This is a genomic window from Streptomyces canus 299MFChir4.1 (genome assembly GCF_000383615.1).
GTDB classification, from domain to species: Bacteria; Actinomycetota; Actinomycetes; order Streptomycetales; family Streptomycetaceae; genus Streptomyces; species Streptomyces canus_C.
Genome location: NZ_KB911613.1, coordinates 1 through 94,221 on the forward strand (window position 1 = coordinate 1; position 94,221 = coordinate 94,221).

Consider the following 94,221-nt stretch of genomic DNA (forward strand, 5'->3'; position numbering starts at 1 on the left):
AGCGTGGTGGAGGCCGCCGCGGCCCACGACTACGACGTGCTGCTGTCACCCAGCGGTGTCGACAGCGACCGTTCCTTCCAGCGGCTGCTGGGGGAGCGGAGGGTCGACGGGGCGATCCTGATGGAGATCCGGCTGGAGGACGACCGGGCCGAACACCTGGCCGCGCTCGGCTTCCCCTCCGTGGCCATCGGCCGCACCGCCCACCCGGAGGACGGCTGGTACGTCGCCCTGGACCACACCGCGCTGGCGGCGGCCTGCGTCCATCACCTCGCCGACCTCGGCCATCGCCGAATCGCCTTCGTCAACCGGCCCGAACAACTCCTGAGGACCGGCTACGAGTCCGCCCACCGCGGCCTGGACGGCTTCACCAAGGCCGCGGCCGAACGCGGGCTGACGGTCCGCACGTACTGCTGCGGGGACGACGCCGCCGCGGGCCAGGCCTGCCTGGAACAGATCCTGCACGACGACCCGGCCACCACCGCCCTGGTCACCCTGAACGAGGCCGCACTGGGCGGCCTGTACCGGGGGCTCGCCCACGCGGGCCGCCATGTGCCGCGCGACTTCTCCGTCACCGGAGTCGTCGCCAACCGCTGGGCGGAGACGGTGACCCCGCAGCTCACCGCCGCCGACGTACCGGCGGCCGAGATGGGCCGGCTCGCCGTCGACCTGCTCGTGGAGCGGCTGGACCACTCCGACGCGCCGCCCCGGCAGCACCTCCTGACCCCGCCGATCTCGCTGCGGGCCAGCACCGGCCCCGCGGGGGCCCCGCAGACCTGATCGGTCCCCCCGAGCACACGTCACACCGCCGCACGCCCGACCACCCGGCGGCGTCGCTCGCGGTGCCCTCTTCTCCGCGCGACCCACCGCCGCGGCACCCGCATGCCACACACCGAAGGAACCCGCCATGAACAGCTTCTCCAGACGGCACCGTCCGACCGCCGCGGTCCTCATCTCCCTGGCCGTCGCCGCCGGCGTCACGGCCTGCGGCTCCGGCTCGGGCGGCGGATCCGAGGGCGCCGACAGCGGCACGTACACCGTCTGGGACCCGTATCCGCAGTTCGCCAAGGGCTCGGCCTGGACGAAGCTGCTGGACAAGTGCGGCACCACGGCGGGCGTCAAGATCAAGCGGACGGCGTTCGACACCAGCGACCTGACGAACAAGGCCCTCCTGGCCGCCCAGCAGGGCAACTCCCCGGACCTCCTCATCGTCGACAACCCGGTGGTCTCCACGCTGGCCGAGGCGGGCGTCCTCACCACGACCGACGACAACAAGCTGGACACCTCGAAGATCGACCCCAACCTCCTCGCGGCCGGCCAGTCGGGCGGCAAGACGTACGGCACCCCGATCGGCGCCAACACCCTGGCCCTCTACTACAACAAGAAGGTCCTGAAGCAAGCCGGTGTGGACATCGCCTCGGTGAAGGACTGGCCGTCGCTGACCGCGGCGCTGGAGAAGGTGAAGAAGGCCGGCAAGAAGGGCATCACCTTCTCCGCGATCGGCACCGAGGAGGGCAGCTTCCAGTTCCTGCCCTGGTTCTGGGGCGCGGGCGCGAAACTGACCCAACTCGACTCAGCGCAGGGCGAGTCGGCGCTCTCCCTGTGGAAGGGCTGGGTCAAGAGCGGCGTCGCCCCCAACTCGGTCCTCAACAACACCCAGACGACCAGCTGGCAGGAGTTCACCACCGGCGAGTACGCCTTCGCGGAGAACGGCACCTGGCAGCTCGCGGGCGCCAAGAAGGCCGGCCTCGACTACGGCGTGCTCCCGATACCCGGCGCCTCCGGCGGCAACGCGGCCGCCCCCACCGGCGGTGAGTTCGTCACCCTCCCCGCCCAGGACGACACCGGCCGCTACCCCACCTCCCAGAAGCTGGCGACCTGCCTGACCAGCACCCAGAACCTGTACGACACCGACACCACCCTGTCCTACGTGGCCCCCACCACCGAGGTCCAGGACAAGCAGGTGGCGGCCGACGCCGAGCTGAAGCCCTGGGTCGCCGCGGTCAGGACCGCCAAGGGCCGCACCAGTGACGACCTGGGCACCAAGTACCCGAAGATCTCCGAGCAGATGTGGAAGGCCGTCCAGTCCGCACTCAGCGGTTCGAAGTCCCCGAAGGACGCGCTGACCGACGCCCAGTCCGCCGTCAAGTGAGTGCATCAGGGGGCCAGTTGATGAGCCAGATGACACAAGTGCCGCCCCCGCGGACCGACTCCGACGGCGCGGCCCTAAAGGCGCCGCGCCGTCCCGTCTCCCCGCAGTGGGCCGCCTGGGCGTTCCTGGCCCCGGTGACCCTCTACCTCGGCCTGTTCTACGCCTATCCCCTGTACCGCAACATCGACCTGAGCCTGCGCCACTACACCGTGCGCTCGTTCGTGCGGGGCGACGCGCCCTTCACGGGCCTGGCGAACTACCGGATGGTCTTCGACGACCCGACCTTCGCCCCGGCCCTCCTGCACACCGTGGTGTTCACCGGCGTGTGCCTGGTCTTCCAGTACGCGATCGGTCTGGCGCTGGCGGTCTTCTTCCACCAGAACTTCCGGCTCTCGGCGACCCTGCGGGCCCTGTTCCTGGTGCCGTGGCTGCTGCCGCTGATCGTGTCGGCGTCGACCTGGTCGTGGATGCTCAACAGCGACTCCGGCGTCGTCAACGCCGTCCTGCACGCCGTCGGCATCGGCCCGGTGAACTGGCTGACCTCGCCGTCCTGGTCGCTGACCTCGGTGATCATCGCGAACATCTGGATCGGCGTCCCCTTCAACCTGGTCGTGCTCCACAGCGGCCTGCAGTCCATCCCCGCCAGCCTGTACGAGGCGGCCGCCCTCGACGGGGCGAACGCCTGGCAGCGCTTTTGGCGCATCACCTTCCCGCTGCTGCGTCCGGTCTCCGCCATCACCCTGCTGCTGGGCCTGGTCTACACGCTCAAGGTCTTCGACATCATCTGGATCATGACCAAGGGCGGTCCGGCCGACTCGTCCACCACCTTCGCCACCTGGTCCTACCAGCTCGGCTTCGGCAACCTGCTGCCCGCCTTCGGCCCCGGCGCCGCGGTCGGCAACCTGCTGGTGCTCGCCGCCCTGGTCTTCGGCCTGATCTATGTGCGGGTCCAGCGGAAGCAGGCACTGTCATGAGAACAAGGCCTCTGAAGACCGCCCTCGGCCTGCTGCTGACCGCGATCATGCTCTTCCCGGTCTACTGGATGCTCAACGTGTCCCTCACCCGCGACCAGGACATGCGCAAGAGCCCGCCCGGCCTGTTCCCCGCCCACGCCACCCTGGAGGGCTACCGGGCCGTCGTCGACCAGCAGTTGCCCTACCTCGGCACCAGCCTCGTCATCGGTCTGGGCACCGTCGCCCTGACCGTGGCCCTGGCGGCCCCGGCCGGCTACGCGCTGGCCAAGCTGCGCCCGCGCGGCGGCGGCATCCTGGGCTTCGTCCTGCTGGTCGCGCAGATGATCCCGGGCATCATCATGGCGATGGGCTTCTACGCCATCTACCTCCAGCTCGGCCTGCTCCAGTCCGTGCCCGGCCTGATCGTCGCCGACTCCACCCTCGCCGTGCCCTTCGCGGTGCTCATCTTCACCGCGTTCATGTCCACCATCCCCGGCGAACTCCTCCAGGCCGCGCAGATGGACGGCGCGCACGCCCTGCGCACCTTCTGGTCGGTCGTGCTGCCGATGAGCCGCAACTCCGTGGTCACCGTGTCGCTGTTCGCGTTCCTGTGGTCCTGGTCCGACTTCATCTTCGCCAGCACCCTGGTCAACGGCGGCGCCCACGAGCCGATCACCCTCGGCATCTACCACTACATCGGCAACAACAACCAGCAGTGGAACGCCATCATGGCCACCGCCGTCGTCGCCTCCCTGCCCGCCACGGTCATCCTCGTCCTCGCCCAGCGCTACGTCGCCGCCGGCGTGACCGCCGGCGCCGTCAAGGACTGACGTCCGCGGCGCCCCCTTCCCCGACGACCACCGACGATCCCTGCTCGAGAAACGAGTGCCCCTTCATGACCGCCGACCGCCCCGGCCCGGCCTTCTCCGTCCAGGACATCCCGTTCAGCACCCACGGCTCCTGGTTCGGCATCTCCCCCGTGCTCGCGGAGAAGACCCGCGCCGAGGACCTCCACCTCGTCTCGCACCAGAACGGCATGCACGCCGTCCTGAGCCTCGTGCCCCTCGACCCCGCGACGGGCGAGCGGGCCGAGACCCTGGTCGAGGCGACACCGGGCCTGCTGAGCTGGACCCGCGCGGACGGGCGCATCGACCTCGCCTACGAGACGCCGGACACCGTACGACTGCGCGGTGCGGGTGCGTCGCTGCGGATCTCGGCGGCGGCCCGGACGCTGACCCCGTTCAGCGGAACGTACTTCTTCCGCGAACCGGCCGCCGACGCCTATGTGTTCACCTCGTACGAGACCGGCCGCCGCTACCGGGTCACCCTGCTGTCCGGCACGGTGGCCGAGGTGTCCGGTTCCCAGGCACTGGGCGCCGGTGAGCGCGGTCTCACGGTCGGCGCCGAGGCGGACGGATCGTGGGAGCTCGCGGTCGAGGAACTCGACACCGCCCGCCCCGCCTACGCGCCGGCGGCGGCCTTCGGCAAGGTCGTCGAGGCCGCGCGGAACTCCTTCGCGGACTTCGTCGACACCGTGGCCCCCTGGCGCTCCTCCGCCACCCCGGCGGCCGAACTCGCCGCCTACGTCCTGTGGTCGGCGACCGTACGCCCGGCCGGCCTGGTCACCCGGCCCGGCGTCCTGATGTCCAAGCACTGGATGGACAAGGTCTGGAGCTGGGACCACTGCTTCAACGCCCTCGCCCTGGCGCCCGGTTGCCCCGAGCTGGCCTGGGACCAGTTCCAGCTGCCCTTCGACCACCAGGACGAGACCGGGGCGCTGCCCGACTCCGTCACTCACTCCGAGGTGCTCCACAACTTCGTCAAACCGCCCATCCACGGCTGGACGTTCGGCCACCTGCGCCGTCGGCTGCCCACCCCCGTGGGGCGGGCGGAACTGACCGGGACGTACGACAGGCTGGCACGCTGGACGGAGTTCTGGCTCACCGCCCGGCGCGCTCCCGGCGCCGACCTGCCGCACTACCAGCACGGCAACGACAGCGGCTGGGACAACGCCACCACCTTCGACCCCGAACGGGTCGTCGTCACCGCGGACCTGGCCGCCTTCCTCACCCTCCAGCTGCGCGAACTCGCCGACCTGGCGGAGCACTTGGAAAGACCTGACGACGCCCGCGGGTGGACGCGGGCCGCCGAGGAGACACAGCGGGCGATGCTCGACCAGCTGTGGACGGGCGACCGGTTCGTCGCCCGGGGCGTCGACAGCGGCGACACCTGGAGCACGTCCAGCCTGCTCGACCTGATGCCGATCGTGCTGGGCGAGCATCTGCCGCCCGACATCGGCGAGGTGCTGGCCGGCCGGATCGAGGCCCATCTGACGCCGTACGGCCTGGCCACGGAGCTGCCCACCTCTCCGCACTACCTCCCCGACGGCTACTGGCGCGGCCCGATCTGGGCCCCCGCCACGGTCCTCGTCGAGGACGGACTGCGCCGCGCCGGCCACCACCGGCTCGCGGGCGAGGTCAGCGCCCGATTCCGCGCCCTGTGCGAGAAGCACGGCTTCGCGGAGAACTTCGACGCCCTGACCGGAACGGGCCTGCGCGACCGCGCCTACACCTGGACGGCCGCCGCCTACCTCCTCCTCGCCCAGGCGCACGCACAGCGGGACGGCGGATGAGAGCGGTTCACGGGATCCGTCCCTTCCGGGACGGGCTCGCATCTCGTGGCGGCCCCGGCGTTCCCCGCCTGGCCGGGCACGAAGACCGTGCGGACGTACGCCGGCTACCGCGTGGCCCCCGACGAGCGCTTCGCCGAACTCTGCGCCGAGCGGCCGCCCGGGCGGCAGGGCAGCCGTCCCGGTGACCGGCACCCGGGAGCTGTCGCTCGACCTCCTGGAGCGGCGGGGCATCGTCCAGGCCCGGCCGACGCTCCGGCGCCCCGTTCCCTCGGCCCGTGTTCAGTCGAGGACCGCGGTGGCCTCTATCTCGACCAGGTGGTCGGGGACGTCCAGTGCCGCGACGCCCAGCAGCGTGGCCGGCGGGACCGGGGTGACCCCCAGTTTCGCGGCCGCCCGCGAGATCCCCTTCAGGAGTTGGGGCATCTTGTCGGGCGTCCAGTCGACGACGTGGACGTTCAGTTTCGCCACGTCGTCGAAGGAACCGCCGGCCGCGGCCAGGGCCGTACCGACGTTGAGGTAGCTCTGCTCGACCTGCGCGGCGAGGTCACCCGCACCGACCGTGCGGCCCTCGGCATCCCAGGCGACCTGACCGGCGACGAACACCAGCCTCGATCCGGACGCGACCGCCACCTGCCGGTAGACATCGATCTCCGGCAGTCCGTCGGGGTTCAGCAGGGTGATGGACATTTTCCGCGCCTCCATGCTCGGGCACTCAAGCCCATTGATCTCTTTTGGTTACTGACAAACCGTAGGAGAGCAATCGCTGACATGGAAGAACGCACTTTTCGGTGACCGGGGAACCCGCTGGTGACCTGGCAGCTCATGAGGTGGAGCGCCGGTGAAAACCCTGTGGAAGCGGTGTCGGTGGGGCCGTTTATGCTGCACGGACGATCACGCGGGACCAGGGGAGGACGCGGCATGTTCGGCAGGCTGTTCGGCAGGGATGCGGAGAGACCGGAGGCGAATCCGTACGCCCTGCCCGTCCCGCGCAGACAGAAGAACGGGACGTATCCGCTGCGCGCCCTCGGGGACACCCGGGTGCTCGCGCTGGTGGAAGCGGCCGACGCCGGCGACTGGGAGGCGGTCAAGGCGGCCCTGGGCCCCTTCGATCTCGGCAGCGACCACGCGGTACTCGGCGAACTCGCCGACCTGGATGGTGTGCAGGACTGGATCGGCCGGGCGGTGGACGAGGACAAGGAACACCGGGCGACCGCCCTGCTGATATCCGGGGCGCGCCACATCAGCTGGGGCTGGGAGGCGCGTACCTCCGCACGTGCCGTGAACGTCACGCAGGAGCAGTGGCGGACCTTCCACGAGCGCCTGGAGATCGCCGAGGAGCAGCTGCTCGAAGCCGCCGAGCTGCGGCCGGACTGGGTCACCCCCTGGCGCCGCCTCCTCACCTCCGGCCGCGGCATGTCGCTCGGCCCCGCCGTCAACGAGACCCGGCGCGACGCCGCCCTGCGCCGCGACCCGCTGGACCTGGAGACCCACATCGAGTGGGTGTCCCAGTTGCAGCCCAGGTGGGGCGGCGAGCCCGGCCAGGCCCTCGCGTTCGCCCGCGAGGCCATCGCCGGTGCGCCCGACGGGCACCGTCTCGGCTGTGCGGTCGCCATGGCCCACATCGAGGAGTGGGTGGAGTCGGGCAGTCAGAACCATCTCGACAGCCCCCAGGTCCAGGAGGAGCTGAGAGAGGCGGCCCGGCGAAGCATTCTCCACCCCGCCTACGACAGGCCCCTCGGCTGGCAGGAGGACTTCAACATCTTCGCCATGGCCCTGGCCCTGTCCGCCGAGAGCATCGTGGCCCCGCGGGTCTTCCACGAGCTGGGCGGCGCCTTCACCTCGTGGCCCTGGAAGTACATGGCCCAGCCGGAGAAGGCGTACGCCCGCTTCCGGCGCCGTGCCTGAGCCCGTCCCCGCCCGCCCCTCGTCGACGACCTCACCCCGGACTGCCCGATGACTCTGCCCGACACCCCTGCGAGCCCCACCGCGGACCGCACCTTCCAAGTGGACCTGCGCGGCCTCGTCGACCTCCTCTCCCACCACCTCTACTCCAGCCCCCGCGTGTACCTGCGCGAGCTCCTCCAGAACGCGGTGGACGCGCTGACCGCCCGGCACAGCCTCGAACAGGGCGCCCCCGCCGACGCGTTCGGCATCCGCCTGTACGCCGACGGCTCCGTGGTACGCGTCGAGGACGACGGCGTCGGTCTCACCGAGGCCGACGTGCACACCTTCCTCGCCACGATCGGCCGCAGCAGCAAGCGCGCGGAGCAGATCGCAGACCAACGCGCCGACTTCATCGGCCAGTTCGGCATCGGCCTGCTCTCCTGCTTCCTGGTCGCGGACGAGATCCACGTCCTGAGCCGCTCCGCCCGGACCCCCGACGCGCCCGCCGTGGAATGGCGTGGCCGCGGCGACGGCAGCTACACCGTCCGTACCCTGCCCGCGTCCACCCGCCCCCGGCCCGGCACCACCGTCACCCTGACGCCCCGCGCCGACGTGGGCGAGTGGACCCGCCCGGCCCAGGTGCACGCGCTGGCCCGCCACTTCGGCTCCCTGCTGCGCCACCCGGTGACCTTCGACGACGGCACCGCAGGGCCCGGCGGCCAGGGCGCGCCCGTCAACCCCGAGCCCGCACCCTGGGCGCGCGGCCACGCCACCCCCGGAGCCCGCTCCCGGGCCCTGGCCGCGTACGGCGAGGAGGTCTTCGGGTTCACGCCGCTGGACACCATCGAACTCGACCTGCCGGCCGTGGGCCTGAAGGGCATCGCCTGCGTGCTGCCCGAGGCGGTACCGGCTGGGCGCCGCCACGGCCACCGCGTGCACGTCAAAGGCATGCTGCTGTCCGAGCAGGCCGAGGAGATCCTGCCCGACTGGGCGTTCTTCGTCCGCTGTGTCGTCGACGCCGAGAGCCTGCGCCCGACCGCGTCCCGCGAGTCCCTGTACGAGGACGACACCCTCGCCGCCGTACGCGACGCGCTCGCCGAACGCCTGCGCGCGTGGATCGCCAGGGCCGCCGCCAGCGACCCCGAACTGCTCGGCCGCTTCCTCCAGGTCCACCACCTGGCCGTGAAGTCCCTCGCGGTGCACGACGACGAGATCATGCGGATGCTGCTGCCCTGGCTGCCGTTCGAGACCACCGACGGGCACGCCACCCTCGACGAGTTCGCGCGCACCCACCGCACGGTGCTCGTCACGTCGAGCGTGGAGGAGTTCCGCCAGGTCGCGGCGATCGCCTCGGCCGCCGGCCTCGGCGTCGTCAACGGCGGCTACACCTACGACCGCCAACTGGTCCACCGACTGCCGGAGATCAGGCCCGAGGTCACCGTCGCGGACCTCGACCCCGGGACCCTCACCGCCCATCTCGACCCGGTGGACCGCGAGACGGAGCTGGCCGCCTCGGCCTACCTCGCCCAGGCCCGCGACGCCCTCGCCGTCTTCGACTGCGATGTCGCGCTGCGCACCTTCCAGCCGGCCTCCGCTCCCGCCCTCCTCCTCGACAACCGCGAGGCCCGGCACGAGCGCACCCGCTCCCAGCTCGCCCGCGAGCAGCAGGGCGGTGTGTGGGGCGACATCCTCGGCGCCCTGCGCCAGGAGGCCCCGCGCGCCCAGTTGATCCTCAACCAGCTCAACCCGCTGGTGCGCACCGCCGTCACCATCGACGAGCCCGAGTTGGCCCGCACCAGCGCCGAAGCCCTCTACGGGCAGGCCGCGATGCTGTCCCGGCGCCCGCTCAGACCCGCCGAGTCGAGCCTCATCAACCGCTCCTTCCTCGACCTCCTCGCCCACGCCCTCCGCAAGGACAGCTGACGATGCCCACCGCGATCCAGACCACCGACGAGCTGTACCAGGCGCTCCAGGACAACGACCAGCGTCCCTACGGCCGGACCCGCACCGTCACCGCCGAGGAACTCGTCGACGTCGCCGAGCAGTTCGAGGAGCCCGTCCCGCTTGTCCACGCGCTCCTCGAACTGCAGGAGGCGTACACCTACGGCTCCGAACCCCGGAAGTCGCCCGTCGTCTTCGCCCGGCTGCTCACCCTCTTCGACGAGCAGCCCGACGTCTTCGACGAGCGCCTGCGCCACATGGTGTTCTGGCGGTTCAAGTGGGTGGGCCACGCCCTGCGTCAGCTGCCCGAGATACCGCTGGCCAGCCTCCGCCAGTGGCTGACGGAGATGCGCGACCGCTACGAGAAGGCCGGCCTCGGCCTTCAGCCCTACTACGGACAGGCGTACCAGCTCGCCGCCCACGTGGGCGAGGACACCACCCTCGCCTACGAGTTGTGGGCGGGCCGCACCCGTACCCGGCTCAGCGACTGCGAGGCCTGCGAGATCTGCGAGCGCGCCCTGTTCCACCTCGCGGCGGGCGACGACCAGCGGGCCCTGCGCACCTGGGAGCCCGTCCTGAACGGCAAGGAGTCTTGCCAGGAGGAGCCGGCCCGCTCCCTCTCGTACGCGCTGCTGCCCCTGCTGCGCACCGGCGCCGCCGACCGGGCCCGCGAACTGCACCTCGTCGGCTACCGCGGCTGCCGCCGCAACCCCTCGATGTCCGGGGAGGTCGGCCGGCACCTGGAGTTCTGCGCGCTGACCGGCAACGAGGCGCGCGGCCTGGAGCTGCTCGCCGAGAACCGGAACCTGTTCGACGAGGTCGACTCGCCGTTGGACCAGCTCGACTTCCTCACCGGCGTCGAGGTCCTCCTCCAGCGCGTGGAGCACCTCGGCCACGGCGAACTGCCGGCCGCCGGATACGCGGGCCGCACCTGGACGGCGTCCGGCCTGCGCGCCGAGGTGCGGGGCCGCGCCGACGACCTCGCCGCCCGCTTCGACGCCCGCAACGGCACCTCGACCCACACCGACCGCCGCAGGACCCGCCTCGACCGGGCTCCCCTCCTCGACGCGCTGGAACTGACCCTGCGCCCCCGCGGTCTCGACGACGTGGCCCCGGCCGCCCCGGTCACCGCGCCCGTCTCCCGTACGGCCACCGCCGTCCCCGACGCCCTGCCCGAACTCATCGTCCAGGCAAGGAAGTGGGAGGAAGAGGGGCATCCGGAGGCCCAGACCTGCTTCGCGCGGCTGCGCACGCTCGTCGCCGCCCGCGACTACTCCCACCCCGACGACCCGGCCGTGGGCCCGCTGGTCCGGCTGCGCGCGGACCTGCTGGCCGACGAAGCGACCTCGGCGGCCAACAAGGACGGCTTCGCCGAAGCCGCCGCGCTCCACGAGGAGGCCGCGGCTCTCTACGACGACGCCTCGGAGCCCGCTCACGCGGCGGTCGACCGTGCCTGCGCCCTGCTCGCCGCCGCCCAGATCCCCGCGCAGGACACGGACGGAGCCGAGGCGAAGGCGGCCGCCCTGACCGCCGCGCACGCGTCCTTGGTCCGCCTGCACGAGGAGACGACCGGCCTCCCTCCCTACCTGGAGGCCCGCCTGCTGCGGCTGCGGGCGACCGCGCTCGGCCTGCGCCTGCAGACGACCGGAAGCGAGGAACACGTCGCGCCGGTCTTCGCCGAGACCGACCTGCTGCACGCCTTCGCCACCCGGCACGACCTCGCCGGGCAGATCTCCGGCGCCCTGATGCTGCGGGCCAGCACACACGCCATCTCCGGCGACCTGCCCGGCGCGGTCACCGAGATCGACGCCCTTCTCGACCGGCTGAAGGCGCACGGCCCCGCCTGGCACGTGCCCCGCACCCTCGGACTGCGCGGCCGGCTCCAGCTCGCCCTCCGGGACCCCGGGGCCGCGCACACGGACCTCACCGAAGCACTGCGCCAGGCCGCCGACTGGCCGGCCGACACGATCGACACCACCCGCCTCCACGGTGATCTCGCCGAGGCCTGCATGCACCTGGGCCGCCCCGGCGAGGCCCTGCGGCACCTGACGCGCTCGGCGGAGACGGACCTGCGCCGCGGCAACCGGATCGACGCGTTCTGCACCTACGGCAACGCGGCCCAGCTCAGCCTCGACCTGGACCGCGTCGAGGACTGCATCGCCCTGCTCGACTCCCTGCTGGCCGAACCGGACGTCGCCGCCGGCGAGCTGGACGACCGGCTCACCGCCCAGCTGCGCCTGACCCGCGCCCGCGCCCTGCGCGCCGGGGAGGACGTCAAGGCCGCCACGGCCGAGTTCGCCGCGCTCGCGGCCGAGTCGGCCGGCTGGGACGACGACCCGGGCAGCCACGCCATGATCGCCGCGGAGACGGCCGTACTCCTCGGTGAGTCCGGCGAGTTCGGCCCGGCCCGTGAGGCCGCGGACCAGGCGATCGCCGCCCACGGCCGGGACCCGCGCTACGAACTGCTCAGCAACTGCCTGCGCGAACTCGCCCGCCTCCAGGCCCAGCAGGAGGGCGCCGAGGGACTCGCCGACGCGCGCGCCTTCCTCGCCGACGCGGGCCGGATCGCCGACGAGGCCCGCGCCGCCGGGTACGAGCCCCGCGGCCGCTCCCTGGACAGCGCCCTGGCCTACGAACACGGGCGGGTGAGCGCCTACGCCGGCGCGTACGAGGACGCCCTGGCCGCCCTGGAGAAGGCCCTGGCCCTGCTCGGCGAGCCGGGACCGGAGGATGACCGGGCCGGCGAGTGGGCGGAGTGCGTCCGCCTCGCGGGCGCCGTGGAGGGTCTCTACCTGGAACGCCCCGCCCCCGCCCTCACCCGCCTCGACGCCGCGGTCTCCCACCTGACCGCCGTGGGCCACACCGAGGAGACCGAGCCCCTGACCTCCCTGGCGGCCCGGCTGCGCGACGAGGAGTTAGCCCGGTCCCATAACATCGTTCAGTAGACGTCAGTCGCCCTGCGGATCCACGTCGAGGAGGCAATGGTGCTCGGAAAGGGCACGTGGTTGCTCGTGGGTGCCATGGTCGTGGCCTGGATGGTGCTCTCCGGCCCCAGCGCGCCGAGCGGTGCCCTGGACGCCCGGTCCGCGCCCGCCAAAGCCGTCAGGGACGTCGTACCGAACCGCGTCATGACCTGGAACCTCTGCAACCCCTGCGAGACGGGTGACGACGACCGGGCAGCGGAGATCGCCACGTTCGCACCGCAGGTCATCGGCCTCCAGGAAGCGTGCGTGGGTGACGTCGAGAAGATCCGGGACTATCTGGAGAACCTCCACGGACTCGTCTATCACGTCGAGTACGGGGCGGTTCTCCAGAGCTGGGGCCGGTGCGGGGGAGCGCCCTGGAACCCGGGCGGCTACGGCGAGGCGATCCTCTCGGCGGCCCCGATGACCGACGTCGTCACCGAGGAGTATCCCGACGGCGGCTCCGAGGACCGCGGATACATGGAGGTCACCACCACGGTGGGCGGCCACCCGGTCCGGGTCTTCAACACCCACCTCGCCGAACGACGTCAGGAGCCGGTCCGGGCGGCCCAGGTCGGCGTCCTCGCCAAGGAGGTCGCCCGGCACGACCGCGCGATCGTCATCGGCGACTTCAACGCCGTGCCGGACGCCTACGAACTCACCAGGATGTGGAAACTGGCCACGGACGCGGACCCCCGCTGCCGTCCCGGCGCCGCCACGACCTGCGAGCCGACCACCGACTGGCAGAGCAAGTTCGACTACGTCTTCCTGCGCGGCTACGTCCCCGCCAGGCACCGCGTGCATCCGAATCCGGTCTCGGACCATCATGTGCTGTACGCCGACGTGGCCGCTGACCCGGCCCGCGGTGAGCGGTGACCGGGCAGTCGGGCCTGACTTTACGGAGAGTGGGTAATTCCCTGTCGCCCTGATGACTTTCCCGGGCGGTTCGAAAATCGATCGGCATTTCCAACTCCGGCGTTGTGGCGGTCTCTTGCCTGCACGTGTTTCAATTCCCGGGACATGTCTGCGCTCTGCGGCCACGAACGGGGAGGGCCATGGCCTGGTGGCGAGTCGAACAGAAGACAGCGCGGAAGGCAGATCGTAAGTCCGGGCAAAAGACGGCTCTTGAGGATGTCGCACCGGAAATCGCCTTGGCCCGCCAGGACTTCCGATGGTATTGGCTGGGACAGACCGTCAGTGTGGTGGGTCACCAAATGGCCATCTTCCTGTTTCCCACCATCGCGATCGTCACGTTCCACGCCTCCGGCCTGTGGGTAGGCGCACTGAACGCCGTCGGTACCGCCGCCTATCCCGTGTTGGGCCTGTTCGCCGGAGTGCTGATGGACCGTCGGCGGCGCAGGCCGGCCATGCTGCTGGCGACCGTCGGCACCATGCTGGCGCTGTCCTGGATCCCGTTCGCCGTCGCCGTCGGAACCATGGGCATGGCCGATCTGTGCCTGGCGGCGCTTGCCGCCGGCGCCTTCGGAGTCCTGTACGACGTCGCGAATCAGTCACATCTGCCGACCCTGCTGCCCCGGGAGATGCTCGCGAGGGCCAACGCACGGCTGGAGGTGTCCACTTCGCTGGCCCTGCTGGCGAGCCCCGCTCTGGGGGGCTTGTTGAGCCAGGCCCTGTCCGGCACCAGCGCGCTCGCCGTGATCGCCGCTGCGTTCCTCATACCGGTGATGACCCTCTTGCGACTGCGTACCCCGGAGCCCCCGGCGCCACCACGGCAACCGGGGGCTTCGCTGTTCGCCGAGATGAAGGTGGGCGTACTGGCCCTGTGGCGGCACCCACTGCTGCGGCCGGCCACGGTGGCCGCCGTGATCCGCAACCTGGGCAACACCGCGGCGTCCACGGTGTCCCTGCTCTTCGCCTATCGCACACTGGGGCTCGGTCCGGGAACCGTCGGTGTCCTGTTCACCCTGGTCGGGCTCGGCGGGGTCGGTGGTGCGTGGGTGGCCGACCGGATGCTCGTCCGGTTCGGCCTGGGCAGGACGCTCATCGCCGCCAGTGCCTCCGGAGTTCTGTGGGTCGCCGCTCCGCTGGCCCTGTGGCTGCCCGCCCTGCCGACACTGATCGTGGTGGGCGCGTCGGCCTCGGTGTGGGTGCCGGTGTGGAACGCGACCGTCACCACGCTGCGGCAGTCGGTCACCCGGTCCGAGTTGCTGGGCCGGGTGCATGCCACCTCGCGGACGATCAACTTCTGCGCGATTCCGCTCGGTGCCCTTCTGGGCGGGGCGCTCGCCGACCTGCTCGGTGGAGCGATGGGGGCCGCCGCCGGTACCGGCACGGCCCTCGTGCTGGCCGGGCTCACCGCCCTGGGAGCGGTCGCCGTCCTGGCCTGCTCGACGCTGCGATCCGTCCGTGACATCCCCGGCGTGGGCGAGGGGGACGCGGGCGCCGTGGCGTGAGCCGGTCGCGTGGGCGGGCGGCAGCGGGGTCGACCCCGCGCCGACTCAGCTCCTTCTGACGCTGATCGCCTGGGTGGCCGCGACCGCCGCTGCGAGGACTCCCGCCGAGATCGCGAGCAGGACGGCGGTGGAGCCCAGGAGATCCGCCGAGTCGGACGCGTTCTGGAGGTCGCCGAGCAGCACGTTGACCGGTGAGACGCCCTTGGCCAGCAGGACGGCCAGCAGCAGGATCAGGGCCAGGAGCAGCGCGTAGCCCTGCCGGCGGAAGAGCAGCCGCGAACAGAGGACGCCGATCGCGATACCCGTGAAGGCGCAGGTGAGTTGGGCCTCGGTGCCCAGGATCGCGTCGGCGAGGGTGAAGGTGTGCGAGCCGAACAGCAGGGGCAGGACGAGGCCGGCCGCCGTCAACGGCAGGCACCACAGGGCGGCCGTACCCACAGAACCGAGCAGCACCCGCAGATGGCTGCCCGCGGTGACGACGACGACCGAGCGGTGCGTCTGGTCCTCCAGCCCGATCAGCGCCATGGTGAGCCAGACCGAGCAGACCAGCATGCCTCCGGACGCCGAGCCGTAGGTGGCGGCCAGGGGGCCCGAGTCACTGCTCGTCAGAACCGCGAGGAGGCCGACGAACAGCAGGAGCGGCGCCAGATAGCGCTGCGAGAGCAGCATCACGGTGAACATGTAGCGCACCAGGGCGATCACAGGGCAGCCCTCCTCGCGCCCACGCGGGAGGCGTGGTCGACGCCCGGCCGCGTGAGACTCTCCACGGACCAGTGATGTTGCAGCGCCGTCAGGAGCACGGTGTCCGAGTGTTCCCGCGCGACGCGCAGGACGATCGCGTCGTCCCGGCGCGCGGCGTCCGTCACGCCGGGCAGGGCGTACCAGTTCACTTCGAGGGGGCGCACGCCGGTGACCGGCACCGTCAGGGCCAGTTCGACCTCCGTGACCCGCCCGCCGGAGTGCGGTCCGCCGCGCGGGCTCACCCGCCCGTCGCCGATGGCGAACACACCGGTCGCGTGCGTCTCGGTGATCGCCTCACGGTGGTCGGTGAAGACCACCGCCCCGCCGGCGGCGGACACTTCGCCGATGAACTCGGCCAATACGCCGTGCGCCGAGGCGTCCAGGCCCGACCACGGCTCGTCGAGGACCAGCAGGGCGGGCTCCACGAGCAGCGCCTGGGCGAGCGCGACCTTCTGGGCGTTGCCCTTGGACAGAGTGCGCAGTGCGGCGTTCCGGCCGCCCACCAGCGCCAGCCGGTCCAGCAGCCGGCCGGCCCGGGTCCGCGCCGCCGCGCCGGACAGACCCCGGATGCGCCCCATGTGGGTGAGGTAGGAGAGCGCGGAGACCCGTTCGTGGGCGGTGAAGCGGTCCGGTACGTAGCCGATGTGCTGCGGCCGGCCCAGCACCTGTCCGGACGTGGGCTGCGACAGGCCCACGAGGATTCTCAACAGGGTCGACTTTCCCGAGCCGTTGCCGCCCACGACCGCGAGGACATCGCCGCCCGAGACCTCCAGGTCCACGTCCTGGAGGACCCAACGCCCCCTGCCGTAGCGCTTGCTGACGGATTCGCAACGTAACAAGTCGACTCCTCAGTGTAATCTACATGCTTACGCTACTACACCCAGGCATCGAGTCGGTACCGGTGTCAACTCCGAGCACACCTTTGTCTACGAATAGGTTCGCAAGTCTGTTCAGGCCTTCTTCCACTTGTGCGCTGTCAAGAGAACTGCAGGACAGCCGAATCTGATTTCGGCCGCCTTTCCCGTCGTAGAAGTGGGATACCGGAGTCCACAGCACGCCGAAGGAACGGCCCGATCGTTCGAGCAATTCGTCGTCCACCGTGAACGGCACGGTGACCACGATGAAAAAGCCGCCCCTCGGCGTGTTCCAGGACACGGAGTCGCACCGGCCGAAGCGGGTTTCCAGACCGCGCAGGACATGCGCGAGATTGCGTTGATATACGTGCCGCGACCGCGAGGTCGCGCGCTCCAGGCTGAAGTCGTTCTCCAGGAGGGCGCCGCCGACGACGGCCTGGCTGATGGGGGAGGTGTTGACCGTCAGCATGCTCTTGATCCTCGACAGGTGCTCGGCCAACCCCTGGATGCGCCCCTGTCCGTCCCCGACCCGCTGGTCGGCCACCACATAACCCACCCGGGCGCCGGGGAGCACGGTCTTCGCGAAGGACCCGAGGTGAATCACCCGCCGCCCGGTGTCCAGCGCCTTGAGGGTGGGCACGCGTCCCGAGCCGTCGTGGAACATGCCGTACGGGTTGTCCTCCAGCAGCAGGATGCCCTCCCGCTCGGCGAGGGCCAGCAGCTCGCGGCGGGTTGCGAGGTCGAGGCTCAGCCCGGACGGGTTGGCGAAGTCCGGCACGAGGTAGCAGGCGCGGGGGCGCAGACCGCGCTCGCGCGCACCGCGGACCTGGGCGGTGAGATCCGCCAGATCGATACCGGTGCTGCCGCTCGCCACCGGCAGCACCGGCATGTCCACCAGCCGCGCGGCGCCCGTCAGGCCGACATAGGTCGGTGAGACGGCCAGCACGACATCGTGCTCGTCGCGGCGCAGGGCGCGCAGGACCAGGTACATCGCCTCCTGGCAGCCGACGGTGACCACGATCGACTCCGGTTCGGTGCGCAGCCCCTCGTCCACCTCCAGTTGGCGTGCGATGAGTTCGTGCACGATGCCGCTCGTCCGCCCGTACTGGCACAGGGTCCTGCGGACCTCCTCGGGCGTGTGACCGCGGTCCGTGGCCAGGTGGTCGCAGAACCGGCGCAGATACCGGTGCACGGCCTCGACGTCGAAGCCCTCCTCCGTGGGCCGGCCCGGTGCGAAGGACAGGGCCTTCGGGTGGCGCCCGGTGACCTCGTTGAGGAACGTCATGGAGGCGAGCGCCGGATCCTCCAGCGAGGTGTGCAGCCCGGCCAGGTCCAGGTCGGCGGTCGGGCCGGCGAGAGGTCGGTCAGGCATCGGCGGCCCACCTCCGGACGCGGAGATCCGCGGCGGCTGCGAGGTCGGCGCAGCCGGTCAGCAGCAGCCCCTCCCGGAGCTCGTCCCGCAGGACGGAGAGCACCTCGGCGACCCCCTTCTCCCCGTGCGCCGCGAGCCCCCACAGCACCGGGCGGCCGACCAGCACGCCCGAGGCCCCGAGAGCCAGGGCGCGCAGCACGTCCGTGCCGGTACGTATGCCGCTGTCCAGCAGCACCGCGCAGAGACCGGCCACCGCCTCGGACACCAAGGGGAGTTGGGCGATGCTCGGTGGAGCACCGTCGAACTGGCGGCCCCCGTGGTTGGAGACCACCACGGCGTCGGCGCCGCACTCCGCCACGCGCCGGGCATCCCGTGCGTCGAGAACTCCCTTCACCACCAGGGGAAGAGAGCTGCGTCGCCGCAACCGTTCCAGGTCCCGCAGAGTCGGGACGCCGAACAGGGACCGCGTGTGATCGGCGACGGCCGAGACCCCTGGTGTGGACCGGTGCGCCAGGTCGTCGAGCCCGGGGCCCAGGTTCGCGGCCCGCACATGAGGCGGCAGCGAGAACCCGTTGCGCACGTCCCGCCAGCGCCGCCCCATGGTCGGGACGTCCACGGTGACCATGAGCGCCCGGCAGCCCGAGTCCTCGGCGCGGGCGACGAGTCCGTCCGTCAGGGACCGCTCGCGCAGCCAGTACAGCTGGAACCAGACGTCCGCCTCGGTGGCGACGACCTCCTCCAGGGGACGACTGCTCAGGGTACTGAGCACGAACGGCACTCCGGCGGCGCGGGCCGCCCGGGCGACCGCCCGCTCGCCCTCGGGATGCAGCAGGCACTGATAGGCCATCGGCGCGACCGCGACCGGCATCGCGGCGTCGGTGCCCAGCAGCCGTCCGGACAGGTCGGCGCCGGTTCGGCCGGTCAGCACCCGGGGCAGGAGCGCCACGCCGTCGAGGGCCGCCCGGTTGGCCGCCAAGGCCGTCTCCGCACCGCTGCCGCCCTCGATGAAGTCCCACACCGCCGGGTCCGTGACGGCCCGCGCCGCGCTCCTGATCCCGGCCAGACCGGGAGGCGCGTCGGCGAGCGGACCGCTCAGGGGTGACGCCTCCAGGGCGGGGCCGCTCCCGGGCGAGGTCACACCCCCTCCGCCTCTACGGCCTCGTACAGGGCCTTGATGTTGCCGCTGCCGAACGTGGTGGCCCCGGCGCGCTCGATGACCTCGAAGAAGAGGGTCCGGCGCGGGTGGGTGGAACGGGTGAAGATCTGGAACAGCTGGCCGGCGTGGTCCTCGTCGGCCAGGATGTCCAGGTTCCCGAGTTCGGCGGGCGAGTACCGGGACAGCGCCAGCCGCTCGGGCAGCCTGCTGTAGTACGCGTCGGGAGTGTCCAGGAAACCCACGCCGCCGGCCCGCATCGCCGTCACGGAGTGCACGATGTCGCCGCTGGTGAACGCGACGTGCTGCACACCGGCACCGCCGTGATTCTTGACGAACGCGTCGATCTGGCCCGGTTCCCGGCTGGTGTCCGGCTCGATGACGGTCAGCGTCACCAGGCCCGAACGGCTCTGCACCACCTGGGAGTTCATCGACTGGGCACCGACGACTATCTTCTCTTCGAAGATCATCCGGAAGTCCATGACCTGCTCGTAGAACTCCACGGTGCCGGCGAGATCGCCCGCCTCCACGCACACGGCGAAGTGGTCGACATGCCGAAGTCCCGTGGCGCGTGCGGCTGCCCGGGACCCCGGCGCTCCGTGCGGCCGGCCGGTGGTGACCGGCCGCTGGACGAAGGTGTGCGCCACGTCGCCGAAACCGCCCACGGACGCGGTGACCACCCCGTCGTCGTGCCGGTGCAGCGCCGCGAGCGGCCGGGCGCCCCGCCGGACGGCCTCCGTGAAGGCACCCTCGGCGTCGGCGGTGCCCAGGGCGATGTCGCAGACACCGTCGCCGTGCCGCCGCGTGTAGACGGCGCTGGGGTCGTCCTCGGCCAGCGGCTGGCTCAGTAAGAGCCGGATGTCCTCGCGGACGAGGACGGCCGTGCGCTGTGCGCCGGGGTCCTCCAGCACGTCGGCGACGGCCAGGCCGTATCCGTCGACGAACTCGGCTGTCGTGGCTTCGAGATCGGTGACGCAGATCCTGACGTGGTCGACGCGCAGGTCGTCGAAGGGGGGCTGTCCGGTGTTCACCGCGCATCACTCCCGTCCATGGCGGAGATCAAGCTGTTGGGCCTCATGTCGGTCCAGTGCTCGTTGACGTAGTCGAGGCACGACTGGCGGTCGGCCTGGCCGTGGACGGTCTGCCAGCCGGCCGGCACCTCCACGAAGGACGGCCACAGCGAGTGCTGGCCCTCCTCGTTGCGCAGGACGAGGTAGGTGGCCTGATCGTCCTCGAAGGGGTTGGTCATGCGTCGGTTCCTTTCTCGTGGTGTTCGGAAGCGGGGGTGGTGTCGCGCAGCGCGGCCGAGAGCGCCGGACCGATCACGGCGAGAGCCGCGGGACGGGTCAACTCCTCGTGCGCGCAGGGGACGTCCGTCCGGCGCAGGCGCCCGTTGACGTAGGGCTGCCAGAGGGCGGGAGGGAGCAGGGTGTCCCTGGCGCCGAAGTGCAGCAGGTCCCCGCGGAAGACGCCGGGGGTGAAGTCCCGCGCGGCCCGGGTGACCTCGCGGTACACCGCGGTGAGGTTCTCCCGTACGGCGTCGTCGAACTGGAGCCCCGAGGTCTGCCGGCGCACCGCCTCGGCGGCCTCGTCGGGGGCGGGGGCCATGGCCGCCGGCAGGTCGGCCAGCGGATAGCCGTCCAACACCGCCAGCAGCCCCACCTGTTCACCCGCGGCCTGCAGCCGTACGGCGATCTCGTGGGCGATCAGCCCGCCCGCCGACCAGCCCAGCAGGTGGTACGGCCCGTGCGGGGCCACCCGGCGGATGTGCTCGGCGTACACCTCGGCCGTCTCGGCCACCGTCGGCGGGATCCGTCCGGGGCCGCCCGCGACACCGGGCGACTGCAGCGCGTACACCGGGTGCCGCAGGTCCAGGTGCCGGGCGAGTCCGGTGAAGGACCAGCCGAGGCCGGCCGCCGGATGGACGCAGAACACGGGCGGCGCCCCGCCGCCCGGCCGCAGCGGCAGCAGGACGTCGAATTCCCCGCCGCGGCGGTCCTGTTCGGCGGTGCCGTCCAGTGCGCGTGCCAGCTGTGCCACCGAGGGGGCCTCGAAGAGGAGACGCAGCCCGATCCGGAGGCCCAGGGCGCCGTGGACCCGGTCGATCAGCCGGGCGGCCAGCATGGAGTGGCCACCTACGTCGAAGAAGCTGTCGTCGAGACCGATCGCGGGCACTCCGAGGACCTCCGCGAACAGCTCCCGCAGCGCGGCCTCGCGAGGGCTGCGCGCCGCTCGGTCGGACACCCCGGTGAACCGCGGCGCGGGCAGGGCCGCCCGGTCCAGCTTGCCGTTCGGCGTGACCGGCAGTGCGTCCAGGACGACCACGGCGGCGGGCACCATGTGGGCGGGCAGCGACTCGCCGGCCCGCCCGCGGAGCACGGCGGCGTCCGGCGCGGCGCCCTCGGCCGGCACCACATACCCGGTCAACACCCCGTCATCGGTGCCCTCCTGATGGACCGCCACCACTGCCTGGGCCACGGCCGGGTCGGCCAGCAGCACGTTCTCGATCTCGGCCGGCTCCACGCGGAAGCCACGGACCGAGACCTGATGGTCCGCGCGGCCCAGGAAGTGCAGATCGCCGTCGCGGTCCCGGCGGACGAGGTCACCGGTGCGGTACATGCGCGACCCCGGCGCGCCGTACGGGTCGGCCACGAACCGTGCCGCGGTCAGGCCCGGCCGGCCCAGATATCCGCGGGCCAGACCCGGACCGTGCACATAGAGCTCACCGGCCACCCCCGGCGGGACGGGGCGCAGGTTGCCGTCGAGGACGCGGATGCCCACGCCGGCCGGCGGACGGCCGATCGACGGGCGGTCCGTACCGGACAGCGGCTCGCTCATGGTGGCGCAGACCGTCGTCTCGGTCGGCCCGTACGCGTTGACCAGACGCCGCCCGGCACCCCAGCGTCGAACCGCGTCCGCGGGCAGCGCGTCCCCGGCGGTCACCAGGGTGCGCACGGGGCCGAGGCGGTCCGGCGGCATGGCGGACAGGGCCACCGGCGGCAGGGTCACATGGGTGACGCCCTGCCGGGCGATCAGCTCGGCCAGCGGCCGGCCCGGAGTGAGGTGGTCCTTGTCGGCCACCACCAGCTCCGCCCCGGACAGCAGCGCCATGCACAGTTCGGAGAACGCCGCGTCGAAGCCGGGGGAAGCGAACTGGAGCACCCGGTCGCCCGCGGCGACCCGGAACCGTTCGATCTGCCGGGCCGCCAGGTTGGCGATGCCCTCGTGGGACACCACCACCCCGTTGGGCCGGCCCGTCGACCCCGACGTGTAGATGACGTAGGCCGGATGGGCGGTGCGCAGCGCGGTCGTACGCTCCGCGTCGACCGGATCCGTGGCGGGCGCCGCCTTCGTCCTCGCGGCGACGGCAGGATCGTCCAGCACCAGGGTGGGCGTCCCGTGCGGAAGCCGGTCGGCGAGTGCCCGCACGGTGAGCACGAGAAAGGGCCGCGCGTCGGCCAGCATGTGCCGGACGCGTGCGGCGGGATAGTCCGGATCCACGGGAAGGAAGGCGGCACCCGCCTTCAGGACGGCGAGGACGGCGACGACCTGCTCGGGGGAGCGCGGCAGCAGCAGCCCCACCGTGCGCTCCGGGCCCGCGCCCAGCGCGGCGAGCCGGTGGGCCAGCCGGTTGGCCCGGCGGTTGAGCTCGTCGTACGACAGCGTGCCGTCGTCGAAGCGCAGTGCCGTCCGGCGCGGGGTGCGTGCCACCTGTGCCTGGAACAGTTCGGGCAGGGGCGTCGCGGGCACGGCCTCCGCAGCCCCGCCGGACCACTCGTCGAGGCGCCGCCGCTCGGCCGGGAGGAGCACGTTCAGGGAGCCGACCGGGAGGTGCGGGTCGGACGCGACGGCTTCGAGCAGCAGGACCAGCCGCTCGGCGAGGGCGGCGACCGTGGCCTCGTCGAACAGGTCAGCGTTGTACCGGATGCTGCCGTGGACGCCCGAGGGGCCGCCGTCCTCCGCGAACGTCTCGCTGAGGGACACGTCCAGGTCGAACCGGGCCGTCTGCGGATCGACCTCGGCCGCGGTGATTGTCAGGCCCTCCAGGTCGAACCGGGGCGGTTCGGTGTTCTGGAGCACCAGAAGGACCTGGAACAGCGGGTGCCGGGACACCGAGCGGGCCGGACTCAGCACCTCGACCAGCCGCTCGAACGGCACGTCCTGATGGGCGTAGGCCGCCAGGGCGGTCTCCCGGACCCGGCGCAGCAGCTCGGCGAAGTCGGGGTTTCCGGAAGTGTCGGTGCGCAGCACGACCGTGTTGGCGAAGAATCCCACCAGATCGTCGAGCGCCTGGTCGCCCCGGCCTGCGAGCGGGCTGCCGACCGGGATGTCCGTACCCGCCCCGAGCCGGGTGAGCAGGGCCGCGAGGGCCGCCTGGAAGAGCATGAAGGCGGTGACGCCCTCCCGCCGGGACAGCGCCGTCAGCCTTCGGTGCAGGTCCGCGTCCACGCTGAGCGGTACCTGACCGCCCCCGTGGCCGATCACGGCGGGCCGCGGCCGGTCGACGGGCATCGTCAGCTCCTGAGGCAGCCCGGCCAGCGTCTTCTGCCAGTGCGCGAGCTGACGTGAGACAGGGCTGCGCGGATCGTCCTCCGCGCCGAGCAGCCGCCGTTGCCAGAGCGTGTAGTCCGCGTACTGGACGGGCAGTGGCTGCCAGTCGGGGGCTTGACCGGCCGCACGTGCCCGGTAGGCGGTGCCCAGGTCCCTGGCGAGCGGGGCGTACGAGGCGCCGTCACCGGCGATGTGGTGCAGGACGAGCAGCAGGACGTGCTCGTCCGGCGCGGTCCGCCACAAGGTCGCGTGCAGCGGCGGATCGACGGCCAGGTCGAAGCTCCGCCGCACTGCCTCCGACAGGGCATGGGGCAGGTCCTCCCGGGACACGGGCACCGGTTCCGGGCCGAGCGGGCGGTTGCCGGACGCGAGGACGTGCTGGCGGGGAACGCCGTCGGTGTCGGGGAAGACGGTACGCAGGGACTCGTGACGGTCCATCAGGTCTCCGAGGGCGGCGCCGAGGGCGTCCGGGTCCAGCTTGCCCGCCAGGCGCAGGGCGAGCGGGATGTTGTACCGCCCCGAGCCGCCGTCGAGCCGGTTGAGGAACCACAGCCGCCGCTGGGCGTACGACAGCGGGATCGTCCCGGGCCGCTCCGCCGGGGCGAGGACCGGGCGGGCGCTGTCCGCCGTGTCGAGCAGTGCCGCCAGGCCCCGCGGTGTGGGTGCCTCGAAGATCGCGCGCAACGGGAGTTCGGCCCCGAACGCGGTGCGGACCGCGTTGGCCAGCCGGGTGGCCATCAGACTGTGCCCGCCCAGCTCGAAGAAGTTGTCGTCGGGACCGACCGTGGGCACTGCGAGGACCTGAGCGAACAGCTCGCCCATCAACTCCTCGCGCGGGTCCCGCACCCGGTCCCCGGTCGGACGGCCGCCCAGCTCCGGGGCCGGGAGCGCCGCACGGTCGAGCTTGCCGTTGGCGTTGACCGGGAGCTCGTCCAGCAGCACGAACGCGGTCGGCACCATGTACTCCGGCAGAGCCGCGCCGACGTGCGCCGTGAGCTGCGCGGCGGTGGCCGAACCGCCCGCACGCACCGCCACGTGAGCCACCAGACGCCGTACCCCGACCGGGTCGGGCACCGCGGAGACCGCCGCGTTGACCACCTCCGGGTGCCGGGTCAGAACGTTCTCGATCTCCCCGGGCTCGATGCGGAAACCGCGCACCTTGACCTGGTCGTCGGTGCGCCCCAGATAGTCCAGGCAACCGTCCGCACGGCGCCGCACCAGGTCACCGGTGCGGTACATGCGGCCGCCGGGCGGCCCCCAGGGATCGGCCACGAACCGCTCGGCGGACAGCGCGGGCCGGCCGAGATAGCCGCGCGCCAGGCCCTCGCCCGAGAGATACAGTTCCCCGGGCACTCCGGTGGGCACCGGCCGCAGCCGCTCGTCCAGCACATGGGCCCGGACATGGGGGAGCGGCCGCCCGATGGGCGGGGCCAGAATCTCCTCGCCCTCCGAGAACCAGGCCGTCGCGTAGACGGTGGCCTCCGTCGGACCGTAGATGTTGGCGATCCGCACACCCGGCAGCAGCTCCCGCACCTGCCGCACCACGTGCTCGGGCAGCGCCTCCCCGGCCATCGCCAGCGTCCGCGCCTCGAACGGAGCCCCTCCGCCGGCCAGCAGGGCCGAGAACACCGACGGCACACCGCCGGCCAGCGTCCCCGACCAAGGACGATCGGCCAGCTCCAGGAGGTCGCGCACGATCTCCACATGACCGCCGGTCAGCAGCGGCGCGAACAGCTCGAACACCGAGACGTCGAAGGAGAGCGAGGTGGCGGCCAGGACCCGCTCCAGATCCTCGGCGCCGAACCGCTCCACCGCCCAGTCCAGCAGACAGGCCATGCTGCGGCGGGACACCACCACTCCCTTGGGAGTGCCCGTGGATCCCGAGGTGTAGATGACGTACGCGGGATGGCGTTCGTCGACCGCGTCCCCGAAGGGGCCGTCGCCGGTGCCGGCGAGCGTGGCCGCGACCCCGGGATCGTCCAGCGCCACCCGGGGCACGACGGACGGATCGGGCAGACCCGCCGGCGCGTCCCCCTCGGTGATCACCAGGACGGGACCGGCGTCGCCGAAGGTGAACGCGACCCGGTCGGCCGGCTGGCCGAGGTCGACCGGAAGATAGGCCGCACCGCACTTCAGCACCGCGAGGACCGCGACCAGCATCCGCGCCGAACGCGGCACCGCCACGGCGACGACCCGCTCCGGCCCCGCTCCCCGGGCCGCCAGACACCGGGCCAGCCGGTTGGCCTCGGCGTCGAGTTCCGCGTACGACAGGGTCGTGCCCGCGCCGCTCACCGCGGGCCGCTCCGGGGTCCGCCGGACCTGGGCCTCGAACCGGCGGATCACCGGTTCGGGACGCTCTTCGCCGGATTCCCCGGCCCGGGCGGGCCGTTCGTCCTCGGTCAGGATGTCGACGTCTCCGATGGCCAGGCCCGGATCGTCGGCCACCGCACGCAGGAACCGGACCAGCCGGTCGCCGAGGGCGACGACGGTGGCCTCGTCGAACAGGTCCGTGCTGTAGATGATGCCGCCCTCGACACCGCACGGCGCGCCGTCCGGTGATCGGATCTCGCGCAGCTGGAGATCCAGGTCGAACTTGACCGTGCGCTGCGGGATCGGCTGCGCGGCGGTGCGCAGTCCGGGCAGTTCCGTCGCGGCGCCGCCGGCCGGTTGCAGGGCCAGCATCACCTGGAACAGCGGGTGCCGGGCCAGCGACCGCGGCGGCGCCAGCACCTCCACCAGCCGCTCGAACGGCACGTCCTGATGGGCGTACGCCTCCAGGTCCTGCTCCGCCACCCGGCGCAGCAGATCGCCGAAGGCCGGGTCGCCGCCGGTGTCGGTGCGTAGGAGGAGCGTGTTGACGAAGAAGCCGACGACGTCGTCGAGCTGTGCGTCGGCGCGTCCGGCCACCGGGGTTCCGAGCGGGATGTCCGTACCCGCGCCGAGCCGGGTGAGCAGTGCGGCGAGGGCGGCATGCAGCACCATGAAGAGGGTGGCGCCGTGCTCCTGGGCGAGGCCGACGAGGTCCGCGTGGAGCTGCGCCGGCAACCGGAGGGGGACTTCCGCGCCCCGGTAGCTGAACTCGGGCGGCCGCGGACGGTCGGTGGGCAGCTCCGTGCCGGCCGGGAGATCCGCCAGCCGGTCCCGCCAGTGGGCGAGCTGGCCGCTGATCCGACTGCCCGGGTCGGTCTCGCTGCCGAGCACGGTCCGCTGCCACACGGCGTAGTCGGCGTACTGCACGGGCAACGGCGTGAACCGCGGGGCCCGTCCGGCGCGGCGGGCCGCGTAGGCCGCGCCGAGGTCCCGCGCCAAGGGGTCCATGGACCAGCCGTCGGCGGCGATGTGGTGCAGGACCACGAGGAGCACGTGTTCCGTCGGCGCCAGCCTCAACAGGGTCGCCCGCAGCGGCAGTTGCGTGCCCAGGTCGAAGCCCCGGCCGGCCGCCCCGGTCAGAGCGCGTTCCAGGGCGTCGGCGTCCTCGCCGACGTCCACCACACCGAGATCCGGCTGGGCGTCCTGTGCGTCCAGGATGCGCTGCACCGGCTCGCCGTCGTCCTCGGCGAACACCGTGCGCAGCGACTCGTGCCGGACCACCACGTCGTGCAGAGCCCGCCGCAGGGCGCCCTCGTCCAGGTCACCGGTCAGCCGCAGGGCGATGGGGATGTTGTAGGCGCCGTCGCGCTCCTCCAGACGGTGCAGGAACCACAGCCTGCGCTGGGCGTACGACACCGGCAGCGGGTCGGGTCGGTCCGCCGGGACCAGGGGAGCATGCGCGGGCCCGGCCCGGTCGAGTCGCTCGGCGAGGGCGGCGACGGTCGGTGCCTCGAACACCGCGCGGACGCCGAGTTCCGTGCCGAACGCCGAACGTATCGCGTTGACCAGCCGGATCGCCAGCAGCGAATGCCCGCCCAACCGGAAGAAGTCGTCCTCGACGCCGACCCGCGGCAGACCGAGCAACTCGGCGAACAGCGCGCAGAGTTGCTCCTCCCGTGCGGACCGCGGCACACCGCTGCCCACCGCGTCGCCAGGATCGGGCTCCGGCAGCGCCTCGCGGTCGAGCTTGCCGTTGGCGGTGACCGGGAAACGGTCCAGCACCACGAAAGCCGACGGGATCATGTACTCCGGCAGCCGCTCCCCGAGGTGGGAGCGGAGCGCCGCGGAGAGCCGCCGGGCCTCCTGGAAGGCGGCGGGCGCGTTGGTGTGCCGGGCCGGCACGGCGTCCGGGCCGGGTTCGGGGCCGGACCAGCCGATCGACGGGAGAGGGCCGGTGTGCCGGGAGGCGTCGGTGAAGAGCACGTCGAGCAGGCCCGGCGAGCCGGGTCCCGCCCAGCTCACCGTCGTCTCGTAGCCGAGGCGGTCGCCCAGTTCGTACAGCAGGGCCGGGTCCACGCCGGCCGCGGTCCCGGCGAGGGGTTCGCCCGCGTACAGGGCCGCGGCGGCGGCGCGTTCGTGCGCGGTGCGGCCGTCCGGGACGCCGGTGACACGCAGCGCCGACGGCCTGCTCCCGGCCAGGCGGGCGCGTAGCGCGCCGAGGTCGCCGCGGGCCTCGGCCCAGTCGAGGACGGGGGCGGCGGCCCCGGGGCCGGGCGCCTCCCTGTCCGGCGCCGACGTGTCTGTCGCCGCGCGCAGGACGACGTCGTAGCGGTACCGCGTCAACTCGTTGTGCGCGTGGCCTCGTTTGACCCGTACGTCGGCCGCCGCGACGCCCTCGGTGATCCGGGCGAAGTCGTGGAAGAAGCCGGGGGCCACCAGCAGCTCCTTCTCCCGCTCGACCCGGCGCCGGGCCCTGCGCCGCACCGCGGCCGGGTCCTCGCCCTCGTCCGCGCGGGCCAGTTCGACGGCCGCGTGGAAGGTGTCCAGGAGTTCCAGGTTGCGGACGTCGCCGATGAACAGCGCGCCGCCGGGGGCGAGCAGGCCGGTCAGCCCGGTCAGCACCCTCCGCAGATAGTCCGCGTCCGGGAAGTACTGCACGACCGAGTTGAGGACGATCGTGTCGAAGTGTCCGGCGGGCAGACCGGTCAGGTCGTCCGCCGGCTGGGTCCGCAGCCGGACCGAACTCTCCGCACCCACGTGGGCCCGCAGTGTCTCGGTCGCCCGGGGCGAGAAGTCGGTGGCCCAGTAGGAGGCGCATGTGGAGTACAGCCGGGACAGGATCAGACCGTTGCCCGCGCCGACCTCCAGGACATGACGGGGACGCAGGGCACGGATGCGCTCGACGGTGCACTCACGCCACTCGCGCATCTCGGCCACCGGAATGGGACGGCCGTCGTAACTGCTCTCCCAGCCGGAGAAGTCGGAGCCGAACCCGGTGCCGCCGGAGCCGGGCGGGGCGGTGTCGGAGCCGACGACGGACGCGTCGGAACCGCTGTACATGCCGTCGTAGATCTGCCGCCACTCGGCGACGTGCTGCCGCGTGCCCTCCTCGACGTGGGTGGCGGACCGCCGCCCGTGCGGTACGACGTAGCCGATCAGCTGACGTTCGCCCGAGTGGCCGGTGCGCACCAGGACCTCGGCCTGGGAGACCTCGGGGTGGTCCGCGAGCTTCGCGGCGACCTCCCCCGGCTCGACTCGGAAACCTCTGATCTTGACCTGGTCGTCGCCGCGGCCGACGAACTCCAGCTGCCACCGGCCGTTCCAACGGCCCAGGTCACCAGTGCGGTACATCCGTTCGCCCGGCGGCCCCCAGGGGGCGGCCACGAACCGCTCCGCGGTGAGACCGGCCCGGCCCAGATAGCCCCGGGCCAGACCGGACCCCGCCAGATACACCTCGCCCGTCACCCCGGGCGGCACCGGCCGCAACCGCTCGTCCAGAACGTAGACGCGGGTACCGGCGAGGGGGCGTCCGAGGGGCACCCGGCCCTCGGCCGTGTAGGGCGCGCGCACCTCGTGGTGGGTGGCGCACAGCGTCATCTCGGTGGGGCCGTAGAGCTGGCGCACGAGCGCACCGGGCGCGTGCTCCAGGACGCGCTCGACGGCGACCGGCGACACGACGTCGCCTCCGGTGAGCACCTCGCGCACCTGGGACAGACAGCCGGGCGCGTCCTCGGCGAGCACGCGCAGCAGACCGGCGGTGAAGTGCACCGCGGTGACCTTCTCGCCCTCGATGAGCCGGGCCAGGTCGGAGGTGTCCAGTCGTCCGGGCGGGGCCAGCACCACCTCACCGCCGGCGAGGAGCGGCACCCACAGCTCGTAGTCGCAGATGTCGAACGCGTAGGGCGCGTGCATGAGGACGCGTTCGTGGTTGCCGGTGTCCCAGCACGGGTCGCAGGCGAGCGCCACCACGTCCCGGTGGGTGACGGCCACGCCCTTGGGCAGGCCGGTGGAGCCGGAGGTGTACATGATGTACGCCAGCTGGTCGGGAAGGACGGGAACGTCCGGGCCCGACGGTGCCGCCTCCACCTCCGCCTCCTGGTCCACCACGACCACCCGCGCGTCATGGCGGAAGGCCCGGCCGAGCATCGCCCGGTCCGTCAGCAGCACGACGGCCGCCGTGTCCGCCATGACCCACTCCAGCCGGTCCGCCGGGAAGGCCTCGTGCAGCGGGACGCACACACCGCCCGCCTTCCACACGGCGAGCATCGACACGACCAGCTCCGGCGAGCGCTCCAAAAAGACGGCGACCCGGCTCTCCGTACCGACACCCCGCGCCCTGAGCGTCCGCGCCAACGCGTCGGCGCGCCGGTCCACTTCGCGGTAGGTCATCTCCCGGTCCCCGGCGCGCAGGGCGAGGGCGTCCGGGTGGGTGGCGGCCGTGCGGGCGAAGCGGGTGTGCAGGGTGCCGGGTTCCGCGGCGGGCCGGCCGGGTGATCCGTCGAGCGGGCGATGCTCTGGGGAGTCGTCTGAGGGAACGTGTACGGGAGCGCCGCCGAGCAGCCACAGGCGCTCCTCCTCGCCGAGGATCTCCACCGCGCCGATCCGCCGGCGCGGGTCCGCCGCGACCGCCCGCAGGAACCGGACCAGACGGGCGACGAGGGTTTCGACGGTGCCGCGGTCGAAGAGGTCGGTGCGGTACTCGACGGTGCCGTGGACGCCCTGTGCCGCGCGCTCGTCCCCGAAGCGTTCGGCCAGATTGAACGCGAGATCGAACTTGGCCGACGGCAGCGCCTCGTCCTGCGGCCGCACGGCGACGCCCTCGAAGCGGATGTCGGCGTCCGGGGTGTTCTGGAGGGCCAGGAAGATCTGGAACAGCGGGTGCTGGGACAGCGACCGGTCGGGATTGAGCGTCTCGACCAGCCGCTCGAAGGGCAGGTCCTGGTGGTCGTAGGCCGCCAGGGCGTTCTGGCGCACGGACGCCAGGAGGTCGGTGAAACGTGGGTCGCCGTCCGTGCGGGTGCGCAGGACCAGAGTGTTGACGAAGAAGCCGATCAGATCGTCCAGCGCATCGTCCGTCCGGCCCGACACCGGTGAGCCGATGGGGATGTCGGTCCCCGCCCCGAGCCGGGTGCACAGCGCGGCGAGCGCCGCGTGGAGCACCATGAACAGGCTCGCGTTGTGCCGGTGGGCGAGGTCGAGCAGCCGCTGGTGGAGGTCTCCGTCCAGGTCCAGCGGGACCGTCTCGCCCCGGAAACCCGCGGTGCGCGGCCTGAGCCGGTCCGTGGGAAGCAGGGTCTGCTCGGGCAGGCCGTCCAGGGCCCGTTTCCAGAACTCCGTCTGTGCCGTCAGCAGGCTGTCGGGGTCCCGCTCGTCGCCGAGGATCTCGCGCTGCCAGAGGGCGTAGTCCGCGTACTGCACCGGCAGCGGGCGCCAGTCGGGTGCCTCGCCGCGGCTTCTGGCGCGGTACGTCCGGCCGAGATCGCGGGCCAGCACCGTGAGCGACCAGCCGTCGGCGGCGATGTGGTGCTGGACCACCATCAGCACATGCTCGGTCGGGGACAGCGCGAACAGGTGCGCGCGCAAGGGGAGTTCCCGCGTGAGTTCGAAGGGCTGCGCGGCAGCGGCCCGCAGCGCGGCCGCAAGCCCGCTCTCGTCGGTGTCCGTCACGGCCGGAACGGGGCGCGCGTCCCCTGGTTCCAGGACCAGTTGGTGGGGCTCGCCGTCCGCCTCGGGGAAGACGGTGCGCAGCGACTCGTGCCGGGCCACCACGTCCGCCAGGGCCTCGGCGAGCGCCGTACGGTCCAGCTCGCCGCGCAGCCGCAGCACGCTCTGCATGTGGTACGCCGTGCCGCCGCCGTCCATTCGGTTGATGAACCACAGCCGGCGCTGCCCGAAGGACAGCGGGATCCGCTCGGGACGCTCCCTGGGCGTCAGGGCGGTGCGCGTGCTGCCGGATCCGGCGATCCGCCGGGCGAGCGCGGCCACGGTGGGCGCCTCGAACAGCGTGCGCACGGGGAGTTCCACGCCCAGCCGCGACCGGATGGCGTTGGCGAGCCGGGTCGCGAGCAGGGAGTGGCCTCCCAGGCCGAAGAAGTGGTCGTCCAGGCCCACTGCCGGTACTTCGAGGACCTGCGCGAACAGCTCGCACAGGATCTCCTCCTGCGGGGTGCGCGGTGCGCGTCCCGATGCCGCCGGGCCGAGATCGGGGGCGGGCAGCGCCCGGCGGTCCAGCTTGCCGTTCGGGGTGAGCGGCAGCGCGTCCAGCACGGTCAGTGCGGTGGGCAGCATGTGCCCGGGCAGCCGCTCGGCCAGGTGGGCACGCAGCCCGGCAGGGTCGGGGTCGGCACCGGGCAGGGGCACGGCGTACGCGACGAGGGCGGGTCCGCCGGCGCCGAGGTCCCGAACCACCACGGCGGCCTGGGCGATCTCGGGGTGGCCCGCCAGGGCGTGTTCGACCTCGCCGAGCTCGATCCGGAAACCCCTGATCTTGACCTGGCCGTCGGCCCGGCCGAGGAACTCCAGGTCGCCGTCCTCACGTCGGCGCACCAGGTCCCCGGTGCGGTACATACGCGTTCCCGGCGGGCCGAAGGGGTCCGCCACGAACCGGTCGGCGGTCAGGGCGGGACGGCCCAGATAACCGCGGGCCACACCGGCGCCCGCGATGAACAGTTCGCCGGTGCCGCCGAGGGGTACCGGCCGCAGCCGGCGGTCGAGCACATGGGTCCGGGTGTTCGCCAGCGGGCGCCCGATCGGCGGCCGGCCCGCGGTGGCCGGGCCGACGAGGGCGCTCGTCGACCAGATCGTCGTCTCGGTGGGCCCGTAGACGTTCGTGACCTCCCGCGCCGCCGCGCCAAGACCCTGCGCCAGACGCTCCGTCAGGGCCTCGCCGCCGACCAGGACCTTCAGTCCCCGCAGCGCCTCCGGCTCGCTGTCCAGCACGCTCTGCCACAGGGTCGGGGTCGCCTGGACGACCGTCGCACCCGTCTCGTCGACGAGCTGCCGCAGGGCCGCCGGATCGTGCGTCGCCTCCTGCGGCGCGAGCACGAGTTCGCCCCCGGAGATCAGGGGGAGCAGCAGTTCCAGGTTGGAGATGTCGAAGCCGAAGGTGGTGACCGCGAGCAGCCGGTCCTCGGGCCCGAAGGAGAGCCGCTCCTGGAAGTCGGCCAGCAGGTTCGTGAGGTTCTCGCCGGGGATCACGGTGCCCTTGGGCACCCCCGTGGACCCGGACGTGTAGATCACGTAGGCGGGGTTGAGCCGGTGCGGGCTCGGCGGGACGGGGGGCTCCCCGTCCTGGGGGTGGGGGAGGGTCGGCCGGTCAGTCGCCATGGGGTTTCCTCGCCGCGGACAGCAGGGGTCGGCTCCGGACGGGCGCGCACACCGGTCGTCGGGGTGGCGCGGACCGTCGCAGGACGTGTGGGAGAGGGCCGGCGCCGGCGTCCGGACCGTGGCCGGTCCGGACGGGGGCTTCGAGGCCGTGGGTCAGGGGAGGGGCGCTCGCGTCAGCGGGCCGGTGGGTGGGCGGCCCGGGCGGCAACGTCGGTGGGCGACGGTGGTTGAGCGGTCGCCCGGGCCGTGAGCGGTGGGGCCGGCCGCTGGCCTCACACGGTCGGCGCGAGGGCGTGCACCGCGGTCGGCAGGCGTACCGGTCCCAGGACACCGATCGACGGGTGGAACTGGATGCCGCCGTCGCGCAGCACCTCGATCCGGTCGTAGCGGCGCAGGAGGGCGGTCAGCGCGATTCGGGTCTCCATGCGGGCCAGTGGTGCGCCGAGACAGAAGTGGATGCCCTTGCCGAAGGCGATGTGGCGGGTCCGGTTCTCGCGGTGGATGTCGAACGCGTCGGCCTGTGGGAAGCGGGAGGCGTCGCGGTGGGCGGAGGCGAGCCACAGGCACACCATCGCGCCGGCCGGGATGCGTTCGCCGCCGAGCTCTGTCTCGCACGCCGTGACCCGCTGGTCCCGGACCAGTGGCGGGCGCCAGCGCAGCACCTCCTCCACGACCTGGGGCAGCAGGCCGTGGTCGGCGCGGACCTCCGCGAAGGTGTCGGGGTGGGTGTCCAGCGCCATGACGGTGCTGCCGATCAGCACGGACGACGGAAGATGCCCCGCGATGACGAACATGCCGATGACGCCCACGATCTCGTGGTCGTCGAGGCCGCGTCCGTCGACCTCCGCCTGGGCGAGGCTGCTGATCAGATCGTCCCGGGGGTGGGCACGGCGCTCGTGGATGAGCTCCAGGAGGTAGGCCGAGGCCGAGCGCACGAGGTCGCCGAGTTCGCGCACGGCGGACTCGTCGGCCTTGCCCAGCTCACCGGCGGGCCGGGCACCGAGCAGGGCGTCCGCCCAGATGGTGAACAGGACATGGTCCTGTTCCGGGATGCCGAAGAGCTTCGCGATGACCCGCGCGGTCAGCGGGCTGGCGAAGCCGGCCACGAGATCGACGGTGCCCGTGCCGTCGGCCGACAGCTCGACCTCGTCCAGAAGTTGCTCGGCTGTGCGCTCGATGACCGGCTCCAGGCCGGCCACGACGTGGGGAGTGAAGGCCCGTCGCACCAGCTCGCGCATCTGCGTGTGGCGGGGCGGGTCGATCCCGAGGAAGTTGCCCTGGGCGGCGCTCGCCAGTTCCCGTTCGTCCTCCGGGATCAGGTCGTTCATGTCGTTGGAGAAGGTCCCGTGATCGCCGAGCACCTGCACGGCCTCGTCGTAGCCGAAGACCTCCCACACCCCTGGCTGGTCGCTCTTGACGACCGACGTCTGCGCGCGCCGGCGGTCCAGATAGTCCAGGAACGCCTTCGTCCGCAGATCGAAGGAAAGACCCGTTAACGCTGCGAGATCGGTCATTCGGACAGCCCCCGTCAGGCAAGTGAATGAAGGAAGGCCGACAGTAAAAGGAGTCAATTGCGGACCGATGCCCTGCTTGTACGGCCGCTCAATCGAGAGAGCCCCCGCGCCGTCAGACCCATTGGAATCGAACTACCTCGTACAACAGTCCGATTGATGCCAACGGGGTCCGAGCATAGGTAGCCCTCTCAAGCGGTGTCAAGGTCATTCCCGTCGTACCGGTGTGTCCAGCACCTACTGACCTGCAGGAATGACGGCTGTTAAGAGGGGCGGCCGCGCCGGTACCGGATTCCTTGATTCCGTTCGTGCCCTTGCATAGGCATTTCATCTGTGTAACCTGGCGTGAGTGTCGCCGCCCAGGTGTTCGACGTGAGTCAGGCCCGGGGAGCGCGGTACGGCAAACGGGGACGGGGGTTTCACATGGGTCCGGCATTCTGTTTGAAACGGGGCCGCGCAGGGAAACCGCGCTGACGCTTCCCTCGAACTTCCAGGGAAACTCAGAGAAAACAGTCAGGGAAGGCAACCGGGTCGGCGCGAGGTGCGCCGACGGCTGTTTTCAGCACGCCTGTCTTCGAGTGGGCTACGACCGTCATCAGCTTCGCGGAGGACTTCGGCATGTCCGCACCAGCGCGTCAGGAATTCCCTCTCACCACCGCGCAGACCGGAATGTGGCTCGCCCAGCGCCTCGCGCGGGAGGGCCTCGACTACAGCGTCGCGGTGTACGTCGACATCACCGGCCCCCTCCGGTCCGACCTCCTCGTGCGTGCGGCGCGCGAGACGCTCGGGGAGTGGCCCGGCATGTGGGCGCGCATCGACGAGACGGGCCGCGAGCCGGTCCAAGTCGTCGACGGCACGGCGGAGTTCACCATGCCCTGCCTGGACTTTCGGGACCGGGAGCGGTCGTTCGAGGCGGCGACGGAGTGGATGGCCGAGGCCCTCGACGTGCCCCTGGCGCCGGAGTGCGGGCGGATGTTCTCCCTGGCGCTGATCCAGGTGGAGGACGAACGGCACCTCTGGTTCCTGCGCGGCCACCATGTCGCCATGGACGGCTTCTCCGGTGCGCTGTTCGTGCGTCGCGCGGGCGCCGCGTACACCGCGCTGGCCGAAGGGCGCACGCTGGAGGGACCGGGCTTCGCGCCCTTCGGTGAACAGGTGAGGATGGACCGTGACTACCGGAACTCCCCTGCATTCGAGGCCGATCGCCAGTTCTGGACGGCGAAGCTGGCCGGCAGCCCCGCACCCGCCGAATTCGGGAAAGCGGAACGCAGTCGTCCTGTTGGCCGCGTGCGGGTGACGGCGGTACTTGAGAAAGAAAGCATCATCGCCCTCGAAGGGCTTGCGGACCGCTGCGGGGTGACGCTTCCCACCGTATTCGCCACGGCATCCGTCCTGTACACAGCACGGCTCACCGGGGAGCCCGACGTCGTCCTCGGACTGCCGGTGACTGCCCGATTCGGGAAGTTGTCCAGAAACCTTCCCGGGATGATGTCCAATGTCGTCCCCTTGCGGGTTCAGGCAACTCCAGGTAAAGCACTGGAATTCTTATTGGAAAACGTGGCAGCGGAAGTGCGGCTCTGCTTACGCCACCAGCGCTATCGATACGAGGACCTGCGGAACGACCTCGGGTCGGGTGATGAGCGCGGTCCGCTGGTCGGGCCGCATGTCAACCTCCAGTTCTTCGACCAGGAGGTGCGGTTCGGCGACAGCCGGGCCGCCGTTCACAATCTCACCAACGGTCCGGTCGACGATCTGGCATTCGTGTTCTACCCGGATGCCCGCGGCGACCGATGCCGGATGGATGTCGACGGCAACTCCGAGCTCTACGACCTGCGGGACCTGACCGTCCACCGCGACGGCCTGCTGCGGCTGCTGGAGCACATGGCCGCCGCGGAACCCGGCACCCCCGGCGACGCCCTCGACGTGTTCCGCTCCGACGACCTGGAGCGGCTGCTCGTCGCGCGCAACGCCACCCGGAGCGCGTACGGCCCGGAGACGGTCGTCGACCTGATCCAGGCCCGTGCCGCCGCCGCACCCGACGCCCAGGCGGTCGTCGACGCGCGAGGTGTCCTCACCTACCGGGAGCTGAACGAGCGGGCCAACCGTCTCGCCCGCCTCCTGCTCGCCCGGGGGTTGGGGCCCGAGGACGTCGTCGCCCTGGCCGTACCCCGGTCTGTGGAACTGACGACCGCCCTGCTCGCGGTCCTCAAGTCGGGCGCCGCCTTCCTGCCGGTCGACCCGGAGTACCCGGCCGACCGGATCGCCCAACTGCTCGACGACACGCACCCGGCCCTGCTGATCACCACCCGCGACACCACGGCCCGGCTGCCCGGCACCGCCGGCACCCCCCAGCTCCTCCTCGACGACCCGTCACTGGACGAGGCGCTGAGCGAACCGCTCGCTCAGGACATCACCCCGGCGGACCGTCCCCGCCCTCTCCTGCCGGACTCACCCGCCTACATCCTGCACACCTCAGGCTCCACCGGCCGCCCCAAGGGCGCGGTCAACACCCATGCCGGGCTGGCGAACCGGCTGCGCTGGACGCAGGAGCGCTACCGGCTCACGGAACAGGACCGGGTGCTCCAGAAGACCTCGTGCGGATTCGACGTCTCCGTATGGGAGTTCCTGTGGCCCCTGACAGCCGGTGCCACCCTGGTCATGGCCGAACCGGGCCGGCACCGCGATCCCGAGTACCTCACGTCCGTCATCCGTGAACAGCGCATCACCACCGTGCACTTCGTGCCGTCCATGCTCCAGGCCTTCCTGGCCGACCCCGGGGCGGGCGACTGCACGAGTCTGCACCGGGTCATCTGCAGCGGGGAGGCGCTTCCCGCCGAACTCGCCGCCCGCTTCTTCGCGGTGCTCGACTGCGAGCTGCACAACCTGTACGGGCCCACCGAAGCGTCCATCGACGTCACGTCGTGGCAGTGCGACCCCGCGGCGACGACGGCCCCGCCGATCGGGCGTCCGATCGCCAACACCCGCGTGTACGTGCTGAACAAGGCGCTGCGACCGGTGCCCGAAGGAGTGCCCGGCGAGCTCTACCTCGCAGGCACCGGCCTCGCCCGCGGCTACTTCGAGCGACCGGCGGTCACCGCCGAGCGCTTCGTGGCCTGCCCCTTCGGCGAGCCCGGCGACCGCATGTACCGCACCGGGGACCTGGCCCACTGGGACGCCGACGGAAACCTCGTCTACCTGGGACGGGCGGACGACCAGGTCAAGATCCGCGGCGTGCGCATCGAACCCGGCGAGATCGCCTCGGTGCTGGGGGAGCACCCGGATGTCGGCGAGGTGGCGGTGATCGCCCGTGACGACGGCCCCTCCGGCCGCTGTCTGGTCGGCTACGCCGTGCCCGACCGGGACCGGCTCGCCGCCCGTCTCGACGAGATCCGCGGCGAGCACGTCGACCAGTGGCAACAGCTCTACCAGTCGATGTACAGCGCCGAGCCCGAGGCGGCCTTCGGTGAGGACTTCGCCGGCTGGGACAGCAGCTACACCGGCCGCCCCATGCCGCTGGACGAGATGAACGAGTGGCGGGACACCACGGTGGAGGCCATCCGCTCGCTCCGGCCCCGCCGGGTGCTCGAGATCGGCGTCGGCAGCGGCCTGCTGCTGTCCCGGCTCGCCCCCGAGACAGAGCGCTACTGGGCGACCGACTTCTCCGCCGCCGCGATCGCCGCCCTGCGCCGGCACATCGAGGGCCGGCCAGAGCTGCACGGCCGGGTGGAACTGCGTACCCGGCCGGCCGACGACCTGGACGGCCTGCCCGAGAGCTTCTTCGACACCGTGGTCCTCAACTCCGTGGCGCAGTACTTCCCCGGTGCCGACTACCTGCGAGCCGTGCTGCGAGGCGCGTTGCGCCTGCTCCGGCCAGGCGGCGCGGTCTTCGTCGGCGACGTCCGCAATCTGCGCCTGCGTCGGTTCTTCGACACCGCCGTCCAACTGGCCCGCACCCCCGCCGGCGAGGAACCGCGGGCCGTGCGGCGGGCCGTCGCGCAACGGGCCCTCCAGGAGAACGAACTCCTCGTGGACCCGCACTTCTTCACCACCCTGGCCCGGGACACCGCCGATGCCGCCGGGGTCGACATCAGGGTCAAGCGCGGACGCTACGACAACGAACTGAGCCGTTACCGCTACGACGTCGTCCTGCACAAGCGTTCCGACCGGCCGCCGCTGTCCCTGCGCGAGGTGCCGAGAGCCGCGTGGGGCACCGAGATCCCCGACCTCGCGGCCCTGCGCGAGAGGCTCGCCCGGCGCGATCCGGGCGGGCTGCGTCTCGTCGGCGTACCCAACGCCCGGCTCGCACCCGAAGTGGCGGCGACCCGGCGGGTGTTCACCCCGCAGGCACCGCCGGAGCCGGACGCCCCCACCGACACGGTCCCCGAGGCCTTCCACGAACTGGGGGAGCGACTCGGCCACCGCACGGTGGTCACCTGGTGCGGCGACGGCACCCGCGGCGAACTGGACGTGCTCTTCCTGCCGCCGGAACACACCGGCGCGTTGACGGACGTGTGCCTCGCCGCGGGCGCGCCGCCGCGGCCGTACACCAACCGGCCTTCGGTCGTCCGGGAGGCCGGGCGGCTGTCGTCGGCACTGCGCGCCTACCTGCGGGAGAAGCTGCCCGACCACATGGTCCCCGCCGCCGTCATGGTCCTGGAGGAACTGCCCACCACGGCCAACGGAAAACTGGACCGCCAGGCGCTGCCCGCACCCGACTTCCGGGCCACGGGGTCCGGCCGGCCCGCGCGCGGCCCGCGCGAGGAACTGCTGTGCGCGCTCTTCGCCGAGGTGCTGGGACTGCCCTCCGTCGGCGTCGACGACAGCTTCTTCGACCACGGCGGGGACAGCATCAGCTCGATCCAGCTGGTCAGCCGGGCGCGCGCCACCGGGCTCGTGTTCACGCCGCGGGACGTCTTCGAGCACCGGACCGTGGCCAGGCTCGCCGAGATCGCCGGTACCCGCGTCGTGGACGCCGAACCCGGTTCGGGCACAGGCCCCGTCCCGCTCACGCCGATCGTCCACGAGCTGCGGCAACGCGGCGGCCCGGTACGGCGGTTCAGCCAGTCCCTGCGCCTGGACGTCCCCTCAGGACTGTCCGAGGAGACGCTGTGCGGGGCCCTGCAGACCGTCCTGGACCACCACGACACCCTGCGCCTGAAACTCACCCGGGACGGCGACACCTGGGCTCTGGAGACCCGGCCCTCCGGCTCGGTGGACGCGCGGGACTGCCTGGTCGGAGTCGGTCCGGGCGACGACGTGCGGGCAGCGGAAGAGGCGGCGCGGGACCGGCTGGATCCCGAGGCCGGGACGATGCTGCAAGCCGTCTGGTGCGACGCGGGCCAGGACCGTCCGGGCACCCTGCTCCTGACGGTGCATCACCTCGCCGTCGACGGAGTCTCCTGGCGCGTCCTCGTGCCCGACCTCGCCGACGCCTACACGGCGCTGGCCGAGGGCGGCCGACCGAGTCCGGCTCCGGTGGCCATGCCGTTCCGGCAGTGGGCGCGGGCGCTGGCCGAGTCGGCGCTGACACCGGAACGGGAGGCGGAACTCCCGTACTGGCGGCGGGTCCTCACGCGGACCGGGACCCCGCTCGGCGGCCGACCGCTCGATCCCGCGCGCGACACCCACGCCACCCGGCGCACCCTGGTGTCCCGCCTCGACAGCGCCACCACAGCGGCCTTGTTCACCGAGGTCACCGCCGCCTTCCACGCCACGGCCAACGATGTGCTGCTCACCGCGCTGGCGCTTGCCGTCCAGGACCTGCGCCGGCGACACGGCGGCGCCCGCGCCCCGGTGCTCGTCGACGTGGAGGGCCACGGCCGCGAGGAGGAGGCCGTGGACGGCGCCGATCTGTCCCGCACCGTCGGCTGGTTCACCACCCTCTTCCCGGTCGGCGTCGACCCCGAGGTCACCGACTGGGAGGATGTCTGGGCCGCGGGAGCGGCGGCCGGTGACGCCCTGCGGACCGTCAAGGAACAACTGGCGGCCGTCCCCGGCAACGGGCTGGGATTCGGGTTGCTGCGCCATCTCAACCCCCGCACCAGCCCCGTCCTCGCCGGACCGGCCACCGCGGACATCGGCTTCAATTACCTCGGCAGGTTCGCCCCCGCGGGCAGCCGCGGCGGATGGTCACCGGTCGCGGACGGCACCGGACTGACCGGCGACGCCGACCCCGCAGCACCCTTCGCCCACGCACTGGAGATCAACGCCCTCGTCCACGACGACGCCACCGGCCCCCGGCTGGCGGCCGAATGGTCCTGGCCGGGCGGCCTTCTGGCCGAGGACGACGTCCGCGACCTCGCCGACACCTGGTTCCGGGCCCTCGGCGCCCTCGCGGCCTGCGCCCGCCGCCCGGGCGCCGGCGGGCACACCCCGTCGGACTTCCCGCTGGTCCGCCTCGCACAGCAGGACGTCGACGAGATCACCGGTGCCTGCCCGGACGCCGAGGACATCCTGCCGCTGACACCGCTCCAGCAGGGCCTGGCCTTCCACGCCGCCTACGACGACCGGGCGCCCGACGTCTACCACGTACAGGTCGCCCTCGACCTGGCGGGCGACGTCGACGCCGGAGCCCTGCGCGAGGCGGTCGCCACCCTGCTGCGCCGCCACCCCGTCCTGCGTGCCTGCGTACGGCACCGTCCACACGGCGGACCCGTCCAGGTCGTCCGGGCTCAAGTCCCCACACCGTGGCGGTACGTCGACCTGAGCGCGACCGATCCCGCAGAGCGGGCCGCACAGGCGGAACGCCTCGTCCGCGAGGACCTGAGCCGGCGCTTCGACCTCGCCGAGGCGCCCCTGCTGCGCTGCACTCTGCTGCGTCTGGACGAACGGCGCTTCACCCTGGCCGTGACCAACCACCACATCATCCTGGACGGCTGGTCGATGCCCCTGTTGCTCCAGGAGCTCTTCGCCCTCTACCGGAACCGGGGCACCGGCGCCCCGCCGCGGCGCGACACGTCCTGGCGGGAGTACCTGCGGTGGCGGGAGCGGCAGGACCGGGCGGCGGCCGAGGAGGCGTGGCGCGAGACACTCGCCGAGCTGCCGGCACCCACCCGGCTCGCCCCCCAGGGCGATGTCCGCACCTCCGTCGTCCCCGCCTCCCACACCGTCCGGCTCCCCGAATCCGTCACGGCCGCACTGACCGGGCGGGCGCGGGCGCACGGCGTCACGGCCAACACCCTGGTCCAGGCGGCGTGGAGCCTGCTGCTCAGCCGACTGACCGACAGCGACGACATCGTCTTCGGCACCACCGTCGCGGGACGGCCGCCGGAGCTGCCGGGCACCGAGACGATGATCGGCTGTTTCATCAACACCGTTCCGGTGCGGGTGCGACTGGATCCCGACGAACCCCTCGGCACGCTCCTCGCCCGCCTGCAGGACGAACAGTCACGGCTCTCGGCCCACCACCACCTCGGGATGGCCGACATCCAGCGGCTGACCGCTCTGGAAGGCGAGCTGTTCGACACGCTGACGGTCTTCGAGAACTACCCCCTGGACGCGGACGCCATGACCGTCGGCCCGGACACCGCCGGACCACGCGTCACGGACCTGCGCACCCACAACGACGTGCACTATCCGCTGGCACTGATCGTCACCCCCGGGCCTTTGCTCACCCTCCAGTTCACCTACCGGCCGGATCTGTTCACGCCCGACGAGGCCGAACGCATCGCCGACCGCTGCGCCCAGGTGCTGCGGACCATCGCCGAGACCGGCCTCGACACCCCGACCCGCGCCATCGAGGCCCTGGACGCGGCCGAGCTGAGCCGGCTCACCGACGGCTGGAACGACACCGGTCCGGCGGCCCGCCCCCTCCCGGTCACCGCGGCGGTCCAGGACCGGGCGGCCCGCACCCCCGGCCGCACGGCGGTGGTCAGCGGAACGGAGTCCCTGAGCTACGGTGAACTGAACGCGCGGGCCAACCGGCTGGCCCGGCTGCTGAAGACGCGCGGCGTCGGCCCCGAGGACCTGGTGGCCGTGGCCGTACCCCGGTCGGTGGACATGATGGTCGCCCTGCTGGCCGTCCTGAAGGCGGGCGCCGGCTACCTGCCCGTGGACCACGGGCATCCGGCGGCGCGCACGGCCTTCATCGTCGAGGACGCCGCGCCTGTCCTGCTGCTGCTCGGCGGAGAGGCCCCGCCCGGGCTGCCGGACCCGTCCGTGCTGCCGCGCCTGTGCCTGGACGACCCCGGCTCCCTGGACGCCCTCGCCGGGTTCTCGGACGACGACCTCCCGGACACCTGCCCCGGCACCGGCACCGCCTACGTCATCCACACCTCCGGCTCCACCGGGCGCCCCAAGGCCGTCGTCGTGCCGCGCTCCGCCATGGACGCCCTGCTGGGCTGGGCGGCCGACAGATTCGGCGCCGACCGACTGCGGCGGGTGCTGGCCGCCACTTCACTGACCTTCGACGTGTCGGTCTTCGAGCTCTTCGCCCCGCTGGTGGCCGGCGGGCAGGTGGAGATCGTACGGAACCTCCTGGAGCTGGCGGAGCGGCCCTGGACCGGCTCCCTGATCAGCGGCGTGCCCTCGGCCCTGGCCGGACTGCTCGCCAGCCCGCCGCTGCGGTTCTCGGCCCCGCTGCTCGTGCTCGCGGGCGAGGCCCTGCCCGAGCAACTCGTCCGCCAGATCCGCGAGTCACTGCCCGGCACGGGGATCGTGAACCTCTACGGCCCGACAGAAGGGACCGTCTACGCCACCGACTGGGAGTCCACCGACCCTCGCGAGGTGCTCGCCCCGCCCATCGGCCGGCCGCTGCCGCATACCCGGGCATACGTCCTGGACCGGTGGCTGCGCCCCGTCCCCGTCGGGGTGCCCGGCGAGCTGTATCTCGGCGGCGCCGGGGTGGCCCGTGGCTATCTGAACCGGACCGCCCTGTCGGCCACCCGTTTCGTGGCCGACCCGTTCGCCGCGCCGGGGGGCCGGATGTACCGCACCGGCGACCTGGTCCGGTGGTTGCCCGACGGCACCCTCGACTACCTGGGCCGCGGCGACGACCAGGTCAAGATCCGGGGACACCGGGTCGAGCCCGGCGAGATCGAGGCCGTACTGGCCCGGCACCCCACGGTGGAGCGCGCGGCCGTCCTGGCCCGCGAGGGCAAGGCGGGCGGCCTTCGGCTGATCGCCTACCTGGTCCCGCGGCCCGGCGCGGACATCGACGTCGACGATGTGACGGCCCGTGCCGCCGAGGTGCTGCCCGCCCACATGGTCCCGGCCGCCCATGTGGTCCTCGACCGGCTGCCGGTCACCGCCAACGGCAAACTGGACCGCGAGGCGCTGCCCGCGCCGCAGGAGCACGAACCCGCGCGGGACACCGTGCGGGCCCCGCGCACCAGCCGCGAGCGACTGCTGTGCGAACTCTTCGCGCAGGTCCTGGGCGTGCCGCGGGTCGGCGCCGACGAGAGCTTCTTCGCCCTGGGCGGGGACAGCATCACTTCCATCCAGCTGGTGAGCCGGGCCCGGCGCGAGGGCCTTGTCTTCACCCCCCGCGACCTCTTCCGCCACCGCAGTCCGGCCGAACTGGCGGGCGCGGCACGGGAGGACGAACGACCCGAGACGGCAGCGGAGGACGACGAGGCGGGTCCGGGCCCGCTGAGTCCGACGCCGGTGATGGAGCGGTTGCGCGAACTGCGGGGCCCCGTACGGCGGTTCAGCCAGTCGATGGTGCTGCGGCTGCCGGCCGGCGTGGACGACGGGACCCTCACTGCGGCGCTGAGGTCGGTGGGGGAGCGGCACGAGGCGCTGCGGCTGCGGCTGCGGCGCGCGGACGAAGACGCGCGGTGGGGGCTGGAGATCATGGCACCCGGCGGAGGCGGTGATTCCGGAGCTGCCGGGGTTGATGCCGAGGGTGCCCCGCGCCTCCTCCGTCACGACGTCCGCGGGCTGAACGGAGACCGGCTGCGCGAGGCCGCCCGACGCCAGGCCGAGCTCGCCCGGGACCGGCTGGACCCGGAGAACGGGCTGATGTGGCAGGCCGTCCGGCTCGATTCGGGACCCGCCGACCCTGGTTACCTGCTGCTGGTCGTCCACCATCTGGCCGTGGACGGTGTTTCCTGGCGGATCCTGGTGGGCGACCTCGCCGAAGCCGTAGCGGCGCTGCGCGCCGGCGAGGCCGTCGAGCCGGCTCCCGTACCCACGTCGCTGCGCCGGTGGACGCGGCTACTGGCGGAGGAGGCGCTCAACCCGTGCCGGGAGGACGAACTGGCGCTGTGGGAAGAGCAGTTGGCGGGACAGAGCGATCCGCTCGGCAACCGTGCGCCGGACCCCGGCCGCGATGTGGTGGCCACCCGTCGGACCCTGTCGCTGACCCTGCCGGGCGAGACGACCGCGGCGCTGCTGACGGAGGTCACCGAGACCTTCCACGCCACGGCCGACGACGTCCTGCTGACCGGCATGGCTCTGGCGGTGCAGGAGTGGTGCCGTCGCCGCGGGCGTCCCGTCGGCCCCGTGCGCGTGGACGTCGAGGGGCACGGCCGGGTGCAGGACGCGGTGGGCGGTGTCGACCTGTCCCGCACGGTGGGCTGGTTCACCAGTGTCCACCCGGTCCGGCTCGACCCCGGTGTCCTCGACCGGGCCGACCTGTGGGCGGCGGGTCCCGAGGCGGGCCGGGCGCTCAAGCGCGTCAAGGAGCAGCTGGCCGCCATCCCCGACCGGGGGCTGGGACACGGACTGCTCCGGTATCTCAACCCGCGCACCCGGCAGGTTCTCGCCGGGCTGCCGGTGCCCGAGATCGGCTTCAACCACCTCGGGCGGTTCGGCGCGCCCGCCGACAGCGAGGACTGGTCCCCGGCCCACGAGATCGGCGGCTTCTCGGGCGGTGCCGACCCCGGACTGCCCCTGGCGCACACCATCGAGCTCAACACCCTCGTCCGCGACGACCGTGCGTCCGAGGGGGACGAGCTGCGCGCGCCGGTGCTCGTCGCCGAATGGGCCTGGGCGGCGGAGCTGTTCACCGCCGCGGAGGTCGAGGAGCTGGGGGAGATCTGGTTCCGCGCCCTGCGGACCCTCGTCGATCATGTGCGACGGCCGGACGCGGGCGGCCACAGCCCCTCCGACCTGCCCCTGGTCGCGCTCTCCCAGGACGAGATCGACCGGCTTCAGGAAGAACTGGCCCTGGAGGGGGACCTGTGACGAGTGCGACGCGCCGTACACCGAAAATCGAGAACATCCTGCCGCTCACCCCGCTCCAGGAAGGACTGCTCTTCCACGCGGCGTACGACGACGCAGGCTCGGCCCTCTACAACGTGCAGGTGGCACTGGACCTGGAGGGGCGACTCGACGTGCCGGTGCTGCGCCGCTCGGTGGAGGCCGTCGTACGCCGCCATCCGACCCTGCGGGCGAGTTTTCGCCGCCGGACCGCCGGCGACACCGTGCAGGTGATCCAATCCGAGGTGGCCACGCCCTGGGAGGAGCACGACCTCACCGCCCTCCCGGACGGCGAACTGTCCGCCGAGGTCGAGCGGATCACCCGGCGCGCACGCGCGGGCCGGTTCGACCTCGCGGCCGCCCCACTGGTGCGCTTCACCCTGATCCGGCTCCGGGCCGACCGCTTCCGGATCGTGCTGACCAACCATCACATCGTGCTGGACGGCTGGTCCACCTCGCTGCTGCTGCGTGAGCTCTTCACCGTCTACGGCGTCGGCGGTGACGCCTCCGTCCTGCCGCCGGCGGTCTCCCCCCAGACGTTCTTCGCGTGGCGCGGCGAGCAGGAGGCACCCGCCGCCCGAGAGGCGTGGCGAGCGGCGCTGAGCGGCCTCGCGGAAGCGACCAGGGTGGCGCCGTACGCCGACAGTCACACGGCCACGGCGACGGAGCAGATCGTCCTCACCGTCCCCGAGGACCTCACCGCCGCCGTCACAGAGCGGGCCCGGCGGCTGGGGGTCACCCTCAACACCGTGGTGCAGGGCACCTGGGGCCTGCTCCTGTCCCGGCTCACCGGCGCCGACGACGTCGTGTTCGGGACGACGGTGTCCGGCCGGGCCCCGGAGCTGCCCGATGTCGAGTCGGTGGTCGGCATGCTCGTCAACACGGTGCCGGTGCGCGTCCGCACGGACCGCGCGGAGACCCTCGCCGCGCTGTACACCCGGCTCCAGGAGGAGCAGTCCAGGCTGGTCGCTCATCACCATCTGGGGCTGACCGAGATCCAGAGCCTCGCGGACATCGACGGCGAACTCTTCGACACGCTCGTCGTGTTCGAGAACTATCCGGTCGACAGGGCGGTCGACACCGTCGGGGGCGTCCGGGTGGCGGGAACCGAGGCGCACAACACCGTCCACTACCCGTTGAGCCTGCTCGCCCATCCCGGTGAGCGGCTCGTGCTCCACCTCGGCCACCGGCCGGACGTCATCACCGGCACCGCCGCCCGGCGCATCGGGGACCGCGTCCTGCGGCTGCTGCGCCTGTTCGCCGACGCGGCGGCCGACATCCGCGTCGACGGCATCGACCTGCTGGGCGAGGACGAGCACAGCCTCCTCGTGGAGTGGAACGACACGGCCCGGCCGGTACCGCGCCGCTCCGTCGCCGAACTGTTCGCCGCCCAGGCCGCCGCCACCCCCGACAACACCGCGGTCCGCTACGGCGGCCTGACCACCACCTACCGGGAACTGGACGACCGGGCGGAGCGGCTGGCGACCGACCTGACGGGGCGGGGCATCGGCCCCGAGGACATCGTCGCCCTCGCGATGCCGCGGTCGACCGAGATGGTCGTGTCCCTCCTCGCGGTCCTCAAGGCGGGCGCGGCCTATCTGCCCATCGACCCCGCCTATCCGAGCGAACGCATCGAGTTCATGCTCGCCGACGCGCGACCCGTCCTGCTCATCACCACGTCCGACACCGCCGGACGTCTCGGCACTCGTACCGGCACCGCTCGGCTCCTCGTCGACGGTCCGCGCGCAACGGAAGGCATCCCGCGATGAGAGTCCTGTCCATGGCAGCCCCGGGCTCGGGACTGTACCTGCCCACCGTGCCTCTCGCCTGGGCCCTGCGGGCCGCCGGGCACGAGGTCTTGGTCGCCAACAACGCCCAGGCGGCGCGGACCCTGGTCGCCGCCGGTCTCCCGGCAGTCGACGTGTGCCCGGGCCGTGACGTGTTCGCCGAGTTCATGGAGGCGAGCCGGGCGATCCATCTGACTCCGCCGGGCGAGCCCAGGCCCCGGCGCGGCGGTCTGGGTCTGTTCGGGGAAGAGATGGCCGCGGGTCTGCTGGCCCTCGCCCGGGAGTTCCGCCCGGATCTCGTGCTGTCCACCCTGGAGCAGGGCGCAGGGCCCCTGGTCGCGGCCACCCTGGGCGTGCCCCTCGTCGAGCAGAGCGTGCGGCTGGCCTGGGCGGGCGGTGACGAACAGGCCGTCGGCTACCGCAAATCCATCGCCGAGTACCTGGAGCCCACGAGGGCCGCACTGGGGGTCGCCGAACCGGCCGTTGCGACCGCCGTCATCGACATACGCCCCCCGAGCATGGGCGGCCGCGACAGCGCCACCGAGTGGCTGATGCGTTGTGTGCCGTACAACGAGAGCCGTCTGCTGCCCGAGTGGCTGCTGTCGGCGCCGGCCCGGCCCCGGGTCTGTCTCACCCTGGGCAGTGTGCTGCCGCTGTCCGGTGAACTCGGTGAGCTGAGCACGTTCCTGGACCGGTGCGGGGCTCTCGACCTGGACGTGGTGCTCGCGATGGGGGAGGAGCAGGCGGCGGCGCTCGGCCCGGTGCCCGCCAACGTCCGGGTGGCCGGGTGGGTTCCGCTCAGCGCCCTGCTGCCGAGCTGCTCGGCCATCGTCCACCACGGAGGGGCCGGCACCTCGCTGACGGCACTCGTCCACGGCGTACCGCAGCTGGTGCTGCCGCGCATGGCCGACCAGCCGGCCAACGCGGCCGTCGTCGCGGCCCGGGGAGCCGGGCTGACCCTCGCTCCCGAGGAGACGGACGCGGCTTCCGTCGAGGCGGCGCTGCTGCGGCTGCTCCAGGAGACCGGCCCGGCGCGGGTCGCGCGCGAAGTGAGGGCGGAGATCGCGGCACAGCCCAGCCCGGCCGATCTCGTGGTGCGGCTCGAGTCATTGGCCGGGAGGGCCTGAGAGCGCAGGTGTATTTCTTCGCGGCCAAATGACGCCGTGGCACGGCGTTTGGCCGCGACTTTCTTGTCGTATGACTTCGGGAGGTGCATGTTTTGTACCCCTCCTGTGAAGGTCACGTGGTGGAGCGTCTTGCGTCGCAGCTCGCTCCAAGAGCGTGCCACCTGCGGTAACGCGATCTCGAGGAGCTTTTCGCTATCGCGACTGAATTCCTTCTCCCATGTTCGGTGGAAACGAGTTAACTTCGGCGACATGAGATTGCAACGGGGGAGAAGGAACCAGGCGTGGAAGCAGGTACTAAGCACCGAAGAAGGCGGGGAATTCCTCGCAGAGAAGTTACCGGCGCGTATGAGAGGAGTGCTCGTCCTCGCCGCTCTGCCGGGCGCACTCGGCCTGCTCGGCGTGCTTCCGCGGCCCACCCAACTCGACCTCGCCGTCACCGCGTCCGTCGTCCTGTGTGTCCTGGCCCTCATGGGACAGGCCTGGGGCAGATACCCGCGGTGGCGTCGGGAACCTTCCACCGGGACGCCCGAGTCCCCGCCCGCCCTCGGCGAACGGCTGGTCGCCGCGCGGGAGGACGAGCGCAACCGACTGCGGGACGACCTGCACGACAGCCTCGGCCCGGCGCTGGCGAGCATCAGACTCCGTCTCGACGTCGCCGCCGAGCGGGTCGCCCAGCCGGCCACCCGCCAGCTCATCCTGGACGCGGCGGCCGAGACCTCGCGCACCGTCGACGACATGCGGCGCATCATCGACGACCTGCGTCCGCCGGAACTGGAGAGCGAGGGCCTCGAAGGCGCCCTGCTGAAACTCGTGCACCGGGCCGGCGTCGGCGGCGAACTGGCGGTGCACGCCCAACTGCCGTCACCCGGAACCGCGCGGGAGCTCACCTTCGCCACCGAGCTCGCCGTCTTCCGCATCGCGGGCGAGGCCCTCACGAACGTCGTACGGCACGCGCGGGCCCGCACCGCCACCGTACGGCTGACCGAGCACGACGAGGGCATCGTCCTGGAGGTGACCGACGACGGTGTCGGTCCGCCCGTCGGCAAGGCCCGCCGGCGCGGTGTCGGTCTCGCCTCCATGGCCCGCCGGGCCGAGGAGGTGGGCGGCCGCTGCGAGGTACTGCCCCGGCCCGACGGCCGACCCGGAACCCTCGTCCGCGTGACCCTCCCCCGGAGCGAAGCGTGACCATACGTGTGTTCGTGGTGGACGACCATCCGCTGTTCCGCGCCGGTGTGCGGCTGGCCACGGAGGACGTCGAGGACCTCGAGGTGGTGGGCGAGGCGGAGAGCGCCGAGGAGGCCGTACGCGCCCTCGTGCACGAACGCGTGCGCGCCGACGTGGTCCTGATGGACGTACAGATGCCGGACGCCTCCGGGATCTCCGTGGTCGCGGCCATCACCGCCGCCCAGCACCTCGGTACCGAGAGACCCAGGGTGCTCATGATGTCCATGTCGGACGACGACGACATGGTCGTCGCGGCCCTGCGCGCGGGCGCTCACGGCTATCTCGTCAAAGGAGCGCCCAGGGCCGAACTCGTCGGGGCGCTGCGCACCGTCGCCCGCAAGGGCGCGGTGTTCAGTCCCGCCGTGGCCGCGCGGATGAGCAGTTACTTCTCCGCGGTGCACGAGTTGCCCGGCCGGGCGGCCTTTCCGCAACTGACCGAACGCGAACGGGAGATCCTCGACCTGATCGCCCGCGGCTACACCAACCGGCGGATCGCCCGCGAGCTGGTGCTGGCCGAGAAGACCGTCCGCAACCACGTGTCCCACGTCTTCGCCAAGATCCAGGTCACCGACCGGGCAGCCGCCGTGGTCAGGGCCCGGGACGCGGGTCTGGGCTCGTGATCCCGCCCCGCCCACGCCGGTGCGGGACCGGGTCGGGCCCGTGGCCCCGGGAGCCCGGGACGACGGGAGTCCTACGTTGGCGAGGCGAACGCGGGGCGGGCCGGCGGAAGCGACCGGCGGCCCGCCCCGGGCCAATCCCCTAGGTAAGGACGGTGACCACATGGCCACGTACGACGAGTACGAGACCCCCGAGCTGGTCGAGGTCGGCGAGTTCTCCGAGCTGACCCTCGGCTGGGACAACCAGTGCGTCGACTGGTTCAATGGCGGCGCCTGGGTCTGCTGACCCGGCTTCACCACCTGTACCACACACCGGCCCTGACAGGCCGTTCCACCCGGTGGCGGTGGAGGGGAACCCCCTGGGGAACTCCCCTCCGCCGCCACCGGCGCGTTCACGCCCGCCGGTTCGGTCCCGGGGATGACATCCTCCGGCCCGATGTGCGCGGCCGGGGTGCCCGCCATGGTGGGGATCATGATTGAGGTACAGCGACTCACCAAACGGTACGGGGCCACCCTGGCCGTGGACGGGCTGTCGTTCACGGTCGAGCCAGGCCGTGTGACGGGCTTTCTGGGACCCAACGGGGCGGGCAAGTCCACCACCATGCGGACCATGATCGGGCTCGACCGGCCGACCTCCGGCCAGGTCCTGATCGACGGCCGGTCCTACGCTCAGCTACGCCATCCGCTGTGCGAGGTGGGCGCGTTGCTCGAAGCCAGGGGTCTGCACGGTGGCCGCAGCGCCCGCGCGCACCTGCTGGGCCTCGCCCGCAGCAACCGCATCCCCAAGCAGCGCGTGGACGAGGTCCTGGACACGGTCGGCCTCACCGACGCCGCCGACCGGCGCACCGCGGGCTTCTCCCTCGGCATGTCGCAGCGGCTCGGCGTGGCCTCCGCGCTCCTCGGCGACCCGCCCGTCCTGCTCCTGGACGAGCCGGTCAACGGACTCGACCCCGAGGGCATTCTCTGGATCCGCGGGCTGATGAAGAAACTCGCCGCGGAAGGACGCACGGTCTTCGTCTCCAGCCATCTCATGAGCGAGATGGCGCTCACCGCCGAGCACCTCATCGTCATCGGCCGGGGCAGACTCCTCGCCGACACCTCGGTCGAGCAGTTCATCGCCCGCAACTCCAACGCGTACATCCTCGTCCGCACCCCCGAACCCGAGCGCATGCGCGAGGTGCTCACCGAGGCCGGCATCCCCACCGACGACGGTCCCGACGGCACCCTCGAAGCGGTCGGCGCCTCCTCGGAGACGGTCGGCCGCCTCGCCTCCCGGCACGGCGTCACCGTCTACGAGATCAGCCCCCGCTCGGCCTCGCTGGAAGAGGCATTCATGCAACTCACCGCGGACGCCGCCGAGTACCGCGCCGACAAGGCTGACCAGGCCGACGAGGCCGACGAGGAGGTGCGCTGATCATGCCGGACACCCGCGCGGCCATCGCGTTCGAATGGACCAAGATCCGCAGTGTGCGCTCCTCTTTGTGGAGCCTCGTCCTGTGCTTCCTCACCAGCGTCCTCATCGCCCTGCTCTTCGGCTGGGTCCTGCGGGGCGCCTACGACGACATGAGCGCCCGGAGCAAGGCCGACTTCGACCCCGTCGGCTCCGGGTTCAACGGACTGCGGCTCGGGATGATCGCCCTGGTCTGCTTCGGGGTGCTCACGGTCACCGGTGAGTACAGCAGCGGCACCGTCCGCAGCTCGCTCGCGGCCGTCCCGCGGCGCGGGGTCTTCTACGCCGCCAAAATCCTCACCGGTACCGGCATCGCCTTCGTGGCCTCGGTCGTGGTCGTCCTGGTCACCTTCTTCACGGCGCAGGCCGCGATCGGCTCCGACCACAACGCCGCCCTCACCGACGACGGGGTGCTGCGCGCCGTCATCGGGTCGGTCCTCTACATGACTCTGCTGTGCGCCTTCTCAATGGGGCTGGCGACCGTGCTGCGCGGCTCCGCCCTCACCCTCGGCATCCTCGTGCCGCTGTTCTTCATGGTCTCCGAGATCCTCAACAACCTGCCCGGGGTGCAGAAGGCGGCCCAGTTCCTGCCCGACGCCGCCGGCGGGATCATCATGCGCCGGGAACCCCAGGACCACATGATCCTCACCGCCTGGAGCGGGATGGCGGTGCTCGCCGCGTGGGTGGCGCTGGCACTGCTGGGCGGATATCTGGCCCTGAAGCGGCGCGACGCCTGAACCGGCCCGTCGCCCGTCGCCCGTCGTACGGCGGTACGGCGCTTCGGCGGTATGGCAGGACCCAGTCGGGACGCCGCGCCCAGGAGCCCGGGACGGCGGGCTGCCTACCTTGTGCGTGACCAGGGGTGCTGCTGCGGCGAGCCGGCTCGCCGCAGCAGCACCTCACCGTCTGAGAAGAAGGATGGGAAACATGGGCATGAACGAGGAGACATACGAGACGCCCGAGCTCGTCGAGGTCGGCGGCTTCGCGGAGCTGACCCTGGGCGCCGGTCCGACGGACTGCGTCGACTGGTGGGGCGGGGACGCCTGGATCTGCTGACCACGCGTGTGAGGCGGTGACCACCGCCGCGCGTCAGGAGGCGGGGCGGCACCGCCCGGTGCCGCCCCGCCACCACACCGGGTGTCGGGGCCGACGCCTCTCGCGCGGTGGCCGAGGCCGCCGCGCGCTCGCACGCCCGCGGTGATCCGCGCGTCCTCTTGGGGGCGGGTCTGGGTGCGGTGCGTCCGGCTGAGCACGGGCTCCGCTGACAACGCGTCCGGTGAGGACGGGCCCCGCTGATGACGCTTACCGGTGAGAACGCGCTGAAAGCGCGCCTGGCTGAGCCTCGTCCCATCGAGATCCCCCGGTCGAGACCTCGTCCGGGTGAGGACGTGCCCTGCTGAACGTGCCTCGCCGAGGGCCCGCTCCGCTGCACAAGCGCCTGGTTGAGAACTCGTCGGCTGGGATCTCCTCCCGCGGAGACCCGCCCGGTCGAGGCCCCCTCAGGGTGCGGCGCATGGCCGAAGATCCGCCCGCTCGCCCGCAGTCCGACCGAAGAAGGGGACATGGAGTTTCTGATCCTGCCCGACTGCCCGGAGGCCGAGCCCATCGCCCGCGCGGTGGCCGCGCCCGGCGTGCGGACCGTCACCCACGCCTCGGGCCGGCCCTGGGTGATCGGCCGCTGGGAGGACACGGAATGCGTCCTCGCCGAGGGCGCCCGCAACCGGCTCCTGCTCCTCGGGCCCACCCGCGCCGACCCCGGCGCCGTCGGCCGTCTGCTGGCGCGCGCACACACGCCCCACGACCTCGACGCACTGAGCCGCTCCCTGCCCGGCAGCTGCCACCTGGCCGCCTCGTTCGACGGCCGCACCCGCACCCAGGGCTCCCTCTCCACCGCCCGGCACGTCTTCCACGCGCGGATCGGCGGCGTCACCGTGGCCGCGGACAGCCCGAGCGGCCTGACCGCCCTCATGGAGACGCGCCTGGACGAGGACACCCTCGCCCTCCAGCTGCTCCTCCCCGTCCCCTGGCCGCTCGCCGCACGGACCATGTGGACCGGCGTCCACTCCCTCGGCTTCGGCTGCTGGCTCGACACACGGCCCGACGGCGAGGCGCGCGAGGTCTCCTGGTGGACACCGCCCGACCCCGAGGTCCCCATCGCCAGAGCGGCCCACACCATCCGCGAAGCTCTCGTCTCCTCCGTGGCCGCTCGCGCCGCGGGCCAGGACGTCATCGGAGCCGACCTGTCCGGGGGCCTGGACTCCACGAGCCTCTGCTTCCTCGCCGACGCGACCGACGCCCGTCTGCTCACCCACCACTGGGAACCGATGGATCGCGCCAACGCCGACGGGAAGTGGGCCAGACGGGCAGCCGAGCTCATGCCGACCGCCCGCCACCGCTTCGTCGACGCCGAGCAGGGGCCGCTCTGGTACGAGGCCGCGCCCGACCTCGAGGGCGCGAGCGACGACGTAGAGGGCCCCCTCGTGTGGACCCGCAACCGGGCCCACACCGAGAGCCTCGCCCGCACCGTCCGGGCCGACGGCGTCACCCGGCACCTCATCGGTGTCGGCGGCGACGAACTCTTCGGCGTATCACCCCAGTTCGGCTGGTCCCTGATCCGCAGCGACCCGCTGCGCGGGATACGGACCATGCGCCGCTTCCGTTCCCTCAACCGCTGGCCGCTCGGCGCCACCGTCCGTTCGCTCGCAGACCGCAGCGCCTTCGCGGCCACCCTGGCCCGCGCCGCCCGCGACGTCGACGCGCCGTCGGCTCCCCGCTTCACCCCGCCGACCGGCTGGGGACGCGGTGACCCGCGGATGCCCGACTGGGCCACCCCCGACGCCGTCGCGACCGTCCGCCGCCTGTTGCGCGAGACCGCCGCCCGGCGCCCCGAGCCGCTGCACCCCGACCGGCTCCAGCACCAGACGCTGGAGGTCACCGTGCTCAGCGGGCACGCCGCCCGCCAGCTCAACCGCTCCCTGCGCCCCCTGGACATCACGTTCGAGTCACCCTTCCTGGACGACCGCGTGCTGGAGGCGGCCCTCTCGTTGCGCGTCGCCGACCGGGTGGTGCCCGGCCGGTACAAGCCGGCCCTCACCGCCGCCCTGCGCCCGGTCGTTCCCGACGCCGTGCTCGACCGCCGCGACAAGGGCGCCTTCGGCCAGGAGGTGTACGAGGGGCTGCTCCGCAACCGCGAGCGCATCGCCGGACTCTGCGACGACCTGTGCCTGGCCGCTCGCGGGCTCGTCGACCCCGCCGCCCTGCGCGCCGCGCTGTACCGGCCCACCCCCGACACCCGCGCGCTCGGCCCCTTCGAGAACACCCTCGCGTGCGAGACCTGGCTGCGGTCACCGAGTGCCGTCGCCCCACTCGCCGCGACTCCCACCCAAGGACGCCGATGACCTACACCCTGGAACCCGAAGTGATCGCCACCGACGTCGAGGACGGCATCGTCCTCCTCGACCAGCGCACCGGCCGCTATTTCCAGCTCAACCGTTCCGGCGCGACCACCCTGCGGCTGCTCCTCGACGGCAACTCGCCCGACCGGGCCGCCGAGACACTCGCCGCCGGCCGCCCCGCGGCCGTCGGTCGCGCCCGCGTCGACGTCAGTGCCCTGCTGGAATCCCTGCTGAAGGCACGGCTGGTGGTGCGCTCATGAGCATGCCCGTCGTCTCCGAACGGTCCGGCCGGATCAGCTGGCACCGACACCTCACCGCCCGCTGTGCGGTCGGCGCGGCCCACCTGCTCGCCAAGGTGCCGCCAAGCCGGCTGCGCCGCCTTCTGCGGACCGTTTCCCGCGGCTCCCGGCCCGCCACCGCCGCCCAGACCCTGGACGCCCGCACCTCCGTGGTGTCGGTGAGCGCCTGGTGCGCCGGACAGGGCTGCCTGGAGCGGTCCATCGCCACTGTCCTGCTGTGCAGGCTGCACGGTACGTGGCCGGACTGGTGCACCGGCGTGCGCACCCGGCCCTTCCGCGCCCACGCCTGGGTCGAGGCGGAGGGGCGGCCGGTCGGCGAGCCCGAGGACACCGGACTGTTTCGCGCCATGATCAGCGTCCGCCACCCCGCCACGGAGCAGCCCCGATGAGCGGCCGGACCGCCGTCCTCGTGGAGGGGCTGCGCAAGACCTACGGCACCCACGAGGCCGTCGTCGACCTGGACCTCTCGGTGGCCGCCGGCCAGACCTACGGTTTCCTCGGCCCCAACGGGGCGGGCAAGAGCACCACCATCGGCATGCTCTGCACCCTGATCCGGCCCTCGGCCGGGCGGGCCGAGGTCGCCGGGCACGACATCTCCCGCGAGCCCGACGCCGTGCGCCGCGGCATCGGGCTCGTCTTCCAGGAGTCCACCCTGGACGGCGAGCTGACGGCCGAGGAGAACCTCCGCTTCCAGGCGGACCTGTTCGGCATGCCCCGGCCCTTGGCCCGCCGCACCATCGCCGACCTCCTCGACCTCGTCGAGCTGACGCCGCGCAAGGACTCGCCCGTGCGCACGTACTCGGGCGGCATGCGGCGCCGGCTGGAGATCGCCCGCGGGCTGCTGCACACGCCCAGGGTGCTCTTCCTCGACGAGCCGACCACCGGCCTGGACCCCCAGACCCGGGTGGCCATCTGGGAGCACCTGCACCGGCTGCGCGCCGAGCAGGAGATCACCGTCTTCCTCACCACGCACCACCTGGAGGAGGCCGAGCACTGCGACCGAATGGCGATCATGGACCGGGGGCAGCTGGTGGTGGAGGGTACGCCCGCCGGGCTGAAGGGGGTTGTCGGCGCCGACCTGGTGGTCCTGCGCACCGGGGACGACGCCGAGGCCGCCCGGGCCGTGCGTGAACGGTTCGGGATCGAGGCCGAGGCCGGCGCCGAAGGTGTCCGGCTGCGCACCCCGGACGGCGCGGGCTTCGTACCCCGCCTCTGCGCCGAACTCACCGTGCCCGTCCACGCGGTGACCGTGACTCCGCCGACTCTCGACGACGTGTTCCTGCACTACACCGGCCGCACGATCCGCGAGGCCGACGGTCCCCAGCAGCCCGCCTTCGGGCCGAGGAGGTAGCCATGGCACAGACCGACGTGCACGGCCCACCGACCACGAAAACCGGTCCGCCCGGACCTGCCCCCTGGGCCGCGCGACCTGACCGGGCCTTCACCCGCGACCTGCGCACCGTCAAGGTGCTGTGGCGCCGGGAGACCATCCGCTTCGGCCGCAACAAACTGCGTATCGCCATGGGCATGGTGACGCCGCTGATGTTCCTGCTCGTCCTCGGCACCGGGCTGAACTCCGCCCTCTCCGAGGACAGCCTGCGGGACTTCCGGGCCTTCCTCTTCCCCGGTGTGGTCCTCCTGTCGGTGCAGGCACCGGCCATCGCCGTCGGCGCGTCCATCGTGTGGGACCGGCGGTCCGGCTTCCTGCGGCAGATGCTGGTCGCCCCGGTGCGCCGCAGCGCCATCCTCGTCGGCACCTGCCTGGGCGGCGCCACCTCCGGCGCGGCCTACGGTGTGCTGGTCCTGCTTCTGGGACCCGTCGCCGATGTGCCGTACCGCCCCGGACTCCTCCTGGTACTGCTCCAGGTCGTGCTGGTGTCCTTCGCGTTCACGGCGCTCGGCGTCGCGGCGGCCGTGTGCATCCGGCGCCCCGAGACCTTCCAGGTCGCCGTCAGCCTCTGCATGATGCCGCTGTTCTTCCTGTCCGGCGCGATGTTCCCGGCCGACGGACTGCCCGGCTGGCTCGGGGCGGCGGTTCGGCTGAACCCCCTCACGTACGCCGTGGACGCGCTGCGGCGCACCATGCCGGGCGACGGCTCCGCGGCCATGGGCGACCGGGCGGCAAGCCCCGATTGGTGGGGCTGGACGCCGCCCGTGCTGGTGGAGACGGGGCTGATCGCCGCGCTCGCGGTGCTGGCCCTCGCCGTCGCGACCCGGAGGTTCTCCCGTGTGGAGTGACCCCGCGGGCCGCGGGCGCCGGGGCGGCCCGACGGGCCGGGCGCCGGGCGGACTCGTCCCGCAGGCTGTCATCCCCGCGCACGAAGCCCCGGGCGCGGGCCCGCGGTTAGGGTCGGACGATGGATCACCCCAAGGTCCGGCCGCCGCTCGGACGGCGGCTGACCCCGGCGCAGCTCATCGCCCTCGACTTCCTCGCCGCGCTCGCCTACGTGGCCTTCCTGCTGGTCCTGCGGCACACCCGGGCGATGCCCGACGACGGACCGACGGGCTGGGGTGCCGACGCACTGGTCGCCGCCACCGGAGCGCCCGTGGCGGTCCGTCGGCTGTGGCCGCTGCCGGTACTTGTGGTCACCGTGGTCAGCTCGCTCGCGGCGGTGGCCCTCGGTGTCGTCACGGACCCGTTCCTCGCCGTGGCGTTCGCTCTCTATCCGGTCGCCCTGGCCGGCCGTACGCCGAGCCGGCTGCCGCTCGCGGCGGCCGCACTCATCGGCCTCGGCGGCATGATCGCCACCGAACCCCGGAGTCCCTACACCTACTGGTGGTTGCAGGGCCCCGGTCTGATCGTGCTCGGCTGGGTGTCGATGGCGGGCTCCTGGGCGCTCGGCACCGCGGTCCGCGAACGCCGGGCCTACGCGGAGCACGCGGCCCGTGAGCTGGCGGAGCGCGCCGTCACGGAGGAACGCATGCGGATCGCCCGGGAGTTGCACGACGTCGTCGCGCACAGCATCGGGATCATCGCTGTCAAGGCGGGCGTGGCCAACCATGTGGTCGGCACGCGTCCCGAGGAGGCCGGCGACGCGTTGCGGGTCATCGAGGCCACCAGCCGGGCCGCCCTGCACGAGATGCGCCACCTGCTCGACGTCCTGCGCTCGGAGCACACCGGTGCTCTCACCGACGCCGACCTCAGCCCGGTCCCCGGCACCGCCGGACTCGCCCAACTGGTCCGCGGCGCCTCCGACGCCGGGCTGCGCGCAAGCCTGGAGGCACCCGACCTGGGCGACCTGCCGGAGGCACTCGGTCTGACGGTCTTCCGTATCGTCCAGGAAGCCCTGACCAATGCGGTCAAGCACGCGGCTCCGGCAGACTGCCGTGTCGTGATCACCAGAGACGAACGACACGTGACGATCGACGTGACCGACGACGGCGGCCCCGCCCGCCGCGGCAGCACCACGCAGGACGGCCCCGGTCGCGGCCATGGCCTGATCGGCATGCGTGAGCGGATCGCCGTCTACGACGGGGAGTTCACGGCCGGCCCGCGCCCGGAAGGCGGCTTCGCGGTCCTGGCACGGCTGCCGCTCGACTCCGTCGGGCTCGTACGGGGAGCGGCTCGGTGAGCGACGATGTGCGCGTGCTCGTCGCCGACGACCAGGCCCTGTTGCGAGGCAGCTTCCGGGTCCTCATCGACAACGAACCGGGCCTGAGTGTGGTCGGCGAGGCCGCCACCGGACGCGAGGCCGTGGAGGCGGCGGGACGTGAGCACCCCGACGTCGTCCTCATGGACGTCCGCATGCCCGAGATGGACGGCATCGAGGCCACCCGCCACATCTGCGGCACTCCCGCCACCGCCGGGGTGCGGGTCCTGATCCTGACCATGTTCGATCTGGACGCGTACGTGTACTCCGCGCTGCGCGCCGGTGCCAGCGGTTTCCTCCTCAAGGACACTCCGCCCGGCGACCTGCTCACCGGGGTGCGGCTCGTCGCCTCCGGCGAGGGGCTCCTGGCGCCCTCCGTGACCCGGCGGCTCATCGAGGAGTTCGCCCGCGGCCCCGAGCGCGAACCGCGCCCGCCGACCCGCGCCCTGGAGCGGGCCGGCATCACCGACCGCGAACGGGAAGTGCTCACCCTGGTCGCCAGGGGCCTGACCAACTCCGAGATCGCCGACCGCCTGCGGCTGAGCGTGCCCACCGTCAAGACGCACGTCAGCCATCTGCTGACCAAACTCGACAGCCGCGACCGGGCCCAACTGGTCATCGTCGCCTACGAGACGGGACTGGTGTCGGCCGGTCAGCGGTGAACTCACCCGCCTGCGGAGGCGGGTGAGGCAGACCACTCACCCGCACATCCGAAGGGACCACCATGCCGAACCCCACCCCGTCCGCCACCCGAGTCGCCGTCGTCGGCGCCGGCATCGGCGGCCTCGCCGCCGCCGGCGCCCTCCTGCGCGCCGGCCTGCGGGTGGACGTCTACGAACGGGAACCCCGACTGCGTGAAGCCGGCGTCGGGATGCACCTCGGCCCCAACGCCACCCGCATCCTGTTCCGCCTCGGCCTGGAGGAGGCGCTGCGCACGGTCGCCGTCCGTCCCGAGGCACTGGAGGTGCGCACACCGGACGGCCGCGTCCTCACCCGCCGCCCCATGGGCGACACCTGGGAGAAGGAGTACGGCGCCCCCCACCTCACGGTGCTCCGCGGCGACCTGCACACCCTGCTCGCTGACCGGGTGCCCGCCGCAGCCGTCCACCTGGGCGCGCACCTGGTCTCCTGCGACAACGCCGACGACGGTGTGCGGCTCCGGTTCGCCGACGGGCGCGAGACCTCCGCCGACCTGCTGGTCGGTGCCGACGGCGCGCACTCGGCGGTGCGCCGGACCGTGGCCGGGGCGGAGGACGTCGTCCTGTCCGGCGCGAGCGCGCTGCGCGGCCTGGTCCCCGCCGCACGGGTGCCGGGGCTGGCTCCCGACACCATGTACATGTGGGTGGGACGGGACGTGCGGCTCCTGGCCGTCCCCGTCGACGCCGGACGGCAGTTCACCTACGTCGCCCTCCTCCCGGCCACCGACGCACCCGCCGAGGAGACCTGGACGGGGCAGGGCGACCCCGCGCAGCTGGCGGCGGCCTTCGACGGCTGGCACGAGGACGTGACCGCACTCGTCCGCGCCTGCGGGACACCGGGCCGCTGGACGCTCCACGACCGCGAACCGCTGCCGCGCTGGGGCCACGGCCGCCTCACCCTCCTCGGCGACGCCGCCCACCCCATGCTCCCGCACCACGGCCAGGGCGCCGGACAGGCCCTGGAGGACGCCGTGGCCCTCGCCCACTTCCTCGACGGCACACCCGAAGGGCTGCGCCGCTACGAGGAGTTCCGCCGGCCGCACACCACCCGCGTCCAGCTCGGTGCGCGCGGCGGCGGCTCGCAGAAGGTGCGGCCCGGAGCTCCCGGAGGTCTGCGCCAGGTCGTGGAGGACACGTCCTGGGTCCACCACTACGACGTCGAGGCGGCCCTCGTGGAGTCCGGGGCCGACGCATAGCAGACGTATAGACACACGCACAGTACAACGACAGACCGTCGTATAGCCCCTCCTCCTAGCCTCCGGAACAACGAAGCCCGCAGCCAGGAGGAGGACGGCCACGTGTCGTACCACGTCGACCGACGACAGGTCCTGAAGGTCTCGCTCGGAGCGGCCGCAGCCGCAGCCACCGGAACGGTCGCCGCGCAGCCCGCCGCGGCCGCCGCGCGCCACGACGACTTCCCCGAGGTCCCCGGCATGAGCGGGGACCGCAGAGCGAACGAGTTCTGGTACCAGCTGGACCAGACGACCCTCTACAACGCCACGCAGGAGACGAAGGACGCCTACGCGGCCATCAAGGCGTACGTCGGCAACATCGAGCGCGGCATGCGCGACAAGTGGCTCGAAATGGTGGCGCAGCCGGGCTATCCGCACACCTACGCCGAGTTCATGGAGCCGATCCGGCAGCCGCTCGAAGTGCTCTCGCGCACCCAGCTCGGCGTGATGGACCGGTACTACGGCCACGACCGCCACGGACTCGTCCGGGCCTTCGGCTGGTTCGGCGAGGGAGTCCTGTACGACCCGCGCGGACAGGCCCCGTTCCTGGTGCACACCATGAACGGCACCCCCGACGTCCCGCCGCCCGGCTACCACACCTGGTACGCCTACATGCGCGCCATGATGGTGCTGGACATCGACCGCAGGCGCTGGGAACGGCTCGCCCCCGCCCTGGCCTTCGCCTGGTCGCTGCAGAGCACCGGCAGGCCCGCACAGGACAAGGTGAACCCGCCGATGCCGCGCCGCACCGTGCGTCGGCTCGCCGCCACCTGGCTGGTCAAGGACGTCCGCCGACTCGACCAGGACTTCCGGTCCTTCCCGTACCCCGAGGGGCTGAGCTGATGGCGGCCCGCCCGGCACGGCGCGAGCTGCTGAGGGCGTCCGCCGCGCTGACGGCCGGTGCCGCCCTCGCGGTGGGCGGTGCCGGAGCGGCCGTCGCGGCCACCTCCGGCCCCGAACTGCCGGAGATACCCGGCATGCTGGGCGACCGCCGCGCCAACGAGGTGTGGTACCTGCTCGACCAGGCCACGCTCTACCACCCGACCCCGGAGTTCAAGGACGCCTACTACGCGCTCGTCGCCCTCTACGGCGGCGGCTGGGACAACACGCTGCTCAACACCTGGCGCAGGATGGTCACCACCGCCGGCTACCGGCGCGACTTCACCGACTTCGTGACGCCCGCGCGGGGGCCGCTGGAGGTGATGTCGCGGGTGCAGCTGGAGGTGTTCGACACCGTCTACCGCGCCGGCGATCCCCGACTGGTGCGCGCCTTCGCCCAGTTCGCGCAGGGCGTGCTCTACGACCCGCGCACCCAGGGCCTGCACGTCATGACCGGCAAGCCGCCCGGCGGCTATCCCGTCTGGCACGTCGTCATGCGCGCCATGATGTTCCTCGGCATCGACAGCCGTCGCTGGGAGCGCTTCGCGCCCCTCAACGCCTTCGCGTGCGCGGTGCAGTTGACGGCCGAGCCTGACCTGGAGCACGTCAACGAGCCGCTGCCGGCCAGGACGGTGCGCCGGCTCGCGGCCCACTGGCTGCCGCGCGGTGTCACGCAGTTGGACCGGGACTTCCAGTCCTTCCCTTATCCGCAGCAGCCCTGAGAGTCTTGGGAGAAGGAACCATGCGCACGGGAATCTGGCTGGTCGGCGGCCGTGGCTCGGTCGCGGCAAGCACCGTGGCCGGCGCGGCGGCCGTCCGCGCGGGCGTCCTCCCCCCGGTGGGGGTGGTCAGCGAGCTCGCCGCCTTCCGGGACCTGCCGCTGCCGTCGTTCGACGACCTCGTCTTCGGTGGGCACGACCCGGCCACCGTCGGGCTCGCCAAGCGTGTCGAACGGCTCGCCGGAGACGGCGTCGTGCCGCCCGACCTGCCCGACCTGGTCCGCGCCGACCTGCAGGCCGCCGACGCCGAGATCCGACCCGGCCTCACCGACACCGGTCACCCGGCGACCACCGCGGACGAGGCGATCGACGCCCTTGCCGCCGACATCACGGACTTCCGCGGACGCACGGGCGCCGACAGCGTGGTCGTCGTCAACGTCTCCTCCACGGAAGCACCGGTGACCCCGCATCCGGCGCACGCCTCCGCCGAACTGCTCACCGCGGCCCTGCGCCGCCCCGAGGACGCCGACGTGCTGCCGGTCAGTTCCCGGTACGCCGTCGCCGCGCTGCGCGCCGGGTGCCCGTTCGTGGACTTCACCCCCTCGACAGGGGCCCGGCTGCCCGCGCTCGACCAGCTCTTCCGGGAACACGGGCTGCCGTACGCGGGAAGTGACGGCAAGACCGGTGAGACGCTGGTCAAGTCGGTCCTCGCGCCCATGTTCGCCCGGCGCGCGCTGACCGTCCGCAGCTGGTCGGGCACCAATCTGCTGGGCGGCGGTGACGGTGCCGCGCTCGCCGACCCCAGGCGGGCCGCGGCCAAGATCCGGTCCAAGGACCGACTGCTGCGCGAGCAGTTGGGCGGCCCCGTGCAAGGCGGCGTCCACATCCACGAACTGCCCGACCTCGGGGAGTGGAAGACGGCCTGGGACCACATCACCTTCGAGGGCTTCCTGGGCGCCCGCATGACCCTCCAGTTCACCTGGCAGGGCTGCGACTCCGCGCTCGCCGCCCCCCTGGTCCTGGACCTGGCGCGCTTCATGGCGCTGGCCCACCGGGCCGGGGTGAGCGGGCCCGTGCGCGAACTGGGCTTCTACTTCAAGGACCCCGTCGACGGCGACGAGCACGCCCTGGACCGGCAGTTCGACGAGCTGGTCGCCTGGTCGCACGGTCTGCCCCGGGCGCCCCGGTGACCGCGCGCGAGCGCCTCGGCGCGTACGCACGGCTGACGCGCCTGCCCGCCGGTCTCACCGTCCCTGGCGACCTCCTCGCCGGTGCCGCCGCGGGTGGGACGCCGATCGGCACCCGCCTGCTGGGGCCGGTCGCCTCGTCCCTGTGCCTGTACTGGGGCGGCATGGCCCTCAACGACTACGTCGACCGGGAGGTGGACGCCCGCGAACGGCCGGACCGCCCGGTACCGTCCGGTGCGATCAGCCCCACCGCCGCCCTCACGACCGCCACCGCCCTGACCGCGGCGGGCCTCGGCCTCACGGCCCTGGCAGAAGGACGCCGTGGCCTGTGCACGGCCGTTCCCCTCACGGTGGCGATCTGGACCTACGACCTTCTCGCCAAGGGGCACCCCACCGCCGGCCCTCTCGTGATGGCCACGACCCGTGCCCTCGACGTCTTGCGCGGTGCCGGCCCCGGCCGGCTGACCACGGCCCTGCCGACGGCTCTGCTCAGCGCGGTCCACACGGCCGCGGTGACCACGCTGAGCCGTCATGAGGCTGCGCCCGGGACAGGCACCCCGGCCGACGCGGGGGAGGGACCGGGCCGTGCGCGGAGTCCGCGTGTGCCGAGGACACCGCACGGGTCCCGGACTCGCGGGGACGGCCTCGCCGGTGCGGGAGGCACCGGAGCCGTAGTTCCTGCGGGCGGTCGCATCGGCGCCGGAGACAGGGCCGAAAGCCCCGACGGCGCCCCGGAGCCCGCTCTCGCCGAGCAGCCGGCCGGCCCCGCCGCCTTCACCAGCCCCGATCCGTCACCCGGTCCCGGCCCCGGCGACGCGTCCAGGCGGCCCGCCCGGGACGCCGTCCTCGGATCCCTCGGCGCCACCGCGGCCGTCACCCTGGGCATCGGCCTGACGGCGAAGGACGCCGGGCGGCCGGACCGGATCGTCGCCGGAGGGCTCGCCCTCGGATTCCTGGCCGCCGCGGGGGCAGCGCCGCTCGCCGCCCTACGCAAGCCCACCCCGTACCGCGTGCGCCGAGCGGTCGCCGCGGGGATCCAGGCGATGGTGCCTCTCCAGTCCGCGCTCGCGGCCGCGGCCGGCCGCAGTGGAGCCGGGCTGGTCCTGCTCGCCGCCTATCCGCCGGCCCGGCGCCTGAGTCGAAAGGTCTCCCCGACATGAGCCGACGCACTCTGACATTCGCCTACGGAACCAACGGATTCGGCGACCACACCCTCGACGAGACCCTCGACGTGGTGGCCGGTCTCGGGTACGGCGGCGTCTCCCTCACCCTGGACCGCCGCCACCTCGACCCGTTCGCCGACGGCCTCGACGGGCGGCTCGCACACCTGCGCCGACGGCTCGACGTCCTCGGTCTCGACGCGGTCGTGGAGACCGGCGGCCGCTACCTCCTGGACCCCTGGAACAAGCACCACCCCACCTTCTTCGACGAAGGCCGCGAAGTCCGCGTGGACCTGCTGCTCCGGGCCGTTCGCATCGCCGCCCGGCTGGAACTGCCCGTGGTCTCCCTCTGGAGCGGGATCCGACCGCCCGAAATCGGCGAGGACACCGCCTGGAACCACCTGGTGGCCGCTTTGGAGACCCTCGCAGACGAGGCCGCAGGGCATGGCGTACGCCTCGGATTCGAGCCGGAGCCGGGCATGTTCGTCGACACCCTCGACCGCTTCGACGAACTCCGTGCCCGGCTCGGCGACCATCCCGCGCTCGGCCTCACCCTCGACATCGGGCACTGTCGCTGCCTCGAACCCCAGCCGGTCCCCGACTGCGTGCGACGGGCCGCGCCCCACCTGGTCCACGTCCAGATCGAGGACATGTGCCGCGGCACGCACGAGCACCTGGAGTTCGGACACGGCGAGATCGACTTCCCGCCCGTCCTCGGCGCCCTCCTGGAGACGGGATATCAGGGCCTGGTCTCCGTGGAGTTGCCCCGGCACAGCCATGCCGCCCCGTCGACGGCCCGGCGTTCGCTGGCCTTCCTGCGCGCCGCGGAACAGGGCGCCGACACCGTCGACGCGCTGTGGGACCGCGTGCCCGGCGGCGCCGCCCGCTGGGTACGCGAGGCCCAGCACACCCTCGCCGTCGCCCCGGACGCGCTGGCGGAACTCTTCCCCGCCGTGGGCCGCAGGTGCGGGCGCGGTCCGCTGCCGGGCACGGCGGAGCCGTACGGCTGGACCGTGGACGACGCCGCCCGCACCCTGCTCCTCGACGCGCCCGCCCTGCGCGACGGCGAACTGCCCGCTCGCCTCACCGAGGTGTACCGGCACGGGGATGCCGCCGAACGACGCGGCGTACTGCGGGCGCTGCCGCTCCTCGACCGCTCCGGCCGGCTCGGGGTCGCGGCGCTGCCCCTGGTCCACGACGCGCTGCGCACCAACGACCCGAGGCTGATCGCCGCCGCGCTGGACACCGCCCCCGGTGCCCCGGGATACGCGGCCCGCCACCTCGACGACCATGCCTTCCGACAGGCCGTCCTCAAGTGCGTGTTCACCGGTATCCCGCTGGCCAGGATCGCCGGCCTTCCCGACCGCACCGACGCCGAACTGCTGCGCATGATGCGGGCGTACGCGGACGAACGCCGCACCGCGGGCCGCGACGTGGCTCACGACGTCGAGGACTTCCTGGCCACCTTCGGCACCGAGGACGTCCGCCACCCGGCCCCGGTCCATCACTGAGGCCCCGCACACCATCGACGTCACCCCCGCCACCGAGCACCACCCACCGACCCCAGGGAGTGAGCGCGCCCGTGCGCATCTTCGATCCCCACATCCACATGACCTCCCGCACCACCGACGACTACGAGGCGATGGCCGCGGCCGGCGTCCGTGCCCTCGTGGAGCCCGCGTTCTGGCTCGGCCAGCCCCGCACCGGCGTCGGGACCTTCGCCGACTACTTCGACGCGCTGCTCGGCTGGGAGCCGCACCGCGCCTCGCAGTTCGGCATCCGTCACCACTGCGCGCTCGCCCTCAACCCGAAGGAGGCGGGCGACCCGCGCCTCACGGGCGTCCTGGACCTGCTTCCGCGCTACCTCGCCAAGGACGGCGTCGTCGCCGTCGGGGAGATCGGCTACGACTCCATGACGCCGGCGGAGGACGATGCCTTCGCCCGGCAGCTCGAACTCGCCCTGCGGCACGGCCTCCCGGTGCTGGTCCACACCCCGCACCGCGACAAGGCGACCGGAACCCGTCGTACCCTCGACGTCGTCCGGGAATCCGGCATCGACCCGGAGTTCGTCGTCGTGGACCACCTCACGGAGGCGACGGTCGGCATGGTCGCGGACAGCGGCTGCTGGATGGGCTTCTCCGTCTATCCGCGCACGAAGATGAGCGAGCGGCGCATGGTGGACATCCTCGGCCGGTACGGCACCGAGCGGATGCTCGTGAACTCGGCGGCCGACTGGGGCCACAGCGACCCGCTGAAGACCCGGGCCACGGGCGACGCCATGCTCGCCGCCGGGTTCGACGCGGACGACGTCGACCGGGTGCTGTGGCGCAACCCGGTCGCCTTCTACGGACAGAGCGGGCGCCTCGACCTGGAACCGGCCGCCGGCACCGAAGCCGCCCCGGCAGCCGACGACGGGGCCGCCCCCGCTCCCGTGGCCGCCCCCGCTCCCGTGGCCGCCTACGCGGGCAACTCCCTCGCCCGCGGCGGCGAGTGACCGCGGAGGTCCGATGCGCTTCACCCACCCGGACGGCACCACCGTCCACCTCGCCTACTGCACCAACGTGCATCCCGCCGAGACCCTCGACGGTGTCCTCGCCCAGCTCAACCGCTACGCCGAACCGGTGCGCCGCCGCCTCGGCCACGACCGGCTCGGCCTCGGACTGTGGCTCTCCCGCCCAGCCGTCACCGAACTGACCACCGACCCCGGCGCGGTGGCCCGGCTGCGCGGCGAGCTGGACGCCCGGGGCCTGGAGGTCGTCACCCTCAACGCCTTCCCCTACCGCGGCTTCCACGACCGCGCGGTGAAGAAGTCCGTGTACCGGCCCGACTGGTCCGAGCCCGCCCGGCTGGAGCACACCCTCGACTGCGCCCGGGTGCTGGCCGGGCTGCTGCCCGACGACGCCGCCCGCGGCTCGGTGTCCACCCTTCCGCTCGCCTGGCGGGAACCGTGGACGACCGACCGCGCCGACCGCATCGGCCGTCACCTCGACCGGCTGGCCCAGGGCCTGGCAGCGCTGGCCGCCGACACCGGCCGTACCGTGCGGGTCGGTTTCGAACCCGAACCCGGCTGCGTGATCGAGAACACTGACCAGGCCGCACGCCTGCTCGCCGACGTCGATCCACGATGGCTCGGCGTGTGCCTCGACACCTGTCACACCGCCGTCGGCTTCGAGGACGCGTCGGCCGCCTGCGCCCGGCTGGGTGCCGCCGGGCTGCCCGTCGTCAAGGCGCAGGTCTCCTGTGCGCTGGCCGTCGACGACCCGCGGGACCCGGCCGCGCGCGCCGCTCTCTGGGAGTTCGCCGAGCCCCGCTTCCTCCACCAGACCCGCGAGTCGCTGCGCGGGAGGCTGCTGGCCGTCGACGACCTGCCCGACGCGCTGGGCGGAGCGCTGCCCGGCGCGGGCCCCTGGCGCGTCCACTTCCACACCCCGCTGCACGCCGCCCCCAGCCCCCCGCTGCGCTCCACCGGGGACGAACTGCTCGCCGCGCTGGAAACCCTGGTCGGCGGCCCGGCCGCGCTCACCGACCACCTGGAGGTGGAGACGTACACCTGGTCGGTGCTGCCCGGCAGTACCGGCCCCGGTGCCCGGCAGAGCGATCTCGTCGACGGCATCGCCGCCGAACTCGCCTGGGCGCGTGACGCATTGGCCCGGCTCGGGCTCAAGGACGGAGACACGAGGTGACCCCGGTGAACCGACTGCTGGTACTCGACGTCGTGGGGCTCACCCCGCGGCTCCTCTCCCACATGCCCCACCTGCGCGCCCTCGGCGAACGCGGGTTCCGGGCCCGCCTGGACCCCGTGCTGCCCGCGGTCACCTGCACTGTCCAGTCCACCCTGCTCACCGGGGAGACCCCGGATGCGCACGGTGCGGTGGCCAACGGCTGGTACTTCCGCGACCTCGGCGAGGTGCTGCTGTGGCGCCAGCACAACCGGCTCGTCGGCGGGGAGAAGATCTGGGAGACCGCCCGCCGACTGGCCCCCGGCTACACCGTCGCCAACGTGTGCTGGTGGTACGCCATGGGAGCCGACGTCCACTGGACCGTCACCCCGCGCCCCGTCTACCACGCCGACGGGCGCAAGGAGCCCGACTGCTACACCCACCCGCCTGCCCTGCACGACGAACTCACCGATCTGCTCGGGGAGTTCCCGCTCTTCCGGTTCTGGGGACCCACGGCGGACATCGCGTCCTCGCGCTGGATCACCGACGCCGCCCGCCACATCCTGCGCACCCGCCGCCCCGACCTCAGCCTGGTCTACGTCCCCCACCTCGACTACGACCTCCAGCGGTACGGCCCGGACAGCCGACAGGCGATCTCCGCCGCACGTCTGCTGGACCGCACCCTCGCCCCGCTCCTCGACGACGCCCGCCGTGCCGGAGCGACCACGGTCGCGCTCAGCGAATACGGGATCACCGAGGTCTCCCGGCCGGTGGACATCAACCGCGCCCTCAGGCGTGCGGGCCTGCTCGCCGTCCACAGCCAGGCCGGCATGGAGTACCTCGACCCGTGGACGTCCCGGGCGTTCGCCGTCGCCGACCACCAGGTCGCCCATGTGTATGTCGCCGATCCCGCGGACCTGCCCGCCGTACGGAAGGTGCTGGAGCCGCTGCCCGGCCTCGCCGCCCTCCTGGGAGGCGCCGCCCGCAAGGAACACGGCCTCGACCATCCGCGCTCCGGGGAGCTGGTCGCCCTGGCGGAACCGGACGCCTGGTTCACGTATTACTACTGGCTGGAGGACGAACGCGCCCCGGACTTCGCCCGGACGGTCGACATTCACCGCAAACCCGGTTACGACCCGGCCGAGTTGCTCTTCGACCACACCGATCGCCTGGTCAAGCTGCGGGCGGCCGGTGCGCTGGCCCGCAAGCGTCTGGGGATGCGCTATCTGATGGACGTGGTGTCCCTCGACCCCTCCCGGGTGCGCGGCAGCCACGGACTGCTGCCCGCCCACGCCGACGACGGCCCGGTCCTGCTCTGCGACGCGCCCATGGCCCATCGGCCCCGGATCGCCGCGACCGAGGTCAAGGAGCTGCTGCTGCGCCTGGCAGGGCTGCGGCACGACTCACCGGATCGTCCAGCGCCAGCCCACCGCTGAGGACGGCATGGTGCGTGGCGGTCAGTGCGGGGCCCGGGTCGACGCCCAGCTCCTCGGCGAGCAGCCGCCGGCCCTCCTGGTAGACGGCGAGCGCCTCCGCCTGCCGCTCGCACCGGTACAGCGCGGTCATCCACTGGGCCCGCAGCCGCTCACGCAGCGGGAACCGGGCCACCAGGCCCGTGAGTTCGGCGACCAGCTGCCGGTGCTCACCGAGAGCCAGTTCGGCCTCCAGGCGACTCTCCAGGGCGGTCATCCGCGCCTCGTCGAGTTGCGGCGTCTCGGCCGCCTGGAGCTGGTCGGTGACCCCGCCCAGGGAAGGCCCTCGCCACAGGTCCAGGGCGGCGCGGAGCAACCGGGCAGCCGCGTCGGGCCGGTTCTCGCGCAGGGCCTGGTGACCGGCGCGGGACAACCGGTGGAACTCGGCGGCGTCGAACACCGCGTCCCGGATGCCCAGCCGGTAACCGGCCGGTTCGCGGACGAGCTCGACGGCGGTGCCGAGGCGCTGCCGCAGCCGTGAGACGTAGGTGTAGAGCTGTGCGCTCACCGTCGCGGGGGGCCGCTGACCCCACAGGAGCGCGGTGAGGCGTTCGTCGGACAGGACATCTCCGCGGGCCAGCAGCAGCGCGGCCAGCAAGGTCCGCTGCTTGCGGCCCGGGATCGCGATCTCCCGGCCGTCGGTACGGACCCGCAGCGGCCCCAGGATGCCGAATTCCACTCTTTCTCCCACCCGTTGATCGTGCGTGCCGGCACCGCAGGCGGCAGCCGTGCCGTGGCGATCGCACAGCGTAGGTCGCCTTTTGTCCCGGGAGCCCGGGACCCGCGACCCGACACCGTCCTGGGAGCGGAACGGGACCCCGGCCCCGGGACTTGGGGACCGCACCGTTCCTATCCTGAGGCCCGTCCATGCCCGTGCAGCGAGAGGCCGCCCATGTCTCAGGACCAGCGCCAGCACACGCCCGCGCCGGCCGGCCGTGACGACGAGACACGCCGGGCCAGGCTCGCCGAACTGCGCGATCACGACGCCCGCCGGGCCCGCCGCACCAAGCGACTGCGCACTGCCGCCACGACGGGATCCGCGCTGGCGGCGGCGGTCGCGGTCGTCGCCGTGGTGCTGAGTGTCCAGGGCAGGCCCGAGAAGGACACCGCCGCCGACTCCGGGATCGACCCCACCAAGGCCAATGTCCGGGGGGAGAAGGTCTACGACAGCCTGGACCGTCTTCACGTCAAGGGCGAGGTCGACTACCCGCGCACCCCGTGGCCCCCGGTCGGCGGCCGGCACGACCCCCGATGGCAGAACGCCAACGGGGACGTCTACACACGGCCGTTGCGCGAGGAGAACGCCGTGCACGCGCTGGAACACGGTGCCGTGTGGGTGACGTACTCCCGTGCCCTTCCGAAGGCCGAGGTGGAGAAACTGCGGGCCAAGGTGGCGGGCGTGCCGTACCGGATGATGAGCCCGCTGCCCGACCAGCCCGGTCGCGTCGAACTCACCGCCTGGGGACATCAGTTGACCGTCGACTCGGCCGACGACCCGCGGGTCGACGAGTTCTTCGACGCCTATGTCCAGGGGCCGCAGGCGCCCGAGGAAGGCGCCCCGGTCACCGGCGGGAAGGCCACCCCGTGACCGGCGAGGCGTCGGTTCGGGACGCCGCACGGAGCCGCCTCACCCAGGTGTTCCTGCCGGCCGGCGCGCTTCTGCTGCTGGTCACGGTCCTGCTGTTGACCACCCTGTCCGGCCGGGCCCCCGCCGGTGACCCGGTGCCCGCCGAGGACTCGGTCGCGGTCGGGTTCAGCCGGGACATGGCCGTTCACCACCAACAGGCGGTCGAGATGTCACTGGCCGTCCTGCGCGACGGGGCATCGCCACAGGTGCGCACCCTGGCCTACGACATCGCCAACACCCAGGCCACCCAACGGGGGATGATGCTGGGCTGGCTCCAGACGTGGGGCCGCACCGCGACCTCCAGCGGACCGGCCATGCTGTGGATGGACATGCCGGCACCGAGCGCCGCGGACCGCCGCGCGGGAGTCCTCATGCCCGGCATGGCCGACCGTACCGACATGGCACGCCTGTCCGCGGCACACGGCCGGCAGGCGGACCTGCTCTACCTGCGCCTGATGATCATCCATCACCGAGGCGGTGTGCACATGGCCGAGGCGGTCACCGCCAACGGCACGCCGCAGACCGTCCACCGCCTGGCCCAGGGCATGGTCCGGGGCCAGCGGGCGGAGATCGCCCTGATGGAGTCCCTGCTGACGGACCTGGGCGCCGGCAGCCCGTGAACCGCCCCCGTTGTGGCCCACATCCGTCGTCCGGAACTCCAGGAGAACCCGGCCCTCGTCGGGCGAGTGAGCCTGCTTTTGCGCCCGCTCCGAGGGGCGCGGGGCTCCTTGTCGCCGAGCCGTCAGCCGCCCCGGTTCCGAGGTCCTGACCCATCGTCTTCCGCAGCCATGGCCGCCCGCACCCGTTGCTCCTCGCGAGCGGAGCCGACGTCACGTTCCAAGGGGGTGCGGCTTACAGCTGTGGCGAGATCCTCCAAGGCCCGCTTCTGCAGTTCCGCGCCGCGTCGCAGCACCGGACTCCGGTCCCCGGCGGCGCCCGCCCACGCGTGGAGCGCCTCCTCCACGCGCCCCCAGTCCGGATTCCGGTGCTCGCGCACATCGACTGCCGCCCGAGCGGTGTCCGCCTCCAGAGCCGCGGCGAGCCGCTCGGCCTCGGGGGCGAAACGGCTGTCGACCTGCGGGACGTGGCTCTCCATGACCATCGCCGCCCGGTCGAACCCTTTGAGCGCTTCCTCCGCCTCCTCCGCCTCGCGCGATGTCAGGCCCCTGGGGCGGACCGGTTCCTGCCGTGCCTGGTCGTAGGCTTCCTTCCAGGCGGCACGTGCCTCCCTGCTCGCCAGCAGGGCCCTGCGCACGTCGGCCCGTTGTTCCGGGGTCGGTTCGGCGTAGCTGCGGAGCACCGCTGCCGCGTAGCGGCCGTTGGCGGCGAGCCAGTCCGCAAGCCGGCCCGGCAGCCGGGGGGTCTCCCATGCGGGGAACACCACGTACGCCAGCATCGCCAGGACCCCGCCGAGCAGGGTGAGCACCACCCGCTCCGGGACCGTCTGCTCCCACGCCTGGCCGCCCATGCCGAGCAGGAAGACGACGTACGCGGCGGTGAAGCACTGGGAGTAGGCGTAGCCGGTACGGACCAGCGTGTACGACAGGGCCGCCGATACCACCGCCAGCGCCCCGAACACATGGGCGTCCGGTCCCAGGGCCCGCACCATCCCGGTGGCGAGCGCGACCCCCGCCAGGGTTCCGGCGAGACGGGCCACCGCTCGCGCGTACGTCCGGTGGAAGTCCGGCCGCATCACCATCACCGAGGCGATGGGCGCCCAGTAGCCGTGGTGCAGGGGCAGCCGGGAAGCGATCAGATAGCCGAGCGTCGCCACCGCCGCGAGGCGGACGGCATGCCGGAACACAGGCGAGTCCCGGCGGAGTTCTGGGCGGACCGCCCGGACGACGACCGGGAGGAGCCTGAACATGGTCGGGCGCACCAGGAACTGGGCGCTCGCGGGTCCGTGCGGCGCAGGCGTCTTGTCGCGCGCCTCGCCGCTCCCGGCGATCTCCAACGCCTCGCTGAGCAGCTCCACGAGCCGCTCGGCGGCCTGCCGCGCGGGCCCCTCCAGCACCTCGTGCTCGGCGTGCAAAGCCTCCACCGCCCCGTTCGGCACCTCGGTGGGAGTGCCGCGTCGGACCGTACGGGCGGCCGCGTCCAGGACGTCGGCGGCCGCGGCGAGCAACTCCCGTGCGCGGTCCCGCCCGGGCCCCTCCGCCGGGGCGCCGACGTCGGGATCGGCGAGCGCGGCGACGACCGGAACAATGCGCTCGGCGAGGCCCCGGGGGCCGTGCAGGACGGGGGGCCGCGTGCGAGCCTGTGACGGTGTCACGGCAGCCGCGTCCCGGGCCGTCATCAACGGCTCCGGTTCGAACGGCGCGGTGGGGTCGTGCCGCAGCCTGCGGGCGTAGTCCGCCACGGAGGCCAGGGCGTCGGCGAGCGCGTCACGATGCGCCCCCCAACGGCGGACCGGGAACAGCAGAATCAGCACGGCCTGCGCCACGCCCCCCAGTGCGATGACCCCGGCGTGCTCCAGGGCGCGCCCGACACTCGTGGGCAGGGTGATGGTCACCAGCATGCTGCCGACCGTCGTCGCAGCGACGATCCCAGCGGTCGAGCCGAGAGCCCACGCCAGCCCCGCGGCAAAGGCCCATACGGCCAGCAGTGGGAGGAACGTCACGAGTCGCCCTGCCGCCAGGTAGCCCACGAACGTGCTGAGCGCCAGACCCGCGCCCGCACTGAGCGCGATCACCTTGCGCGGACGCCAAGTGCGCTGGAAGGTGGCCCCACCCGCAGAGTAGGCACCCAGGGCGGCGGACGCGGCGTACGCAGGGGAGACCAGCCACAGCGCCAACCCGACGACGATCGCCACTCCGGCTGCCGTGCGCAGCGCGAGCAGGGGCTCCAGCCGCGTCTCCTCGATTGTGAGCCCTGATCGCATGACCTCCGCGAAGGCCCGCAGCCATCTCACGGGTGTGAGCCTAACCGGAACGCGCTGCCGGGTCGCGTCGGCTGCGCCGCCGCCTCTGTGCTTGCCGGTTATGCCGGCCAGCGGTGAGCGGCGATGCCGCACGGGCGTCCGGGAACCGGTCGTGCCGGTGTCGGTTCAATTCGAGTGTGGCGACGTTCCTGTTCGCGCTCGGAGTAGGCGGCTGCCCGGATCGCCTCGTCGCTCTCCAGGCCTGATCCCAATGCGCCGCCCACCGTGGCCGGCCGCCAGGGCTTTCGACAAGCCCGGCACCAACAGCCACGTACCGAAGATCGTCAGTCCCCTTCTCACCGATCGGGCCCGGATGAACAGGCGCGAAACGATTGACGAAGGACCCCGGAAGCGGCTGTTCCGTGTTCGTGATTCAGATTCACAGCGAGCTTGCGCCCGTTGGAGTGCAGCGGGAGATCGGTGAGGGCCACGACGACGGGCCATGCGCTTCGCGATCTGCGTCAACGTGTCCGGATCCGCCAGGAGAGCCACGCGCCGGCCACCGCCGGCAGGTGCGGGCTGTGCGGCCAGTTCTCCTCGTCTTCCCGCCAGGGAGCCTGCTCCACCAGCAAGGAGCCGGGGTGGTCCGCTGCAACCAGCCCTGGCTGTTCACCAGCCTCTCCCGAGCGGCTCCCCGGCTTGTTGTCCACCGCGGCGACGGCCCCTCCTTCGGACGCCTGGGCCTGGCAGGGCAATACAGGGCAGCCAATTGGGCCCGACATGCGCATGCGTTCGCGCACCCCCGTCGGCCAGGCTGACTGCCAAGCCCAGAGGACCGGGAGTCACCCCGGCGTCCGCAGCTGGAGGTTGCCGTCATGACCGTGATGTCCATCGCCAGGTTCGAAAGGTTCTTCCGCGCGGCCGCGGGGCTGGACGTCGACAAGAACGATCTCAAGCGCTACAACGACTTCGTCGACGCCAAGCTCTACGACCTGCTGACCGTCGCCCAGGCCACCGCCAAGGCCAATGGGCGTGACGTCATCCGGACCTGTGACCTACCGATCACGAAGGGCCTGCAGGAGAGTATTCACCGTTTCCGGAAGATCGACCAGGAAGTAGAACTCAAGCCGATCCTGGAACAGCTCGCCACCCACCCCGCTCTGGACCGCACGCCCGACGAGGAGACCGAGGAGGCCTATCCGGACATCATCGGCGGGCTCAGCCTGGCCCTTGCCCAGAGCTTCAAGATCCTCCACCCCGACCTGAAGAACCCCCAGACCCAGCACTGGGACGAGGCCCGAGCCGTCTTCGACCTCCTGCTGTGAGGTGGCGACCGGACCAGGCTGCGGCCATACAGCGTCAACGCGCTCTGCCTCCCCGGCTGCCGCAACGATCCCGCCGCCCCGCCGCAGGGCTCGTCCACGTCCAGGACCGCTGGATGCCGAGCGATCCGCAGCGGTTGCACATGCCCACCGGTGTATGTCCACCGGTGGGCATGTGCTGTGGTGCAACTGCGGCCACCCGCCTCCGTTGCAGATCTCCTCTGCTCGGATCACGGCAAGAGCGCGGCAAACGAGTTCGGCACCCGGGATTTGAGGTGCTGCCATTCACCGGCGCTCACATGGCGCTCCAGAGTCTTCAGTACGCCGGCGTCTCGGCCGGTTTCCAGCCGTCGTAGTAGATGCCTCTGATGAGGGTCGGCAGTTGGGCGCCGAACTGTACGGCCGTCTCGACCGGGAGACGATCCCGGAGCGGGTGCAGCACGGCCCGAAGTGCCGCGTACGACTGCTTGCGCCGGTCTCTGGGCCACTCGAAGGCCTCCTCGACGTCCTTCAGGAGCCGATTCGCCTTGTCCACCATGGTGTCGAACGAGGAGAAACCTGTCTCAACCATTTTTCGTGGGCCTTTCGTTCTGGGCGTCTCACGGGCTCAGTCCGCGAGGTCGGCCTTGCCGAACAGCACGGCGTAACTGGAGGGGAGTTGGCTGATGACCTGGTTCAGTTCTCCGCCGGTGACAGCCTCGGCAACGGTGGTCAGGACCGCGCTGGCGTCCCATTCCGCCGTACGCGGCCGGGCATCGGTGCGTTCGGCGACCCGGCGGTAGAACTCTTCGATCCCGAAGCTCTGCGCCTGCTGCGGCGTGGCTCGGTCCAGAACTTGTCCCAGCGGGCCGGGCAGCTGGGACGCGAGGTCTTTGACCTCTCCGGGGCTGATGCGTTGGGCCAGCACTTCCAGCACGGCGTTGGTGACGTGCGCGGCTTCGGCCTGGTCCTTGTATTCGCCCAGCTCGCGTACACGGGCGAGGAATCCGTCGTATTTCATCGCTGCCTCCTTGTGTCCCGGTCACCGCTGGTCAGGATGGTGCCTGGTGCGCTGTGCGCCGGCCGGGTCAGTCCGTCGGCGCGTAGCTGCCGTTCGCAAGGCTCTTGGCCCGGGACTCCCGCTCGGCCTCACGCAGGGCGCGGCGGAAGCGGCCGGGGCCCCAGGAACGGCCGCCCACGGCCTGTTCGAGTCGGTCGCGGCTCGTCGGGCCGGCTTCCTGGAGTGTGTGGGTGATCTGTTCGATCTCGTCGTCGAGGCCTTGTTCGGCCATGGCGGACGTACGGCTTGCCGTGCCCGCGGTGCCGGCCATCCCCGGCGAGTACAGAGTGCTGCCCGGTCCGGTGCCCGGGCGATAGCGACGGGCTCCGGCGCGCTCCCGCTCCCGGCGGCGGGCGGTGCGGTCGGCGATACGCAGGTCCCGCTCGTGCGCGGCCCGCCGGACGTGCGCGGGCCGGATGCGGTCCCGTGCCTCCTGTGGCGCGACCTCGTCGCGCGAGGCTGCCTCGGCTTCCTCGGCGGTGAGCGGCCGGGCGATGTTCTCCAGGGACTGTTGTTCGGCCCGGACACCGAAGAACACCTCGGCCAGCCCGCCCAGCGCCATGGCTGCCGCTCCGACGAGGAAGCCGATGGCCACCAGGTTGGCATCGCCACTGTGGATCAGGTGGCCGAACAGCAGCGGGCCGGTGATTCCGCCCACGGCCGTGCCGATCGCGAAGAACAGCGAGATGGACAGGGCTCGGGTCTCCATGGGGAAGACCTCGCTCACCGTCAAGTAGGCCGAGCTCGCTCCCGCGGACGCCACGAAGAAGGTCAGCGAGACCAGCAGGAAGAACGACCATGTCGTCAGGGAGCCGTTGATCAGCAGGACGGCGAGGACGGCTGCCACGACTGCCGAGCCGAAGTAGGTGCCCGCGATCATCGGCTTCCTGCCGACGGTGTCGAACAGTCGGCCGAGAAGGAGTGGTCCGAGGAAGTTGACGATCGCGAAGATGGCAAGGTAATAGGGGATCGAGCCGGAGCCGATGTCGAAGAAGCCGTTCAGGATCGTGCCCAGGTCGAAGACGATCGCGTTGTACAGGAACGCCTGTCCGACGAAGAGCGCCAGACCGAGGAGGGCGCGACGCGGGTACCGCCGCAGAGCCACGGCGGCGATCTCCCTGAACGGGATGACGTCGCGCTGTCGTACGGTGACCGCCTCGCCCGGTTCCGGCAGATCGAGGCCGGTCTCTTGGCGTACTTCGGCCTCGATCTGGTCGACGATGCGTTCAGCCTCGGCTTGGTGCCCGTGGATGAACAGCCAGCGCGGACTTTCCGGCACGTGGCGGCGTACCAGCATGATGCCCAGGCCCAGAATGCCGCCCAGACCGAAGGCCAGCCTCCAGCCGAGGTCCGCCGGCAGAAGACTCTCGTTGAGAAGCAGGACGGCGACCAGGCTGCCGGTCGCCGCACCGACCCAGTAGCTGCCGTTGATGGCCAGATCCACCTGCCCACGGTTGCGGGCAGGAATCAGCTCGTCGATGGCCGAGTTGATCGCGGCATACTCTCCGCCGATGCCCATACCGGTGACGAAGCGGGCGAGGTAGAGGTACCAGGCGTCGTGGGCGAACGCGGTCGCGACGGTGGCGAGGATGTAGATGCCGAGCGTGAGCATGAACAGCTTCTTGCGCCCGTAGCGGTCGGTGAGCCTCCCGAACAGGAGAGCGCCCGCACAGGCGCCTGCCACGTAGATGGCGGCGGCAGTGCCGATGTCGGCGCTGGTCAGGTTGATGCCGCTGTCCGGCTCGGTCATACGGGCGGCAACCGCCCCGACGATGGTCACTTCGAGCCCGTCCAGAATCCAGACGGTTCCCAGGCCGATGACGATCCGCCAATGGAATCGGGACCACGGCAGCCGGTCGAGCCGGGCGGGGACCTTGGTCGTGACGACACCGAGTTCGGCAGTGGTGGTCATGCCATGCCTCCTCGTTCAGGGCCATGGGCTGTCACCTGGAGAGGGACAGAACGGGCTGAAGCAGGCAGATCTGCATAGAGTGGTCTGCTGTGCTGCGCTGCCGCCTTCTGGGACACCGTTTTCGCTTTCGCCATGAGGGCGACACGATGCGCTGGCACTGCGCGCGTGGGTGTGGAACGGAGGGAAGCAAGCGATATCCGACGGCCCAGGACGCCGAGCGCTACGCCCGCGCATTCGACCGCGAGGACCAGGCCGACATCGGCCGACGAGCACCGCTGGGCCTGCTTCCCCTTCGGCTGCTGCGCGCCTGGCGCCTGCGGGGCCGAAAGGAAGCCGGTGGGGAGCCACCTGCCGCGTCTCCGCCGCCGTGAGGGGGTGCGGACGTCGTTCATGAGTCCCTCGGTGTCGAGCCTCGGCCGCCCGGCCGCGGTGCCGGACATGTGTCCGGAACCGCGGCGTTCGGGTCTCAGCCCTTGCTCTCGGTGCTTTCACTCGTCTCGCTGATCTCGATGTGCCGGGGCTTTGCGACCTCGGCCTTGGGGACGGTGATGTTGAGCATCCCGTCCGAGATCTGCGCATTGATCTTCTCGGTGTCGAGCTCTCCGGGCAGCCGCAGCCGGTACTCGAAGGACCCGGTGCGGCGGGTGCTCCGGCGCAGGACGCCTTTGCGTTCCTTCTCCTTGATCTCTCCGGTGACCACCAGCTCCTGGCCGTTCGCCTCGACGTTGATGTCCTTCTTCTTGACGCCGGGGAGTTCGATCTCGACGTGGAAGGCGTCGTCGGACTCCGTGACATCCGCCAGGGGCGTCCACGCGACTGCGGGCGCCGCGGTTCCCACCGTGGATTCCATCAGCCCGCTCATCTCGCTGAGCAGTTGATCGAACTCAGTCAGTGGATTGCGTGCCCAGCCGACGGGCCTGTCCTGCATTGCGCCACCGCGGTGGCGCCGGACGGGCGTGGCCATGGCCATCGCCTCCTTCTCCTTCTCGTGGTGTCCCCGCTGGGCGTCATGCGAGCCAAGCGGACTGTTTCGGACGGGTGTGCGGGGAGGTGTCGGTGTTGCCGGGCGCGGCGGTGCGGCCCAGGTAGCGGTGCACGAAGTGGATGCTCATCGCGCCTTCGCCGACCGCGGAGGCCACGCGCTTCACCGAGCCGCTGCGCAGATCGCCGGCGGCGAAGACGCCGGGCAGGCTGGTCTCCAACGTCAGGCAGTCGCGGCCCTGGCTCTGCCACAGTTCGGGAACGGAGGAGGCCTGCGCCTCCGCCCCGGTGAGCACGAAGCCGCGCGCGTCGAGAGCGAGCACGCCGGACAGCCAATCGGTGTGCGGGTCGGCGCCGGTGAAGACGAACAGCGCCCGCACCTCAAGGGGGCGGTGCTCGCCCGTACGGTGGTCGACCACGGTGACCGCCTCTAGCGTCTTGTCGCCCAGTGCCTCGGTCACCTCGGTGTGCAGGAGCACCCGCACTCGGGGGTGGCGCTCGATCTGATCGATCAGATAGCGGGACATGTGCGCATCGAGGCTCGGACCACGGACGAGCAGATACACCTGCGGTGCGTATCCGGCCAGGAAGAGCACCGCCTGCCCCGCGGAGTTGCCGCCGCCGACCACCGCCACCGGGTCGGTACGGCACTGCTGCGCCTCGTAGACGGTCGCCGAGTAGTGGACGCTGGTGCCCTCCAAAGGCTCGATGCCGGGCACCCGGAGGCGGCGGTAGCGGGCGCCGGTGGCCAGGACGACGGTACGGGCGGTGACCTCGCTGCCGTCGGCGAACCCGACGGCGTAGTGGTCGTCCCGCCGCTCGAGCCGGGCCGCCTCCGCCGGGACGCTGATCCGGGCGCCGAACTTCTCCGCCTGGAGCACGGCGCGCTCGGTGAGTTCGGCGCCGGAGATGCCTGAAGGGAAGCCGAGCAGATTCTCGATGCGGGACGACGTCCCGGCCTGGCCGCCGGTGGCCAGCGCCTCGACCACGGTCGTGCCGAGGCCCTCCGAGGCGGCGTTCACCGCGGCGGCGAGACCGGCCGGACCGGAGCCGACGATGAGGAGGTCGCCGCGGCCGTTGCCCGGTTCCAGGGCCGGCAGGCCGATGAACCGGGCCAGTTCGGCGTTGCTCGGATTGCGCAGCAGGGTCGTGTCCCGCCAGATCACCAGCGGCGTCTGCTCCGGCCCGACCCCGAAGCGGCGCAGCAATGCCTCGGCCTCCTTGTCCGTCTCCAGATCGATCCAGCGGTGCGGCAGCCGGTTGCGGGCGGCGAACTCGCGCAGCCGACGGGTGTCGGGCGAGTAGCGCGAGCCGATGATGCGGAAACCGGCGCCCTGTCCGACGAGCAGAGCGCGACGCCCCAGGCAGGCGCGCAGCACCACATCACCGAGGGTGGGGTCCCGGGTCACCAGGTCGCGCAGCTGGTCCATGGACAGGACGAGGATCTCGCCGGGGTCCCTGACCACGGCGGTGTAGAAGGCCACCTGTCCGTTGAGGAGGCCGAGTTCGCCGATGAAGCGGCCGGGGCCGTGCACACGCAGCAGGTGTTCATCGGGCGTGCCGTAGTTCTCGATGATGGCGACAGAGCCACTGAGGACGACGTAGAACGTCTCGCACCGCTGCCCCTCCCGGATCAGCTCGTCACCGGCGTCAACCGCGCGCCGCCGGCCGTGCTCCGCCAGGCGGGCGATCTGGTCGTCCCTCAGGCGGGGATAGGCGCCGTAGATGTCAGGAGTCTCGAAGGGGACGCTTTCCTCCGCCTCGTCCGGCACCGAGGGCCCGTCGGGTCGCGTCTCGTCGCCGGGCATCACACGAACGCCTCGTGGACGTAGCACCACCGCCAGTCCTCGCCGGGCTGGAACGACTGCACGATCGGATGGGCGTCGGCAGCCGCGTGCTTACGCGCGTGCTTGTTCGGTGAGGAGTCGCAGCAGCCGACGTGGCCGCAGGTCAGGCAGAGCCTGAGGTGGACCCACGGGGAGCCGAGCAGCAGGCACTCCTGGCACCCTTCTGGGGTCAGCGGCTGGACCGGCCGGACAAGCGCGAGGTGGGGATCTGCGTGCAGGGTCATGTGGATCACTCTTTCCGGGCCGCGATCGACTGCTCCACCCACCGCCGAAGGGCAGGGGCAGGTGCGGCACCCGCCTGCCGGGCGATGATCTGTCCTTTGTCGAGGACCAGCAGCGTCGGTACCGCCTGGACCTCGAACCGCTGTGCCAGACGCGGGTTCTTGTCGATGTCTACCTTGACCAGCTTGATCGTTCCTGCCAGGTCGGTGGCGACCTGCTCCAGCGCGGGGCTGACCATGCGGCAGGGTCCGCACCAGGTGGCCCAGAGGTCGACGACGACGGGCACGGTGGCCTGCTCGACGACTTCGGTGAAGTCGTCGTCGCCCGCATCGGCCATCCACGGCAGCGGCTGCTTGCAGTTGCCGCAGGTGGGGCGGCCCTCGGCGGCCACCGGTACCCGGTTGGTGCGCCCGCAGTGCGGGCAGACGACGTTGGTGGCTTGCAGGGTGCTCATGCCGCCCTCGCTTCCTTCACATCCTCGGGCTTGTCGTAGGTGACGACCAGTTCTCCGTGTGCGGCGTCGACGCGGACCGTCGCGCCGTCCTGGACGTCACCGCGCAGCAGGGCGCGCCCGACCATGGTCTCGACCTCGTGGGAGATGTAACGCCGCAGCGGCCGGGCCCCGTACACCGGGTCGTAGCCCTGGTGGGCGATCAGCTTCCTGGCTGCTTCGGTGAGTTCGACGGTGATGCGGCGTTCGGCGAGGCGCCTTCGCAGCTCGTCGAACTGCAGCTCCACGATCCGCTCGATCTGCTGCTCACCGAGCGGCTTGAACAGCACGATGTCGTCGACGCGGTTGAGGAACTCCGGGCGGAAGTGCCCGCGCAGCTCGCCCATCACCAGGGCGCGGGCGTCCGGCTTGATGTCACCCTCGGCGGTCGCGCCGTCGAGGAGGTGCTCGGAGCCGATGTTGGACGTCATGATGATCACGGTGTTGCGGAAGTCGACGGTGCGGCCCTGGGCATCGGTGATGCGGCCGTCGTCGAGCATCTGCAGCAGGGTGTTGAAGACATCGGTGTGCGCCTTCTCGATCTCGTCGAACAGGACGACCGAGTACGGCTTGCGGCGCACGGCCTCGGTGAGCTGGCCGCCTTCCTCGTAGCCGACGTATCCGGGTGGTGCGCCCATGAGCCGGCTGACGGTGTGCCGCTCCTGGTACTCGCTCATGTCGAGGCGGACCATGTTCTCCTCGGAGTCGAACAGGGCCCGGGCGAGGGTCTTGGCCAGCTCGGTCTTCCCGACGCCGGTGGGGCCGAGGAAGATGAACGAGCCGATGGGACGGCGGGGGTCGCGGATGCCGGAGCGGGCGCGGATGATGGCGTCGGTGACGAGCTGGACGGCCTCGTCCTGGCCGATGACGCGCTCGCGCAGGATCTCGTCCAGGCGCAGCAGTTTCTCGCGTTCGCCCTCCTGGAGGCGGGCGACGGGGATGCCGGTCCAGGAGGCGACGATCTCGGCGATCTCCTCCTCGGTGACGACCTCGCGCAGCAGCCGGTTCTGCCCTTGTTTGGCGGCCAGTTGCTCCTCCTCGGCCTTCAGCCGGCGCTCCAGGTCCTGCAGGCGGCCGTAGCGCAGTTCGGCGGCGCGGTTGAGGTCGTAGGCGCGTTCGGCCTCCTCCGCCTCGTGGCGGACCTGCTCCAGTTCCTGGCGCAGTTCCTGCACGCGGCGGATCGCCTGCCGTTCGGCCTCCCACTGGGCGTGTTTGGCGTCGGCCTCGCCGCGCAGGTCGGCCAGTTCCCTGCGCAGTTCCTCCAGGCGGGCCTTGCTGGCGGGGTCGCTCTCCTTGGACAGGGCCGCGTCCTCGATCTCCAGGCGGGTGACGCGGCGGGTGATCTCGTCGAGTTCGGCGGGCATGGAGTCGATCTCGGTACGCAGCCGGGCGCACGCCTCGTCGACGAGGTCGATGGCCTTGTCGGGCAGGAACCGGTCGGTGATGTAGCGGTGGGAGAGGGTGGCCGCGGAGACCAGCGCGGTGTCCTGGATCTTCACGCCGTGGAAGACCTCCAGGCGTTCGCGCAGTCCGCGCAGGATGGAGATGGTGTCCTCCACGTCCGGCTCGTCGACCAGGACCTGCTGGAAGCGGCGTTCGAGGGCGGCGTCCTTCTCGATGTGCTTGCGGTACTCGTCGAGGGTGGTGGCGCCGATCATGTGCAGTTCGCCGCGCGCGAGCATCGGCTTGAGCATGTTGTCCGCGTCCATGGCCCCTTCGGCGGCCCCCGCTCCCACGACGGTGTGCAGTTCGTCGACGAAGAGCAGGATGCCCCCCTGGGCGGCCTTCACCTCGGCCAGCACCGCCTTGAGGCGTTCCTCGAACTCACCGCGGTACTTGGCGCCGGCGACCAGCGAGCCCATGTCGAGGGCGAACACGATCTTGTCGCGCAGGCCCTCGGGCACGTCGCCGCGCACGATGCGCTGGGCGAGACCCTCGACGATCGCGGTCTTGCCGACGCCGGGATCGCCGATCAGGACGGGATTGTTCTTGGACTTGCGGCTGAGGATCTGCGTGACCCGGCGGATCTCGGCGTCCCGGCCGATGACCGGGTCCAGCCGCCCGGACCTGGCCTCGACGACCAGGTCGCGGCCGTACTTCTCCAACGCCTCGTAGGCCACTTCGGGGTTGGCGGAGGTCACCCGCTGGTTGCCGCGGACCTGGGTGAGCGCGCTCAGGAACGAGTCCCGGGTGATGCCGGCCCGGTTGAGCAGTCGCCCGGCGGCGGTCGACGAGCCCTCCTCGGCCAGCGCCAGCAGCAGGTGCTCCACGGACACGTACTCGTCCTTGAGGCGTTTGGCCTCCCGCTCGGCCGCGTCCAGCAACCGGGCCAGGCGCTGGGTGACGAAGACCTGACCGGGCGCCGCGCCTGGCCCGGTGACCTTCGGGCGCCGGGAGAGTTCCTCGCGTACGGCCGCGCGCACTTCCTCGGGCTCGGTACCGGCCTGTTGCAGCAGCCTAGGGATCAGACCGTCCTCCTGGTCGAGGAGGGCGAGCAGCAGATGCTCGCCGTCGACCTCGGTGTGGCCCAGGCTGCCGGCGGCGCTCTGCGCCTCCTGCAGGGCTTCCTGTGACTTCTGAGTCAGGCGGTTCATGTCCATGGTGGAAGATCACTCCTCATCCCTGCACGCCGCAGCGCGGCTTCGAGCAGGCTGATGCGGTCGAGCAGGTCGAGCACCAGACCGATGGATGCGTAGTTCAGGCACAGCCCGGTGCGCAGCCGCTGGACGCGGGCCAGGGCGGCCGGGGCCGTGGGGTCGAACACCAGGTGCCCCGCGGCGTCGCGCTCGGCGTCGACCAGTCCCAGGGCGACGAACCGGCGGACCAGGTCGGGATGGAGACCCGAACGACGGGCCACGGTGGCCAGGGAGAGCCCGGGCACGGGCACGATCGCGTACCGCGCGCCCACCTCGGTCGTGCGTGCGGGGGATGGGCGGGCCTTGGCAGGTCGGTCGCTCATCACGTCCTCCTGGGGTCGAATGAGGAGACTGCGGCGAGTTCCTCCAGCAGCTCGCGCTCCCGGTCACTCAGCCGGGGTGGCACCATGATCCGCAGCTCCGCGTACAGGTCTCCGTTCGCGCCGCGCGGGCCCGGCATGCCCTCGCCGCGCAGCCGCAGGCGCCGTCCGCTGGAGGACCCGGCGGGCACGGTCACCTTCGCCGTGGCACCGCTCGGCGTGGACACCGGCACGGTCGCGCCCAGCGCGGCCTCCCAGGGGGTGACCGGAAGCTGGACGTACACGTCCCGGCCGTCGAGACGGAACCGGGGGTGCGGCTGGATCCGCACCCGCAGATACAGATCTCCCGCGGAACCGTCGCCGCTGCCGCGGCCGCCCTCGCCCGCCAGCCGGATGCGTTGGCCGTCGGTGACGCCGGCCGGTACGTCCACCTCGTAGCGCCGCTGCCCGTCGGGCCCGGCGAGGGTGACGGTGCGGCGGCCTCCGCGGTAGGCCTCCTCGACGGTGAGCGGCAGTTCGGCCTCCTGGTCGGCTCCGGGGACACGCATCCGTCCGGCGCCTCCGAAGAGCGAGCCGAACAGGTCGTCGACGTCGACGCCCTCGGCACCGAAGTCGCTGGTGGCGTACCGGACCCGGGGACCGCCCCCGGTGGACCATCGGAAGCCGCTGCCGGCTCCCGCGCCGGCACCGGCGCCGACCCGTTCCTCCCAGTCCTCCGGGACCTTCCGGAAGTCCTCGCCGAAGCGGTCGTAGCGGGTTCGCTGCTCGGGATCGGACAGGACGCTGAAGGCCTCATTGATCTCCTTGAACCGCTCCTCCGCCTGCGGGTCCTTGTTGACGTCGGGGTGGTACTTGCGGGCCAGGGAGCGATAGGCCCGCTGGATCTCGTCACGGTCGGCGCTGCGCGGAACGCCGAGCACCTCGTAGAAGTCGCGTGCCATGGCCGCTCACTCCCGCTTGGCGACGGTCACGGCGGCAGGCCGCAGCTGCCGCTCGGCCTCCCCGTAACCGGGTCGCAGGACCTGGACCACGGTGTTCGGATCGGCGTCGGGTTCCTGGACGACGCCGACCACCTCGTGCCGGGCCGGGTCGAACGGCACGCCGGTCTCCGCATGGCGCGGGTAGCCCAGCCGCTCCAGGACGTTCACGGCCTGGTCCCGCACAGCTCGGACACCTTCGACGATCGCACCGGGGTCGGCGGCCGCGTGGCTCAAGGCAAGCTCCAGGTTGTCGATGACGGGCAGGAAGGCCGCAGCCGTACGGGCGCGTTCGGCCGCGGCCTGTCCCTTCAGCTCCCTGGCGTGGCGTTTGCGCAGGTTGTCGAGGTCGGCCAGGGCGCGGCGCCAGCGGTCGTCGGCCTCGCGCAGCGCGGCCGCGAAATCGTCGTCGGCTGCGGCGGTGCCGGTTGCGGCGTCGGGCCCCGGCTCGGCCTGTTCGGTCGGCTGTCCGGGCTGCGTAAGGTCCCCGCGCGGCGGCTGTACGGCGCCTTCCGGTGGCGGGTCGGGCTCTGGGCCCCGGGGTGGGATGGGCATGGTGGGCACCTCAGCCCTTGTCGAACTCGGCGTCGATCACGTCGTCGTCGGCTCCTGCGCCGCCCGGGCTCCCTGCGCCGGGACCGGATCCGTCCGGTGAGCCGGTGCCCGCCGCACCGCCCGCGGCGGCTCCCGCCTGGTGGGCCGCGAGCCCTGCGAAGATCTGCTGGAGTTCGGACGTCAGTGGCCGGGCCTTGTCCGCCCCGACCTCGTTCCTGACCGCCTCGCGGGCCTCGGACACCAGCATCTCGGCGCGGGCCTTCTCGTGCGCGGGCGCGGCGTCGCCGAGCTCGGCGAGGCGCTTTTCGACCTGGTAGGCGATGGCGTCCAGTTCGTTGCGGGCGTCGACCGCCTCGCGCAGGGCCTGGTCCTGGCCCTGGTTGCGCTCGGCCTCCTGGACCATCCGCTCGACCTCGGTGCGGTCGAGGTTGGAGCTCTCGCTGATGGTGATGCCCTGTTCCTTGCCGGTGTCCTTGTCCCGCGCGGTGACGTTCAGGATGCCGTTGGCGTCGATGTCGAAGATGACCTCGATCTGCGGCTCGCCGCGCGGCGCGGGGCGGATGTCGGTGAGCTGGAACCGGCCGAGCACCCGGTTGTCGGCGGCCCGCTCGCGCTCGCCCTGGAGGACCACCACGTCGACGGCGGGCTGGTTGTCCTCGGCGGTGGAGAAGGTCTCGGAGCGGCGCACCGGGATGGTGGTGTTCCGCTCGATGATCTTCGTCATCACGCCGCCGCGGGTCTCGACACCCAGCGACAGGGGCGTGACATCGAGCAGCAGGACGTCCTTGACCTCACCCTTGAGTACCCCGGCCTGGATCGCGGCGCCCATCGCCACGACCTCGTCGGGGTTGACGCTCATGTTGGGTTCCTTGCCGCCGGTCAGCCGACGCACCAGGGCCTGGACGGCGGGGATACGGGTGGAACCGCCGACGAGGATGACCTCGTCGATGTCGCTCTCGCCGACCTTGGCGTCGCCCATGGCCTGCTCGACCGGTCCCAGGCACCGCTCCACCAGGTCGCCGGTGATCTGCTCGAACGTGGACCGCATGATCGAGTCGGTGAGGTGCTTGGGGCCCGCGGCGTCGGCGGTGATGAACGGCAGGCTGACCTGCGTCTGTGTCACCGAACTGAGCTCGGTCTTGGCTTTCTCCGCCGCCTCGAACAGGCGTTGCAGCGCCTGCGGGTCCTTGCGCAGGTCGATGCCGTTCTCCTTCTGGAAGTCGTCCGCGAGGTGGTCGACCAGACGCCGGTCGAAGTCGTCGCCGCCCAGGTGGCTGTCGCCGGCGGTGGAGCGCACCTCCACCACGCCGTCACCGACGTCGAGGATGCTCACGTCGAAGGTGCCGCCGCCCAGGTCGAAGACGAGGACGGTCTCGTGCTCCTTCTTGTCCATGCCGTAGGCCAGGGCCGCCGCGGTCGGCTCGTTGATGATCCGCAGCACCTCCAGTCCCGCGATCCGTCCTGCGTCCTTGGTGGCGGTGCGCTGGGCGTCGTTGAAGTAGGCGGGCACCGTGATGACCGCCTCCGTGACCCGCTCTCCCAGCTGCTTGGAGGCGTCGTCGGCGAGTTTGCGCAGCACCTGCGCGCTGATCTCCTCAGGCGCGTAGAGCTTGTCGCGTACCTTGAACCGGGCCGCTCCGCCTTCGCCCTCGACGACGTCGTACGTCACCGCCCTGGCCTCTTCGGAGATCTCGTCGAAGTGCCGGCCGATGAACCGCTTGGCGGAGTAGATGGTGCCCTTGGGGTTGAGGATCGCCTGGCGGCGGGCCAGCTGGCCCACCAGACGTTCCCCGGTGTCGGTGAAGGCCACCACGGAGGGTGTCGTGCGGTTGCCCTCGCTGTTGGGCACGACCGTCGGCTCGCCGCCCTCCCAGACGGCGATCACCGAGTTGGTGGTGCCCAGGTCGATTCCTACTGCCTTGGCCATGAGGAACTCCTTCCGCTACGGGCGCCCCCGTTCTCCCTCGGAGCCGCGCCCGGTCTCCGTAATGGCTCAGGTGACGGCGGGACCGCTCCGCGGCCGGCTGCTGCCCTTCCACGCCCCGCTGCTTGTGCCGGTACTGGTCCCGCCGGGCAGCTCGGCCAGCAGCCGCACCGCCTCGTCGGCGACCGCGTCGTCGGCGACGACGTCGTACCGGCTGGGCTGCATGAAGCTCACCGAGGCGAAGTCCCGGCGGCCACCCTGGGCCGCGTGCGCCAGCAGGCCGAACAGCGCGCCGACGACTGCTCCGAAAATCAGCCCGTACAAGGCGAGGAGCAGTCCTGACACGACCGGGTCCAGCCAGTTCAGCAGCCCGAAGATCCATCCGATCAGGGCGCCGGGCAGGGCGCCGCTCGCCGCGCCGTGCAGGGCGGCCCCGCCGAGTCCCATGCGGCCGGTCACCTGCTCGACCAGGCGCACGTCCTGCCCGACGATGGCCACCCTTTCGACGGGGAAACCCCGATCGGACAGGTGATCGACGGCGCGTTCCGCCTCCTGGTAGGTCGTGTACGAAGCGATGGTCCTGCGGGCCTGCTCGTTCATCGGCCAGTCCTTCCTCACCGGTTGCAGGTGCCAGCGATCCCTGACAGGCCCAGCGTGGCAACTCGGCAGCACGCTCCGCCTGCCCCCGGCAGGTCAGAACTCGGCGTTGTCGGTCGGTCCGTGAGAACAAGGCAAAATCCAGACAAGCCGGGTGGCCCGGTCCAGGCTGGGTACTCAGGGCTCGCCGAGGCGTGAATCCCACGATTCGCCTGATCGCCTCCGATGACCGGAGAAACGGAGTGGTCTATGGCCTGCCGTCCGTCACCGAGACTGTCGCCTCATGTCCCCGACCAGGAAGTGGCTCGCCACCCGGGGGACACCACGGGCAGCGAACGCCGCGACCCCCGTCCGCTCGCGGCGCTGGACCCACACGGGCTGCTGGTGCTGTCGCACACTCTGTTCACGTGCGCGGAACAGAGTGAGATCGTGCGGTTGGCCATGTGGCAGGTCAGAGCCCTTGGCCCCTACCGCGCCGAGGCGGGATACCTCTCGACGGGCGACGGTCTGTCACGTGTTCCGGGCCACGACGTGGGAGCACCAACGGTCGACGACGCACAAATGACGGAGCTGGGCGGGGCCGACGGCTCCGTATCCCTTCCGGAGCGGCCCTGGAGCCGGGCGTTCGGCCTGCGCGGAGCCGACGGTCTGCTGGGCTACATCGTGGTCTCCTCCCCGTCCGGGCCCGATGAGCAGGGGCACTTCCTCCTCGAAACGCTCGTGAAACTCACAGCCGCGGCCCTGTCACTGGCGGCAACACGCGCCTCGCAGCACGACAACGCCGGCGAAATGATCCGCCTCCGCACCGAACGGGACACCGCACTGCGGCAGCTGGACACGTTGTACTCCGAGCTGCACCTGCAGAAGAAGGTGCACGAGACCCTCGCCCGTGTTACCGCGCGGGGCGGCGGCGAGGACGCCATCACCCAGGCGCTGTACGAGCTCACCGGGCTGTCGGCACTCATCGAGGACCGGTTCGGCAACGTGAGGTCCTGGGCCGGTCCCGACCGGCCCGACCCTCATCCGGTGCGGTCCTCGACCCGCCAGGAAGAGATGCTGCGGCTGGTCGCGCGCGAGGCGGGCCCGGTCAGGGTCAAGGCCCGGTTGATCGCCCTCGTCAGGCCGCGCGGCCACCTCCTCGGCGTACTCGCCCTCGAGGACCCCGAGGCGACGGCCGACGAGCACACCATGTTCGCCTTGGATCACGCCCAGCGCCTGCTCGCCCAGGAGCTCCTGCATGTGCGCGAGCTCACCGAGGTCGAACTGCGGTTGCGCCGCCAGCTGATCGACGACCTGCTGGAGGGCACTGACGAGACGAGCGCCTATGCCCGGGCCGAAGCCCTCGGCCACGACCTGCGGCGTACCCATTACGTGGTCGTGGTGCACTGGCCGGGCAACGCCGCAGACGACTCCTTCACCCGGGCCGTCGAGCGAGCGACAGCCACCACGGCGGCCCATACGCTGATCACCCGTCGCGGTGACCGGGTGGTCCTGCTGACCGAAGCAAGGCCCGACGACGATGCCGTGCACGCGGCGCTGGCCCACGAGCTGGGGACATCCGCCGGAGCGATCGGGGTGAGCACCCGCTGCGACTCCCCGGACGGAGTTCCCCGCTGTTATCAGGAGGCACTGCGGGCCCTGGAGGTGCGGCAGAACTCCCGCGAGCGCAGCGGGACGACGTTCTTCGACGAACTCGGGCTGTACCGGATCCTGGGGCCGGGCAACGATCTCCGGGAACTCGAAGGTTTCGTGCGGGAGTGGCTCGGCCGGCTGATCGACTACGACACAGAGCACGACACGGAGTTGGTGGAAACGCTCTCGCGCTACTTCGACTGCGGAGGCAACTACGACGACGCGGCCGTCGCACTGACGGTCCACCGCAGCACTCTGCGCTACCGGCTGCAGCGCATCCGGGAAATCAGCGACCGCGACCTGGCGGATGTGGACACCCGGCTCAATCTGCAGGTGGCAACGCGCGTCTGGAAGATCATCCTGGGCGGGCGGCGCTGACCGCGGAAACCCGGCCGGGCCGGCGCAGCGGGTCAGTCTGGCTGCCGGAGCCCGCCGACACGTGTCTTGGAGCGCTGCTCCCCATCCTTTCGGGCCTTCCGCCGCCATCGCCCCGCGCACGCGGGCTGACGGGACGGGCACGGGGGCCACTGAGTGCCGGGCCAGTAGGAGCGGTAGCGGTGCGGTGCCTGGCGGGTCACGACCCTTTCCGCACTTCACTCAGGAACGCGACGAGGCGGGGCGGAAGGCGCGCACGCGCCTCACAGGCCGCGAAGAAGGGCCCGGGTCTCGTGGTCGATCTGCCGGGCCTCTCCGGTGGGTACCATCACGATCGGTATGTCCGCCCCAGGCCCGCTGACGATCGCGGGTCGGCTCGCGTCGTCGGGCGTGCGCAGGCCGCCGGTCAGCCCGAGGGCGGTGAGCCGGGTGCATACCTCTTCGCGAACCTCGGGCTGGTCTTCGCCGATCTCCCCGGTGAAGACCAGGGCGTCGAGCCGGTCGAGCGACGCGGCCATCGCGGCGATGCCGCGGCGACAGTGATGAGTGAAGACGTCCAGGGCGAGAGCGGCGCGCTCGTCGCCCGCTGCCCGGCTGCGGACGAGGTCGCGGGTGTCGTCGGAGGTGCCGGAGAGGCCGAGCAGACCGGAACGGTGATTCAGCGCGTCCTCAATGTCGTCGGCGGACAGACGGTGCCGCGTCTGCAGCCAGGTCAGGGCGCCGGGGTCCACGCTTCCGCTGCGGCGGCACATCACCAGCCCCTCCAGCGGTGTGAAGCCCATGGTGGTGTCGACGCTGGTCCCGTTGCGCACCGCACAGGCTGAGCAGCCGCCGCCGAGGTGGGTGATCACCAGGTGGAGCTGCTGGGGGCGCTGACCGAGCAGCTCGGCCGTCCGGCCGAGTGCCCAGGAGTAGGACAGCCCGTGGAAGCCGTAGCGGCGCATCCCGTACTCCTCGCGCCAGGTGGCGGGCACCGCGTACTCGCGGGCGGCGGCGGGCAGGCCGGCGTGGAAGACGGTGTCGAAGCAGGCTGCGTGCGGGACGTCGGGTAGTAGCTTCCGGGCGGAGTCCAGGACGGTGAGGGCCGGCGGGACGTGCAGCGGTGCCAGGTCGGCCACACTCCTGAGGGCGGCCCGGATCTCGTCGTCGACCAGGACGTGGCTGCGCAGTCCGGGCCCGCCGTGGACGATGCGGTGACCCACGGCAGCGGGCGATGGCGCGTGGGCCAGCAGGTGCCGCAAAGGGCCGGACACGTCTTCGCCGGGTGCGGAGGCGCTGTGGTGTTCGGCCAGGACCTGCCCGTCGTCGCCGAACACGGTCAGCCTCAGGCTGGACGAGCCTGCGGCGGCCACCAGGACCGGGCCGATGTCTCCTGCCGACACGGTGCTCCTTCCCCGCGATTGCGGGGCAGCCGGGTACCCGCCTGGCCTCGTAGGAAACGGAGGCTCACCGGATGATCGTGGCACCCAAGCTGACCAGGGGAAGTAGCAGTTGGTGCGGCTCGCCGGAGGGGTGCTGGTCCGGAAATGGTCCGGATCTTGGTCCGTATCGGCTTGCGGAATGGATTGCTGCTGCGCGGGGGCGGGGAGCGACAGCGAGGAGCGCGGCGGTGCCCACCCCGGCGGACGACGCAGCACGCCGCAGGGGAGGAGCGGCCAGGGGCACTAGGCGTTGCTCCACCCGGTTGTGCTGGAATACGAGTCCAGCAGGTCCACCACGAAGACCAGGGTCGAGCCCGCCGGGATCAACGGCGAAGGCGACTGATTGCCGTAGCCGAGACGCGGGGGAACGATGATCTCGCGCCGACCGCCGACCTTCATCCCCCTCACCCCCCGGTCCCAGCCCTTGATGACCTTGCCACTGCCCAGGGCGAACTTGAACGGCTGACCGCGGTCCCAGGAGGCATCGAACTCCTTCCCGGACTCGAACGTCACCCCGACATAGTGGACCCTGACCACCATGCCCGGCTTCACCTCAGCCCCTTCCCCGACGACCAGTTCCCGGATGGTCAGCTCGCCGGGAGCGTCACCCTCCGGCACGTCGACCTCGGGCTTTGTCAATTCATTCATTGCAGCCTCATCACTTTCAGCCGGAAGCCGTCGCACGGACCAGTCGGTCGGACACAGGGACAGTCCGTGCAGCAGATGGTCACGCTAGTGCTCTGACCGCATAGGTTCGCCGGGTCGTTCAGGCTGCGGTGGCGAGGGAGCGTCCACCCCAGCGGATGCCCTTTTCGCTGCGGATGCGGGCGCGTTCCTTGCGTTCGGCGGCCAGGACGTCGCGATGGCGGGCGTTGGTGTTGCGCCACCGCAGGTAGGCGTGCAGGGCCCGGGTCTGAACCGTGTGGTTGGGGTAGTTCGAGTTGGCGATGGTGAACTGCCGCAGCGGCCCGAAGTGGGCCTCGATCGGGTTCGCCCACGAGGCGTAGGTCGGCGTGAAGCACAGCTCGACCTTGTGCTTCTTCGCCCAGCGGCGGATGTCGGCGCCTTTGTGGGCGGAGAGGTTGTCCAGGAT

The 94,221-nt window shown here is 72.0% G+C and carries 66 protein-coding genes; 39 read left to right on the forward strand and 27 right to left on the reverse strand.

Features of this window, described 5'->3' with window-relative positions:
* From H293_RS0138790 to H293_RS0138810, 5 genes are all read left to right on the forward strand, one after another.
* The coding region (locus tag H293_RS0138790) for a LacI family DNA-binding transcriptional regulator (RefSeq protein WP_020123173.1) at positions 1-777 on the forward strand (777 nt) is incomplete at its 5' end.
* Between the two features lie 127 nt (positions 778-904).
* Complete coding sequence (locus H293_RS0138795) at positions 905-2,149, forward strand: sugar ABC transporter substrate-binding protein (RefSeq protein ID WP_020123174.1); 1,245 nt, start codon at positions 905-907, stop codon at positions 2,147-2,149.
* 29 nt (positions 2,150-2,178) lie between these two features.
* Positions 2,179-3,123 (forward strand): carbohydrate ABC transporter permease, encoded by a 945-nt coding sequence (locus tag H293_RS0138800; protein WP_259294631.1) that lies wholly within the window; start codon positions 2,179-2,181, stop codon positions 3,121-3,123.
* The gene (locus tag H293_RS0138805; RefSeq protein ID WP_020123176.1) at positions 3,120-3,932 is read left to right on the forward strand and encodes a carbohydrate ABC transporter permease; all 813 of its coding nucleotides are present in this window, start codon (positions 3,120-3,122) and stop codon (positions 3,930-3,932) included. The genes H293_RS0138800 and H293_RS0138805 overlap by 4 nt, the downstream gene beginning before the upstream one ends.
* 65 nt (positions 3,933-3,997) lie before the next feature.
* Positions 3,998-5,734 (forward strand): amylo-alpha-1,6-glucosidase, encoded by a 1,737-nt coding sequence (locus H293_RS0138810; protein ID WP_020123177.1) that lies wholly within the window; start codon positions 3,998-4,000, stop codon positions 5,732-5,734.
* Positions 5,735-6,013: 279 nt separating this feature from the next.
* Here the strand turns inward: H293_RS0138810 and H293_RS0138815 are convergent, their stop codons facing one another.
* Positions 6,014-6,421, reverse strand: coding sequence for a RidA family protein (locus H293_RS0138815; RefSeq protein ID WP_020123178.1), 408 nt, complete (start codon positions 6,419-6,421; stop codon positions 6,014-6,016).
* A gap of 231 nt (positions 6,422-6,652) precedes the next feature.
* Between H293_RS0138815 and H293_RS0138820 the strand changes: the two genes are divergently transcribed.
* From H293_RS0138820 to H293_RS0138840, 5 genes are all read left to right on the forward strand, one after another.
* Positions 6,653-7,639 carry a hypothetical protein gene (locus H293_RS0138820; RefSeq protein ID WP_020123179.1) on the forward strand — a complete coding sequence of 329 codons (987 nt, stop codon included), beginning with the start codon at positions 6,653-6,655 and terminating at the stop codon, positions 7,637-7,639.
* A gap of 48 nt (positions 7,640-7,687) precedes the next feature.
* A complete protein-coding gene (locus H293_RS0138825; RefSeq protein WP_020123180.1) occupies positions 7,688-9,541 on the forward strand; it encodes an HSP90 family protein in 1,854 nt (617 codons plus the stop codon).
* A 2-nt stretch (positions 9,542-9,543) separates the two neighbouring features.
* Positions 9,544-12,504 carry a tetratricopeptide repeat protein gene (locus H293_RS0138830; RefSeq protein ID WP_020123181.1) on the forward strand — a complete coding sequence of 987 codons (2,961 nt, stop codon included), beginning with the start codon at positions 9,544-9,546 and terminating at the stop codon, positions 12,502-12,504.
* A gap of 36 nt (positions 12,505-12,540) precedes the next feature.
* Positions 12,541-13,398, forward strand: coding sequence for an endonuclease/exonuclease/phosphatase family protein (locus H293_RS0138835; protein ID WP_020123182.1), 858 nt, complete (start codon positions 12,541-12,543; stop codon positions 13,396-13,398).
* A gap of 179 nt (positions 13,399-13,577) precedes the next feature.
* Positions 13,578-14,936 carry an MFS transporter gene (locus H293_RS0138840; protein ID WP_078612809.1) on the forward strand — a complete coding sequence of 453 codons (1,359 nt, stop codon included), beginning with the start codon at positions 13,578-13,580 and terminating at the stop codon, positions 14,934-14,936.
* Positions 14,937-14,981: 45 nt separating this feature from the next.
* On the opposite strand, the gene H293_RS0138845 is transcribed toward H293_RS0138840, so the two are convergent.
* From H293_RS0138845 to H293_RS0138880, 8 genes are all read right to left on the reverse strand, one after another.
* The gene (locus tag H293_RS0138845; protein WP_020123184.1) at positions 14,982-15,638 is read right to left on the reverse strand and encodes a hypothetical protein; all 657 of its coding nucleotides are present in this window, start codon (positions 15,636-15,638) and stop codon (positions 14,982-14,984) included.
* Entirely contained in the window at positions 15,635-16,456 is an 822-nt protein-coding gene (locus H293_RS0138850; protein ID WP_020123185.1) for an ATP-binding cassette domain-containing protein, read from the reverse strand. The genes H293_RS0138845 and H293_RS0138850 overlap by 4 nt, the downstream gene beginning before the upstream one ends.
* Positions 16,457-16,535: 79 nt before the next feature.
* A complete protein-coding gene (locus H293_RS0138855) occupies positions 16,536-17,903 on the reverse strand; it encodes an aminotransferase-like domain-containing protein (protein WP_020123186.1) in 1,368 nt (455 codons plus the stop codon).
* Complete coding sequence (locus H293_RS0138860) at positions 17,896-19,041, reverse strand: alpha-hydroxy acid oxidase (RefSeq protein WP_020123187.1); 1,146 nt, start codon at positions 19,039-19,041, stop codon at positions 17,896-17,898. Before H293_RS0138860 ends, H293_RS0138855 begins: the two co-directional genes overlap by 8 nt.
* Positions 19,038-20,087, reverse strand: coding sequence for a 4-hydroxyphenylpyruvate dioxygenase (hppD, locus tag H293_RS0138865; RefSeq protein WP_020123188.1), 1,050 nt, complete (start codon positions 20,085-20,087; stop codon positions 19,038-19,040). The genes H293_RS0138860 and hppD overlap by 4 nt, the downstream gene beginning before the upstream one ends.
* Positions 20,084-20,305, reverse strand: a complete 222-nt coding sequence (locus H293_RS0138870) for an MbtH family protein (protein WP_020123189.1) — start codon at positions 20,303-20,305, stop codon at positions 20,084-20,086. Before H293_RS0138870 ends, hppD begins: the two co-directional genes overlap by 4 nt.
* Positions 20,302-33,243 carry an amino acid adenylation domain-containing protein gene (locus H293_RS0138875; protein WP_020123190.1) on the reverse strand — a complete coding sequence of 4,314 codons (12,942 nt, stop codon included), beginning with the start codon at positions 33,241-33,243 and terminating at the stop codon, positions 20,302-20,304. The genes H293_RS0138870 and H293_RS0138875 overlap by 4 nt, the downstream gene beginning before the upstream one ends.
* A 272-nt stretch (positions 33,244-33,515) precedes the next feature.
* Positions 33,516-34,757, reverse strand: coding sequence for a cytochrome P450 (locus tag H293_RS0138880; protein ID WP_020123191.1), 1,242 nt, complete (start codon positions 34,755-34,757; stop codon positions 33,516-33,518).
* A 615-nt stretch (positions 34,758-35,372) separates the two neighbouring features.
* On the opposite strand from H293_RS0138880, the gene H293_RS50905 reads away from it, so the two are divergent.
* From H293_RS50905 to H293_RS0139010, 25 genes are all read left to right on the forward strand, one after another.
* Positions 35,373-45,881: a non-ribosomal peptide synthetase gene (locus tag H293_RS50905; protein WP_078612810.1), complete on the forward strand. Its 10,509-nt coding sequence runs from the start codon at positions 35,373-35,375 to the stop codon at positions 45,879-45,881.
* On the forward strand, positions 45,878-47,665 hold the full coding sequence (locus H293_RS50910; RefSeq protein ID WP_020123193.1) for a condensation domain-containing protein: 1,788 nt from the start codon (positions 45,878-45,880) through the stop codon (positions 47,663-47,665). The genes H293_RS50905 and H293_RS50910 overlap by 4 nt, the downstream gene beginning before the upstream one ends.
* 11 nt (positions 47,666-47,676) lie before the next feature.
* On the forward strand, positions 47,677-48,810 hold the full coding sequence (locus H293_RS0138900) for a nucleotide disphospho-sugar-binding domain-containing protein (RefSeq protein ID WP_020123194.1): 1,134 nt from the start codon (positions 47,677-47,679) through the stop codon (positions 48,808-48,810).
* Positions 48,811-49,155: 345 nt separating this feature from the next.
* Positions 49,156-49,995: a sensor histidine kinase gene (locus tag H293_RS50915; protein ID WP_158694500.1), complete on the forward strand. Its 840-nt coding sequence runs from the start codon at positions 49,156-49,158 to the stop codon at positions 49,993-49,995.
* Positions 49,992-50,654, forward strand: coding sequence for a response regulator (locus tag H293_RS0138910; RefSeq protein ID WP_020123196.1), 663 nt, complete (start codon positions 49,992-49,994; stop codon positions 50,652-50,654). Before H293_RS50915 ends, H293_RS0138910 begins: the two co-directional genes overlap by 4 nt.
* Before the next feature lie 160 nt (positions 50,655-50,814).
* On the forward strand, positions 50,815-50,937 hold the full coding sequence (locus H293_RS57725; protein WP_020123197.1) for a lasso RiPP family leader peptide-containing protein: 123 nt from the start codon (positions 50,815-50,817) through the stop codon (positions 50,935-50,937).
* A gap of 186 nt (positions 50,938-51,123) precedes the next feature.
* Positions 51,124-52,065, forward strand: coding sequence for an ABC transporter ATP-binding protein (locus H293_RS50920; RefSeq protein ID WP_051138221.1), 942 nt, complete (start codon positions 51,124-51,126; stop codon positions 52,063-52,065).
* Positions 52,066-52,067: 2 nt separating this feature from the next.
* Positions 52,068-52,838 (forward strand): ABC transporter permease, encoded by a 771-nt coding sequence (locus H293_RS0138925; protein WP_020123199.1) that lies wholly within the window; start codon positions 52,068-52,070, stop codon positions 52,836-52,838.
* 196 nt (positions 52,839-53,034) lie between these two features.
* On the forward strand, positions 53,035-53,157 hold the full coding sequence (locus H293_RS57730; protein ID WP_259294629.1) for a lasso RiPP family leader peptide-containing protein: 123 nt from the start codon (positions 53,035-53,037) through the stop codon (positions 53,155-53,157).
* Between the two features lie 506 nt (positions 53,158-53,663).
* Entirely contained in the window at positions 53,664-55,499 is a 1,836-nt protein-coding gene (locus H293_RS50925; protein WP_020123201.1) for an asparagine synthase-related protein, read from the forward strand.
* Positions 55,496-55,756 (forward strand): lasso peptide biosynthesis PqqD family chaperone, encoded by a 261-nt coding sequence (locus tag H293_RS0138940; RefSeq protein ID WP_020123202.1) that lies wholly within the window; start codon positions 55,496-55,498, stop codon positions 55,754-55,756. Before H293_RS50925 ends, H293_RS0138940 begins: the two co-directional genes overlap by 4 nt.
* Positions 55,753-56,184 (forward strand): lasso peptide biosynthesis B2 protein, encoded by a 432-nt coding sequence (locus tag H293_RS0138945; RefSeq protein ID WP_020123203.1) that lies wholly within the window; start codon positions 55,753-55,755, stop codon positions 56,182-56,184. The genes H293_RS0138940 and H293_RS0138945 overlap by 4 nt, the downstream gene beginning before the upstream one ends.
* A complete protein-coding gene (locus H293_RS0138950; RefSeq protein ID WP_020123204.1) occupies positions 56,181-57,146 on the forward strand; it encodes a daunorubicin resistance protein DrrA family ABC transporter ATP-binding protein in 966 nt (321 codons plus the stop codon). The genes H293_RS0138945 and H293_RS0138950 overlap by 4 nt, the downstream gene beginning before the upstream one ends.
* A gap of 2 nt (positions 57,147-57,148) precedes the next feature.
* Positions 57,149-58,033 carry an ABC transporter permease gene (locus H293_RS0138955; protein WP_020123205.1) on the forward strand — a complete coding sequence of 295 codons (885 nt, stop codon included), beginning with the start codon at positions 57,149-57,151 and terminating at the stop codon, positions 58,031-58,033.
* A gap of 119 nt (positions 58,034-58,152) precedes the next feature.
* Positions 58,153-59,367: a sensor histidine kinase gene (locus H293_RS0138960; protein ID WP_020123206.1), complete on the forward strand. Its 1,215-nt coding sequence runs from the start codon at positions 58,153-58,155 to the stop codon at positions 59,365-59,367.
* Positions 59,364-60,047 (forward strand): response regulator, encoded by a 684-nt coding sequence (locus tag H293_RS0138965; RefSeq protein WP_020123207.1) that lies wholly within the window; start codon positions 59,364-59,366, stop codon positions 60,045-60,047. Before H293_RS0138960 ends, H293_RS0138965 begins: the two co-directional genes overlap by 4 nt.
* Positions 60,048-60,109: 62 nt before the next feature.
* Positions 60,110-61,279: an FAD-dependent monooxygenase gene (locus H293_RS0138970; protein WP_020123208.1), complete on the forward strand. Its 1,170-nt coding sequence runs from the start codon at positions 60,110-60,112 to the stop codon at positions 61,277-61,279.
* Between the two features lie 102 nt (positions 61,280-61,381).
* Positions 61,382-62,158: a twin-arginine translocation signal domain-containing protein gene (locus tag H293_RS0138975; RefSeq protein ID WP_020123209.1), complete on the forward strand. Its 777-nt coding sequence runs from the start codon at positions 61,382-61,384 to the stop codon at positions 62,156-62,158.
* Positions 62,158-62,916 (forward strand): hypothetical protein, encoded by a 759-nt coding sequence (locus tag H293_RS0138980; protein WP_020123210.1) that lies wholly within the window; start codon positions 62,158-62,160, stop codon positions 62,914-62,916. Before H293_RS0138975 ends, H293_RS0138980 begins: the two co-directional genes overlap by 1 nt.
* Before the next feature lie 20 nt (positions 62,917-62,936).
* Positions 62,937-64,103, forward strand: coding sequence for an inositol-3-phosphate synthase (locus H293_RS0138985; protein ID WP_020123211.1), 1,167 nt, complete (start codon positions 62,937-62,939; stop codon positions 64,101-64,103).
* On the forward strand, positions 64,100-65,260 hold the full coding sequence (locus H293_RS0138990; RefSeq protein ID WP_020123212.1) for a UbiA family prenyltransferase: 1,161 nt from the start codon (positions 64,100-64,102) through the stop codon (positions 65,258-65,260). Before H293_RS0138985 ends, H293_RS0138990 begins: the two co-directional genes overlap by 4 nt.
* Complete coding sequence (locus H293_RS50930; protein WP_020123213.1) at positions 65,257-66,771, forward strand: EboA domain-containing protein; 1,515 nt, start codon at positions 65,257-65,259, stop codon at positions 66,769-66,771. Before H293_RS0138990 ends, H293_RS50930 begins: the two co-directional genes overlap by 4 nt.
* Positions 66,772-66,842: 71 nt before the next feature.
* Positions 66,843-67,754: a TatD family hydrolase gene (locus tag H293_RS0139000; protein WP_020123214.1), complete on the forward strand. Its 912-nt coding sequence runs from the start codon at positions 66,843-66,845 to the stop codon at positions 67,752-67,754.
* Between the two features lie 13 nt (positions 67,755-67,767).
* Positions 67,768-68,943 (forward strand): metabolite traffic protein EboE, encoded by a 1,176-nt coding sequence (gene eboE, locus H293_RS0139005; RefSeq protein ID WP_020123215.1) that lies wholly within the window; start codon positions 67,768-67,770, stop codon positions 68,941-68,943.
* Positions 68,940-70,355, forward strand: coding sequence for an alkaline phosphatase family protein (locus H293_RS0139010; protein ID WP_020123216.1), 1,416 nt, complete (start codon positions 68,940-68,942; stop codon positions 70,353-70,355). Before eboE ends, H293_RS0139010 begins: the two co-directional genes overlap by 4 nt.
* Here the strand turns inward: H293_RS0139010 and H293_RS0139015 are convergent.
* On the reverse strand, positions 70,282-71,070 hold the full coding sequence (locus H293_RS0139015; protein ID WP_020123217.1) for an AfsR/SARP family transcriptional regulator: 789 nt from the start codon (positions 71,068-71,070) through the stop codon (positions 70,282-70,284). The two genes, H293_RS0139010 and H293_RS0139015, sit on opposite strands and share 74 nt — an antisense overlap.
* Positions 71,071-71,283: 213 nt before the next feature.
* On the opposite strand from H293_RS0139015, the gene H293_RS0139020 reads away from it, so the two are divergent.
* Both H293_RS0139020 and H293_RS0139025 read left to right on the forward strand, forming a co-directional pair.
* Positions 71,284-71,979 carry a DUF3105 domain-containing protein gene (locus tag H293_RS0139020; RefSeq protein WP_020123218.1) on the forward strand — a complete coding sequence of 232 codons (696 nt, stop codon included), beginning with the start codon at positions 71,284-71,286 and terminating at the stop codon, positions 71,977-71,979.
* The gene (locus tag H293_RS0139025) at positions 71,976-72,638 is read left to right on the forward strand and encodes a DUF305 domain-containing protein (RefSeq protein WP_020123219.1); all 663 of its coding nucleotides are present in this window, start codon (positions 71,976-71,978) and stop codon (positions 72,636-72,638) included. The genes H293_RS0139020 and H293_RS0139025 overlap by 4 nt, the downstream gene beginning before the upstream one ends.
* 122 nt (positions 72,639-72,760) lie before the next feature.
* Here the strand turns inward: H293_RS0139025 and H293_RS0139030 are convergent, their stop codons facing one another.
* Positions 72,761-74,929, reverse strand: a complete 2,169-nt coding sequence (locus tag H293_RS0139030; protein WP_028808578.1) for an FUSC family protein — start codon at positions 74,927-74,929, stop codon at positions 72,761-72,763.
* 824 nt (positions 74,930-75,753) lie between these two features.
* On the opposite strand from H293_RS0139030, the gene H293_RS0139035 reads away from it, so the two are divergent.
* A complete protein-coding gene (locus H293_RS0139035) occupies positions 75,754-76,203 on the forward strand; it encodes a DUF1931 family protein (protein WP_020123221.1) in 450 nt (149 codons plus the stop codon).
* Between the two features lie 313 nt (positions 76,204-76,516).
* On the opposite strand, the gene H293_RS53120 is transcribed toward H293_RS0139035, so the two are convergent.
* The 13 genes from H293_RS53120 to H293_RS0139100 form a co-directional block, all read right to left on the reverse strand.
* Complete coding sequence (locus H293_RS53120; RefSeq protein WP_020123222.1) at positions 76,517-76,771, reverse strand: DUF2267 domain-containing protein; 255 nt, start codon at positions 76,769-76,771, stop codon at positions 76,517-76,519.
* Positions 76,772-76,807: 36 nt separating this feature from the next.
* The gene (locus H293_RS0139045) at positions 76,808-77,200 is read right to left on the reverse strand and encodes a DUF2267 domain-containing protein (protein ID WP_020123223.1); all 393 of its coding nucleotides are present in this window, start codon (positions 77,198-77,200) and stop codon (positions 76,808-76,810) included.
* A 67-nt stretch (positions 77,201-77,267) separates the two neighbouring features.
* On the reverse strand, positions 77,268-79,151 hold the full coding sequence (locus H293_RS50940) for an MFS transporter (protein WP_020123224.1): 1,884 nt from the start codon (positions 79,149-79,151) through the stop codon (positions 77,268-77,270).
* 466 nt (positions 79,152-79,617) lie between these two features.
* Positions 79,618-80,115 carry an Hsp20/alpha crystallin family protein gene (locus H293_RS0139055; protein WP_033416190.1) on the reverse strand — a complete coding sequence of 166 codons (498 nt, stop codon included), beginning with the start codon at positions 80,113-80,115 and terminating at the stop codon, positions 79,618-79,620.
* Positions 80,116-80,158: 43 nt separating this feature from the next.
* Positions 80,159-81,940: an FAD-dependent oxidoreductase gene (locus H293_RS0139060; protein ID WP_020123226.1), complete on the reverse strand. Its 1,782-nt coding sequence runs from the start codon at positions 81,938-81,940 to the stop codon at positions 80,159-80,161.
* Positions 81,940-82,203, reverse strand: coding sequence for a UBP-type zinc finger domain-containing protein (locus H293_RS0139065; RefSeq protein WP_020123227.1), 264 nt, complete (start codon positions 82,201-82,203; stop codon positions 81,940-81,942). The genes H293_RS0139060 and H293_RS0139065 overlap by 1 nt, the downstream gene beginning before the upstream one ends.
* Positions 82,204-82,208: 5 nt before the next feature.
* A complete protein-coding gene (gene trxA, locus H293_RS0139070) occupies positions 82,209-82,655 on the reverse strand; it encodes a thioredoxin (protein ID WP_020123228.1) in 447 nt (148 codons plus the stop codon).
* A complete protein-coding gene (clpB, locus tag H293_RS0139075; protein WP_020123229.1) occupies positions 82,652-85,291 on the reverse strand; it encodes an ATP-dependent chaperone ClpB in 2,640 nt (879 codons plus the stop codon). The genes trxA and clpB overlap by 4 nt, the downstream gene beginning before the upstream one ends.
* On the reverse strand, positions 85,282-85,650 hold the full coding sequence (locus tag H293_RS0139080; protein ID WP_020123230.1) for a chaperone modulator CbpM: 369 nt from the start codon (positions 85,648-85,650) through the stop codon (positions 85,282-85,284). The genes clpB and H293_RS0139080 overlap by 10 nt, the downstream gene beginning before the upstream one ends.
* On the reverse strand, positions 85,650-86,588 hold the full coding sequence (locus tag H293_RS0139085; protein ID WP_020123231.1) for a DnaJ C-terminal domain-containing protein: 939 nt from the start codon (positions 86,586-86,588) through the stop codon (positions 85,650-85,652). The genes H293_RS0139080 and H293_RS0139085 overlap by 1 nt, the downstream gene beginning before the upstream one ends.
* Before the next feature lie 6 nt (positions 86,589-86,594).
* Positions 86,595-87,179, reverse strand: a complete 585-nt coding sequence (locus tag H293_RS0139090) for a nucleotide exchange factor GrpE (protein ID WP_020123232.1) — start codon at positions 87,177-87,179, stop codon at positions 86,595-86,597.
* Between the two features lie 10 nt (positions 87,180-87,189).
* A complete protein-coding gene (dnaK, locus tag H293_RS0139095) occupies positions 87,190-89,106 on the reverse strand; it encodes a molecular chaperone DnaK (RefSeq protein WP_020123233.1) in 1,917 nt (638 codons plus the stop codon).
* Between the two features lie 66 nt (positions 89,107-89,172).
* Positions 89,173-89,703, reverse strand: a complete 531-nt coding sequence (locus H293_RS0139100; RefSeq protein ID WP_020123234.1) for a general stress protein — start codon at positions 89,701-89,703, stop codon at positions 89,173-89,175.
* Positions 89,704-90,000: 297 nt separating this feature from the next.
* Here H293_RS0139100 and H293_RS0139105 point away from each other — a divergent pair, with 297 nt between their 5' ends.
* Positions 90,001-91,710 carry a PucR family transcriptional regulator gene (locus H293_RS0139105; protein ID WP_020123235.1) on the forward strand — a complete coding sequence of 570 codons (1,710 nt, stop codon included), beginning with the start codon at positions 90,001-90,003 and terminating at the stop codon, positions 91,708-91,710.
* A 260-nt stretch (positions 91,711-91,970) separates the two neighbouring features.
* On the opposite strand, the gene H293_RS0139110 is transcribed toward H293_RS0139105, so the two are convergent.
* The 3 genes from H293_RS0139110 to H293_RS0139120 all read right to left on the reverse strand — a co-directional run.
* Positions 91,971-93,089: an acetate/propionate family kinase gene (locus H293_RS0139110; protein WP_020123236.1), complete on the reverse strand. Its 1,119-nt coding sequence runs from the start codon at positions 93,087-93,089 to the stop codon at positions 91,971-91,973.
* Positions 93,090-93,371: 282 nt separating this feature from the next.
* Positions 93,372-93,776, reverse strand: a complete 405-nt coding sequence (locus tag H293_RS0139115; RefSeq protein WP_028808579.1) for an FKBP-type peptidyl-prolyl cis-trans isomerase — start codon at positions 93,774-93,776, stop codon at positions 93,372-93,374.
* A gap of 118 nt (positions 93,777-93,894) precedes the next feature.
* Positions 93,895-94,221: transposase (locus H293_RS0139120; RefSeq protein WP_199790245.1), on the reverse strand; the 327-nt coding region annotated here is incomplete at its 5' end.

What these genes read in the sequence shown, in the direction of transcription:
- H293_RS0139090 (WP_020123232.1), bottom strand. Translation starts at nt 87,179, where the DNA reads ATGCCCATCCCACCCCGGGGCCCAGAGCCCGACCCGCCACCGGAAGGC.
- H293_RS0138950 (WP_020123204.1), top strand. Translation starts at nt 56,181, where the DNA reads ATGAGCGGCCGGACCGCCGTCCTCGTGGAGGGGCTGCGCAAGACCTAC.
- H293_RS50905 (WP_078612810.1), top strand. Translation starts at nt 35,373, where the DNA reads ATGTCCGCACCAGCGCGTCAGGAATTCCCTCTCACCACCGCGCAGACC.
- H293_RS0139085 (WP_020123231.1), bottom strand. Translation starts at nt 86,588, where the DNA reads ATGGCACGCGACTTCTACGAGGTGCTCGGCGTTCCGCGCAGCGCCGAC.
- H293_RS0138970 (WP_020123208.1), top strand. Translation starts at nt 60,110, where the DNA reads ATGCCGAACCCCACCCCGTCCGCCACCCGAGTCGCCGTCGTCGGCGCC.
- clpB (WP_020123229.1), bottom strand. Translation starts at nt 85,291, where the DNA reads ATGGACATGAACCGCCTGACTCAGAAGTCACAGGAAGCCCTGCAGGAG.
- H293_RS0138960 (WP_020123206.1), top strand. Translation starts at nt 58,153, where the DNA reads ATGGATCACCCCAAGGTCCGGCCGCCGCTCGGACGGCGGCTGACCCCG.
- H293_RS0138945 (WP_020123203.1), top strand. Translation starts at nt 55,753, where the DNA reads ATGAGCATGCCCGTCGTCTCCGAACGGTCCGGCCGGATCAGCTGGCAC.
- H293_RS0138870 (WP_020123189.1), bottom strand. Translation starts at nt 20,305, where the DNA reads ATGACCAACCCCTTCGAGGACGATCAGGCCACCTACCTCGTCCTGCGC.
- H293_RS0139060 (WP_020123226.1), bottom strand. Translation starts at nt 81,940, where the DNA reads ATGCCCGGCGACGAGACGCGACCCGACGGGCCCTCGGTGCCGGACGAG.
- H293_RS0139055 (WP_033416190.1), bottom strand. Translation starts at nt 80,115, where the DNA reads ATGGCCACGCCCGTCCGGCGCCACCGCGGTGGCGCAATGCAGGACAGG.
- H293_RS50915 (WP_158694500.1), top strand. Translation starts at nt 49,156, where the DNA reads ATGAGAGGAGTGCTCGTCCTCGCCGCTCTGCCGGGCGCACTCGGCCTG.
- H293_RS0139100 (WP_020123234.1), bottom strand. Translation starts at nt 89,703, where the DNA reads ATGAACGAGCAGGCCCGCAGGACCATCGCTTCGTACACGACCTACCAG.
- H293_RS0139080 (WP_020123230.1), bottom strand. Translation starts at nt 85,650, where the DNA reads ATGAGCGACCGACCTGCCAAGGCCCGCCCATCCCCCGCACGCACGACC.
- H293_RS0138835 (WP_020123182.1), top strand. Translation starts at nt 12,541, where the DNA reads ATGGTGCTCGGAAAGGGCACGTGGTTGCTCGTGGGTGCCATGGTCGTG.
- H293_RS0138820 (WP_020123179.1), top strand. Translation starts at nt 6,653, where the DNA reads ATGTTCGGCAGGCTGTTCGGCAGGGATGCGGAGAGACCGGAGGCGAAT.
- H293_RS0138830 (WP_020123181.1), top strand. Translation starts at nt 9,544, where the DNA reads ATGCCCACCGCGATCCAGACCACCGACGAGCTGTACCAGGCGCTCCAG.
- H293_RS0139065 (WP_020123227.1), bottom strand. Translation starts at nt 82,203, where the DNA reads ATGACCCTGCACGCAGATCCCCACCTCGCGCTTGTCCGGCCGGTCCAG.
- H293_RS0138815 (WP_020123178.1), bottom strand. Translation starts at nt 6,421, where the DNA reads ATGTCCATCACCCTGCTGAACCCCGACGGACTGCCGGAGATCGATGTC.
- H293_RS0138855 (WP_020123186.1), bottom strand. Translation starts at nt 17,903, where the DNA reads ATGCCTGACCGACCTCTCGCCGGCCCGACCGCCGACCTGGACCTGGCC.
- H293_RS50925 (WP_020123201.1), top strand. Translation starts at nt 53,664, where the DNA reads ATGGAGTTTCTGATCCTGCCCGACTGCCCGGAGGCCGAGCCCATCGCC.
- H293_RS0138840 (WP_078612809.1), top strand. Translation starts at nt 13,578, where the DNA reads ATGGCCTGGTGGCGAGTCGAACAGAAGACAGCGCGGAAGGCAGATCGT.
- H293_RS0138880 (WP_020123191.1), bottom strand. Translation starts at nt 34,757, where the DNA reads ATGACCGATCTCGCAGCGTTAACGGGTCTTTCCTTCGATCTGCGGACG.
- H293_RS0138875 (WP_020123190.1), bottom strand. Translation starts at nt 33,243, where the DNA reads ATGGCGACTGACCGGCCGACCCTCCCCCACCCCCAGGACGGGGAGCCC.
- H293_RS50940 (WP_020123224.1), bottom strand. Translation starts at nt 79,151, where the DNA reads ATGACCACCACTGCCGAACTCGGTGTCGTCACGACCAAGGTCCCCGCC.
- trxA (WP_020123228.1), bottom strand. Translation starts at nt 82,655, where the DNA reads ATGAGCACCCTGCAAGCCACCAACGTCGTCTGCCCGCACTGCGGGCGC.
- H293_RS53120 (WP_020123222.1), bottom strand. Translation starts at nt 76,771, where the DNA reads ATGGTTGAGACAGGTTTCTCCTCGTTCGACACCATGGTGGACAAGGCG.
- H293_RS50930 (WP_020123213.1), top strand. Translation starts at nt 65,257, where the DNA reads ATGAGCCGACGCACTCTGACATTCGCCTACGGAACCAACGGATTCGGC.
- H293_RS0139045 (WP_020123223.1), bottom strand. Translation starts at nt 77,200, where the DNA reads ATGAAATACGACGGATTCCTCGCCCGTGTACGCGAGCTGGGCGAATAC.
- H293_RS0139035 (WP_020123221.1), top strand. Translation starts at nt 75,754, where the DNA reads ATGACCGTGATGTCCATCGCCAGGTTCGAAAGGTTCTTCCGCGCGGCC.
- H293_RS50920 (WP_051138221.1), top strand. Translation starts at nt 51,124, where the DNA reads ATGATTGAGGTACAGCGACTCACCAAACGGTACGGGGCCACCCTGGCC.
- H293_RS0138800 (WP_259294631.1), top strand. Translation starts at nt 2,179, where the DNA reads ATGACACAAGTGCCGCCCCCGCGGACCGACTCCGACGGCGCGGCCCTA.
- H293_RS57730 (WP_259294629.1), top strand. Translation starts at nt 53,035, where the DNA reads ATGAACGAGGAGACATACGAGACGCCCGAGCTCGTCGAGGTCGGCGGC.
- dnaK (WP_020123233.1), bottom strand. Translation starts at nt 89,106, where the DNA reads ATGGCCAAGGCAGTAGGAATCGACCTGGGCACCACCAACTCGGTGATC.
- eboE (WP_020123215.1), top strand. Translation starts at nt 67,768, where the DNA reads ATGCGCTTCACCCACCCGGACGGCACCACCGTCCACCTCGCCTACTGC.
- H293_RS0138925 (WP_020123199.1), top strand. Translation starts at nt 52,068, where the DNA reads ATGCCGGACACCCGCGCGGCCATCGCGTTCGAATGGACCAAGATCCGC.
- H293_RS0138805 (WP_020123176.1), top strand. Translation starts at nt 3,120, where the DNA reads ATGAGAACAAGGCCTCTGAAGACCGCCCTCGGCCTGCTGCTGACCGCG.
- H293_RS0138940 (WP_020123202.1), top strand. Translation starts at nt 55,496, where the DNA reads ATGACCTACACCCTGGAACCCGAAGTGATCGCCACCGACGTCGAGGAC.
- H293_RS0139020 (WP_020123218.1), top strand. Translation starts at nt 71,284, where the DNA reads ATGTCTCAGGACCAGCGCCAGCACACGCCCGCGCCGGCCGGCCGTGAC.
- H293_RS0138795 (WP_020123174.1), top strand. Translation starts at nt 905, where the DNA reads ATGAACAGCTTCTCCAGACGGCACCGTCCGACCGCCGCGGTCCTCATC.
- H293_RS0138955 (WP_020123205.1), top strand. Translation starts at nt 57,149, where the DNA reads ATGGCACAGACCGACGTGCACGGCCCACCGACCACGAAAACCGGTCCG.
- H293_RS0138985 (WP_020123211.1), top strand. Translation starts at nt 62,937, where the DNA reads ATGCGCACGGGAATCTGGCTGGTCGGCGGCCGTGGCTCGGTCGCGGCA.
- H293_RS57725 (WP_020123197.1), top strand. Translation starts at nt 50,815, where the DNA reads ATGGCCACGTACGACGAGTACGAGACCCCCGAGCTGGTCGAGGTCGGC.
- H293_RS0138810 (WP_020123177.1), top strand. Translation starts at nt 3,998, where the DNA reads ATGACCGCCGACCGCCCCGGCCCGGCCTTCTCCGTCCAGGACATCCCG.
- H293_RS0138825 (WP_020123180.1), top strand. Translation starts at nt 7,688, where the DNA reads ATGACTCTGCCCGACACCCCTGCGAGCCCCACCGCGGACCGCACCTTC.
- H293_RS0139115 (WP_028808579.1), bottom strand. Translation starts at nt 93,776, where the DNA reads ATGAATGAATTGACAAAGCCCGAGGTCGACGTGCCGGAGGGTGACGCT.
- H293_RS0138900 (WP_020123194.1), top strand. Translation starts at nt 47,677, where the DNA reads ATGGCAGCCCCGGGCTCGGGACTGTACCTGCCCACCGTGCCTCTCGCC.
- H293_RS0138980 (WP_020123210.1), top strand. Translation starts at nt 62,158, where the DNA reads ATGGCGGCCCGCCCGGCACGGCGCGAGCTGCTGAGGGCGTCCGCCGCG.